The 115,343-nt window shown below is 60.4% G+C and carries 101 protein-coding genes and 3 pseudogenes (2 of these 104 running past the window's edge); 50 read left to right on the forward strand and 54 right to left on the reverse strand.

Annotated elements, in window-relative coordinates:
- From ACV1FX_RS03130 to ACV1FX_RS03140, 3 genes are all read right to left on the reverse strand, one after another.
- On the reverse strand, positions 1 to 859 hold the 5' portion of the coding sequence (locus ACV1FX_RS03130; protein WP_473116079.1) for a glycosyltransferase family 2 protein. 191 nt of this gene lie to the left of the window's left edge; the window shows 859 of its 1,050 coding nt (coding positions 1-859); its start codon is at positions 857 to 859; the stop codon falls past the left edge of the window.
- Positions 860 to 981: 122 nt separating this feature from the next.
- Entirely contained in the window at positions 982 to 1,980 is a 999-nt protein-coding gene (gene galE, locus ACV1FX_RS03135; RefSeq protein WP_473116080.1) for a UDP-glucose 4-epimerase GalE, read from the reverse strand.
- Positions 1,977 to 2,618 carry an NAD-dependent epimerase/dehydratase family protein gene (locus ACV1FX_RS03140; RefSeq protein WP_473116081.1) on the reverse strand — a complete coding sequence of 214 codons (642 nt, stop codon included), beginning with the start codon at positions 2,616 to 2,618 and terminating at the stop codon, positions 1,977 to 1,979. Before ACV1FX_RS03140 ends, galE (ACV1FX_RS03135) begins: the two co-directional genes overlap by 4 nt.
- Positions 2,619 to 2,756: 138 nt before the next feature.
- On the opposite strand from ACV1FX_RS03140, the gene ACV1FX_RS03145 reads away from it, so the two are divergent.
- Together ACV1FX_RS03145 and ACV1FX_RS03150 are read left to right on the forward strand one after the other, a co-directional pair.
- A complete protein-coding gene (locus tag ACV1FX_RS03145; protein ID WP_473116082.1) occupies positions 2,757 to 3,755 on the forward strand; it encodes a glycosyltransferase family 2 protein in 999 nt (332 codons plus the stop codon).
- A gap of 407 nt (positions 3,756 to 4,162) precedes the next feature.
- Positions 4,163 to 4,309, forward strand: coding sequence for a hypothetical protein (locus ACV1FX_RS03150; protein WP_473116083.1), 147 nt, complete (start codon positions 4,163 to 4,165; stop codon positions 4,307 to 4,309).
- A gap of 166 nt (positions 4,310 to 4,475) precedes the next feature.
- Here ACV1FX_RS03150 and ACV1FX_RS03155 read toward each other — a convergent pair whose 3' ends face one another.
- Together ACV1FX_RS03155 and ACV1FX_RS03160 are read right to left on the reverse strand one after the other, a co-directional pair.
- Complete coding sequence (locus ACV1FX_RS03155) at positions 4,476 to 5,171, reverse strand: glycosyltransferase family 32 protein (protein ID WP_473116084.1); 696 nt, start codon at positions 5,169 to 5,171, stop codon at positions 4,476 to 4,478.
- Between the two features lie 61 nt (positions 5,172 to 5,232).
- Complete coding sequence (locus tag ACV1FX_RS03160; protein WP_473116441.1) at positions 5,233 to 6,672, reverse strand: mannose-1-phosphate guanylyltransferase/mannose-6-phosphate isomerase; 1,440 nt, start codon at positions 6,670 to 6,672, stop codon at positions 5,233 to 5,235.
- A gap of 193 nt (positions 6,673 to 6,865) precedes the next feature.
- Here ACV1FX_RS03160 and ACV1FX_RS03165 point away from each other — a divergent pair, with 193 nt between their 5' ends.
- Together ACV1FX_RS03165 and ACV1FX_RS03170 are read left to right on the forward strand one after the other, a co-directional pair.
- On the forward strand, positions 6,866 to 8,074 hold the full coding sequence (locus ACV1FX_RS03165) for a glycosyltransferase family 4 protein (RefSeq protein WP_473116085.1): 1,209 nt from the start codon (positions 6,866 to 6,868) through the stop codon (positions 8,072 to 8,074).
- Positions 8,071 to 9,054, forward strand: coding sequence for an NAD-dependent epimerase/dehydratase family protein (locus ACV1FX_RS03170; protein ID WP_473116086.1), 984 nt, complete (start codon positions 8,071 to 8,073; stop codon positions 9,052 to 9,054). Before ACV1FX_RS03165 ends, ACV1FX_RS03170 begins: the two co-directional genes overlap by 4 nt.
- Positions 9,055 to 9,138: 84 nt before the next feature.
- Here the strand turns inward: ACV1FX_RS03170 and ACV1FX_RS03175 are convergent, their stop codons facing one another.
- The gene (locus ACV1FX_RS03175; protein ID WP_473116087.1) at positions 9,139 to 9,780 is read right to left on the reverse strand and encodes a hypothetical protein; all 642 of its coding nucleotides are present in this window, start codon (positions 9,778 to 9,780) and stop codon (positions 9,139 to 9,141) included.
- Between the two features lie 336 nt (positions 9,781 to 10,116).
- Between ACV1FX_RS03175 and ACV1FX_RS03180 the strand changes: the two genes are divergently transcribed.
- Both ACV1FX_RS03180 and ACV1FX_RS03185 read left to right on the forward strand, forming a co-directional pair.
- Positions 10,117 to 11,352: a glycosyltransferase gene (locus ACV1FX_RS03180; RefSeq protein WP_473116088.1), complete on the forward strand. Its 1,236-nt coding sequence runs from the start codon at positions 10,117 to 10,119 to the stop codon at positions 11,350 to 11,352.
- 1 nt (position 11,353) lies between these two features.
- Positions 11,354 to 12,055: a hypothetical protein gene (locus tag ACV1FX_RS03185; protein WP_473116089.1), complete on the forward strand. Its 702-nt coding sequence runs from the start codon at positions 11,354 to 11,356 to the stop codon at positions 12,053 to 12,055.
- A gap of 46 nt (positions 12,056 to 12,101) precedes the next feature.
- Here ACV1FX_RS03185 and ACV1FX_RS03190 read toward each other — a convergent pair whose 3' ends face one another.
- The 3 genes from ACV1FX_RS03190 to ACV1FX_RS03200 form a co-directional block, all read right to left on the reverse strand.
- The gene (locus ACV1FX_RS03190; RefSeq protein WP_473116090.1) at positions 12,102 to 12,845 is read right to left on the reverse strand and encodes a class I SAM-dependent methyltransferase; all 744 of its coding nucleotides are present in this window, start codon (positions 12,843 to 12,845) and stop codon (positions 12,102 to 12,104) included.
- 60 nt (positions 12,846 to 12,905) lie between these two features.
- On the reverse strand, positions 12,906 to 14,351 hold the full coding sequence (locus ACV1FX_RS03195; RefSeq protein ID WP_473116091.1) for an MOP flippase family protein: 1,446 nt from the start codon (positions 14,349 to 14,351) through the stop codon (positions 12,906 to 12,908).
- A gap of 276 nt (positions 14,352 to 14,627) precedes the next feature.
- Complete coding sequence (locus tag ACV1FX_RS03200) at positions 14,628 to 15,482, reverse strand: glycosyltransferase family 2 protein (protein ID WP_473116092.1); 855 nt, start codon at positions 15,480 to 15,482, stop codon at positions 14,628 to 14,630.
- Positions 15,483 to 15,706: 224 nt separating this feature from the next.
- On the opposite strand from ACV1FX_RS03200, the gene ACV1FX_RS03205 reads away from it, so the two are divergent.
- From ACV1FX_RS03205 to ACV1FX_RS03220, 4 genes are all read left to right on the forward strand, one after another.
- Positions 15,707 to 17,044, forward strand: coding sequence for a glycoside hydrolase family 16 protein (locus tag ACV1FX_RS03205; protein WP_473116093.1), 1,338 nt, complete (start codon positions 15,707 to 15,709; stop codon positions 17,042 to 17,044).
- Positions 17,045 to 17,131: 87 nt separating this feature from the next.
- Entirely contained in the window at positions 17,132 to 18,301 is a 1,170-nt protein-coding gene (locus ACV1FX_RS03210) for a glycosyltransferase (RefSeq protein ID WP_473116094.1), read from the forward strand.
- Between the two features lie 111 nt (positions 18,302 to 18,412).
- Complete coding sequence (locus ACV1FX_RS03215) at positions 18,413 to 19,312, forward strand: hypothetical protein (protein WP_473116095.1); 900 nt, start codon at positions 18,413 to 18,415, stop codon at positions 19,310 to 19,312.
- Between the two features lie 422 nt (positions 19,313 to 19,734).
- A complete protein-coding gene (locus ACV1FX_RS03220) occupies positions 19,735 to 20,742 on the forward strand; it encodes a hypothetical protein (RefSeq protein WP_473116096.1) in 1,008 nt (335 codons plus the stop codon).
- Here ACV1FX_RS03220 and ACV1FX_RS03225 read toward each other — a convergent pair.
- Positions 20,739 to 21,851 (reverse strand): acyltransferase family protein, encoded by a 1,113-nt coding sequence (locus tag ACV1FX_RS03225; RefSeq protein WP_473116097.1) that lies wholly within the window; start codon positions 21,849 to 21,851, stop codon positions 20,739 to 20,741. The two genes, ACV1FX_RS03220 and ACV1FX_RS03225, sit on opposite strands and share 4 nt — an antisense overlap.
- A gap of 189 nt (positions 21,852 to 22,040) precedes the next feature.
- A complete protein-coding gene (locus tag ACV1FX_RS03230; protein WP_473116098.1) occupies positions 22,041 to 23,096 on the reverse strand; it encodes a glycosyltransferase family 2 protein in 1,056 nt (351 codons plus the stop codon).
- Between the two features lie 222 nt (positions 23,097 to 23,318).
- On the opposite strand from ACV1FX_RS03230, the gene ACV1FX_RS03235 reads away from it, so the two are divergent.
- The 12 genes from ACV1FX_RS03235 (at position 23,319) to ACV1FX_RS03290 (ending at position 38,247) form a co-directional block, all read left to right on the forward strand.
- A complete protein-coding gene (locus ACV1FX_RS03235; RefSeq protein WP_473116099.1) occupies positions 23,319 to 25,238 on the forward strand; it encodes an HAD-IIIC family phosphatase in 1,920 nt (639 codons plus the stop codon).
- Positions 25,239 to 25,280: 42 nt separating this feature from the next.
- On the forward strand, positions 25,281 to 26,720 hold the full coding sequence (locus tag ACV1FX_RS03240; protein ID WP_473116100.1) for an MBOAT family O-acyltransferase: 1,440 nt from the start codon (positions 25,281 to 25,283) through the stop codon (positions 26,718 to 26,720).
- A gap of 1 nt (position 26,721) precedes the next feature.
- Positions 26,722 to 27,852, forward strand: coding sequence for a hypothetical protein (locus ACV1FX_RS03245; protein WP_473116101.1), 1,131 nt, complete (start codon positions 26,722 to 26,724; stop codon positions 27,850 to 27,852).
- A gap of 38 nt (positions 27,853 to 27,890) precedes the next feature.
- Complete coding sequence (locus ACV1FX_RS03250) at positions 27,891 to 28,136, forward strand: acyl carrier protein (RefSeq protein ID WP_473116102.1); 246 nt, start codon at positions 27,891 to 27,893, stop codon at positions 28,134 to 28,136.
- A gap of 9 nt (positions 28,137 to 28,145) precedes the next feature.
- Positions 28,146 to 28,604 carry a VOC family protein gene (locus ACV1FX_RS03255; protein WP_473116103.1) on the forward strand — a complete coding sequence of 153 codons (459 nt, stop codon included), beginning with the start codon at positions 28,146 to 28,148 and terminating at the stop codon, positions 28,602 to 28,604.
- A gap of 19 nt (positions 28,605 to 28,623) precedes the next feature.
- Positions 28,624 to 29,085: a hypothetical protein gene (locus tag ACV1FX_RS03260; RefSeq protein ID WP_473116104.1), complete on the forward strand. Its 462-nt coding sequence runs from the start codon at positions 28,624 to 28,626 to the stop codon at positions 29,083 to 29,085.
- A gap of 91 nt (positions 29,086 to 29,176) precedes the next feature.
- Positions 29,177 to 30,250 (forward strand): ABC transporter substrate-binding protein, encoded by a 1,074-nt coding sequence (locus ACV1FX_RS03265; RefSeq protein WP_473116105.1) that lies wholly within the window; start codon positions 29,177 to 29,179, stop codon positions 30,248 to 30,250.
- Positions 30,251 to 30,253: 3 nt separating this feature from the next.
- Positions 30,254 to 31,237 carry an NAD-dependent epimerase/dehydratase family protein gene (locus ACV1FX_RS03270; protein ID WP_473116106.1) on the forward strand — a complete coding sequence of 328 codons (984 nt, stop codon included), beginning with the start codon at positions 30,254 to 30,256 and terminating at the stop codon, positions 31,235 to 31,237.
- Entirely contained in the window at positions 31,201 to 32,700 is a 1,500-nt protein-coding gene (locus tag ACV1FX_RS03275; protein ID WP_473116107.1) for an O-antigen ligase family protein, read from the forward strand. The genes ACV1FX_RS03270 and ACV1FX_RS03275 overlap by 37 nt, the downstream gene beginning before the upstream one ends.
- A gap of 893 nt (positions 32,701 to 33,593) precedes the next feature.
- Entirely contained in the window at positions 33,594 to 36,008 is a 2,415-nt protein-coding gene (locus ACV1FX_RS03280; protein ID WP_473116108.1) for a polysaccharide biosynthesis tyrosine autokinase, read from the forward strand.
- A gap of 11 nt (positions 36,009 to 36,019) precedes the next feature.
- Positions 36,020 to 36,760, forward strand: coding sequence for a hypothetical protein (locus tag ACV1FX_RS03285; RefSeq protein WP_473116109.1), 741 nt, complete (start codon positions 36,020 to 36,022; stop codon positions 36,758 to 36,760).
- Between the two features lie 203 nt (positions 36,761 to 36,963).
- Positions 36,964 to 38,247 carry an SMP-30/gluconolactonase/LRE family protein gene (locus tag ACV1FX_RS03290; RefSeq protein WP_473116110.1) on the forward strand — a complete coding sequence of 428 codons (1,284 nt, stop codon included), beginning with the start codon at positions 36,964 to 36,966 and terminating at the stop codon, positions 38,245 to 38,247.
- A gap of 213 nt (positions 38,248 to 38,460) precedes the next feature.
- Here ACV1FX_RS03290 and ACV1FX_RS03295 read toward each other — a convergent pair whose 3' ends face one another.
- Positions 38,461 to 39,570 carry a polysaccharide biosynthesis/export family protein gene (locus ACV1FX_RS03295; RefSeq protein WP_473116111.1) on the reverse strand — a complete coding sequence of 370 codons (1,110 nt, stop codon included), beginning with the start codon at positions 39,568 to 39,570 and terminating at the stop codon, positions 38,461 to 38,463.
- Positions 39,571 to 39,793: 223 nt separating this feature from the next.
- The gene (locus ACV1FX_RS03300; protein WP_473116112.1) at positions 39,794 to 41,242 is read right to left on the reverse strand and encodes an undecaprenyl-phosphate glucose phosphotransferase; all 1,449 of its coding nucleotides are present in this window, start codon (positions 41,240 to 41,242) and stop codon (positions 39,794 to 39,796) included.
- Positions 41,243 to 41,388: 146 nt separating this feature from the next.
- Here ACV1FX_RS03300 and ACV1FX_RS03305 point away from each other — a divergent pair, with 146 nt between their 5' ends.
- From ACV1FX_RS03305 to ACV1FX_RS03315, 3 genes are all read left to right on the forward strand, one after another.
- Positions 41,389 to 42,099, forward strand: a complete 711-nt coding sequence (locus tag ACV1FX_RS03305) for a hypothetical protein (RefSeq protein WP_473116113.1) — start codon at positions 41,389 to 41,391, stop codon at positions 42,097 to 42,099.
- Between the two features lie 56 nt (positions 42,100 to 42,155).
- The gene (locus ACV1FX_RS03310; protein ID WP_473116114.1) at positions 42,156 to 42,485 is read left to right on the forward strand and encodes a hypothetical protein; all 330 of its coding nucleotides are present in this window, start codon (positions 42,156 to 42,158) and stop codon (positions 42,483 to 42,485) included.
- A gap of 157 nt (positions 42,486 to 42,642) precedes the next feature.
- A complete protein-coding gene (locus ACV1FX_RS03315) occupies positions 42,643 to 43,941 on the forward strand; it encodes a hypothetical protein (protein ID WP_473116115.1) in 1,299 nt (432 codons plus the stop codon).
- An 11-nt stretch (positions 43,942 to 43,952) separates the two neighbouring features.
- On the opposite strand, the gene ACV1FX_RS03320 is transcribed toward ACV1FX_RS03315, so the two are convergent.
- Positions 43,953 to 44,561, reverse strand: a complete 609-nt coding sequence (locus tag ACV1FX_RS03320; protein ID WP_473116116.1) for a transglutaminase-like cysteine peptidase — start codon at positions 44,559 to 44,561, stop codon at positions 43,953 to 43,955.
- 177 nt (positions 44,562 to 44,738) lie between these two features.
- On the opposite strand from ACV1FX_RS03320, the gene ACV1FX_RS03325 reads away from it, so the two are divergent.
- The 4 genes from ACV1FX_RS03325 to ACV1FX_RS03340 all read left to right on the forward strand — a co-directional run bounded on the left by ACV1FX_RS03325 (position 44,739) and on the right by ACV1FX_RS03340 (position 47,082).
- Entirely contained in the window at positions 44,739 to 45,479 is a 741-nt protein-coding gene (locus ACV1FX_RS03325; RefSeq protein ID WP_473116117.1) for a metallophosphoesterase family protein, read from the forward strand.
- Positions 45,480 to 45,519: 40 nt separating this feature from the next.
- Complete coding sequence (locus ACV1FX_RS03330; RefSeq protein WP_473116118.1) at positions 45,520 to 46,182, forward strand: hypothetical protein; 663 nt, start codon at positions 45,520 to 45,522, stop codon at positions 46,180 to 46,182.
- Positions 46,183 to 46,269: 87 nt separating this feature from the next.
- Entirely contained in the window at positions 46,270 to 46,596 is a 327-nt protein-coding gene (locus ACV1FX_RS03335) for a hypothetical protein (protein WP_473116119.1), read from the forward strand.
- Between the two features lie 297 nt (positions 46,597 to 46,893).
- Positions 46,894 to 47,082, forward strand: coding sequence for a hypothetical protein (locus ACV1FX_RS03340; protein WP_473116120.1), 189 nt, complete (start codon positions 46,894 to 46,896; stop codon positions 47,080 to 47,082).
- A gap of 128 nt (positions 47,083 to 47,210) precedes the next feature.
- Here ACV1FX_RS03340 and ACV1FX_RS03345 read toward each other — a convergent pair whose 3' ends face one another.
- The 4 genes from ACV1FX_RS03345 to ACV1FX_RS03360 form a co-directional block, all read right to left on the reverse strand.
- Entirely contained in the window at positions 47,211 to 47,630 is a 420-nt protein-coding gene (locus ACV1FX_RS03345) for a hypothetical protein (RefSeq protein WP_473116121.1), read from the reverse strand.
- Between the two features lie 51 nt (positions 47,631 to 47,681).
- Positions 47,682 to 47,903, reverse strand: coding sequence for a hypothetical protein (locus ACV1FX_RS03350; RefSeq protein WP_473116122.1), 222 nt, complete (start codon positions 47,901 to 47,903; stop codon positions 47,682 to 47,684).
- A gap of 699 nt (positions 47,904 to 48,602) precedes the next feature.
- Entirely contained in the window at positions 48,603 to 48,740 is a 138-nt protein-coding gene (locus ACV1FX_RS03355; RefSeq protein WP_473116123.1) for a hypothetical protein, read from the reverse strand.
- Positions 48,741 to 48,991: 251 nt separating this feature from the next.
- Positions 48,992 to 49,402: a hypothetical protein gene (locus ACV1FX_RS03360; RefSeq protein ID WP_473116124.1), complete on the reverse strand. Its 411-nt coding sequence runs from the start codon at positions 49,400 to 49,402 to the stop codon at positions 48,992 to 48,994.
- Between the two features lie 228 nt (positions 49,403 to 49,630).
- On the opposite strand from ACV1FX_RS03360, the gene galE (ACV1FX_RS03365) reads away from it, so the two are divergent.
- The 6 genes and pseudogenes from galE (ACV1FX_RS03365) to ACV1FX_RS03390 all read left to right on the forward strand — a co-directional run bounded on the left by galE (ACV1FX_RS03365) (position 49,631) and on the right by ACV1FX_RS03390 (position 54,725).
- Positions 49,631 to 50,626 carry a UDP-glucose 4-epimerase GalE gene (gene galE, locus ACV1FX_RS03365; RefSeq protein WP_473116125.1) on the forward strand — a complete coding sequence of 332 codons (996 nt, stop codon included), beginning with the start codon at positions 49,631 to 49,633 and terminating at the stop codon, positions 50,624 to 50,626.
- Positions 50,627 to 50,746: 120 nt separating this feature from the next.
- Positions 50,747 to 50,836 (forward strand): annotated as a pseudogene (locus ACV1FX_RS03370) (glucose-1-phosphate thymidylyltransferase); the annotation flags it as partial.
- 175 nt (positions 50,837 to 51,011) lie between these two features.
- Positions 51,012 to 52,076: a dTDP-glucose 4,6-dehydratase gene (gene rfbB / locus ACV1FX_RS03375; protein ID WP_473116126.1), complete on the forward strand. Its 1,065-nt coding sequence runs from the start codon at positions 51,012 to 51,014 to the stop codon at positions 52,074 to 52,076.
- Positions 52,077 to 52,294: 218 nt separating this feature from the next.
- Entirely contained in the window at positions 52,295 to 52,468 is a 174-nt protein-coding gene (locus ACV1FX_RS03380; RefSeq protein WP_473116127.1) for a hypothetical protein, read from the forward strand.
- 164 nt (positions 52,469 to 52,632) lie between these two features.
- Positions 52,633 to 54,222 carry an EAL domain-containing protein gene (locus tag ACV1FX_RS03385; RefSeq protein WP_473116128.1) on the forward strand — a complete coding sequence of 530 codons (1,590 nt, stop codon included), beginning with the start codon at positions 52,633 to 52,635 and terminating at the stop codon, positions 54,220 to 54,222.
- Positions 54,223 to 54,359: 137 nt separating this feature from the next.
- Positions 54,360 to 54,725, forward strand: a complete 366-nt coding sequence (locus ACV1FX_RS03390; protein ID WP_473116129.1) for a VanZ family protein — start codon at positions 54,360 to 54,362, stop codon at positions 54,723 to 54,725.
- Positions 54,726 to 55,148: 423 nt separating this feature from the next.
- Here ACV1FX_RS03390 and ACV1FX_RS03395 read toward each other — a convergent pair whose 3' ends face one another.
- Positions 55,149 to 55,574: a CHRD domain-containing protein gene (locus tag ACV1FX_RS03395; RefSeq protein ID WP_473116130.1), complete on the reverse strand. Its 426-nt coding sequence runs from the start codon at positions 55,572 to 55,574 to the stop codon at positions 55,149 to 55,151.
- Between the two features lie 169 nt (positions 55,575 to 55,743).
- Complete coding sequence (locus ACV1FX_RS03400) at positions 55,744 to 56,109, reverse strand: hypothetical protein (RefSeq protein ID WP_473116131.1); 366 nt, start codon at positions 56,107 to 56,109, stop codon at positions 55,744 to 55,746.
- 89 nt (positions 56,110 to 56,198) lie between these two features.
- Between ACV1FX_RS03400 and ACV1FX_RS03405 the strand changes: the two genes are divergently transcribed.
- Positions 56,199 to 56,360 carry a hypothetical protein gene (locus ACV1FX_RS03405; RefSeq protein WP_473116132.1) on the forward strand — a complete coding sequence of 54 codons (162 nt, stop codon included), beginning with the start codon at positions 56,199 to 56,201 and terminating at the stop codon, positions 56,358 to 56,360.
- A gap of 57 nt (positions 56,361 to 56,417) precedes the next feature.
- Here ACV1FX_RS03405 and ACV1FX_RS03410 read toward each other — a convergent pair whose 3' ends face one another.
- The 14 genes from ACV1FX_RS03410 to ACV1FX_RS03475 all read right to left on the reverse strand — a co-directional run bounded on the left by ACV1FX_RS03410 (position 56,418) and on the right by ACV1FX_RS03475 (position 73,873).
- Positions 56,418 to 57,941: a sugar ABC transporter ATP-binding protein gene (locus ACV1FX_RS03410; RefSeq protein WP_473116133.1), complete on the reverse strand. Its 1,524-nt coding sequence runs from the start codon at positions 57,939 to 57,941 to the stop codon at positions 56,418 to 56,420.
- A complete protein-coding gene (locus ACV1FX_RS03415) occupies positions 57,938 to 59,059 on the reverse strand; it encodes an SMP-30/gluconolactonase/LRE family protein (RefSeq protein WP_473116134.1) in 1,122 nt (373 codons plus the stop codon). Before ACV1FX_RS03415 ends, ACV1FX_RS03410 begins: the two co-directional genes overlap by 4 nt.
- Positions 59,060 to 59,061: 2 nt before the next feature.
- Positions 59,062 to 61,209, reverse strand: a complete 2,148-nt coding sequence (locus ACV1FX_RS03420; protein WP_473116135.1) for an ABC transporter permease — start codon at positions 61,207 to 61,209, stop codon at positions 59,062 to 59,064.
- 57 nt (positions 61,210 to 61,266) lie between these two features.
- A complete protein-coding gene (locus ACV1FX_RS03425) occupies positions 61,267 to 62,289 on the reverse strand; it encodes a sugar ABC transporter substrate-binding protein (RefSeq protein WP_473116136.1) in 1,023 nt (340 codons plus the stop codon).
- Between the two features lie 62 nt (positions 62,290 to 62,351).
- Positions 62,352 to 63,377 (reverse strand): ABC transporter permease, encoded by a 1,026-nt coding sequence (locus ACV1FX_RS03430; RefSeq protein ID WP_473116137.1) that lies wholly within the window; start codon positions 63,375 to 63,377, stop codon positions 62,352 to 62,354.
- 271 nt (positions 63,378 to 63,648) lie between these two features.
- Entirely contained in the window at positions 63,649 to 64,101 is a 453-nt protein-coding gene (locus ACV1FX_RS03435; protein WP_473116138.1) for a hypothetical protein, read from the reverse strand.
- Between the two features lie 173 nt (positions 64,102 to 64,274).
- Positions 64,275 to 66,374, reverse strand: a complete 2,100-nt coding sequence (locus ACV1FX_RS03440) for an adenylate/guanylate cyclase domain-containing protein (protein WP_473116139.1) — start codon at positions 66,372 to 66,374, stop codon at positions 64,275 to 64,277.
- 17 nt (positions 66,375 to 66,391) lie between these two features.
- Entirely contained in the window at positions 66,392 to 67,408 is a 1,017-nt protein-coding gene (locus ACV1FX_RS03445) for a SphA family protein (protein WP_473116140.1), read from the reverse strand.
- A 64-nt stretch (positions 67,409 to 67,472) separates the two neighbouring features.
- The gene (locus tag ACV1FX_RS03450; RefSeq protein WP_473116141.1) at positions 67,473 to 68,900 is read right to left on the reverse strand and encodes a DUF1254 domain-containing protein; all 1,428 of its coding nucleotides are present in this window, start codon (positions 68,898 to 68,900) and stop codon (positions 67,473 to 67,475) included.
- A gap of 23 nt (positions 68,901 to 68,923) precedes the next feature.
- Positions 68,924 to 69,940: a DUF1254 domain-containing protein gene (locus tag ACV1FX_RS03455; protein WP_473116142.1), complete on the reverse strand. Its 1,017-nt coding sequence runs from the start codon at positions 69,938 to 69,940 to the stop codon at positions 68,924 to 68,926.
- A gap of 13 nt (positions 69,941 to 69,953) precedes the next feature.
- Positions 69,954 to 70,895 carry an HlyD family secretion protein gene (locus ACV1FX_RS03460; protein ID WP_473116143.1) on the reverse strand — a complete coding sequence of 314 codons (942 nt, stop codon included), beginning with the start codon at positions 70,893 to 70,895 and terminating at the stop codon, positions 69,954 to 69,956.
- On the reverse strand, positions 70,895 to 71,134 hold the full coding sequence (locus ACV1FX_RS03465; RefSeq protein WP_473116144.1) for a DUF3302 domain-containing protein: 240 nt from the start codon (positions 71,132 to 71,134) through the stop codon (positions 70,895 to 70,897). The genes ACV1FX_RS03460 and ACV1FX_RS03465 overlap by 1 nt, the downstream gene beginning before the upstream one ends.
- Positions 71,135 to 71,142: 8 nt before the next feature.
- Positions 71,143 to 72,849 carry an arylsulfatase gene (locus ACV1FX_RS03470; protein WP_473116145.1) on the reverse strand — a complete coding sequence of 569 codons (1,707 nt, stop codon included), beginning with the start codon at positions 72,847 to 72,849 and terminating at the stop codon, positions 71,143 to 71,145.
- A 10-nt stretch (positions 72,850 to 72,859) separates the two neighbouring features.
- Positions 72,860 to 73,873, reverse strand: a complete 1,014-nt coding sequence (locus tag ACV1FX_RS03475; protein WP_473116146.1) for a formylglycine-generating enzyme family protein — start codon at positions 73,871 to 73,873, stop codon at positions 72,860 to 72,862.
- 482 nt (positions 73,874 to 74,355) lie between these two features.
- On the opposite strand from ACV1FX_RS03475, the gene ACV1FX_RS03480 reads away from it, so the two are divergent.
- The 3 genes from ACV1FX_RS03480 (at position 74,356) to ACV1FX_RS03490 (ending at position 78,342) form a co-directional block, all read left to right on the forward strand.
- Positions 74,356 to 75,333: a helix-turn-helix domain-containing protein gene (locus tag ACV1FX_RS03480; protein ID WP_473116147.1), complete on the forward strand. Its 978-nt coding sequence runs from the start codon at positions 74,356 to 74,358 to the stop codon at positions 75,331 to 75,333.
- 177 nt (positions 75,334 to 75,510) lie between these two features.
- Complete coding sequence (locus ACV1FX_RS03485; RefSeq protein ID WP_473116148.1) at positions 75,511 to 76,179, forward strand: hypothetical protein; 669 nt, start codon at positions 75,511 to 75,513, stop codon at positions 76,177 to 76,179.
- An 18-nt stretch (positions 76,180 to 76,197) separates the two neighbouring features.
- Entirely contained in the window at positions 76,198 to 78,342 is a 2,145-nt protein-coding gene (locus tag ACV1FX_RS03490) for a CHASE2 domain-containing protein (protein ID WP_473116149.1), read from the forward strand.
- 91 nt (positions 78,343 to 78,433) lie between these two features.
- Here the strand turns inward: ACV1FX_RS03490 and pobA are convergent, their stop codons facing one another.
- The gene (gene pobA, locus ACV1FX_RS03495; protein WP_473116150.1) at positions 78,434 to 79,606 is read right to left on the reverse strand and encodes a 4-hydroxybenzoate 3-monooxygenase; all 1,173 of its coding nucleotides are present in this window, start codon (positions 79,604 to 79,606) and stop codon (positions 78,434 to 78,436) included.
- Positions 79,607 to 79,657: 51 nt separating this feature from the next.
- Between pobA and ACV1FX_RS03500 the strand changes: the two genes are divergently transcribed.
- Positions 79,658 to 80,560 (forward strand): helix-turn-helix domain-containing protein, encoded by a 903-nt coding sequence (locus ACV1FX_RS03500; protein ID WP_473116151.1) that lies wholly within the window; start codon positions 79,658 to 79,660, stop codon positions 80,558 to 80,560.
- 41 nt (positions 80,561 to 80,601) lie between these two features.
- On the opposite strand, the gene ACV1FX_RS03505 is transcribed toward ACV1FX_RS03500, so the two are convergent.
- Positions 80,602 to 81,141 (reverse strand): hypothetical protein, encoded by a 540-nt coding sequence (locus ACV1FX_RS03505; protein ID WP_473116152.1) that lies wholly within the window; start codon positions 81,139 to 81,141, stop codon positions 80,602 to 80,604.
- A gap of 497 nt (positions 81,142 to 81,638) precedes the next feature.
- Here ACV1FX_RS03505 and ACV1FX_RS03510 point away from each other — a divergent pair, with 497 nt between their 5' ends.
- Entirely contained in the window at positions 81,639 to 82,253 is a 615-nt protein-coding gene (locus ACV1FX_RS03510) for a LabA-like NYN domain-containing protein (protein WP_473116153.1), read from the forward strand.
- Positions 82,254 to 82,306: 53 nt separating this feature from the next.
- Here ACV1FX_RS03510 and pcaG read toward each other — a convergent pair whose 3' ends face one another.
- Complete coding sequence (pcaG, locus tag ACV1FX_RS03515; protein WP_473116154.1) at positions 82,307 to 82,933, reverse strand: protocatechuate 3,4-dioxygenase subunit alpha; 627 nt, start codon at positions 82,931 to 82,933, stop codon at positions 82,307 to 82,309.
- A 4-nt stretch (positions 82,934 to 82,937) separates the two neighbouring features.
- On the reverse strand, positions 82,938 to 83,738 hold the full coding sequence (gene pcaH, locus ACV1FX_RS03520) for a protocatechuate 3,4-dioxygenase subunit beta (protein ID WP_473116155.1): 801 nt from the start codon (positions 83,736 to 83,738) through the stop codon (positions 82,938 to 82,940).
- An 89-nt stretch (positions 83,739 to 83,827) separates the two neighbouring features.
- Between pcaH and ACV1FX_RS03525 the strand changes: the two genes are divergently transcribed.
- The 4 genes and pseudogenes from ACV1FX_RS03525 to ACV1FX_RS03540 form a co-directional block, all read left to right on the forward strand.
- Positions 83,828 to 84,757 carry a LysR family transcriptional regulator gene (locus tag ACV1FX_RS03525; protein WP_473116156.1) on the forward strand — a complete coding sequence of 310 codons (930 nt, stop codon included), beginning with the start codon at positions 83,828 to 83,830 and terminating at the stop codon, positions 84,755 to 84,757.
- A gap of 69 nt (positions 84,758 to 84,826) precedes the next feature.
- Positions 84,827 to 86,131 (forward strand): nicotinate phosphoribosyltransferase, encoded by a 1,305-nt coding sequence (pncB, locus tag ACV1FX_RS03530; RefSeq protein ID WP_473116157.1) that lies wholly within the window; start codon positions 84,827 to 84,829, stop codon positions 86,129 to 86,131.
- Between the two features lie 250 nt (positions 86,132 to 86,381).
- Positions 86,382 to 87,644: pseudogene (locus tag ACV1FX_RS03535) on the forward strand (GGDEF domain-containing protein); the annotation flags it as partial.
- Between the two features lie 57 nt (positions 87,645 to 87,701).
- Positions 87,702 to 88,472: pseudogene (locus ACV1FX_RS03540) on the forward strand (EAL domain-containing protein); the annotation flags it as partial.
- Between the two features lie 9 nt (positions 88,473 to 88,481).
- Here the strand turns inward: ACV1FX_RS03540 and tcuB are convergent.
- The 6 genes from tcuB to ACV1FX_RS03570 form a co-directional block, all read right to left on the reverse strand.
- Positions 88,482 to 89,582, reverse strand: coding sequence for a tricarballylate utilization 4Fe-4S protein TcuB (tcuB, locus tag ACV1FX_RS03545; protein WP_473116158.1), 1,101 nt, complete (start codon positions 89,580 to 89,582; stop codon positions 88,482 to 88,484).
- The gene (gene tcuA / locus ACV1FX_RS03550) at positions 89,569 to 90,960 is read right to left on the reverse strand and encodes an FAD-dependent tricarballylate dehydrogenase TcuA (RefSeq protein ID WP_473116159.1); all 1,392 of its coding nucleotides are present in this window, start codon (positions 90,958 to 90,960) and stop codon (positions 89,569 to 89,571) included. Before tcuA ends, tcuB begins: the two co-directional genes overlap by 14 nt.
- A 438-nt stretch (positions 90,961 to 91,398) precedes the next feature.
- The gene (gene ybaK / locus ACV1FX_RS03555) at positions 91,399 to 91,872 is read right to left on the reverse strand and encodes a Cys-tRNA(Pro) deacylase (RefSeq protein WP_473116160.1); all 474 of its coding nucleotides are present in this window, start codon (positions 91,870 to 91,872) and stop codon (positions 91,399 to 91,401) included.
- A gap of 37 nt (positions 91,873 to 91,909) precedes the next feature.
- Positions 91,910 to 92,896 (reverse strand): integrase core domain-containing protein, encoded by a 987-nt coding sequence (locus tag ACV1FX_RS03560; protein WP_473116161.1) that lies wholly within the window; start codon positions 92,894 to 92,896, stop codon positions 91,910 to 91,912.
- 484 nt (positions 92,897 to 93,380) lie between these two features.
- On the reverse strand, positions 93,381 to 94,673 hold the full coding sequence (urtA, locus tag ACV1FX_RS03565) for an urea ABC transporter substrate-binding protein (protein WP_473116162.1): 1,293 nt from the start codon (positions 94,671 to 94,673) through the stop codon (positions 93,381 to 93,383).
- 1 nt (position 94,674) lies between these two features.
- Positions 94,675 to 96,567 (reverse strand): adenylate/guanylate cyclase domain-containing protein, encoded by a 1,893-nt coding sequence (locus tag ACV1FX_RS03570; RefSeq protein WP_473116163.1) that lies wholly within the window; start codon positions 96,565 to 96,567, stop codon positions 94,675 to 94,677.
- 353 nt (positions 96,568 to 96,920) lie between these two features.
- Here ACV1FX_RS03570 and ACV1FX_RS03575 point away from each other — a divergent pair, with 353 nt between their 5' ends.
- A complete protein-coding gene (locus ACV1FX_RS03575; RefSeq protein WP_473116164.1) occupies positions 96,921 to 98,324 on the forward strand; it encodes an invasion associated locus B family protein in 1,404 nt (467 codons plus the stop codon).
- 183 nt (positions 98,325 to 98,507) lie between these two features.
- Here ACV1FX_RS03575 and ACV1FX_RS03580 read toward each other — a convergent pair whose 3' ends face one another.
- The gene (locus ACV1FX_RS03580; RefSeq protein WP_473116165.1) at positions 98,508 to 99,188 is read right to left on the reverse strand and encodes an RlmE family RNA methyltransferase; all 681 of its coding nucleotides are present in this window, start codon (positions 99,186 to 99,188) and stop codon (positions 98,508 to 98,510) included.
- A 1-nt stretch (position 99,189) separates the two neighbouring features.
- Positions 99,190 to 100,266, reverse strand: a complete 1,077-nt coding sequence (locus ACV1FX_RS03585) for a Ppx/GppA phosphatase family protein (RefSeq protein WP_473116166.1) — start codon at positions 100,264 to 100,266, stop codon at positions 99,190 to 99,192.
- Between the two features lie 214 nt (positions 100,267 to 100,480).
- Here ACV1FX_RS03585 and ACV1FX_RS03590 point away from each other — a divergent pair, with 214 nt between their 5' ends.
- From ACV1FX_RS03590 to ACV1FX_RS03605, 4 genes are all read left to right on the forward strand, one after another.
- The gene (locus tag ACV1FX_RS03590; RefSeq protein WP_473116167.1) at positions 100,481 to 102,850 is read left to right on the forward strand and encodes a xanthine dehydrogenase family protein molybdopterin-binding subunit; all 2,370 of its coding nucleotides are present in this window, start codon (positions 100,481 to 100,483) and stop codon (positions 102,848 to 102,850) included.
- Between the two features lie 232 nt (positions 102,851 to 103,082).
- Positions 103,083 to 103,580, forward strand: a complete 498-nt coding sequence (locus ACV1FX_RS03595) for a YaiI/YqxD family protein (protein WP_473116168.1) — start codon at positions 103,083 to 103,085, stop codon at positions 103,578 to 103,580.
- A 2-nt stretch (positions 103,581 to 103,582) separates the two neighbouring features.
- Positions 103,583 to 105,394: an ABC-F family ATP-binding cassette domain-containing protein gene (locus ACV1FX_RS03600; protein ID WP_473116169.1), complete on the forward strand. Its 1,812-nt coding sequence runs from the start codon at positions 103,583 to 103,585 to the stop codon at positions 105,392 to 105,394.
- A gap of 64 nt (positions 105,395 to 105,458) precedes the next feature.
- Complete coding sequence (locus ACV1FX_RS03605) at positions 105,459 to 106,538, forward strand: D-TA family PLP-dependent enzyme (protein WP_473116170.1); 1,080 nt, start codon at positions 105,459 to 105,461, stop codon at positions 106,536 to 106,538.
- Positions 106,539 to 106,744: 206 nt separating this feature from the next.
- Here the strand turns inward: ACV1FX_RS03605 and ACV1FX_RS03610 are convergent, their stop codons facing one another.
- From ACV1FX_RS03610 to ACV1FX_RS03645, 8 genes are all read right to left on the reverse strand, one after another.
- On the reverse strand, positions 106,745 to 107,962 hold the full coding sequence (locus tag ACV1FX_RS03610) for a BaiN/RdsA family NAD(P)/FAD-dependent oxidoreductase (RefSeq protein WP_473116442.1): 1,218 nt from the start codon (positions 107,960 to 107,962) through the stop codon (positions 106,745 to 106,747).
- Positions 107,959 to 108,876: an SDR family NAD(P)-dependent oxidoreductase gene (locus tag ACV1FX_RS03615; RefSeq protein WP_473116171.1), complete on the reverse strand. Its 918-nt coding sequence runs from the start codon at positions 108,874 to 108,876 to the stop codon at positions 107,959 to 107,961. Before ACV1FX_RS03615 ends, ACV1FX_RS03610 begins: the two co-directional genes overlap by 4 nt.
- A gap of 120 nt (positions 108,877 to 108,996) precedes the next feature.
- On the reverse strand, positions 108,997 to 109,476 hold the full coding sequence (locus ACV1FX_RS03620; RefSeq protein ID WP_473116172.1) for a MaoC family dehydratase: 480 nt from the start codon (positions 109,474 to 109,476) through the stop codon (positions 108,997 to 108,999).
- A gap of 5 nt (positions 109,477 to 109,481) precedes the next feature.
- Positions 109,482 to 111,200 carry an AMP-binding protein gene (locus ACV1FX_RS03625; protein ID WP_473116173.1) on the reverse strand — a complete coding sequence of 573 codons (1,719 nt, stop codon included), beginning with the start codon at positions 111,198 to 111,200 and terminating at the stop codon, positions 109,482 to 109,484.
- Between the two features lie 131 nt (positions 111,201 to 111,331).
- The gene (gene mmsB / locus ACV1FX_RS03630) at positions 111,332 to 112,219 is read right to left on the reverse strand and encodes a 3-hydroxyisobutyrate dehydrogenase (RefSeq protein WP_473116174.1); all 888 of its coding nucleotides are present in this window, start codon (positions 112,217 to 112,219) and stop codon (positions 111,332 to 111,334) included.
- Between the two features lie 34 nt (positions 112,220 to 112,253).
- Positions 112,254 to 113,324: an enoyl-CoA hydratase/isomerase family protein gene (locus tag ACV1FX_RS03635; protein ID WP_473116175.1), complete on the reverse strand. Its 1,071-nt coding sequence runs from the start codon at positions 113,322 to 113,324 to the stop codon at positions 112,254 to 112,256.
- The gene (locus tag ACV1FX_RS03640; protein ID WP_473116176.1) at positions 113,321 to 114,466 is read right to left on the reverse strand and encodes an isobutyryl-CoA dehydrogenase; all 1,146 of its coding nucleotides are present in this window, start codon (positions 114,464 to 114,466) and stop codon (positions 113,321 to 113,323) included. The genes ACV1FX_RS03635 and ACV1FX_RS03640 overlap by 4 nt, the downstream gene beginning before the upstream one ends.
- Positions 114,467 to 114,587: 121 nt before the next feature.
- Positions 114,588 to 115,343 carry the 3' portion of a CoA-acylating methylmalonate-semialdehyde dehydrogenase gene (locus ACV1FX_RS03645; RefSeq protein ID WP_473116177.1) on the reverse strand. Its footprint extends 741 nt past the window's final position, so the window shows 756 of its 1,497 coding nt (coding positions 742-1,497); its start codon lies off the right edge, out of view; the stop codon is at positions 114,588 to 114,590.

Here is a 115,343-nt window from a genome sequence, read left to right on the forward strand (position 1 = left end):
CTGCCCAATAGCCCGAATACTCGTCACTCGTCAGATAGCCATAGCGCCCGCTTTTGACGGCTTCGGCGACCTTTGCATAAAAGGAGTCCACGAACGGAAAGTGGAGAAGAACGCAGGAAAAGTCTGCCAATCTGGCATTCAATGCGTGGTGCCACGCGATGAACGGCTTGATCTTCCCATCCATTCGAAAAAGCGAGACCTTGCTGAGACCATTATTGGTTCCAAAGACCTTTTTCCTGATGCCGCCATGATGAGTCATGATGGCCGGGTTGCTGACCTCACCGAAGGCATATGGCGACTTATCGATCGCCGACACATCATAGAATGGATATTGCGAGCGCAGACCGATGCCGGGCCTGATCCTCGCCTCTGAGATCGGCTCTTCGCTAAACATGTCCAGCATCTGGGTAATCACAGCGTTGAAGCCCTTTCGATCGAGATAGCCGATCAAAGCCTGCAACGATACGTCAACCGACCCCGGAAAATCGAACTGTTCGTCGACGTCCACGCAAAGACACCACCGATCGCGGCAATATTTGTTCGCCAGATATCGCTTCATCGTGTTTTCATAGGCGTGATAGGGAGCAGAGCTCGCTAGCAACGTGACGTCGGCTTGTCTGGTAAGTATTTCGATGGACCGATCGGTCGACCCGTTGTCAAGAATCACGAAATGCTTGATGCCGATCAGGCGATGATGAGCCAGAAAGGATTCGAGCCAGGGCTCGCCGTTTCGCATGACGCTGATGACAATGACATCATCAGGCCGGGATTGCAGCTCAACAGGCCCGCTGATGTGCTTTACGCGGAACGGCAACAGAAAACCCCTCAGTCCGAACTGGACTGCGTCAATCTTGTTCACGCGTCCCGGAAGAGAACGTAATCTATTCAGATACACGGCAGGACTGTTCCTCTATCTCTTCCGCGAAGTGATACCGTGCTTCGCAGATGCAGAGAATCCCGGATTGCGGCAAGCCCCCATCATCAAAGCGATGAACTTCGTCCGGCCGAAGAGCGATCTCGCCACCTCAAAGCCGTCTGCACGATGAGATCAATCTTGGAGTTCGTCGGGTGCCAACCCAATTCTCGTGCAGCCTTTTCGAACGACGCAACAAGCTTCGGCGGGTCGCCCTCACGGCGTGGTCCATACTGCACGGCCGGAGCGCTCCCGGCAATGCGTCCAACAGCCTCCACAAGTTCGAGCACGCTCGTACCCACGCCGGTACCGAGATTAAAGACGTGGGCTCCGCCTTGCCGGATCAGCATTTCACCGGCCAGCAAATGTGCCTGCGCAAGGTCATTGACGTGGATGTAATCCCTGATCGCGCTGCCGTCGGGGGTTGGAAAGTCCGTTCCAAAGACCGTGAACGGCCGACCCGGACTGCGAGCGGCCTCGATCATCAATGGAATGGCGTGCGTCTCTGGCTCATGACGTTCGCCGATTTCCTCGTCAGGATCACATCCTGCCGCATTGAAGTATCTTAGGGAGACCGAAGCCATGCCGTAGGCTCTGCCATAGTGTTCAAGCATGCGCTCGATGATCATCTTCGTCCAGCCATATGGATTGATCGGTTGTTGCGGATGCCCTTCGTCGATCGGCACGTATTGAGGCACGCCATAGCTTGCGCATGTACTGGAGAACAAGATGCGGTCGCATCCTGCCGCGCGCATCGATTCGAGCAACGCAAGTGTGCCGGCGGTGTTGTTCGCATAGTATAATGCAGGATCTGTTACCGATTCACCCACATAGGCCAGAGCTGCAAAGTGGGCAACAAGATCCGGCTTGTACTTCTCTAGCGCACCACGTACTCGCGCCCCATCCCGAATGTCGCATTCAATCAGCGGTCCCCACCGCACAGCGTCCCGCCACCCACGCGACAGATTGTCGATGACGACGACGTTCCAGCCCGCCCTAGCGAACGCCTTGCAACAATGCGACCCGACGTAACCGGCGCCGCCCGTTATCAGAACAGTCCTCGTCATGCCGCACCGTGCGTATGCAGCAGGTTATCGCAATGGGTGATCGTCGTTCCAGGTCCGTCGCGCATCGGGTGGACGAGACCGTCAATCACATCGTCGACATAGAAGGAGCCGGTCTGCTTGACGTCGCCGTAAACCGTAATGGGCTGACCAGTAAGGACCTGCACGATAAAATTTGCAACGACACGGCCGTCGTGGACGTGCATGCGCGGACCCTTGGGATTCAACCTGTCCCAATGGCTTTCGTGCTGCGGATGCACCTCACGATCTCCGTAAACTTCCGAGGTTGAGGCCTGCAGGATTTTCGCGTTAATTCTCGTTGCTGGCCCCCGCGTGCTGCTCGAACCGTGCACGCTGGTATTCGTCGCCTGCACCGGATCGTATTGATAATGGTTGGCACTGGCCGAGCAAGCCAGATTGCGTATTTCGTGAACCTCGACGTCGAGCGAGATGGTTATGTCGTGCCGCAACAATTCAAAGCAAGGACACTTCAGGACACCGCTCAAATTGCCGCTGGAGTCCGTGTAGAAGTTGTCAATGCAGATAACTTCGCGTCCCGCGCTAACTAGTCTTTCGCACGAGTAGGAACCCAAAAATCCTGACCCACCTGCGACCAAAGTTCTGTTTTTCTGAAGCGCCAACAGCGTAAGCCCCTGAAACTACGCGCAATTTACCTTACAAACTTCCAAGTCTCGCAATCCAATGAGCTTATGGATAAAATTCTAGGCAATTTAGCCGACCAGTACAGTTTAATCGAGATTTAGCATTAAGAGTAGTTTGTGCGTGCTCCCCATCGCTCTGCCAATCAATTGGTTTCGGTAGTCGTGCCGGCGTTCAACGCCGCAAACACTATTCGTGAGACTGTAGGCAGCGCTTTGAATCAGACTTACCGCAATCTCGAAGTCATCATCGTCGATGATGGCTCCACCGACCAGACCAAGGGAGTTGCTGCGCACCTCGCCCTGAGTGACCCGAGGGTTCGCTACGTCTACAAGGACAATGGTGGCGTGGCCTCGGCTCGCAATCGCGGAATTGCCGAAGCACAGGGTGAGTTCGTGGCTACTCTGGATGCAGATGATCTCTGGTATCCGACGAAGCTCGAACGACAGTTGGAGCGCTTCGAGCAGAGCGGACCAGAAACTGCGTTGGTGTATACGTGGTGCTGCTGGATTGATGACCACGGCAACGTCACCGGCTCGGCCCCACCAACGCGACTGGAAGGAAATATCTTTGCCCAGATGTGCTTGGGTAACGTCGTTATCAGCGGCAGCAATGCACTCGTCAGACGAGAGGCGCTGACTGCAGCGGGAGGTTTCGACGAGTCGCTTCGTTCTCGCGGCGGACAAGGCTGCGAAGACTGGAAACTCTATCTCCAGATTGCAGAGCGATACGCCATTGCAATGGTATCCGAATATCTCGTTGGTTATCGCATCTCGCCCGGCTCCATGTCCGACGACTTCAAACAAATGATGCAATCGAGACGGCTGGTTGAAGCTGAATTCGTCGCCATTCACCCGGCACTGGCCCTTCAGTTTGCGCGCGGCCGGATGATACTCGCGCGTTCGCTTGCGCTGCGTGCGATTGATCGCGGCCAAATTCGCGACGCGATCGAATTGCTGACCGGTCAATCGCGGGGGCGACTGACGACGGGAATTGCCACCCTGGCGTGGCTACTCGGAGGCTTGATGCGACGTTCGCTGAGATGGATGCGACGGGACGATTCGCCCACGAACAACAGGTTTCTGCCCATGTCCAGAAGCTGCCACGTAACCGACTGACCGGTTAACAGCACCTTGAATAAGGCCTGTCCTCGGCACGACGAGCGCCCCCAATCGTCTGGATGCGCCGGCCGCGGCCTGGTGACCGCCGTTACGGTCTTTCCGGTGCGAGTTCGTCCGTCGGATAGACGCGAGCCTGGTGGGCCTCTGCCAAAAACCGGCCCGTCGCGGACTTAGCCACTGCTGTCCATCGGTACTCATCGGGCCGGCAAGGCCCGAATGTTCGAATGCTTCCGGCAGGCACAATTCCGTTCGCAGGCATGGGCACCTCCTGTCCGCCCATTTCCCTCGTCCCTTGCGTCAATGTCAGCAACAATAGCTTGGCTTCGACGGGGACATTACGGATTCGGATCTCGGGATTCGGAAAAAGCGTGACGCACCCCTTTGTGCCCTGCCAAGAGAAATCAATGATCATCATCGGATCGGCCGCGACAGAACCCGACATCGAGATCCATGCAACGACTAAGCCCCAACAACACTTGGACGGCATCGTGCCTCCTGACGAACAAGAAGTTCAACGAGATGAATGGACACTTGGCGTCGCCACACACTGAGCGCATGGTCGTTCAAAACCCATAGAGAAACTTCTCTCCAGCAGAACCTCTACCCAAACTGAAAAGAAACCGATCGCCCTCTTACATCCAACAACAAAAAAATTCTCCAGTGCGCCATGCAAACTGCAGAATGGTCTAGTCCTTTGGTCGGAGATCGGCCTCCATCTTATTTTGGAATGAGCTTGCGAACCATGCGTTTCCAAAGCGGCTTGGGCGGACGCCAAGCACCGACACAATGGTGCATCGCATAAGTTTCTTCCGTGGAGAACGGGCCCGCCCGATGGGTAAGAACTACAGGTGGATAGAGATGAAACTCGTCCTTCAACTGTTGCTTTTCCACCCGGTACTGAAAGCCAAAGCCTTCAGCGGCTACTTGGGCCAAAATTCTGCTGACGATCGTGCGATCCTGTGTACCGTCCGGCTTGATAAAGGAACGGCTATCGTAACGTTCGATGCAAGCTTTGACCCACGGGTGGTTTGGTTCAGCTCCCAGGATAGCGCCTTCAACTGCGATTTCCTTGATTTCGGGCCAGTGCTCGATTGACGAGAACGCGCGATGCCTGAGGAAGCGATCAAAGGGCTTGAAGACCTCAACGTCAGAGTCCAGATAGACTCCTCCCTCTAACGCGAGCGCCTTAAGTCGGATGTAGTCCGATGCAAACGCCCACGCTCGAACCGAGAGCGCCTCACGCACAAATCTCGCATCAAAAGACGACACTTTCTCTATGTTCCACCGGACGATCTCATAGTCCGGCATGTGGCGCCGCCAGCTCTCGATACAACGTTTGTTGAGTTCTGGGAGTTCATCATCGCTGAGCCAGATATAATGAATTCGACGAGGAATGCGTTCGGACAATGACATCGAAAATCAGACCTACGTTTGCGTATCCGCTACAGCCAAGAGGCGTTCGTCGTGTGGACCGTCATGCTCTTTGATAGTCGTCTTCAATCCGGATGATATCGTCTTCCCCGAGATAGCTGCCGGTCTGGACCTCGATCAGTTCCAGCATGATTTTACCGGGGTTCTCCATCCGGTGGACGGCGCCCATCGGAATGTAGATCGACTCGTTCTCATGCACCGTCTTCACGGTCTCGTTGACGGTCACCCGGGCCGCGCCGCGGACCACGATCCAATGCTCGGCGCGATGGTGATGCTTCTGGAGCGACAACCGTCCTCCCGGCTTCACGACGATGCGCTTGACCTGGTGACGCTCGCCATTGTCGACCGACTGATAGCTGCCCCAGGGACGATGCACCTTGAGATGCTCTTCGGTGACCTTCGGAGCGACCGTCTTCAGCTTCGCGACCAGCCGCTTCAGCCCGTTGGCATCCTTCTGGCGCGAGATCAGCACGGCGTCGGCGGTCGCTACCACCACGAGATCATCGACCCCCTCGAGCGCCACCAGCGCCTTGTCGGTCGTGACGTTGCAATTGCGCGAGTCCTCGAACACGGCGGTGCCGTGCGTGGCATTGCCTTGCGCGTCCTTCTCCGAGAGCTCCCACACCGCAAGCCAGGAGCCGACATCGGACCAGCCGCACGACACCGGGACGACCGCAGCGCGCCCGGTCTTTTCCATCACCGCGTAGTCGATCGAGATCGCCTTGGCGGAGGCGAACGCCTTCGGCTCCAGCGTGACGAAGCCGAGATCGTGGCCGGCGTTCGCGACGGCCTCGGAGACGGCCTGAACGCTTGCCGCATCGACGTTGCGATATTCATCGAGCAGCACGGCGGCCGGGAACATGAAGTTACCGCTGTTCCAGAGATAACCCGAATTGACGTAGTCGGCCGCCTTCACCGCGTCCGGCTTCTCCACGAATTTCGTGACCGCGCGCACCTCGCCCGCAACCGCTTCTCCGGGATTGATGTAGCCATATTCGGTCGCCGGCCGTTCCGGCTTGACGCCGAAGGTGACGATGCGCCCCTCGCCGGCGGCAACGAGTCCCTGCCGGCAGGCCGCGACGAACGCGGCTGCGTCGCGCACGACATGATCGGCGGCGAGCGCCAGCACGATCGCCGCGTTGTCGCGGCTCTGCGCAAAGGCAGCGCCGGCCGCAATCGCGGGGCCCGAGTCGCGCCGCATCGGCTCCAGCAACACATCGGCCTCGATGCCGATTTCGGCGAGTTGCTCCAGCACCATGAAACGATAGGCCGCATTGGTAATGACGATCGGACGATCGAACAGCGTAGCGTCGGAGACGCGCAGCAGCGTGTCCTGGAACGTCGAGCGCGAGCCGAACAGCGGCAGGAACTGCTTGGGCCGCACCTCGCGCGAAGCCGGCCACAGCCGCGTGCCGGCACCGCCGCACATGATCAGGGGGATAATGTGCTGTCCATTGGAGTTGGCGATATCACCCGAACACAAATCAGTCACAAACAGTCCTCTCTCATTTGACGCTCACATATCTGCTAGCAAGTACTATTCCAACTATTCAAATCACATAAGTCTGTCACGCCGTTAACGGTTAAGGTACAGAACAATGGACAGTACAGATGGATTAGGGCATGTCATTGACAAACGGATCCGGTGAAAATTTAGGCGTGAGCCAGGTGCTATATTGAATATTTTGGTTCACGACTACGCGGGCCACCCGTTTCAGGTTGACTTGAGCCGCGAACTCGCCGTGAGAGGACATCAGGTCGCTCACGCCTATTTCCAGGGCGACCTTGGCCCCAAGGGCCGCCTGGAGCGCTCCTCCTCCGATCCAACCAATCTGTCCTTCAGAGGCGTATCCCTGTCGCGCCCCTATGATAAAGCGTCATTCGTACGACGTCGGTTTGACGATGTCGCTTACGGGAAGGCGGTCGCCGAGCTTATACTCGACTTGAAGCCGGATCTCATCATCTCGGGAAACACACCCACCGAAGCTCAATCCGCGATCGTTAAGGCGTCCCGCAAGAGCGGCGCTGCCTTCGTATTTTGGGTTCAGGATTTTTACAGCATCGCCGTTTCGAAACTGCTCCGAAAGAAGATGGGTGCCGTAGGCGGGGCCATCGGCGCCTATTATACGTTTCTCGAACGCGGACAATTTGCGAATTCCGACGCGATCGTAGTGATCACGGATTCCTTTGCCGATGTTGCAAGAAATTGGGTCCGCACCAAGGATAAGATCTTTACGATCGAGAACTGGGGCGCTCTAAACGAGATCTCGCCTTTACCGAAGGACAACGACTGGGCGCGCCGCCACGATCTCGCCAACACTTTCAACTTCCTCTACTCCGGCACACTCGCACTGAAGCACAATCCGCATTTGCTCATCGACCTCGCGAGGGAGGTGAAGGGACGCGCCAATGTTGTGGTTGTGAGTCAGGGGGTTGGCGTCGCGACTCTCGAGAACGCCAAGCGGGAACAAAGGATCGACAACCTGATCCTCCTGCCCCTGCAACCGTTCTCCGATCTTCCAAAGGTGCTCGCGACGTCGGATGTCACGGTCGCAACGATCGAGCCAGACGCGGGAATGTTCTCGGTTCCCTCCAAGGTGCAGTCATATTTTTGCGCACAACGCCCGGTACTGCTGGCTGCGCCTGCGGAAAACCTTGCGTCGCAGGTGGTACACCGAATCGGCGCAGGCTTGGTCGTCGACCCCACCGACAGGGAGGGTTTCTTGCGCTCGGCACTTCGGTTAATGGAAGAGGATGCGTTGCGACTGGGTGCAGCCGAAAGTGGTAGGAATTTTGCTTTGAACAATTACGACATCAAGCGGGTCGCGGACCGTTTTGAAACAGTATTCCAATTTGCCGTCCGTGCGAGAAAGGGAAATTCATGACTAAGACTGCCCTGGTTTGCGGTGCAGGGGGCTTCATCGGGGGGCACCTGGTCAAGCGATTGAAGCGCGAAGGCTTCTGGGTGCGTGGCGTCGACCTCAAATTCCCGCCATTCGCGGAGACTGAGGCCGATGATTTCGCGGTCGGAGATCTCCGAGATCAGTATTTCTGCCGCCAAATCACGGACCGCAGGTTCGACGAGGTGTACCAGCTTGCCGCCGACATGGGCGGAGCTGGCTACATTTTCACCGGCGAGCACGACGCTGATGTGATGCACAATTCGGCCACGATCAATCTGAACATGCTCGACGCCTGTCAGAAGCGGAACGTGCGCGGCATGTTTTATTCGTCTTCGGCCTGTATGTATCCCGAGCACAACCAGATGGATCCCAACAATCCGAACTGCGCGGAAGATTCTGCCTATCCGGCGAACCCCGACAGTGAGTATGGCTGGGAGAAGCTGTTCTCGGAACGCCTCTACCTCGCCTACAACCGCAATCACGGCATGCGCAACCGGGTCGCGCGCTACCACAACATCTTCGGGCCCGAGGGCACCTGGGACGGCGGCAAGGAGAAGGCGCCGGCCGCGGTCTGCCGCAAGGTCGCGCAGGCAACCAATGGTGGCGAGATCGAGATCTGGGGCGACGGCACCCAGACCCGCTCTTTCCTGTACATCGAGGAGTGCCTCGAAGGCACGATCCGCCTGACCCGATCCGACTTCGAGGGCCCCGTCAACGTCGGCTCGGAAGAAATGGTCACCATCAACCAGCTCGTCGACATCGTCGCTGACATTGCCGGCAAGAGGCTTCACAAGAACCATATCCCGGGCCCGCTCGGCGTGCGCGGCCGTAATTCGGACAACCGGCTAATTGGGCAGAAGCTCGGCTGGAAGCCTTCCGCAACCCTGCGCTCGGGTCTTGAGAAGACCTACGAGTGGATTGAGCGCCAGGTCCACCGCAACACCAAGAAGGCAGCGGCCTAAGGCTAATGCTGGACGCCGATGCAGGACCGAGCCACGTGGCTCGGTCCTGCATCCTTTCATACTCTGACAGGGCCCGCCGGGCGGTCAGTAGTAGGCAGCGCCTAAATAGTCGCCACCGGCAATAATGATCTGCGTCTTGTTGGACACAACGCCTCCAACCTGAAACGAGATTTTTCTTGCCGCCAAACTGGCCTGTATGGCGTTTGCCAAGTGTATCTCGCCCTCCCGCTGAGCATCGTCAACAACGATGATGAAGCCGGATGGATTGATCCAGTTGATGAGCTCGACAGCGCCGAGGCGCGAAAACCGGTTCTCCGCAGTTGCGGCAGGAGGGCCGTCGATCACGAGAAGCTCGACGCTGCTCTCCGTCAACGGCGAAAAATCATAACCGGTAATCTGCATACCCTGGACTTGCTTTGGAACGAGGTGCGTCCTGACAACATCGTGAGACACCAGCTGAGAAACCCGACAGGCCCATCCCTGATCGTGTTCTAGCGTCCTCACGCGAGATTTCAGCACACCCTTCCTGACCAGAAGATCGAACAGTATAGATGTCTGGCCTGCCCCAAGCTCAAGCACTTCCTTGATCGGATAATCGAGCGCCGCTCTCAAGAGAACATACAAGAGTCCATAGTTTGCGGCGGAACCAACGGGATAGAATCTAACACCATCCGCACTGACGGATGAAAGATCCCGTTCAAAAATGTGCTGATAGACAGTTTCCATGCTGGATCCGCGAGCTCCCGCGTCGAGCCTGCGAATGATCTCTTTGAGACGCGCCCTCAGTGCCATACGCCCCCCGAATACATTTTACTGCGGCCTTCATATCCCCAACGATATCGCCGTCAGCAACCGTGATGGCAACATAGACCTCCGTGTCGATCACGACAAGCAACGCAAACGGCACGATCTGACGAGCGACCACTTTCTCGACGATCTTGATTTTGTGCCCGCGCGAATGCGTCCTGCCAGCACCAGGACGAAAGAATGAGCCGAACGGAACAGACTGCACGTTCGCGAGTTTTCACCGCTACGCCGGGGTGACGCTACCGTCGAGTCAAATTGCGAGACGTCGGCCCTCAGCGCTTCGGCCGGACTCAACCAGGTCAACTGGATATGCCATCGCAAAAGACCGTTCTTGTCTATCGCAACGAACTCCTGCCCATTTCCGAAACCTTCATCAAGGAGCAATTGCTGGCCCTCCGGCATTGGCGCCCCGTGCTGGTGGGGCGCCGAATTATCGAACAGCTACCGCTAGATAATCTTGATGTCCGTATTGTCGGCCCACAAAAATCGACCTTGCCGACCAAGTTGTCGTGGAAGTTCCGAAGAGCTCTCGGCCTGGTTCCGGCTAGAGCGATCAAAGAGCTGAAGGTCGACAACCCACTTCTCGTCCACGCGCATTTCGGGATGGATGCGCTGGACGCTTGGCCTATTGCACGCGCACTTGGAGTACCAATGCTCGTGTCGCTACACGGTTACGACATCAACACGCATCGCGAGTGGTGGGAAGCCGGGCATGGTGGAACTCGCATGCGCCTTTATCCACGACGTGTTCTGAACCTCGCCCGACAACCTAGGGTTAGCTTTGTTGCCGTTTCCGACGCATTGCGGCGTCGCGCGATCGAATTCGGCATCCCTGCGAAGAAAATTGCCGTTAGCTACATCGGGATCAACACCCGTACGTTCCGAACCGGCAATGTCCCCATCTCGCAGCGACCCTTGAGGGTGATTTTCGTTGGCCGTCTGGTCGAGAAAAAAGGCTGTGACGTTCTCATCGAGGCAATGTCACACGTTCAACACGTCGTGACAGCAGCGCAACTGACGGTGATTGGCGACGGCCCTCTGCGGCATGATCTCGAGAGCTTGGCTATTCGGAAAAAGGTCCCGGCGACATTCCGTGGGGCGCAATCGAGTGCCTACGTTAAGCGCGAGCTAGACGCATCACGCGTACTGTGCTTGCCGAGCATTACAGCACGCAATGGCGATGCAGAAGGGTTCGGGCTCGTGCTGCTCGAGGCCCAGGCATCGGGGGTTCCCGTCGTGACGTCAGCGCTCGGTGGAGCAACCGAAGGAATCAGTGAACGCATCACGGGATTTTCGTTCGCCGAACGCGATATAGAGGGACTGGCCAATATCTTGATAAACGTTCTGACGAATGAAGCGATGCTTCGTCAGATGGCCGATTGCGGTCCGAGCTATGTCGCAACGCATTTTGATTTGGCCCGCTGCACTGACGAGCTCGAATTGTTGTATGATAAGATATCCTCTGACGGTCTCGAGGATCGAAGGAACTGATGTGACATACAGCCTCGAAACACTGCGAAGAACAATCGGTCGGCTGCCGGTTTTGGGTCCGATGGCAAGACAGCTATACCGCGCTATCGTCCCAAACAGGTTCTCATCTTCGGACTATTGGGAACAGCGCTATGCGCACGGCGGAAATTCTGGAGCGGGCTCGTACGGCCGACTTGCACAATTCAAGGCCGAGACGATCAACGAATTTGTGGAAGGCCGCGAAGTACGAACCATCATTGAGTTCGGCTCAGGTGATGGGGCACAACTGGAACTCGCCCATTATCCCACCTATACAGGAGTCGATGTTTCTGCGAGCGCAATCGAACTGTGCAAGGCGAAATTCAAGAACGATCCCACAAAGCAATTCCTGCTGGCCTCAAGTGGCGATGCCAGCAAGGCCCGCGCGGAATTGGCCATGTCCCTCGATGTGATCTACCATCTAGTCGAGGATGGGGTGTTTGACGCATACATGAAAAGTCTCGTTTCAGCCGCCGAGAAGTACATCTGCATCTACAGCAGCAACTATGTCAGACTGGCTCCTGCCACTCATGTTCGCCACCGTGTCTTTACTGAATGGATCGCAGCCAACGCCCCGACATGGAAATTGATTTTGAAGGTAGACAATCCATTCCCGAGGGACCCGGAAAATCCCGACCAAACGTCGTGGGCCGATTTCTATTTCTACGAGAGGCTCCAGAGCTAGTGAGCCGACAAGCCGTGCGCTGACTGATCAACGGCAAGCGCGTCGATCAATTTGGCCGCTGGGCAACCATGAAATAGCCCAACGGAAATTGGCTGGAGGTTTTCTTGGCCAATTTTCTACCCAGTCGGGTCCTTGTGAACCACCAGCCGATGGCTTGCACACTCCGGGCAGCGGCACCACCACCAAACGGAAGTCTCAAGATATTCTTGGAAGTAATATCGAACAGAATCTCTACTGCGCCACCAATCGGCTCCAGACGAAGAATCTGCATACCAGAATCCGCCATAAAATTGCGCAAGGCAAATTCGGTATATCGATAGAAATCATGCGGGATTTCGTGCAGTGGGTAGTAAAACGGCACATTCATGATCAACTTGCCGCCGGGCGCCAATAGTCGAGATATCTCCCGACAGAGATTGAGTGGCGCCGGAATATGCTCAAGAACGTCGGATAGAATGATTGTGTCGAACGATTGGTCAGCAAAGTCGATAGGCTTAGTGAGATCTGCCTCCATGTCCAAGTGGGGGGTGTCGTGGAGGCTGTTGCCCCAGTCTACGCACGTCACTTGGTTGACCCGGCTCCTGTACGTTCCATAAAGTGGGACTTTGCCACAGCCCAAATCGAGCAAACGCCCTGAGGCGTGCAACGCCAAAGCGTCGAAATACCTTGCTGCGACAAGATTGGCTATGAGTCTCGAGCCAACACTAACTTCGGCGGGGTTCTCGGAACTTAAGAGCTGCCCGCCTCGTAGAACGTATTTGGTCTCTTTCCAATTCTCGGCATTGCGCAATTCGTCACCTGCGGCGTTGAGAGATACGCCCTTTAGTGCGACACGCTCTCTTAAAAATACTCAGGCCTTCTTGAGTACTGCGGCCCTCATATCCGTAACGATATCGCGAGCAGCTAGGATCATCGTGGCAGCATAGATCGCTGTGCCGACCACAACAAGCGATGCAAGCTGCGCGATCTGATGCCATGATCCTGGCAAAATGAAGTTCTCAATCGAGATGATCAAAGCCACCATCACGATCGCCGCCAGCAAAGGACGACACAAGCTTACTGCGACATCAGAGAGTCGCAGATTGACCTGGATCACCGTGTAATGAAGGTAAATCAGTGACGTCAGAAGATTGGCGAAGAAGTACGCCCTCGCAACACCTGCTCCCCCCTGCGACAACCCCAATACGAAGCTTGTCACGAAGATAAGCGAACATACGAACCCAAGATTTCGCATCAGCCGCGTCTTTCCAGTCGCAATCAACACTGTGCCGGTCGTCGACGTAATGGACTGCAGGAGGCCCGTCGGCGCCAGCCAAGCAACGATATCGGACGCAGCCCGCCATTTCTCACCCAAGACGACGACGACGAACGGCTCGCGGACGGACCAAAGCCCCAACATAAGAGGAGCGGTGATAACGAAGATGAACTGCAATAATCGAAGATATTGCCGGCCGATCAACGCAGTATTTTGCTGATGGCCGCTGAAAATCGGCAGGAAGGCTCGCGTGAGGACGAACGTCAGGTTTTGAAGCGGGAACAACATGATCCGGTACGCGATGGTGTAGTACCCAAGCTGCACCGGTCCGAGATATCTACCGATCAGAATTCCATCGGCATTGCGCGAGAAATAGTTGATGACGTTGAAGGCGACGAGATTGCCGCTAAAGCGAAGGACGTCAACAATCTCCGCCTTGCTCCACTGCGCGCGTGGCCTCCATCCCGACACCAGCCAGAACAGCACAGTGGAGAGGATCGTTCCGACTAGCGTCTGGATCACGAGGCTGATCGCGCCGGCCCCTGAGACGGCGGCGACAATCGCCACAACAGCCCCGCAAGTCGACGAAGACACTTCGATGATAGCAACGATCTTAAATCGACTGCTTCGCTCGAGCAGCGCCAGGTGTGGCGCCCCCGAAGCTCCAATCGGGAAGGCAAAGGACAAGATAACCAACAGGGGCTGCACGGCAGGATCGTGAAACACCGCTGCCACGAGAGGCGATGTCGCCGCAATTGTGCCGCCTACTGCCAAGCCGAACAACATGTTGCACCAAAAGACGGTGCCCAGAAGCTTGTCGGTCAACTGTTCTCTTTGAATGATGGCAGCCGACATTCCCATGTCGCGAAAGATTGTCGCGAAATTTGTGACGATCGTCGCCATGGCCAACAAGCCGAAGTCCGACGTCGGCAACAGTCGAGCCAGAACCGTGACGCTAATTAGCTGAATGCCGGCGCGTCCGATCTGGGACACCGCGCTCCATTGAACGTTGGAAAGTGCAGAACCTTGCTTTCTGGACATCACGCCTGACTATGGGAGAAATTGATTGCGAAGAGCGGGTCTCAGTACCACGCCCCTTCATCGACGCGAATACCCCGGACGCGGGCATAACTGCCACGCCCGGGTTTAATCTTGGTGCGGATTACGCTCGGCGCCCGTGATGCGCTCTCTTATGCCGCGACATTCGCGATGCTGTGTCGGCGGTTTGGCCGCTGGCGCGAGCGGCCGCGATCCAGCCCCAACCGCCCAAGCCCACGATATTGCCGCTGTGCGTGTCACCAGTTAGAGAGCAGCGAGCTAGCTGCGCACCAGTTTCGGTAGTCGCTTCAATATCCATGACATGGATTGGCGGTCTCTGAGGCCCAACTTTAACGCGAGCGCAAGAGCTGACAGAGGTTCGCCCTTTACGTGCCGTCGAAAGGCCTCCCGAAAATAGAGGGCGGCCGCCGCATCCGAAGTCATCAAGTTACCCGCGATCCGAAGCCAAGTCAGCGTTGGCTCAACCGACTTCAGTCGTGTGACTCGCGTGGGATCTTCCGCGCTCCACCACGCAGCCAGCGGCTCGTGCCAATAAAGAAATTCAGCGCCCCCCCTTACGAGACGCAGTCCAAAATCCTGATCTTGGTGCTTCTTCAGTCTCTCATCGAACCGTACAGCCTTCGCAAGCTGAGTTGGCATCAGCAGTGTCGAAGACAGAAATCCGTAGCAGTGAACCAGAAAGTACCTGCTGATATCCTCTCCCTGAAGAGGCGGACGACCGTTTGTCGGTCTACCGTCCCAACCTCCTCCGTCAAACAATGCATTTGAGCAAACGAAGTAGTTCCCCGAAGCGCGGTCTCCAACCTGAGACAGCTGTATCGCCAGCTTGTTGGGAAACCATCGATCGTCGGCATCAAGAAAGGCGACCAGATCGCCGCGGGCTGCATCGATCCCCGTATTGCGGGCTACATTGCCTCCGCGATTGCGTTCGTGACGGATAACGCGAACGCAAGGATCGATGTCCGTGAGCCAGGTCGTGTCCGGCAAATCGCTAGAGCCATCATCTACGATGATAATCTCGAGAGGCCTCGGGTTCTGAGCAAGCGCACTTCGAATGGCGCCTTCCAGCCTGTCGGCGCGGTTATAGGTCGGTATCACGACCGAAACCGTCATTGAAACGTTCAAGTTCACAGAGCTACACCTCGCGGTGGAAAGTGAGTATCAGCGATCGGCGACCGGTACCAGGTCGCAAAATTGAAGCGCGCATCATGGCGTTCACATTTCGGCCCGAGCAGATCCACAGTCTGAACAGGCTCCAATCACGGTTTCAGCTTACGAGAAATCGATTGTAGTTTCACTACCAGTTTGAGATACAGTTTACAAACGAGGCGTCGAACATGCACCAGCGCTTGGTAAAATTTCTCTCCGCCGCAACGGTGATCTTGGCAATCTTGCCCGTGGCACCCGCGAAATCCGGTGGATGGGAGCTGGTTTTCTCGGACGAATTTAATGGCGATCAGCTCGATCGGAACAAATGGGCCACACGTTTCATCTACAACAATGAAACACTGGACCACTTCAATGACGAGATCCAGCGCTACCGCGATAGCCAAATCACACTCTCCGATGGCGTTTTGGATCTGACCGCCGAAAAGAAGCCGGGAGCAACCTTGTTCGACTCGGGGCTGATCCGCAGCCATCGAACTTTTTATTATGGTTATTATGAAGCCCGCGTGTTTCTGCCGTCCGGCAAGGGCGTCTGGCCAGCATTCTGGCTCGAAGCCGACTACGATCAGGACGGAAGAACGTGGCACCCACCGGAAATCGACATTTTCGAGTACGTCATAAACGGCGTGGAAGATAAGCCGAATATGCTGCACTCCAATGTTGCAGGGCGTGGTGACTATGTGTTCACGGACCCTTCGTTTCAGACCAAATTTGCTGAAATGATGGGCAAGGAGAACCTCAACGAAGGCTGGCATGTCGTTGGCATGGTCTGGGCGCCGGATCGGGTCACCTTGTTCTGGGATGGACGTCGGATCTACACGAAAATGTACCAGTGGCTTCGGAGAGACGGCCAACTCGGCCCTCCGGCACATATCGATTTCAATTTCGCGGTCGGCGGCGGATGGGCCGGTCGTCACGGAGTCGATGAGAGCGCATTTCCTCAGAAGCTCAGAGTGGACTACGTTCGCGTGTGTCAATTCACGTCGTCCGAAAAGGGCAAGCGCCAGTGCGGGCCGGGCGAAATGACGCCGGATCCGCAAGAATTCGGCTATACAGAAGCCCCAAATGACATGCCCAAGCCGGAATTCTTGAAAATGGATCGTGTCGGCGACGTTCGCGCGGCCTCAGGTGCCGTGGCGTTGCCGATGACCGGCAATCGCCTGGATCTGAGCGTGCCGGTAAGGTTTCCGGAGCAATATCCATCGGAACGAACACTGCGCGTGTCCGTGATTGATGAAGCAACTGGAGCGACGGTGACCTCTGCAAGCCAGAAACTTGATCTTGCATCGATAGCCAAACGCCCTGACGGCACGGCCACCGTCGACGTATCACTGCCCGCCCTGCAACGGCCCGGCCGCTTCCGGCTGGACGCCTCCCTCATCGCCGAGTCAGTTGACGCGAAGGGAGGCAAGCAAACGCTGCCAGCGCCGGCCTCCTGTTCGACCGACCTGCGGCAACCCGTCAAAGCTCGGAGCTGCCAGCTCTTGCGTCTGGACGTCCAGCGTTGAAATTTCAATCTCGCGATAGCTGCGCCCCGGTCAGCCGGCTGCAAGAAGCGAGCACGGCTTGTTCGACTGAGGCGGGAGCTTGAACTCTTGAAGAGGATATTGTGGATCGCCGGCCGCCTGCCAACTCCACTTTTCAGCGGCGACGCGCTCTATTCTGCGGGGCTCATCAAATCGCTTGCTCTGACGAATGAGGCCGAAGTTACTGTTGTTGGATCAAGGAGAAGCGAGCAGGCCGTCGAAAAGCCCTTTCTTGGCCTGCCGCAGATCACATGCGTAGACGCGCCTCCGTCACAGGTTTCCGCAGCATTCAGCCTGGCCTCGTCGCTGCCCAAGGACGCGTACTTTCTGGCATCTCCCGATCTCAGATCGAAATTGCTCGAGCTGCTCGACCAGTCCTGGGACTGGATTGTGATCGACCATGCCTACTCTTCAGGCTTCCTGGACGTTATCCTGAGCCGTCGGCAGTCCGCGTCAATCTGCTATGTCGCGCACAACGCCGAAGGCCTCATTCGACGCGAAATCGCCCGAAATTTTGACAGTCCGGCGCGTCGCCTGCTCATGGGGTACGACGCAAAAAAATACCGAAACCAGGAGGACAAGATTCTGCGATTTGCCGACGCGGTGATTTGCATCACCGACGAGGACGCATCCTACTTCGGCCGCTCGGTCAAAAGAACATACGTGCTTCCGCCGGTCTTCCTCGGCCAGGCTACTCCCCCGCGCCACCTGACATCGGATACGCCGCGAGCCCTGCTCCTTCTTGGATCCTTCGATTGGGTCGCCAAGCAGAGAAACCTGGATATCCTGATCGACAGCCTTCTGTCGCAATTCAAGCTCAACGGAATATCGCTCAATGTGGTCGGCAGCGTCCCTAAACCGCTTCGCGACCGGTATGAGTCCCTGAAGCCGCACCTGATATTTCATGGGCGCCTGCCGGATGCCTCCGAGGTCGCTAGCAAGTGCCGAGCCGGGCTCGTGCCGGAGCTCTTCGGCGGGGGCTTCAAATTGAAGATGCTGGACTATGCATTTGCAAGATTGCCAATCTTTGGCCTGAAAAACGCCATTGCCGGCACCACCGAGGAAGAGCAGTCCGCCATGTTTCTAGCAGACGGCGTGACCGGGCTCGGGGCAAAGATCGTCGAGAACATTGATAATCTGGATATGCTGAATCAGAGCCAGGCCAGACTTTTCGCAATGTTTTCCGACAGATTTGGCCTGGAAAGCTCAGCAGCGCGCATGCACCGGGCGCTCCTCTGAGTGCGCCGTCTTGACGGCGACATCCAAATCTGAGCTTGACGGATAGCCGATGCCATTGCGCGCATGGCACGTACGTCGTTAACCGGCATTCCCTTCACAGGAAACCAGGATATGAGCACCTTTGGATCCTTTTGGCTCGGCCCGCTTTCTCCGTACGAAAAGGCCTCGCTCCTTTCATTTGCCGAGTTTGGCCACAGCGTCGTGCTCTATTCGTACAAGCCGTTCGACGGCCTGCCCCCGGGCGTAATCCAAGGCGATGCCAACGAGATCGTGGATGAGTCGTACATCGATCGCTTCATCACCGATGGCCGGCGCAACATCGCACAATTCTCCGACTATTTCCGATACAAGATGTTCCTGAAAAAACATCTCTGCTGGATCGACTCGGACGTCATGATGCTGAAATCATTTGAGGTCGAAAGCAGCGAAAACTTCCTCATCGCGGAGAACGGAACGAACATCTGCAACGCAATCCTCAACCTCAATCCCTCGTCAAAGGAATTGGGGCGAATAGTCGCTGCGAGCGAAAGCGTTCTGGACCAGGACGTCCCGTTCGGCACCCTGCAGGCCTTCAATTCCCGGACGTTCAAAAAGCAAAGCTCGTCGTTCAAGCCGGCAAGCCTGTTCATGCCGCTTCACTACGATGAGTTCTACAAGTTCCTCCTGCCAGAATATCGAGATGAATGCCAAAAGCTTTGCCGGGACGCATTCTCGATCCATCTCTACAACAACATCTGGGACAAGATGGGCTACTACAAGGAATTGCTGCCGCCGGAAGGCTCCTATTTGCACGATTTGCTGAGCTCAAAGCCGATTGCGAAACAATTCAAGGGAATCTATCCGGAGTCAGTCGTGCGCGCACTGGTTCACGGATGGAACCAGCGGTTCTCAGGCGAGGCCCTGAGCATCGGCTCGATCCTGAAGCAGGTGGTTCCAAGCACACGTCGGACGCTGAAGCGTCTCCACTCGCAATACATGCCGCTTCTCCGAGAGATGAGCGGCCATGGTTAAATCTACGCGGTAATATTCCCGAAGCGAGCTGGCATTGCATAAAAGGAGGCCGTGCCAGTGATTGAACGTCGGTGCCGCCGGCTATACTTTGCCCATCGATTGGACCTCGCATGAATCCCGCAATATCCCCAGCTGTTGGATCAGAGACTTCGCCCAACGTTGGTTTTCGCGCGGATGTTGAGCTTACCCCCCTCGGAAAGTTCGCCGTTTGGTCGTCAATTGCGTCAGTTCTATTTTTCAGCCAGGTAGCTTACAATATAGGCGAGTTCCCCGTTGCGTCTGACTTGTTTTGCTATGCGTTCTTTACGTTCTACCTTTTGGTTTCCCGAAACGGAACCGTCAGCGTCCCCACCCTGTACTTGCTGACGTGCACCATAGCCCTCGCGATTTTGCGAAGGCCTTTTTCGGCCTCTGAGACCTCATTGAGTTCTTTGCTGCTGTTGATTGTTGCTTACGCGCCGTTCGTGTTCCGTCTGCGACGGACAGCAGATCTCAGACCAATTCAAGACTACATTCTTAAGGCGTACGTAACGGCGGCAACCATTATTGCAGCTATCGGGGTTGTTCAGCTTGTCGTCGTCAACATGGCTAAGCTGGACATTCTCACGAACATCTATTTCGTTCTTCCCAAAGAAATTCGTGGCGCAGGAACTTACACATTTCTCCGCGAGGAAGGCGGGATCGTAAAAGCGAACGGCTTCTTCCTACACGAGTCGGGCGAGCTATCCACCGTCACGGCGTTGGCCCTCCTAATTGAGTACCGTCAACTCAAGAGGTTGCCTGTTCTTGCTTTGCTTTCCATGGGACTTCTCGCCTCTTTGTCCGGCTCTGGGCTAATAGTGCTGGCTGTTGGCTTGCTGTTGCCAAGATCTGTCGGGAGGATTCCCGTTTTTGTGATCTCTGCCTTGAGCGCATTCCTGCTTCTCTACGCTCTCGCCAATCTCCAGCTTCCCGGCCTGGATCGTTGGTTCGGTCGTCTCTCTGAACTTACGACTCCGAATACGAGCGGCTACGCCAGATTTGTCGCCCCTTGGGAGATGATCCGAGCTAGCTTTGATCGGGATGCATGGACAATTTGGCTCGGTAACGGAGCAGGAAGCTACATTAGAGACGTTACCGTCGGCAGATTTGCTTACGAGGTGAGCGACCCAACTTGGGCGAAGCTTACCTACGAGTATGGTTTGGCAGGGTTGATCTTCGTCTCCGCGATCGTGGTGACGAGACTTTACTCGAGCGCATTGCGGGTCGACATAAGTCACTTTTACTTTTTTAGCTGGGTTATCTTCCCGCTGGTTCTCAAGCCAAGCTCAGCTCTGATGATTTGGCTTTTGACTCTCGTACCATCTTCACCGCGAGGCTTTGGCGAGGACAACCGCAGTTCCAGACCAAGCCCCGCGGCCGCTGCGAACTCCGCGGATAAGCCTGTTTAACCATCCTGAATGGCCGACCCCTGCGACTTCCGTGGTCGCCAGAGCGTCGCCAAAAAACCTCTGATGGGCGGCTCAAGCACCAGGGCAGTCAGCAACGCCGCCGCGATGCAAATCACTACAGTGAAGGCGAGCGCAAGAAAGCGATACCCCGTGAAGTTGTCCAAGAGCCACGACATCAACACAGTGCCTGCATTGTCGTGAAGGAGGTATAGGGGGTAGGTTGCAAGTCCCAGCTGTCGCAAGCAGGTCGCAAGCTTTCGTTCGGGCCGCCATGCTAAAGTTGAAGCAGCGAGCGAAACAAAGATGAGGAAAATGACAACTGGGACCCAGTTCCATTGAGCCGAATGAAATACACGATTTGCGTGTTCGGCTTTAAAGAGGATCTCGATCGCTGCTCCGATAACCAACAATCCGCAAAAAATCTTGTCGCGTGACGTCAATCCCTTCGTCGCATGAATAAAGAGCATCATTCCCAATGCGAAGTAGCATCCGTACGGAACGAGCGACAATTCAAGAGGACGAGACCAAAGGTGGCTGGCGAGGAATTGCGGCATGAAGAGGTAGCCGCCAATCCAATACACCGCACTTACCGTTCCGAGAATATAGGCGATCGCCGTTTTGAACTCCCAAAAACCGAGCGCAAGAACAAGGAAGATCAGTGCATAAAAGCTGATCTCAATTCCAAGGGTCCAGTACACACTGTCGATCCAAGGATATTTGGGCGACAACATAAGGGAGTGGAAGTAGGGCTTAAGATACGTTTCTGGAGGCGCGATGTTGGCGTATATCAACGCGACGAGTGAAATGGTCGAGCATATCCAAGCTGCGGGATACAGTCGAAAAAAACGACTTCGGGCAAAAGAAAATGCCTCTGAGCGTTCGGCAGAAAAGCTGATTACGAAGCCCGATATAACGAAGAATATCTCCACTCCAACAAAGCCGCTCCAAAAATAGGGCAGCAATTCGGGGAACGAAGCTCGCCCGTCCAGTATGGTGGCTGTTTGAACGCCAGATGCCGCCCAGCATGAGACTGCCAAGTGATAAAACATCACAAGGCAAGCCGCAGAAAAGCGCAGGATATCGATATTTGGGAATTGCCTTGTTGACATGCGCAGCCGACATTCAGGGAAAGGTGCTACGTATCTTATCTACGCAGACACAATCTTGTAAGTGGTCGCTATCAATTAATCACCTTGCGACCTACGCCGTCGTTGTGAGCACTCACCACCCCGCCTGCTGAGAGTACAGTTCGCGAGAGATTGGGCCAAGAACCGCGCCCGAACGTTGCCGCAGGAAAGCTAGCGAACAACCCTCAGCATGTTCAGGATGGCCTTCATCCACCTGGGGCGGCTGATCGGCGCGTAGCGCCAGCTAGCCAGCGCTCGCGCCAGCCGGCTCGGACCGACCAGCATGCATGCGGTCCACAGGAACAATGAGCTTCGCTGTGAAAAGGAGAATCCCTGCGGGAAGGAAAGAGACCGAACAGAATCGGAAAAGATGGCTCCCCCTCGATCGTTCGGGATGGGGTGAATGTCGGGTCGCAACGCGTATGATGCCGTGCGCAGGCACAGGAACAGCATGTTTCTGCTCAACGCGTCAGGCGCGACCGGCAAGCCCGCGCTGCGAGCAATCTCGCGGAAGAAATTGAATCGCCGTATCGTGACATCCACCTCCCGCGCGAAACGGCTGTCTTCCAGCTCAAGAAATGCCCCGTGATTCTCGCCATGCACACGGTAGTCGACCAGCGGCTTGGGAATCGTCACGATATCGCCATAAACGGGCGCCGCCGTCACCAGATAGCTGTCGGGCGCCCTGTCGACGAAATCGGATTTGAAACCGAATATTTTCTCGACGACCCACCGCGGATAGGCGTTGCCGGAACCGGGCGGCGTGGGGTAGACACCCGCCGAGGTGACCCACTCGCGAATTTGCTGCGGCGTAGGCGTGATGAAATACTGGGGCTGGATGCTGCCTGTCGGCATGCCTTCCGCGTTGATCGCCCTCATCTGAAACTGGAATTTGCTGGCCTTTTCCGTCCAGACCGCCGCTATTTCGTTCATCACGTCGGGATGCAGCGCATCGTCCGAGTCGAGGAAGATGACGAGCTCGCCGCTGGACCGGTGGAAGCCGTTCACGGAAGATTGCATCTGACCGGCGTTCGGCTGCCTGACGATGGTGATCTTGTCGGCATATTTCTCGATCACCTCGAGTGAATTGTCGGTCGATCCGTCATCAACAACGACAACCTCGACTCGCGGCCAACGGATTTCCAGCGCGCTCTTGATCGCCGCTCCCACAAACTTCGCATAGTTGTAGTTGGGAATGACGACGGACAGGGTTAACTCAGGCGACAACTGATCCTCACGACCGTAACGTTAATCCGAACCTGTTGTCCGAAAACGATTCTTCGACCACATATCCGGTATAAGTCCATCCTGCCACCCGCAGATGACAACGCCAAGCCATGAAACTGTCGAATTATTTTCGAACATCGTGCATAGATTATCGGCTGGATTTTCGACGTCGGGTACGGCAAATTCGTTGAATTCGCTGCCAAAAACAAGCTGGAATAGAGTGTGTCCGTAGAACAGTACAGAGAACTGTCTTGGCTTCCAAGACCGCCTGAAGATTTCGCGCCCCGCTGCAAGGGGCTGACGACGACCGGCGTCGACCTTGGAAAGCAGATCCGGTTTCTCGCGACCCATGCCCTTAACGAGCAGCAGCTTTCACGCTTGGGACGGACCATCGTTTCCGCTCGCAAACAGGGACATTCCCTGCAGCCATTGGCTCCATTCCGGCTTGGCTTGATCGGGAACGGGACCCTTGACCTCATTGTCCCGGTCCTGATCGCAACCGCCGCACGCCACGGCTTTTCGCTCGAATGCATTACGGGCGCCTACGATCAGTTCCTGCAAGATGCGTTGCAACCGGACTCCGCGCTCAACAGGGCGCGACCGGACGCAGTCCTCGTGGCCCTCGATCATCGAGCTCTCGCACTTCAGGCCACTCCCGGCAGCGAAAAGGCGGCAGCTGAGACCGTTGACGCCGCAATCGGCCTCGTGGATTCCATCCGTTCCGCCATCACCCAGAACAGCGGCGCGGTATGCATCGTGCAGACCGTAGCCGCTCCTCCGGAAGGACTATTCGGCTCCTTCGATCGCGCGCTGACGGGAACCACGAGAGACCTGGTTGACCGGTTCAACCGGCGGATCTGCCAGTCCGTACAGCAATCGAGCGACCTTCTTCTCGACGTCGCCGGAATCGCCGAGACTGTCGGTCTTGCCGACTGGCATTCGCCGGCGCAATGGAACTTCGCGAAGCTGCCTTTCGCCGACACGTTCGTGCCGCTATACGCCGAAAACGTCTGCCGGATCATCGGTGCCATGCGGGGCAAGAGCCGCCGCTGTCTCATCCTCGACCTTGACAACACGGTCTGGGGCGGAGTGATCGGCGACGACGGGCTCGACGGAATTCAGATCGCTCAGGGCGACGCTACGGGCGAAGCTTTCCTGTCGGTTCAGCAATTGGCCCTCGCTCTCCGGGCTCGCGGCATCGTCCTCGCGGTGAGCTCGAAAAACAACGATGAGGTCGCAAGACGGCCCTTCAGGGAGCATCCCGACATGCTCCTGAAGGAGGATCACATTGCGGTCTTCCAAGCTAATTGGGACGATAAGGCGTCAAATATCCGCGCGATCGCGAAGGAGCTCGCGCTCGGCCTCGAATCGATGGTTTTTCTCGATGACAACCCCGTCGAGCGAGGTCTTGTCCGGCGAGAAATTCCCGAGGTCTCCGTCCCTGAACTCGACAGTGATCCTGCCGGCTACGCGCGTACGCTTGCTGCAGCCGGCTACTTCGAGACAATCAGTTTCTCGGAGGAGGATCGCTCCCGCGCCGACATGTATCAGGCCAACGCGCGGCGCCTCAGCCTGCAAGGCCAGACCACCGACCTCCAGTCCTATCTGCGGTCGCTGGAAATGCGGATCGTCTTTGGGGGCTTCGATCGTACAACAAGATCGCGCGTCACCCAGTTGATCAACAAGAGCAACCAGTTCAACCTGACCACCTATCGCTATACCGAATCCCAAGTCGAGCAGGCCGAGCTCGATCCTGGCGTGATGACGTTGCACGCGCGGCTCTTGGACAAGTTTGGCGACAACGGACTCATTTGCGTGGTTGTTTGCCGACCCTCCCGGCCGGGATGGTGGACCATCGACACGTGGCTCATGAGCTGCCGCGTGCTGGGACGGGGCGTAGAAAGAGCGGTGCTTGCCGAAATCCTGTTCCTGGCGCGCGCCGCCGGGATATCGAATCTGGAAGGTGTCTATATTCCGACCGAACGAAACGAGATGGTGCGCGAGCACTACAAGAAGCTCGGTTTCACGCTGGCCGGCGAGGAGGCTGACGGACGCACGCGATGGGAATTGCGGACCGATGTTGAACTCGGCGAAACGCCGATGACGGTCGAGCGCGACTACCCACATCTGGAGCCAGCCTGATCCGGCGCGCACCGGCAGGCAGCGTAGTTCGGACCGTAGCCAATGAGTCTCACATCTCCTCTGTTCTTTGCGTTTCTCGCCGCTGTTGTGGTTGCCTACCACATCAGCGCGTCCGTGCCGTATCGCCGAGCGGTGCTCGGATTGGCCAACGCTTTCTTCATCGGCAGCTATCTTACCGACGCGATCCAGGTGTTGCCCCTGCTCTCGTTCCTTCTCCTGGGCTATCTCTGCGTCAAGGTACTCGAGGTCTGGAAATCAGCGCTCGCTTTGAGCCTGGGCATCCTTGGCGTGCTCGGCGGTTACATCTTCCTGAAGCGCTTCTCCTTCTTCGATGACCTGGGTCACCTTCCGTTTCCCTACCTCACGATCGGCCTGTCCTACATTCTGTTCCGGATATTGCACATCATGGTGGACGTGCAGTCTGGCGATCTCAGCGAAAGAACCGATCCGCTCGCCTTCTTCCGATACACCTGCAACTTTCTCTGCTTCGTCTCGGGCCCGATCCAGCGCTATCAGGACTTTCGGACCACGGATGGCGTGGCCGCATGCGAGCTCGATTCAACCAGGGTCTACGACGCTTTCGCGCGGGTCATCACTGGCTACGTGAAGTTTGTCATCGTCGCAGCTACTGCCGAATACGGCTTTTCGTTCCTGAAGCCTCAGCTTCTCCAGGCCGCCGATCTGCCCGCGCTGAAACTTTACGGCCTCTATGCCGCAGCCGCCGCCCTCTATACCGTTTATCTCTACTACAACTTCTCCGGCTACATGGACATCGTCATCGGCAGCGGGACTCTGCTGGGACAGGAGCTACCGGAAAACTTCGACCGGCCCTTCTCTGCCCGCACCTTCCTGGAGTTCTGGCAACGCTGGCACATGACATTGTCGCAGTGGTTCAAGTTCTATCTCTTCAATCCGCTGGTCATGCTCCTGATGTCGTGGATTCCGTCGCCCGCATTGACGGCCTATTTGGGCGTGCTCGCGTTCTTCGTGACGTTCCTTGTCATGGGCGTCTGGCACGGCACGACGGTGGTATTCGTGATCTACGGCCTCCTGATGGGCGCGGGCGCGAGCGTCAACAAGCTTTGGCAGGTTGCTTGCGCCGAGCGCCTCGGCAAGAAGCGCTACCGGGCGCTGACCGAGCGGACCGCCTACATTTATCTTTCCCGCGGCATCACGATCGCCTATTTCGTGTTGGCACTGACCTGCCTATGGGTACCCGAACTGTCGGATTTCGATCGTTTGATCGGAAAGCTTGGAGTGGCTGGCGTGTCCGCGGCGTTCCTGGTCATCGGCGGCACGTTTGCACTGTTCTGGTTCGTCACCGACCGCATCGTTCCACACCTGACTGCCCCGACTTTCCTTTTGTCGGTTCGTGACAGCCTCATTGGCCGGAACCTTTCTCTCGCGAGCAAGATGATGGCAATCGTCGTGATCACGACACTGCTGCACAAATCTCCCGATTTCGTCTACAAGGCCTTCTGACTTGAAACACATTCTGCGACAGGCTGCGCTGACCTTTGCGTCATTTGCCTTTCTTTACGCTACGCTCGGCGCGCTTTCTTTCCTCATGTTTCCGGACTCGGAAAACGACGGGCAGCGCGATTTTCAGAACGCCGAGCAGACGCTCTACATGACCGTTCCCAAGTACGTGTTCCTGGGACGGAGCGTTCTCAATACCCCCGGTGAAAAGGCCATTCTGGTGGGCGCGTCAAACACCGGAGTTGGCTTCATACAAAAGACCATTCAGTCAGAAGTGGCCTGCGCGAAGGTCAGCAATCTCGCCGTTGGCGGCGCCAACATCTCCGAGGCGAAACAGATCGTAGACCTTGTGCACGAGGTTCAAAAGCCGGCCGATCGGCCCTCGAACACCTTCGTAATCGGCGTTTGGTTCGGAATGTTCGTCGACTCGGATCTGAAGTATGCCGACCCTGATCGCAATCGCGGGGAGACCGATGTCGATCTTGAGAAGTATCGCTACGGATTTTATCGGCGGACCCCCGAAGGCCCTGTCGCGCTCCTTCCTGCAAGCTGGCTGGATGCTGGCGTTTTGGCAATTCGTCCCATCCTGGTCATCGAGAAGATCACTCGCGAAGCCAGAGCAGGCGTCAATCTGCTGCTGACCGGCCGCAAGTCCGCTCAGCGCAACGAGGCTGAACGCGAGTCCGCCCGAATGTCCGAGCAGGACAAGAAGAAAGCTCTCGACTATTGGAACGAGACGATGGGAAAAAAGGACAAGATTTCCCCGGATCAAGTCGCACAGTTGAAGGACCTCATCGAAACGCTGCTTGGTTCGGGAGAACGGGTAGTGCTGGTTGATCTTCCCATTCCGGCCTGGCATCGGGACGCCAGCCCATTTCAGCACAGTTACGAGGAAGCGTTCGCGGATATCTTGCGTCAATTCGACGGGCGACGGAATTTCGTCTCGATGTCGATGAGCGACCTGAGCAACGAGCAGGACTATTCCGATGAAGTACATGCCAAGCGGCATCTGGCCGACATCTGGTCGAATCGACTGGCAAACGTCCTAAATTCGTCTATGTGTCGGGAACACACCGAAAAGGCCCATGTTTCCCTGCGCGGCCCCGATCAATCCAAGGCAGAAACGCATCAGTGAGTAGCGGGACGCTATTCGGAGAGCGAAAACGAGGTACGATGATGGATCAAGCTCAAATCTACTCCAAGCTTACAACGGTATTTCGTGAGGTCTTCGACGAGGATGACCTTGGGCTCGAGCCTGAAACGACGGCCGATGACGTCGACGGCTGGGACAGCCTCTCTCACATTCGTCTCGTTCTCGCGGTCTCAAAGGCTTTCGGAATAAAGTTCTCAGCATCTGAAATCGGCAGCATGAAAAACGTCGGGGAATTCGTCGAACTCATCGGCAAGAAGACGACGTGAGATATTGACGTGTCCAGCTCTGCACGCACCCCCGCACTCGATTTGGGCAACTTTGCTTTTCACCATCTGGGTCTTGCGGTCGCGTCCCCTGAAGAAGCATTTCGCTACCTGGAACTGCTTGGGTACACAGCTGGCAATCAGGTCTTTGATCCGCTCCAGCGGGTCAATCTCGCGATGCGCCACCATCCAACGATGCCGGATGTCGAGGTGATCTGGCCCGGTGACGGGCCCTCCCCGATCGATAAGCTTATAAGCAAAACCGGCTCGATGATTTACCACTTATGCTATACATGCCCCAATGCGGAAGAGGCACTTGGTGAGCTAGAGGCCGCAGGCATCGATATCATATTGGTCAGCCCACCCACTCCGGCAGTGCTATTCGACGGCCAGAAAGTTTCCTTTCATCATGTCTCGGGCTTTGGATTGATCGAGATATTGCAGACCGCGGAGCTCCCTGATCGGTCTTGACCAGCACCTGGGTATTGCAATGATACATCGCCTCCTCGCGCTGAAGAACGTTCGAATCGGCCGTCTCATCGGCTGGCTGATGGTGGTTGCTTCCATTTGGATTCTACCCGCTCATGCTCAAGTCTCCGGGTATGGGCAATCGTCCGCCCCCATGTACGGCGGCAGCGGCGGATCCGGTCGGCCCGCCAATCCGTTCCTACCAATGAACGGTAAGTTTGCGGGAAATCACAAGACCCCCGACGGCAGGCTCTGCATCTCTGTACACCCCTCAGCGCGTGCACAGATCATCAATCCGAAAATCATCGACCAGAACGTACTGGTCGAGAACATCTGCGGCCAATCCATCCGAGTCCAAGTTTGCTATGCTGGAAGCTCCGATTGCATCATCGTGCCTTTGGCGGGTTATCAGAGGCTCCAAAGGACGCTAGGGATCGCGTCGGGCTCGACCTATTTTCGTTACGAGTTTCGTGAACTATTCTAACCGGATCCGAGACGTCTTTGCTTCCTTTCCCCGCCCGAGCGTTCGCCAACATAATTTATTGATACCAAGAATAGATTATTAGTGCGCCGACATGACAAGAGCCCAGCGAAAAGCCCGCAAATCTCACCATGGATTACGCCTCCTCGGCGGATTATTCATTGTTTGCGCGGTAGCCTATGTCCTCTTCGGCCCGAAACCAACCAGAAGCCAGGCGCCAAAGCTTAAAGCCGGTTTTGCTGAGTACACCGTCAAGCTGAGCACGCCGTTGTCGGTTTCTGCCGCCGGCATGATCATCGCGGTCTCCGATGGCCTATTCGCGCAAGCAGGCCTGCGCGTTCACTTGGTGGCAGGCCTGGACGACGATGACGCAATCCGCGCGGTAGTGGCCGACGAGAACACGATAGGTATCGCCTCGACCGCAGGATTCTTGAAGGCACGCTCGGGAGGACTCCCGATTGTGGCTTTCGCCGGATTTTATGCAGTGACCCCGGCAGAGTTCTATGCGCTGCCCGAGACCAAGCTGCTGACGCCGCAAGACCTGGAGGGCAAACGAATTGGATACAAGCCGCATCCCGAATTCGCGACCATTCTCAACGATTTCATCGGCAGGAATTCTTTGGCCCAAAGCAAGCTTTTCTTGGTGGAAAGCAACACGCCTTTGCAGGATCTCGTGGATCGAAAGATAGATGTCCTCCTTGGTCGTCGTGATGTCGATGGTATGGAGCTGGAGCACCTGAATGTCGAATATAAGATACTTCGTCCGGAAGCCTTTGGAGTCCATGCACCAGGCCCCGTCTTCTTCGCTCAGGAGCGAGCCCTCGCACGATCGAACACACTCGAGAAATTTTTGACGGCGATCGCCGGCGGCTGGAGCGCAGCGTACGCGAACCTCAGCCGAACAACTCCCATTATAGCGAATTCTATGGTCACCCCGCTGCCGACTCCGTTGGTCTTTCGCCTCATGGATTCACAACGCAGCCTCTTGCGCCCCTTTGGAGCAAGATTTGGCGAAATGGATTCAATGCGAATTCGTACTCTGCATTCACAACTCTTGCAGAGGCGCACAATCGAGCACCCAGTCGATTTAACCCGCGCGATCAACTACGATATCCTGAAAGAGACCTATCGCAATGAGGCAAACAACCTGAGTCGAGTAGAGCCCTGATCGATGTCCAATCCTACCCAAGTCATTATCTTCGGCGGCGCAGGCTTCGTCGGAACGCACCTCGCAGCTGAACTCGTGGCCTCTCGAAAGTATGAGCGAGTGGTCTCGGTGGACATTGGTCCGCCGAGGGCAAATATCGCCAGTGTCGAATATCTATGCCACGATGTTCGCGAGTCGATTGATCCGAATATCGCTAACGGAAGCCCAGCCGACATCTTCAATCTGGCGGCGGTTCATGTAACGCCAGGACACCCCGATGGCGATTATTACTACACGAACGTCCTGGGCGCTGTGAATGTTTGCAGATTTGCAAACGAAACACGAAGCAAGAACTTGATCTTCACGAGCTCGATCTCGATCTATGGACCAAGCGAAGCTGCGCTCGACGAAGAGGCCAAGCCCGCCCCTGTGAGCGCCTATGGACGCTCCAAGCTTGCGGCCGAAAAGATACACCTGCTCTGGCAATCGGAGGCTCCAGACCGGAAGGTCACCATCGTTCGTCCAGCCGTGATTTATGGTCCTTACGAACGAGGAAACTTTACGCGCCTGTCGAGAATGATGGAACGGCGAGCCTTTATCTATCCTGGTCGAACAGATACGATCAAATCGTGCGGCTACGTGCGGGATCTCGTAACATCGATGATCTTCATGTCCGCGCGCAATGAAGGCACCTCCATCTACAATTTCAGCTTCGAGCACAGATATACGATCAGCGAGATCTGCTCGGCGTTCGCGCGCGTGGCAGGCTATCACCAGCCGCAGTTCGTCATTCCGATCTGGCTCATGAATATGGCGGCGCTTCCATTTGAGGCGCTGCAGACGGTCGGCATGAAGACCGGCATCAATCGAGATCGAGTACGAAAGTTGTGGTTTTCTACGAACATCCTGCCCAAGCGTCTGGTCGCCAGCGGATTTAGGTTCTCGTATGACCTGGAAAGCTCTCTGGCCGAATGGAAGCGGGAATCGAGGCTGAAGGACTTCGATTGATGGAGCGTCTTGATCCCGATCGAGACACCCTGCTCAACCCCAGAGTTGATGCTCGCCTTGCAAGCGGTGCATTGGGCACTCCTGGAAGAAGACAGCCGACGAACTCTACTCTCGTTGCCACGTCCGGTTTGTGCGTATTGATTGCGTTGGCGCCACTTCCCTTCGGATCCATGGATATGCGTATCGTGGCCGTTTGGGTATCTCTGCTTTCGGCGATTCTCTTCCTCACTGCGCTACAAGCGCTTGTCCCTCGGGACATCGCTTTTCTATTTGGCTTCACGGCGATCTCACTGGCTTGGATTGCGGTCATAAGTGAGCAACTGGGCTGGACGGCTCTGGTGTCGCGACATCTGACAGCTGCAATTTGGAATGAGGCTTCAACTATCCTGGCAGAAGAGCTGGACGGCTCCGTTGCCGCAGCTCGCAATCAAGCCCTTTTCTCCGCCGGACCGCAGATCGCGCTCTTTTTATCTATCCTTTGCGGCTATCTTATCGGCCGAGACCGGCTCGCTGCACAGACGCTTTTTATCAGCTTCCTAGGTTCGGGTTTGGCTTACGCGATCTATGGGCTTGTCGCGCTCGTGCTCTGGCCCAACTATTTTCTATGGCACCAGAAGTACAACTATCTGAGTTCGCTAACCGGGACATTCGTTAATCCGAACGTCGCGGCATCGTACTTTGGAGCAGTGACATTAGGGTGGGTACTTTTTGCAACACGATTCAGCGGACACCGCTCTGATGAGGCGCCCATTTTGTGGTTGGAACTGGTCAGATCTCGTCTGCAAGCAGCGTCGCCGCGGAAGATTTTCTATTTACTTGCCTGTTTTGTGATGCTCGCCACAACCATGCTCACGGGATCGCGCGCCGGCTCGGTGCTGGCATTATTCTGCTTGGCTGGAGCTTTCGGAACTCACTTCCGCAGAAAGCTACAAAGACGGCGGCTTCTCCGGATCTTTCCAGTAGCTGCAGTTGCATTCGTGCTGGTTGCAATTTCGATGTTCGCTCCGCGCGTCAATCAGCGATTTGGCCTCCAAGGTTTCTTCGACGTGGCACGCTGGGAAACCTACAACTCGACCGTTGAAATCATTAGGGACTATCCCTGGCTTGGCTCGGGTTTGGGCACGTTCCGGTGGGTTTTTCCATCCTACCGAAGCGGCGATGTTCCGTCGTATGGGGTCTGGGAGCAGGCGCACAACACCACCCTCGAGCTAGCCGCCGAAATGGGGCTTCCATTCACGCTCGTGGTGGGCATTGGGTGGGCCGCCATGCTGGCGATACTGGGCCGAGGAATGCTGAGCCGCAACCGTGATGCGATACTGCCAACCAGCGCCTTTTGGATTGGCGTCTTAGCCATTGTCCATTCGCAGGTCGATTTTCCGCTACAGATTCCCGGCTTCGCCCTCGCAATCGGCCCCATTTTGGGCATGGGAATGGCCCAATCGTTCTCCGCCAAAGGACGTTAACCTAAGCCGCCTGGCCCCACTTTGGCCGCTGTACATTGACCTAATTTTCTATTAAAAACACCGAATTAGACGGTTGGAAGAGGTTAGGATCTATGAGGACGCCCGGACGCCTGTTGTCGTCGAATCTGATGCTTTCAGTGGCGGCCTGTGCCTTCGCCATTACCCTATCCACGGCCAGCTTCGCCGCCTGTGTTAGCGATCCTGACACTGCACAGAAGGCGGCAGCTTTCACAACGGCCCCTTCCTCGTTGTTGGAGGGTCCGAATGGACCTCGCAGCCCCGAAGAAGTTGCCGCTGACGTACAAACCTTTGTTGCCTCCTACCCTCAGGCGCTCCCCGCAATCCTCACCATCTTGAAGGACCTGACCAGCAAGGGACCTTCCACCTCGGCGCTTCAAAAAGCGATTGGCACCGGCTTGGGAAAAGCCGCCAATGTATGCAAAACGACCGATCTAACGTTTTCCTTGGAGATTCAGGGCGATCTAGGCGCGACGGGCTCAACTGATGCTAACGCGCAATATGCAGCCGTTACTGGCAATGATCCCACCCGAAGCGTAGCTCTCTCAGGCGCCGCTAGCGGGTCTTCCGGAGGCGTTGGCGGTCAGACCAGCTCGACGACCGGTTCCTTCTTTGGAGCCTCCTCGTTCCAGACCTTCTCCGCGAATAGCGTATCGAACAACCCCACGAGCTATTTCAGTTCAAGCGTGGGTAGTGCGAGCTCAGCAGGCGGAACAACCACGACAACGACCATCGTCTGCAGCGTCTCCGGCTCGTGCTGATGCTTTAGGGCATTTGCTGAGGCGTTGTTGATTTGGACATCCGGTTTGTCGGCGTGCGGATGATCGCCGTTTTTTGAATAGCCGCCGCGCAACCAGTTCAGTTAGACGGGCCGGATGCTTCAGACAAGAATTCCAACTTCTTCCTCACCGCAGATCCAGGGCGCTGAACAGGCGTCTCTGGAGCAGACTGTTGCCGGCGCCATTGGCCTGATCAGCAGGCAGTATCCGGTGATGATCGTCACGATGCTGGTTTGCCTGGCCCTGGCGGGTAGCTATCTGGTGTCCGCCACCAAGCGCTATACCGGCACCGCCGTTCTGATGATCGACAGTCGGAAGATGCAGGGGCTTCAGACTCAAGGGGCACCGGGGGCGGGTGACAACCCCATCGACTCCGCGATGGTCGACAGTCAGGTCGAAGTCCTGAAGTCCGAGACGATCGCCGCGGCGGTCATCAAGGACCTTCACCTTTTGGATTCTCCCGAATTCATGCGCGCTGACGACGGCTTGTTGAGCAGCGTGACTCAGCTCTTTTCGGATTTCTTTCCCGACGAGAAGCCTTCCGATCTTGAGTTGATGCGAGGCGCCATTGCGCGCGTTCAAGCTGGTCTCACGATCAAACGGGTCGGCTTGAGCTACGTCATCGAGATAGCTTACCAATCGACGTCTCGCGAATTGGCAGCTCGGATCGCAAACGCCATAGCCGAGAACTATATTACGGATTCTCTTGAATCGAAATATCAGGCCTCCCGCCGTGCCGCCGTCTGGTTGCAGGACCGATTAAAGGAGCTCCGCGCTCAAGCCTCGACGGCTGAGCGCTCGGTGGTCGACTACAAGGCAAAGAACAACATAGTGGATGCTGGCGGTCGCCTGCTGACCGAGCAACAACTCGCCGAGATCAACAGTGGCCTGACCGAGGCCCGAGCCAAGCGCGCGGAAGCCGAGGCCAAGCTGCAGCGCATCACCTCAATCCTCAATGCTGACGAGAGCGACTCTCAGGTCATTTTGACTGATCTGGCAACCGTCAACGATACTATGGCCAATCCGGTCATCACAAAGCTTCGCCAGACCTATCTTGACTACGCAGCTAAAGCATCGGACTGGTCCAATCGTTACGGCCCTACCCATCTCGCGGTGGTGAATCTCCGCAATCAGATGCGCGAGATCCGGCGCTCTATTCTGGACGAGCTTCGACGGACAGCCGAGGCCTACAAGAGCGACCTAGCGATCGCCAACGCTCGCGAGGTGGCGAGCCAGAAGAGCCTTAACGATACGATCGCCTTATCGAATGATACCAGCCAAGCACAAATCGTGCTCAAGGATCTGGAAAGCAACGCCCAGAGCGCGCGCGCACTATCGGACAATTTCTTGCAACTTTATATGGTCTCGGTGCAGCAGCAATCCTTCCCGATTACGGAGGCAAGGGTTATCACCCAGGCCGCGGAGCTGTCGTCGCCAAAGACCGCGCCGAAGACAGTTTTGGTTCTCTTGGCGGGCTTGGTCGGTGGCAGCATCCTTGCGGGTCTGGTCGCGATCTTCCTTGAGATGGTCGATCGCGCCTACAGGACCGTCCATCAGGTCGAAAGGCTCCTTCAGACCAACTGCCTCGCCTCTGTCCCAATCGTTGATTTCGGAGCAGACGAGACCCCAAAGGGCTGGCTGAACCGCCTCAAAGGAAGGTTGCCATTCCTCAGCGTTTGGAGGCCAAATGCGCGGCCGGACTCTCGTTCAACTATTGCCGCCGGCCAAATGGGCCGTGCTGTGGAGACGGGACTGGCTCAACTGCCCCGCTCAGGCGACCGGCAGCTTACGATCGACAACAGCGTTGGGCGCTTCGCGATCAATTCACCGTTTTCGCGGTTCGCCGAGGCGTTTCGTTCGATCAAGTTGGCGACCGACCTAAGTAACTACGGCTCCCCACACAAGGTCGTTGCGATCACTTCGGCTCTTCCCAACGAAGGGAAATCGACTGTGAGCGAGGCTTTGGCCCAAACCACGGCGCAGAGCGGACTGCGCACGCTTCTCATCGATGGCGACATTCGTAATCCAAGTCTAACCCACCGTCTTGGTCGGTCGGCAGATGTTGGACTCATCGACGTCGTGTTCGGGAAAGTCGACCTGAAGGATGCGCTCTGGGTCGATCCGCAGACCAATCTGCACTTCCTACCTTGCGTGGTAACCTCAAGGTTCTCGAACTCCAGCGACCTCCTGGCTTCCGCGCAAATGCAAAAGTTCTTTCAAGATCTGCGCGAGCAGTATGACCGCATCATCCTGGACCTCAGCCCGTTGGCGCCGGTTATCGACGTACGTGCGACAGGCCCGTTAGCCGACTCGTATATTTTGGTTATCGAATGGGCGAAGTCGAAGGTTGACATCGTCGAGCGCGTGATCAGAGAAACGCCAATGGTTCGTGAGCGCCTCATGGGCGCAGTTCTCAACAAGGTGAATCTCGCCGCCATGAGCCGTTACGATACGCATAGCGGAGGCTACTACCGCAACCGTTATTATTCACGATACGGGTATGTGGATTAGCCTGGAAGCCAATGGTCAATACCGTTGGTAAGTCAATCCTCGTATTGATCGCACTCATTTCAGCCGGCTGGGCTGCATTTTTTCTTCGTAACCCAACGCAGGAAGTGCAACTCGATAGCGTTGCCAACGCGATTCTCTCGGGCACAGCGTTCAAGCGCAATCCTGTCTCCGAAGCCGCATTGTCCACCGCCGAAAACCGGGCAATCTGTAGTCCTCGCGAGATTCGAGCCGCGACCATTATCCGCCTTCGTCTTTATGAGATGGCGGTAGATTCGCTTGACACGCGCCTCGCCGATGAACGCCTAAGCTCCCTCCGCTCGTCTGTAAGAAAAGCGCTGAACTGCATCCCGACCGACGGCCTTTTATGGTTCATTGAATACTGGAGCGCCATTAATCAGGGCGGGCAGATAAGCGACCATATCGGTGAATTGCGCATGTCTTACAAACTCGCTCCATATGAAGGTTGGATCGCCCTTCGCAGTCCCTACGTACTTGCAATCTATGACGTGCTGCCGTCTGACTTACAGGAGAGCGTCCGGAATGAGTTTGTTTCGATCGTGCGGACGGGCCTCATTCGAGACGCGGTGAGGATACTCAAATCTGCAGGCTGGAGAAATCGAGACGAATTGGTCGCAGGTCTTTCCACCGTACGACTAGATTTCCGCGTGCAGCTGGAACGCGCTTTGCGATCCGAAGGCCTGACCACCCAGATTCCTGGCGTGGAAACTCCGGAATTTCGACCTTGGCGTTGAGGCGGGATCAATCGACATTGCGAAGCTAGAAACTACGGGCGTCCTCGGAACCAGCCAGCAACATCAGATTGCCGTAGAAGGCTGCTCGATTCCTTTCAGGGTTCCATCTCGTCGGGAAGACGCCGGATGGTAAACGCCAATCGCAAGAGCTTGCTTGCGCAAAGCTATGCGCCTTGAGGTAACAAAATGCAGCGGGAGTTCCGATGGGTAAGCTATCTTTGATATCACTCATCGCGGCCGTCCTATTCAGCTTCATTTCTCCTGGTTACGGGCAAACGTCCTCCGTATCCGACACAACCGCAAATACGGGGCGGCGAGGCGCACTCGACGGCGTTTGGCTCTGGACGTTGCCTGACACGCCGAACGGACTGCGCCCCACTCAGAGCTGGCACGCGACCGGCTCGTCACCGAACGGCGACATTTACGTGGGCGGGATGGATCACCAGACGAACTCGGCCCTTTACCAGCTCGACTGGCAAACGGGATCGCTGCGGCTTGTGGGTGATGCCCATTCCGCATCGGAAGCGGCCAATAATTGGCAGCCCGGCGAGACGGCGCAAAAATTCCACACGCGCCCACTCTGGCACAACGGCAAAATTTATGTTGCCACCATGAACCGCTCAACTCTCGACGACGGGTACCTCAACGAACGAGGCTTTCATTGGTACGCATATGATCCGGCGCAGAAGAGATTTGACGATCTGAGCGCATCAGAACCTGCTGGCACAGCCGTCGACCACGGCAACGTTGTAACGCTTGCTTCTGATCCTCAGCGAAATCTGATTTATGCAGCAGGCGTGCCCACCGGCGAGATATTCCGCTACAACGTGTCCAGCGGCCGGACGACCCGTTTGGGCAGGCCGGCTACCTATGATCAGCATTTCGTCTATACCGGTCGCGTCATGTGGGTAGATAGCCGAGGCCGTCTTTATTTCACGGCAAGCGTTCCGGACAGCCCTTCAGTTTTCGCACACATCTTCTACTACGACCCCGAAACGGGTTTCGGCGAGCGCAAGGATTGGCCCCTTCAGATCGCGCAGGCTCTCGAGATGGGGCAATGCCTGGACGACAAAAAGCGATGCTTCTTCTCGGACGACAAAGGTCACATTTATAGGTTCGACGAAGATGGTCCGTCCTGGTCGTACCTTGGGCAACTCGACCTTCAAGAACGAGCCTATATTTGGTTGTTCAATGTCTCGCCTGATGGAAATACGGCTTACCTCGGCACAAGTTTTCAATCAGACGGCAAAGCAGGCGCTTTATTTGCGTTTGACCTGCATGCAGCAACCACCAAAATCCTGTGTAATTTTGCCGACCTGGACCCATCGCTTAAGAACCTGAATGCGCATACAGGATACGATGCATGGGATCCTGAAGGACGATTCTATTTCGCGAGCTTCGATGGAGCCTCGCGTGCGCATGTGGTCGTTACGCGCCTAGATATTCGCCGGCTGGAAGCGGCGGCCGGTACACCGAACAAGCATTGAGCAAAGTTGCGGTCCTGTACCTCGAAGCAACGTTACACCTCGGTACCCTGGGAATAGCTGGCTCCGCGCTGTCGCGCGGACCGGCCGCCCCTATTGCCGTAGATTGTGATCCGCAGCGCTGAATTCGCGGTTCTGTGGATCAGCTGGCGGCGCGAAAGGGTGATCCTGCATCCGGCCAAATCGCCACGTACACGGTACGTGGCGAGGAGTTTACTATTGCCGCAGGTTGATCTTGAGGATCTGCGCGTTGTTCGCGGTCACGATCGTATCGTTGGCGGTTGCGATCACGACACGAACGAACTGCAGGAATTTGGCAGTATCGACCGTGGCTGCATTGGCCGCGAACAAGACATCCTTGTCCCGCATGTCAAACTTGGTCGCGAGGAAGTAGGCGGCCGGATCTCTGAAATCCGCGTTGTAGACGATCGGCACCGTGGGCCCCACATACTTAGAGCAATCGACGCCCAGCCGCTCTGCGAGCTCCCGCGGCTCGCGTCGGTACACATAGACACCGCTAGGCTCAGCTTGGGCATCGAGCAGGCCGCCCGCCTTGGCCATAGCCTGCGCCATATTGATTTTCCACATATCGAATGGGAACTGACCCTGCGCGCCTGACGCACCAAAGGCCAGGAAGATCTGCGGTTCACGATAGACGTAGATCGTATCCCCCGGATGCACCCACACGTTATTGGCCGGCTGGTAGACGAGAGCACCGAACGGAACGGTCGCCCGCTTTCCTTTTCGCTCAAGTGTCACCCATGTCTCCCAGCCTTGGCCCTTCGGACCGCCGGCGCGGGAGATCACGTCCAGGATCCGCTCACCGGCCGCATTGGCGGTCAAACGGGTGGGTGAATTGACCTCGCCAAGGACGCTGATGAGCGAGGTATTCTGGGTGATCAGCGAAACCACGACCTGCGGTTCGATAGCGCGATTGCCGATCGCCTTGACGATGTCCTGCTGAATTTCGCTCGGCGTGCGCCCGTCAGCCTTGATCGCACCCGCGTAAGGGACCGTGATGAAGCCCGCCGAATCCACGTTTTGATTGGGCAACGAAACAAAGTTACCCGGTCGGACACCGGCCTCGGCCGGGATGAACAAACCGCCTGCGGCCGCCTCGAAGATCGAAACTGCGACCACGTCACCAATACCGAACTTGATTGATGGCGGCGGTCGATTATCCGGGAACGAGCCGGCGATGGCACCGGGACCGTATTCCCTTACGATATCGACGACTTGGGGCGTGAGCTTTACCAGCCCGTATTCCGGGCCATTCACCGTGTGCTCGCTCTTGATGACGTGATCCTCAGGACCCGACATCGGCATAATTGAGCATCCAGCCGAGCTTAGCGCCACAGCCAAGAGCACGCTTACGAACAGGAAACCCCGTCTCACCACCACCCACGTCCCCATTAAATTCCTCGTCAACCTCGGCGAATTCCCAAAATGAGTCAATGAACGGAGCGTAGAAAACGCCGCCGGAACCGTGATAACCTAGCGGTTGTTGCAATGCGGCTACAGGGCTGGTCGTGTGTTGTGCAAAGGCCGGTTAATAGGCGTTATTGCGCCGCACAAGTTCGAGGCAGGTGAGCAGGAGTATTTTCAGGTCGAGCCCAAGGCTCCAATTGTTGATGTACCAGAGATCGCGATCCACCCGCCCCTTCATCTGTTCGACGCGTGCGGTCTCGCCCCGGTATCCCTTGACTTGGGCCCAGCCTGTAATGCCGGGCTTGACGTGATGCCGGAATGCATAGTCCGATAACAGTTGGCCGAAGTGGCTGTCATGCGCGAGCGCATGTGGCCGCGGGCCAACCAAGGACATTTCTCCCCGCAACACGTTCACCAGCTGCGGCACCTCGTCAATACTCGTGCGACGAAGAATCCGTCCGACTTTGGTGACCCGCGGGTCGAAGCGCTGAGCCTGCACGACGGTCGCACCGTCTTCCATGACGGTCATTGTTCTGAACTTAAAGATCGAAAATTGCTTCACATTAAAGCCATTGCGTCGCTGCCGGAACAGCACGGGCCCTGGTGAATCGAGCTTGATCGCGAGTGCGCTCATCAACATCAGCGGCGCCAGCAAGAACAGACCGAGCGAGGCTCCGACAAGATCGAGTATCCGCTTCGACGCTTGCTCCGTACGCGTCAACGGCCCGCGCTGAATCTCCACCGACAGCGAGTTCTGCAGGCGATACGACGGATTCCCCGCCACCGAACGAATGCGACGGTCCGGCAACAATTGCACCGGAAGCGGCGAAATCCTCAGGCCGTCGCGCACGAGCTCGACCTTGCGGGTATCGCTCCACGGCAGCGCGAGCACGATCTCGTCGACACCCCAGTCACGAGCAACCGTAAGGGCTCGCTCAAGCGAGGACGATTCATCGGCCGTCATGGCGAAGCCGCCATTGCTCTGGCTTGAAAAAGTAACGCGTTCCACCTCGCTCAGGCCATACTGCTCCAATAGCTCCTCTGCCCCGAGCGAAGCCAACTCCTCGCGCGTGCCCAACAAGATCGCGCGCCGACCCTGGACTTGCCCTTCAGCGACCGCCGCAGACACCAGTCGCTTCGCCAAGCGACGGCACATCACAAGCAGCACAAGCGCCAGGCCGCCAAAACAGATCACCGAACCGCGGGAGAACGAGGCACCGCTCTTCATGAGGAACGCAAGCAGCGCCAGCAACAAACCGACCAAGGACCATTGCGCGAAGATGCGTCCGACATCCCTTCTCTTTTTCGCCAGCGCCTCGCGCAGGTCGTAGAATCCGGTCGAGTGCCCGAGGAGAACGTAGAGCAAGGCCGCCACTGGACCGGCGCCGAGGACCGGCTCGACGTGATTGAGATCGCCGTAGGCAACGATCTGGTACAGCCCTCCGCCGAACACACTGGCAAGCATGATCACCACCGCGTCGACAGACGCCAGCACGTGCTGGAGGGCAAAATATGGAATCCTAATGCGAGGCCCGGACCGCTTTGCGACGATCCGCAGGTCCGACTCCAACTGACCTCCTGCCGCATGTTCAGCGGGGACGGCCGGAATTGGATTTTGAGGGATCAAAATCACCTCCACAATGCGTCGACGGTAAATCGAAGCCTAACTCAGAGAACCATCAAAAATGCTGCATTGCAATAAATATGTGTACTGCAATGAATAAATTTATTATGATCGTATTCACTACTGCCAAACCATTGAGCAATTCGTCAAGGCTTGTCTGGCATTCCATTTGGGCCCAACTGCGACCCATGAAAAGCTTGAGTCTCTTTCCACTGCTCATGCTGTCACTGGCAGGCACTGTCCAGTCCGAGCCGGCAAATCCCCCGCTCGCAAATCCCCCGCTCCAAGGGTGCACCTCGGGCGCGAGCGCGGCTCAGCAACGACAATGCGACCGACAGACCTCCGAGCAGCTCACCAGCGCCAGCCGTATTACCGCGCTCGAGGGGGGATGGCAGCTGGTTCGCACCAAAAACCCATCCGGAGGACCCGACGCTGTCTCGGTCATGCATGTGGCAGATTCCTCGAAGTCAGACTTGAGCCTTGCCGGTCTGAACCTTCAATGTGGCCAAAAAGGCATCGAAGTCATTCTGGTGACTCTGGAACGCAGGTCGCGTGGTGACCGTCCCAAGGTGGTGCTGAGTACGAATAGCAGTCGAAGCGAATTTGAAGTAACCGCCGTTCAGGCCGGCGAAGCCTTGTTGCTGCCACAATCTGCATCGGAACTCGCGGCCCATGATTGGCAGAATTCGCCCCAACTTTCCGTTGAGATCGAAGCCAAACCCGGCGCGATACGCGGCGTAATACCCATTCTGGGGCTTGCCGCAGCGATGAAAGCGCTAACCACGAACTGTGCCGTTCGTTAACCCTTCAAGGCAGCACAGGGCGCGCTTGACGGTTCCTTAGGAATTTGGGTGAAAGGGTGGACGCCGGAGACACATTTATGATCCCGGCGGCCATATTCTTGTTTCTTGTTGGTGCGGTCCTGGCTTGGGCCTTTCGCGTCTGGATTCTGGTGCCGTTCTGCCTGCTCTCAGCGATTGTTACCGTCGCGATCGAGCTCAGTTTCGGCGCGAGCATCGCGGCCGCCCTCGGCTATGGCCTTTTGGTCGGGTTCGCACCGCAGTTTGGTTACGCGTTTGGTCTTGTGGCGCAGGGCACGCTGCTTGCGCGATTTGCGCGGCCTGGATCTCCGCGCAAGGCTTCCGTAGCGCTCCTCTACAAGAGGGCATCCCTCGATCAACGGCGATAGCTCGCCTGACTGGCGCCCTTGGCAATCTAATATCCTGACTCAACGGAGTGGGCGCCTTCCAGCGGTCCAATAGCGTTTGGCGTCGCGCAATTCACATGCGATACTTGCCCCCAGATCACGCTTCTGGTCGGCAACCCCGCGCATCAAATAGTCCCCCGTGTCCATCGCCTCTTACTTGCTGGTCGCACTGTTGGCCACGGCTCCGGCAGCCGTCATTGCCAATGACGGTTACGTGCAGTTTGCGATTCTCCCCCTGATCGTTCTCACATTGGCATTTGCTGCCATGCTTGCGTCCTCGCCCGAGGTCGCTTTGGCCAGGCAGACCCTGAAACGGTTCGCCTTGGCGATTCTTATTCCGATCATCTGGATGATCGTGCAGATCATCCCCTCACCCGCCTCGTCGCTAGCAAACCCCATCTGGTCCAGCGCGGCAATCGCGTTGAATGCGCCCTCGCTGTCCGGGCACATCAGCGTCAATCCCGGTGCCACGTTGCACAGCCTGGTTTGGTATCTGGCCGTCCTGACGGTGATCGTGTCCACCGTGCTTGTGACCAAAGACCGGCGCCGGGCCGAGCTAATCCTGCTGGTCTTGACGGCGGCCGCGACGCTCGTTGCACTCGCCTTTTTGGTGGAACGAGCCACCCCGGTCGCAGGCATCGGCCCGTATGATGGTTCAAGCAGCAGCATGATCGCGTTGACCGCGTTGCTCGCGACTTTGGCCAACGGAGCCATCATCGTCATGGCGGTCGAACGACATCTCAATCATTCCGAAGCGATCTTCCCTGTTCCCGCTCCGCGTCTGTTGCAGATACTGCTTGGCGTTTGTGGCATTGCGGTTTCGGTTGCAGCGATTGTAGCACTTGGCCGGAGGCAGCTTCTCGGCCTGGCCGGGCTCGGACTTGCGCAGATGCTATTTGTCACAGCGGTGCGCCGTCTGGGACTTCGTCCCTGGCCGGCGACGATTCTCGCGGTCATCCTGATCGCCGCAACCGGAGCGGGGCTCGCCCGGCCTGCCGCCTCGACGGACCTGTTGAGGCTCTCCGAATCCCCAACGGATGAATCGTTCGCAATTGCCGAGCGCGCCTTGTCGGGCTCCCCATGGGCCGGAAACGGCGTCGGCAGCTTTGCGGAGATTTCGCGCGTCTACCGGGATTTCGGGAGCAGCGGATCCGTCATGCCGCCGTCAACCGCCGTTGCGATTGCGATTGAATGGGGACGGCCAGCACTACTAGCGCTCACCGCACTTGCCCTTCAGCTTTTCTTCTTCAATTTGCGAGGCGCCGTCGGCCGGGGACGCGATTCCTTCTTCGCTTCCCTGGCTGCTGCCGGCGTGCTTTGCACCCTATGTGCAAGCTTCGTCGACCCCGGTCTTCTGACGAGCGCCGTCCAGATCATTCTCGCCGTCATGGTCGGCCTCGGCATCTCGCAATGCGCGGGACGAACCAGCAGCGTCTAGACCAATCAAGATTAGACCCGGCTGGTCGCAATGGTTGCCCAAAGTTTGGAATTCGGCATCTGCATCCGAACCCAGCGATAAGGAACGCGCGACCACGGCTTGATGACCTGCGTCATGTTGTCGAGCACCACATCTCCGCTCCTGGTGCGAACCAGCAGGATGAGGTGATGTTCACCTGAATTGACAACCACCTCGCTCAATAGCAGGGCCCGCGCCGGCCATCCACGCGCCAGCAATTCGTGTCGCTTGCTCACTGCATAGTCGTTGCAATCGCCACTGCCCGGGTTGATCAGCCACTGCTCGCCAGCGAGGCCAAGGTCATTGCGCTCCGGGCTGATCTCCCGGTTCACCATCAGATTGACTTCCTTTAGTTCAGCCGATCGTTCCTCGGTCAACCGAACTGGTCCGCCCCGAAACAGCGGCCGCGCACGGCACTCGCCCCGGTAGCGGAGGCAGAACTGCGTATAAGCCATCGGCGGCAACGTCGGCGTCTCAAGCTTGATATGCTGAATTGCCGATTGCAGCCCCATTGGCATTCCCAACAGGCCAGCATGCGCCGGCTGAAACCAACTGACGACCGCAGCGATTACCCCCGCGGCCATGATCGAGACGTTACGCATCGGTTGCTCCCCACGACTTTATCGGCTAGGAGGCTACCGGTAACAGCTTGAAATTCTGTGCTATTTCGACGCATCAAATAGAATCAAAAGTCGTACGGGCGTTTGTCGTTCCGTTTACCATGAGCCATCAATGATTCAGGCCTACGATTCGAAAGTGCCATGGAAGCCCTTCGGTAAATGCTAAGATCGTCGCGATCAAAATCCAAGCTACGCAAGCCGAAGCTGCCGGACGGACTTCGCATCTATGCGATCAGCGACGTCCATGGATGCGCCGATCTTCTTCAACAGATGTTTACCGTGATCGACCGTGACCTCACGACGATCGGCTCGCGGCGGGCGATTCATGTCTTTCTCGGCGACTATATTGACCGCGGTCCGGACTCCAATCGGACCATCGAGCTCCTGATCGAACGTGGCCTCAAGCACGAGTCTGTGTTCTTGAGGGGCAATCACGAGGCGTTTTTGCTCGATGTCCTGGAGGACCCCGCCCGGCTGAACGAGTGGCGGCAATTTGGCGGGCTCCAGACGCTGACATCTTATGGACTGAGACCCTCGCTCAATCCCGACCCGGCCGAGCAGGCGGAACTGATTCAACAACTGGTACAGGCCATTCCGCCGCATCAAATGAAGTTCTTTCAAGGACTTCGGCCACGCTTCGTGTGCGGCGACTTCTTTTTCGTTCACGCTGGTGTGCGACCGGGTGTGCCGCTGGCAAAGCAGGAAGAACAGGACCTGCTTTGGATTCGCGAGGAGTTTCTTCTGAGTGATGAGAATTTCGGCAAATATATCGTCCATGGGCACACGCCTGTCCAACAGCCAGATATCCGCTCCAACCGAGCCAACATCGACACCGGCGCCTATGCGACGGGCAATTTGACGCTGTTGACCATTCAGCACGATCACCTGCTGGCGCTTTGACACGAGCGGAGTGGTCAGACTTGCTCGCCAGAGAAATTAAATGAAATCGTCGAACGCCATTCGTGCCTTTCTGATTGGCCTCGCCCTGTTCATCGGCGCCTACGGACTCGCATTGCCCCTCGCCGGGATGATTGCCTCCGGACGCCCCAAATTTCCCCGCGACCCGCAACAAGCGTTGACGCCCTCTCCGGCGGCGCCGATTTGGGTAAGCCTCCTCGCCCCCTTTGATTCCGGCGTCCTGAGCAGTCAGGCGCTCAACCTGGCTTTTCAGGCGATCCGGCATGGCCAATCGGCAATCGGCCCGGGCGGTGAAAACGATCTCGCCCGATCACAGCTCACGAACGCCCTTTCAAGGGTCCCTTACGACGCAGAACTGTGGCTTGCCCTGGCGTTGCTCGAGGCGCAACGAGATCCGAGTGGCCCGGTAACGGTCGAAGCACTCCGAATGGCCTATTTCACAGCTCCAAACGAGGCCGCGCTGATGCCGATGCGGCTGGACACGGCGACGCGGTTCGACGCGCTCGCAGACCCCGATCTAAGGGAATTGGTGCAAGGGGACGTGCGTCTGATGCTGACCCGTCAACCCGACCAGAAGGCCGCAATCGTATCGGCCTATCGCCGCGCGTCCAACCGAGGCAAAAAGTTCTTGGAAGAGGCGATTCAGGCTATCGCCCCCACATTCTTGGCGGCGTTAAATCGCTAGCCGGCAATTCACCCGGCTCAGCACGCTAGGACGTATTGCTCGTCCCGATTGGACCGTCTAAGATTGAAACACTTTGGGGAGCACACCATGCGATCATCTCTCACCTTTCTTGCGCTAGCGTCGAGCCTGACCGCGGCGTCCGCGGCACCATCATTTGCCGCCGACTACGCGGTGCCTCCGATCACACGGCATGCCGCTACCGTTCCTTACATTGATCGCGGTCCCAATCCCTATTGCGGCCCGCGCTGTGGTTGTCCGATCGTAGCGCGCGTCCGACACCATTCGCTCGAGCAGGCTTACTCATACGGGTTTGACCCGCGCACGAGAGACGAGCCGCACTACTACTACGGTCCGGTCCGCACCTATGTGCGCTACGCCAACCCGGCCTATCCGGAGCAAGTCCTGACGTATTAGGAGAATCCAGGAATCGTTAGGAGAATCCAGGAATCGGCACAGGCCTTCGATGCCGCAGACCCTCGTGGGCTCGGTTGAGCCAGCCTTTGCTGCGATGACCTGTCCTCAACAGGACAGAGACCAAAAGGCCGTAGTCCCAATTCAATCTCTTTCCCGCGCATTCGCCGTGGGTATGGCATCACTTTCGCCGGCCACATCCTATTGGGTCATTTTGCGCGTGCGCGACTGAGCGCGAGCGGAACTTCGTGCACCGCATGGGTTTAGTCTGTTGCACGAAATCTGCCGAAGGCGGCGCCAATGGCCCGCAACAAGAGTACGCGTTGGACCGAAGACCAAAAAGCGGAATTGCTCAAGCTCGATGCTGCGGGAGATCCGCCGCGGTTGATCGCTGCTAAATTGCAGCGCTCTGAACGGTCGGTGTCCCTACGCTTGGCGCAGCTCAAAAAATCTCAACAAACGGGACGCCGTCATCGGTTCATCTCCTGAGGTCAGGTGAAGATCGCCCGATACCCGCTGGACGAGCGCGCGATAGTAAGCTTCGACCGAACGCAAGGAAGGCATCCACACAACTGACGCATCATAGGCGTGTACCGCCGCAGCTCGCCTACCGATGCCTAGTTGCTGCTGATCGACTGCCTGTACTCGGGAAACCGGCTCAACATCGCCGCCTTCAAGAACTTGAAATGCGCAATCGACGAAGAGAGCTCTCTTAGCCTGCGTTGGCCGTTTTGGATCTCCCTGTCGAATAAATCTTGATGATGAGTGTCCAGGGCCTCACGCTCCAGATATTCATCATCGCCGTTTCCAAAGGTCACCGCGGCGCGCGCCAGCACATCCTCAACGCGTCGGTTCAGACCCTCCTGCTCGCGTTCGGCCGCCTGCACGGCGTTCTCGATGGCATCCATGATGGCTTCGATACGCGTCCGGTCGGTCTCGGCGTCCCGCTCCGGTGAACGCGCGCGGAACACCTGCTCGCCGGTGAGGCGATCTCTCAGGAAATTGTGGGTACGAGCCCGCAAGAACAGCTGGAACATGCGCGCGTTTTCCGGTTTGAAGCGCCAGACCAGAAGATGGGTCCGGCATGGTTAAAAAAGGCTAAAGCTTTCGCCCCGATCCGCTCGTCTTTGCGCCATCCAGGCTTTCCAGGCACCTTCGTGCTTGGCATAGAGTTCCAGCCAGCGCTCGTCGCCGTCAGCCATCCACTGGCCATTTCCATCATACGAGACCTGCCTGCCCTCCCGATGCTGAGCCGCCTGCCCGTCCAGCCGCTCGAATTCAAACGTCTCCTCATGCGTCAAGCCGATCAAGACGCGGCGCCCCACCTCATCAACGAAATATCGGCGTGGGGCATTGTCTCTCACTCTAATCATCGCGCGTCCCCTCCTTTGCGATCCAGGGACCGGTCAACGCATCAAGACGTCGACCATAGACCCTAAGGAAAAGGGGAGCCCCCACTAGCGGCACGGTTAGCGCAATCAGCCAGATCATCAAATAAGACCCCAATCAAATGCAACACGAATGGCAATGAAATACCTGCAAAATTCGTGCGCAACCTAGCCATCGAGCGCCGACCGAACAACGGTGGATACGGCTTAACCTAACCAGACATGGTTACTCCCGATGTTCATCGCACTCACGCCTCCTTTGGCTTAGGTTGTAATCATTCAAAATGCACGTCGAGTGCTGGCCAAGGGCGTAGCCGGCCGAGGGCGGGAAGGTCCATAGGGAGCGTAAAGCCGCTGGCGCTCATGGCGTTTGTGAGACCGCCACGCGCGCGTTGCGTAGCCGAGGCCAAAACCAGCGAAGAAGATCGAGAGCAGAATCAGGACGGGCGCCATCGCAGTCTTTCCATTTGCGGAACGTTTCGATCTCCCCGGATGCCCTGTTCATTCGCGTCATTCTCATCGTCCACATGTGACGACATCATGATGGACAGCGCTGAAATTCTTGCCATGCCCGAGAATTTTTGGGCAGCATTCTGCTCGCGAAGTGAACTTCGATTCTCATCAACCGAGGAACCAGAAGAACAATTTCACCAGCAACAGTGTGATGAAATAGATCCAGCCTGCCATCGCAACCAGCGTCACGCTGAAAAATGCGCCTTCGAATGCCCGCTCTCTGATCTTTGCAAGCGGCAATGTCATTAGAGCTCTCTGCAGCATGTCGATCTTCGCGTTGTTGTTTGCGCAAGAAATAGCAGAACGAATTCGACGATCTCGTGACGCAAGTTGTCTCGCATGGCGAATGCAACGTGATTTTCGGAGATGACAGCAATCCGCGGCGCGAACACAATTAAATTTGATGTTCAATCTGACTTGTCACGGGAACCAATTCGATGCGCACGATTGCCGCGATCTCACTGCAGACAAGTCGATAAGAGAGGTTGTGTGCGTGTCTAGCGCGGCGCAATCGGGACGAATTCAGGCGTCTCGCCGTCCCCACCAGACCTGCCGCGAAAGACGAAGAGCCCTCTATGTGTTGACACGACATCCCCCGGCCGAAGCGTATCGTCGTTCAGCACGCGCTGTGTCGCGATTTTTTCAGGCGGATCAGGCGGGATCGCCGCCCGCGACGGCGCCTGCAGCTTCCAGTCCAATCGCGCCCGATCTGTCCGCTTGCGCGCCTCAAAGATGCGGCGCTTCCAATCCTCACGAGACATCAGGCTGTCAGGCGACGGAGCACTCTGGGCGTCGGCCGTATCCGCCGACGTGGATGCGCCAGGCGTTGATGCTTCCGCCGATGCGGGCTTATCGCCCGCGAAACACTCTCCACCGACGGCGAACGTCGCCAGAACCAGCACGATCATGCCACGATGAGTTCGTCCTTGCGTCATCGGTCGCAGTCCATGCCCCGGTACATGCAATCAATCTAGCCGGTTATCCATTCGACGTCATTAGACTGGAACGATGCTCATGCGCCATCAAATCCGCGAAGATTAGGGCCAATGGACAGGACCGATTTGACCACCCCGGTCCGCGCACTCTATCAATAGCCTGATTCAAATAGTTCTTCCCCTGCCAGCCGCGGAGACGAAATGACCAACCGACCGACTGTCCTCGTCACAGGAGGCGCCGGCTACATCGGCTCGCACGCCTGCCGCGCGCTCGTTGCTGCCGGTTATCAGCCCGTCGTCTACGACAACCTCTCCACCGGCCATCGCCGTTTCGTGTCGGGACCGCTTGTGACTGGCGATCTGCTCGACGAGGCGACGCTCACGCGCGTCTTCACCCAACACGAAGTTTGCGCGGTGATGCATTTTGCGGCGGCAAGTCTGGTCGGCGAGTCCGTCGCCGATCCGCAGAAGTACTACATCAACAACGTTCAGGGCACCCTGTCGCTGCTCAGGGCCATGCGCAATGCCGGCTGCCATCGTATCGTTTTCTCTTCTACCGGAGCAGTCTACGGCAATGCCGATAGCAAGGCGCTGCCGGAGAATTTCGCCTGCGCACCGATCAATCCGTACGGCGCCTCGAAATGGATGATCGAGCGCATGCTCGCCGACTATCGTTTGGCCTATGGCTTCGGCGCGTTCTGCCTGCGCTACTTCAATGCCAGCGGAGCTGATCCTGCGGGCGGCATTGGCGAGCTGCGCGACAACGAGACACATCTCATCCCGCGCGCCATGATGGCGCTCCAGGGACATGTCGGCGACTTCGCCGTCTTTGGCGACGACTACGACACGCCCGACGGCACCGCGATTCGCGACTATATCCACGTCACTGATCTTGCGGCCGCGCATGTCGCTGCACTGAAGCTGCTGCTCGAAGGACATGTCGGCGGCAGCTTCAATCTCGGCACTGGCGCAGGCTTCTCGGTGCGCGAGATCCTGTCCGCGATCAGGCAGGAGACCGGACGGGAGGTCCCCCACATCGTCAAGCCACGGCGGCCAGGCGATCCGACTTATCTTGTCGCCGATCCCTCTGCGGCTCGCGAAGTTCTGGGCTTCGAGCCACGCCATTCCGACCTGCCCACGATCATTCGAACGGCCTGGGCTTGGCACCAGACCGCACATCCACGACAGCGAGCCTGAACGCAGTGATGACGAACCGGGGTCGGTGCTGCAGAGACGCGAACCCTGATTCAAGAACCAGCTTGCGCGCGTCCAGCCATCCAGTATCAAAGGCGAAGCAGTTCGGCGTTTCGAGGGCTTGTGAAGGGCATCATCCTCGCAGGTGGAACCGGCTCGCGGCTGGTAGCGGCCCTCGTGTCGAATCAGCTCTTGCCCGTCTTCGACAAGCCGCCTGGCCCAGCATCGCCTGCCCAGAAGAAATCTCGCGTTGCGGAATAGCTATGCCTCTCTTGATGCTTTCGAGAAGCTGGCGCAGAAGAATGCTAGGAGCAGCTATGGCGAATATTTGCTGTCAGCTTACCGCTCATTCAGGCGCTAGGCGGGCAGCTCCGGAGCAGGGGACTGCATGCGCTTTAATGGTCTCACCATCTTCGTGACTGGCGGGGCGGGTTTCATCGGTTCGGCCGTGATCCGTCACCTGTTGGGAGAGACCGCCGCGCACGTCGTCAACATTGACAAGCTGACCTACGCCGCCAACCTCGATTCGCTTCCGGGAGCCGCGGGTCATCCGCGTTACGCATTCGAAGAACAGTGCATCTGCGAAGGCGACGGCCTGCGTGAGTTGTTTGACAAGTATCAACCCGACGCCGTGATGAATCTGGCCGCGGAAAGCCATGTCGACCGCTCGATCGAAAGGCCCGCCGAATTCATCCAGACCAACGTGGTGGGCACCTGCACGCTACTTCAAGAAACGCTGCGCTATTGGCGCACCCTCACGGCGCAGAATCGCTCGCAATTTCGTTTCCTGCATGTCTCGACCGACGAGGTGTTCGGCTCGCTCGGCCCTGAGGGCCTGTTCACCGAGACGACGGCTTACGCGCCGCACTCGCCCTACTCCGCGAGCAAGGCGTCGTCGGATCATCTCGTGAGGGCTTGGCGGGAAACCTACGAGCTTCCCACGCTGGTGACGAACTGCTCGAACAATTACGGTCCCTATCAATTTCCGGAGAAGCTGATTCCGCACATGATCATCGGTGGTCTCGCAGGCGAGCCCCTGCCGGTCTATGGCGACGGCCTGAATGTCCGCGACTGGCTTTTTGTTGAGGATCACGCCAAGGCGCTGACGCTGGCGCTGGCACGTGGCAAGGCCGGTGATACCTACAATATCGGCGGCCGTAGCGAACGAACGAACCTGGAGGTGGTCGAGCTCATCTGCGACATCCTCGATGAAATTGCGCCAGGATATGACGGCGCGCGGCGCAGTTTGATCAGTTTCGTCACCGATCGTCCCGGCCACGATCGACGCTATGCGATGGACGCGAGCAAGATCGAGCGCGAGCTCGGCTGGTACCCTGAAGAGAGCTTCGAGAGTGGGCTTGCCAGGACGGTTCGCTGGTTCTGCGATCACCGCAAATGGTGGCAGGACATTATCGACCGTGGATATCAGCGCACACGGATCGGCCTCTGCTAGCAAAATTCCCGTGTTTGTACGGTGCCACGCGCACTGAATTCGTCGCGGTAAGGTTGAGCAGTTAGCTTAATTCGCGGTCTTTGTTGCGTGTTTTCGTCAATAGCTTATCCCTCTTGGCACCGGGCTTCCCCAAGGCTCGGCCCCACCCAAGCAAAGCCGTCGAGCGAACATGGGTCGCTTGGCGGCTTTGTCGTTGTGTTAAGAGGATCGTTTTCGTCATGGCGCGCAAGCCCTGGTCGTTCAAGGAAGACCGCCGGTTAATGGAGCTAGCCAAGTCTTCGATTACGCTGGAAGAGGCCGCGAAGCAGCTCGGAAGATCGCCCGACGCCGTCAAGCGCATGGCGCTGCGACTTGGTCTGTCGCTCAAGGCCAAGGCCGCCAAGAAGAGCTGAGGCCGATCGCCGATCCGGCCGGTTGCGGATTTTCCGGCACAGCCGCTCGGTTCAGGCGCTCTCAAAGCGCTTGGCTGTTGGCCGGCTCCGGATGGCTTAAACCTTATCTTAGCGCCTCGGACGGTAGGATTCGGGTCATCCTCTCTTAACCCCTCGCGGACCGGATGAAACCAGCGCGGCCGCCCGCCTCCCTCGTTGTGCTCGTGCTCGCGGGCACGTTGTTCTTTGGTCTGGCGGGCCACCTTGTCGCGACGAGCTTCATCCGCCACCAACAGGCGCGCCAACTCGACGAATTGACCGAGGTGGTGCTGCGCCGTTCCGAGTTCGCGATCGACTTTGCCGCTGCGAGCCTCGCCGAGCTCGCGGGCCGCGGACTTGCCGATTGCAGCCCCGCTTCGCTCCAGGCGATCCGCCTCCACGTCTACCAGCGTTCAGCGGTCAAGGACGTCCGCCTCGTCAATGCCGATGGCTCGGTGATCTGCTCGGCCTATTCGGAGACGCTGGAATTCGACAAGGGTTGGGTCGATCGTGCGGACATGCTGGGATCGCGCGATGCGGGACTGCTGCTGTTCCGCGTCGAGCAATTCGGCGGTGACGCGCTCGGCGTGCTCCGGGACGTCGATCGCAGGAAGGGATTGGTCGCGATCCTCGGTGTCAATTCGAGCCTGTTCGACATCATGCCGGCCGAGCTGCGCGCGCATAGCGAGGTGCTGCTCGCGCTGAGCAATGGCGAGAAGTTGGGGAAGTTCACGCTCGACGCCGACAAGGCGCTGGGCCAGGCCACCGATTTCGACAAGAGCTCGGCGCGCTATCCGCTTCGAACTACCATTCGCGTCGAGCGCGCGGTGCTGTCGACGTGGAATTCGGAAGTCTATTGGCCGGCGATGACGCTCGCTCTCGCGCTCGGCGCTCTCTTCGGCACCCTGCTGTCCAGGGCCCGGCGCACGGAGGGTCCGGTCGCGGATCTCGACCGGGCGCTCCTGCGCGGCGAGTTCAAGCCGTACTTCCAGCCCATCTTCGAGCTGCGCACGGGCCGGATCATCGGCTGCGAGATCCTCGCGCGCTGGCTGCGCGAGGATGGCTCGGTGGTGCCGCCGATGAATTTCATCCCGCTTGCCGAATCCAGCGGGCGCATCCAGGCCATGACCTGGCAGATCCTGGGCAGCGCGCTTGCCGACTTGCAGCCGCACCTGAAGGAAGACAAGGAGTTCAAGCTGTCGCTGAACGTCGTGCCAAAGCACCTCTTGAGTTCCGGCTTTGTCGACGCGTTGCGTAGCGCAGTGCTGACCGCAAAGGTCTCGGCGCGGCAGATCGTGGTCGAGGTGACCGAACGCGACGAGCTCGACGATCTCGCGCGCGCGGCGTCCGTGGTGCGAGAGCTGCGCGACTACGGCTTCCGCGTCGCCATCGACGACGTCGGCGTCGGCCACAGCGGCCTGTCGCGGCTGAAGGGATTGGGCGCCAACACCATCAAGATCGACAAGTTCTTCGTCGACACCATCACGGTGGATGCGTCGACCACGACGATCGTCGAGATGCTGGTCGAGCTCGCGCGCGACCTGCAGATGACGGTCGTCGCCGAAGGCATCGAGACCGACGAGCAGGTCCGCGCGCTGATCTCCTGCGGCGTCGAGGAAGGCCAGGGTTACCTCGTCGCCGCGCCCTTGCCGTTCGTCAGGTTCATGGCGCTTCTGGACGCACGGCGCCGCGAAACCAAGTCGGACACAAGCATTGAGGCGCCTCTCGTCGCCTAGACCCGCACGGCTGCACAAGCGACGATCAACCATGTCTGCGAAAGCGCAGCCATCTTCCCGCCTTCCGGGGGCCACGACATCTTAACGATACCGGCAGCTTTTCCGGAGCTGTGTCTCACGTTGCTCTATGGTAGGGGATGACCCGGAACAAGCTCATTGTCGCAACGGGCATTTGCCTCGCCTTGATCGTCTATGCCACCCTCGCCGCGCTGACGGGGCGACCGGTGCTGGTCGGCCACGCCGAAGCCTATTGGGTCGTCGTGATCGAACGCTTCAGCGCCTATGGTCTCCTGGGCTTCCTGCTGGCGTTCCTGTTGCCCGGGCGTTTCGCCCAGGCTTGTCTGCTCGTGGTCGGCGTCGCCATTTCGCTCGAACTCCTGCAAGCGCTGCGGCCCGACCGGGATGCGGCGTTCTTCGACGTCATCCAGAAGGCGGCCGGCGGCATCGTCGGGGTCAGCATTGCGCAGACCGTTTTAGCGTTCTTGCCCCGCCCCCGCTCCTGATCCGGCACTCCGCGCCTGGCCAGGGCGCACCAGACATGTCGGTGACAGGCTTGCCGGATGACCCCTTGCCCGCTTATTGTCCCGCGGACTTTGAGGAGAGACGTCGCCCATGATGAGAATTGTAATTGCGCTTTTGGGCGCTTCGCTGATTGCCGGTGGAAGCGCATGGGCTCAAACCACTTCTTCGAACGGAATTCGCAGCGGATATGGCGCTCCGGCGGGGTTGCCCACATCGACGGCGCCTGCCACGTCATCTTCGACCACCTCGACAGCCACGCGCAATGTGGGAACCGGCCAGGGCCGAACCGAGGGCGCCATGGGTCTCACCCCGCAGCTCCAGAGAGAGCTCGGGATTGGTCGCCAGCAATAGCAGGAACCGTAACGGCCCTGCGTCTGGAGCCTTTCTTCGCCGAGTGCGAGCGGTTACTTCGCCATCTGCCCGCGAAGCTCGCCGCCCGGATTCGCCGCGGTGTGGATGTTCGCGTACCACCTTCCTGCCAGGAGATCCGCGGCCTGCGCATCGGAGAGCGTGGCCGTGCCCTGAATCGGGCTCTGCGCCGACTTGAAGGGCAGCGCGATGCCGGCATTCTTGCCGGGCTCGCTCGGGCCATGGAAATGCGCGCCAACCGCGGGCCCGGTCAGACCTGAATAGGTGACCGCATACGTCAGGACTTTACTGTCGGTATCGAAGCTCGCCTCGGCTTTGCCGGAGCCGGGACTGTTATTCGGCGGCACCTCGTTGCTGCCCTTGAGCTCGGCCGTAAGCTTGATCACCTCGGCCCTTGCCGTCGAGCCCAACACTATCGCCACCAGGAATATTGCGCCCGCCAGACACACGGCCTTCTTCATGACATCCTCCCAACCTCCAGGTCGTATTGCGCGTCGACCGGTTCAGGTTGAACACCCGCGGCAAACGGAAATTCCGGCAGCAGAATTCATGCCCGATTAGGCATCATGCCCGCTTAACGCGGCGTCGACCATATCGTCCTTTTGGAATGGGTTTCGACCGGAGGATATCTCAAGCCACGCCGCGCTTGCCACCCTCTTCGGGCGTCAGAAGCTCGGCCATCTGACGATGGGTGTTCCGCAAGGCCTCGATCGCACCATCGAGATCGAAATCCGACTCGCGAATGCTGGCGAAGAATCTGGCAGTTAGCGCCAGATTAAGCTTCACGCGCGTCGCACCGTCGCTGCTCTTGCGACGGGGAAGCGACAAATGTCGCACCATGAGCCTGGCTTCCGCCGCGCTGCAATCGCAGAGCGTCGCGAGTTCGTCGTACGTCATCCAGACCTGGGGCATGTTCCTGACCGCCGGTTGCGAGACCCGCAACGTAGGGCGCATTCGTAAAAGCGAGGTTGCCGGCGCGTCGACGCGATCGCCCACCGCGTACACGTAAGGCCACCGGATGACCCGAAAGAGTTATGTGATCTACTCCCCAATGGAACTGCCGCGCGGATGACCGGCACGGTAAAATGCCTGTTAACCTCGTGAAGCAGGCGGCCATCGTGGACTTCTTTCGTGGCCTTATGATCGCCATGCCCATCAGCCTCGTATTGTGGCTGCTGATCGTCGTCTTGGCCTATCTCGCGTTCCTATCGTTGGCACCGGCCGGTGACGTGCCGGCTGCAGCGTGACGCATTCGAGATGCGACGACAACCGACGGCCTTGAGACAGCGCTGTCGTCACGCACCTCAGTGCACGGCTGCATAGAGGATCTTGTCCTGCGTCGCCTCCGCCGCGTCGAACTCGGCCACGATGCGCCCGGTGCGGGCAACCAGGATGCGATCGGAGACCGCAAGCACCTCCGGCAAGTAGGAGGAGATCACGACCACCGCCTTGCCCTCGTCCGCGAGCCGTCTGATCTCGGCATGGATATGCGGAATGGTGCCGACATCGACGCCGCGCGTCGGCTCATCGAAGATGATGATCGAAGGATCCTGCACCAGCGTCTTGGCCAGCACCACCTTCTGCTGGTTGCCGCCCGACAGCTCGATGATCTTTGCCTTGCGCTGGAGCGCACTGATCTTGAGACGCTCGACCCAGTAGTTGGCAAGCTTGCCACGCCTTGCGCGCGACAAGAGGAAGCTGAAACCCTTCCTGGTGCCGAGCTTGCCGAGATAGACGTTGTCGTCGACCACCATGGTCTCGAAGAAGCCGTTGGCCTTGCGATCCTCGGTGATGTAGGCGATGCCGTCGTTGACCGCCTGTCGCGGCACCCGGTAGCGGATGGGCTTTCCGCGCAGGCGAATGGTGCCGCCATTGATCAGGTTTCGCTTGAGCGCGCCGTAAATTACTTTTGCGATTTCGGTGCGGCCCGAGCCGATCAGGCCGGCGATACCGACCACTTCGCCGGCATAAACGGAGAAGGACATGTTCTTGACCGCCATGCCCATGGTGACGTTCTCGACCGTCAGCACTTTTTCGCGGCGCTGGTGGGTTTTCTCCTTGCGGCCATAGACGGCCTGCGCCACCTCGCGGCCGACCATGTGCTGCACCAGGCTGTCGCGCGTGAGCTGTTTTGCCGGCGCGGTGATCACCAGCCTGCCGTCGCGAAGCACGGTGATGCGGTCCGCGATCTGGAGCGATTCCTCCAGCGCGTGCGAGATGTAGATGATCGACACGCCGCGCGCGCGCAGGTCGCGCACCAGGTGGAAGAAATGCACGATCTCTTCGGGCGTGAGGGATGCGGTCGGCTCGTCGAAGATGATGATGCGGGCCTTGTTGTAGATCGCGCGCGCGATCTCGACCATCTGCTTCTTGGCGGTACCGAGCATCGCCACCGGGGTCGCCGGATCGACGTGGAAGTTGAGCGATTGCAGGAGCTGCTGGGCCTGGATGTTCAGCGTGCGGAAGCGCGTCAGGAGCTTCTCGTTGCCAAGCTCGATGTTCTGCGCCGCCGTCATGGTCGGCACCAGGCTCGTCTCCTGATAGACCATGCAGATGCCGGCGTTCAGAGCATCGCGCGGCTGCTCGAAATTGGCGGGCTTGCCGTCGAGCCGGAACTCGCCGGAGGTGAGCCCGATCGCACCCGCAATCGCCTTGCACAGCGTCGATTTGCCGGCGCCGTTCTCGCCGACCAGCGCGTGCACCTCGCCGGGATAGAGGTTGAAGTTGACGCCTTCGATGGCGTGCACGCCGCCATAGATCTTGCTGCCGCCGATGATCTCGAGGACGGGCTCGGCCGCTCCATTGACGAGGTTTGCACCGTCGCTCATCTGAGCTCTCCCGAATGGAGCAGAAGACAGCCGGTGCCGCGCGCGGCGATCACCACGCCCTGCCGTGTCCTGCACGCGGCCGTGATGCCGTGGAAACGGCCGCCGGCGCGGCTGTGCAGGCTGTCGGTCGCCTCGCCCTCGGCCTCGAGATGCACGAGCAATCCGTAGGAGCGCGGCGGCGCCCACGGTTTCTGAATGCCGAGCGCCTTGACACCGCCGATCTGCATCGGCTCCAGACAGTCGGCGCCGCCGGCGAGCGCCGGCGCGATCCAGTAGTTCTCCGGCATCGTGCGCATCATCTCCTCGCGGAAATCGTCTTCCTTCAGCACGAACTCGATGAGATGCGTGCGCCGCGCGAACAGGCCGAGGAAGAAACCGCGATTGCCGTCAGGATGCAGCCTTGCAGGATAGCCCGGCAGATTGCCGGCGATCACCTCGCCCTGCCCCAGGCCATTGGCGGTCAGCGGGAAGCGGCTGAGACGATGGGCCCAGCTTTCGGTCAGCCACAGGCTGCCACCATCCGCCGAGACCGTGACGCCATAGGGATACGGCAGATCGCGCAACAGCACGGACGCATTCGCAAGGTCCGGTGCACAGGCGACCAGCCGGCCATTGCTCCGCTTCTCCATCAGATCGCGCCGCCACTGCTCCGGCGTGCGGCCGGTCGACCCCTCGACCGCGAAGATGCGCCCGTCCGGAGCCACTGCGACCGACAGCAGACCTTGGAGACCAATGCCGTCAACACTCTCCAGCCAGCGCGGGTTGGGATTGGCCGGATCAATCGCAGCGAGGCCACGTCCGGCAACACAAACCAGCAGTCGTCCGTCCGGGTGAAGCGCGAGCCCACCCGCCTCGCCCTCGAACTCGGCAACCGGCGTCCGTGTCGATAGATCGTCGCCCGAGAGCTTCAGGACCCGTTTGCCAACAGACACGTAGATCGCGCCGTCCGCGGCCGCGACGACGTCGTCGACGCCGGGCAAGGGCTCGCCGATCACCGTGCAGCCATCGAGCCGGTCGTTTGGGCTGAGCGCGCCGTCGAGCGGCGGGATCGCGTTCTGGCCGCCATCGCGATCGATGACGCTGCGGATGTCGCGCAAGAGGTGATCGAACAATCCCATCGCTACCTCGACACCCTGCTCTTGTCGCCCCAATAGGCGTCATAACCGGTCCAGCTCTCGTCGACTCCGTCGAGCTTGATGCGGCCGATGCGGTTGTTCTCGAGGCCGCCGAGATAGAGATAGCCTTTGTGCTCGCGCATCGAGGTCAACGTCGAATGCGAGATACCGGTCGGATCCCACCAGGATTCCAGCGCCTCACCCTGCTCGTTGAACTTCAGCACGCAGCCATGATTCAGCGCCGGCGCAAGCCATTCGTCGGCAGGCACCTGTTTGACCATGCGCAGCCGGAAGCCGGGCTTGCGTACGGAGAGATCGAAGGTCGGCGTTCGAATACCGACCAGCGCCAGCCAGTAGGTGCCATCGGAGGCGCGATTGATGTTGTCGGGATTGCCCGGCAACTCGTCGATCAGGACTTCGGTCTTGCCCTTCTTCGGCCCTTCGATCCAGTAGCGGAAGACCTTGCACAGCGAGGTGCTCGCGATCAGCACCGACTTGCCGTCATGGGAGACGCAAACGCCGTTCGGGAAATAGAAATGGTTGATGATCGTGCGCGTCGTCTTGGTCGCGGGATCGTAGCAGACCACGCGGCCGTTGGGCCGCGCCTCGAGGATGTCGAGCGTGTTTGTCGTCATCTCGTAGCGCGTAGTGCAGTCGCTGAAATAGATCTTCCCGTCGGGCGCGATGTCGAGGTCGTCGGCCATGCGCAGGCGGGAGTCGTCGTTGAGCTTGTACCAGGTGCGGTTGGTCTCGTCGGTGACCTTGAACACACGCTGGTCCGGCGCGATGCCATAGACACCCATGCCGGCCACCGCGACGATCAGATTCTCTTCGCGGTCGAACTGCATGCCGAGCGGCCGGCCGCCGATATGGGCGAACACCTCGCGCGTCTCGAAATTCGGCCCGGAGAAGCGGATCACGTTGCCGTCGCGGGTCGAGCCGTAAACGCGGCCCTGGCGGTCGACGATGACGTCTTCCGGCCCCTCGACCTGGTCGAGCCCGATCGCCTGCGCGCGGATCAGCCGGTCGTTCTGGGCATAGGGTGAGGCCGTCCCCGCTTGCACCGAGGGCGCCGGCGCCAGCGCCACATAGGCGGGGTTCACGTAAATCTTCTGAATCGCCTTGCCGCGGTTCTTCGACCATTTGACGTCGATGCCGACGGCGGCGAGCAGGATCATGCCCGTCACCGCCGAGGTGACGTAGCCGGGGATGCCCATCCGCACGAGGCCGTTGATGAGAAGGAAGATGATCAACGCTCCGATCATCGCCCGCCATACCGTGCCCTTGCCGCCGGCGAGCGAGATGCCGCCGAGCACGACCGCAGTCAGCGCCTGGAATTCCCAGCCAACGCCCGTCGTGGAATCCGTGCTCGCCTGCCGCGCAGCGTAGAAGATGCCGCTCGCCGCGCACAGCGTGCCCGACAGCACGTAGGTCAGGAACAACATCAACCGGACACGAATGCCGGCATGCCGCGCCGCCTTGCGGCTCGCGCCGATCGCGGTCAGATGCCAGCCATAGCGCGAGCGCGACAGAAAGATGTGGCAGACGAGCAGCACGACGAACAGCGTCGCCGCATTGACGGGAATGCCGAGCACGCTGCCTGTACCAATGAAATCCCAGGCGTCGCTGTCTACTGAATTGGTCGCGAACACCTGGGCGTAGCCGGTGTTGAGCAAATTGACCGAGGCCCGCAGGATGATCAGCGTTACCAGCGTGGTCAGGAACGGTCGGGTCTTCAGGAAGCCGATCAGGAAGCCGTTGATGCTGCCGAGCGCGGCGCCGACCAGAAGCGTCGCCACGACGACGAGGCCGACCGGCCACTCCATCACCAGCAGGAAGAACAGCGCGGCGAAATTGCACAGCGCAAAGATCGCGCCGACCGACAGATCGATGCCGCCGCTGATCAGGCAGAATCCCATCGCGAGCGCCACGAAGCCGAACTCCGCAAATAGCCGGAGCAGCGACAACGTGTTCTGCACCGAGGCATAGTCGGGAATCGTGAACGCAAAGTAGAGCCACAGGCCGATCATCACCGTGAACGGCACGACCGGCTCGAACCATTGCTTCAACAAGAGCTCGGACAGCAACAGGCGGGGCGAGAACCGCCGCGCCGACATTGTAAGGGACTCGGCAAAGGCTTCGATCGTCGACATGATCCTGGCACTCCCAAGCAGCCGGCGTGCGACCATGCACGCCGGCCAACGTTCAGATCAGCTCTTCTTGGGAAGTGCGAAGCAGTTGGCGCCCGAGGCGTTGGTCTTATCGAGCCAGACCGGCCGCGTGTAGAACTCGAGGTTGCGCGTGCCGGGCTTGTCGCCGAGCATCAGCAGCGTCTCGGCTGCGAACATCAGGTCGTGGCCCTGCTCGGTCGCCTTGTAGCTGAGGAATTTGTAGAAGTTTCCGGAGTTGACCTGATCGCAGTCGAGCGAGGAGCCTTCGCCGGAGGCGAACACTTTGACGTCGTCGATCTTGCCGGCATTGCGGATCGCCTGCGCCGCGCCGGATTCCATGATGCCCCAGAAGCCGATCGAGGCGCAGAGATCCGGATGCTGCTGGATCACCGTGGCGGTAATATTCAGTGCGGTGTTGGCGTCCCAGTTCGCGGCCTGGTTCGAGACCACCTTGATGTTGGTGTCCTTGTTCAGGACCTCCATGATGCCGCCGACCTGATCGACGCTGGCCGCCGCCGTCAGCTCGCCCTGCACGATCTGCACCTTGCCGGACTTGCCTGAGCCTGTGCCGCAGGCCTTGACCACTTCGCTCGCAAGCATCTTGCCGATCTCGCGCCAGTCGGCGCCGACGAAGGCGCCGGACTTGTAGTTCGAGGACATGTTGATCTGGATAACATGCGTGCCCTGGCTCTCGGCGCGCTTCAGATCCTTCATCAGCAGCGTGACGCTCGGGTTCTGCACGATCAGCACATCGGGCTTCTGGTCGACCAGTGCGGTCAGGGCCTGCTGCATGGCCGAGGGGTTGTTGTTGGGATCGCGGACGATGAACTTCATGCCGCGCCACTCGGCCTCTTCCTGCACCACCCTGCCCCACTCATCGGACAGGGGAACGCCGAGCGCGATCGGCAGGTAGGCGATGGTCTTTCCCTGCAGCGACTTGTCATAGGACGCGCGTAGCTCGCGCGCGGTCTTGGTGCCGCCTTCCTCCTGCGCTGCCGCCAACATCGGCACCGCAACAAGCGCCACGCCTGCCGCCGCGATCGTCCAGAACTTTCTATTCATGGGATCCTCCTCATCTTGTTTGTTGATTATCGAAACGGGATGCCGTTGACCGGCATTCCTCGTCAGTCACCTTGGCGTGCCGTCTCCTCGTCCCGCGGATGCAGGAAGTTGTCGAGCACGATGGCAGCGAGCAGCACCACGCCCTTAATGATGTTCTGCACCTCGCTGTTGACATCCATGATGGTGAAGGCGTTGAGCAAGGTGCCGATCAGGATGCAGCCGACCACCACGGAGAATACGCTGCCGCGCCCGCCGATCAGGCTGATGCCTCCGATCACAACGACCAGCACGACGTCGAAGATCATGGTGCCCTGCGTGATCGCCATCTGCATGCTGCCTGTCGTGCCGACCCATACGAGGCCGGCGAGCCACGCGAGGAAGGCGACCAGCGCATATTCGAGGACGATCAGCGGCCGCAACGGAATGCCGCTCAGCCGCGCCGCTTCCGGATTATCGCCCTGCGCATAGATGAAACGGCCGATCGAGGTGCGCGAGAGGAAAAGGTGCATCGCGAGCGCCGAGACCGCGAACACCAAAATCGGCACGGGAATGCCGAACAGCCGCCCGGCGCCTGCGAACATCAGCCCCGGTGCATCCTTCGGCGCATAGACCACCCAGGCCGGCGCGAGCCAGAAGGCAAGGCCATAGATGACGAAGCCCGCGGCCAGCGTCACGAACAGCGGCGGCGCCTCAACGAACGCGACCATGACACCGTTGATCACACCGATCAGAAGCGCGATGGCAAGCGCCAGCAGAACGGCGGCTCCGACCGGCATGCCGCGCTGCATTTCGATCAGGGCGATCGCCCAGCAGCCCGCCAGAGTCGCGACTTCGCTGAGATCGATGCCGCGGCTGATCACGATCAGCCCCATGCCGAGCCCGAGCACGCCGAGGATGGAGATGCTTCGCAACAGGTTGAGCAGATTGGAAATGGTCGCAAAGCCGTTCAGCGTGAAGCCGAACACGATGAGCAGCACGATCGTGATCAGGAGAACGATCTGCTCCTGGTTGGGCTTGGCGATATTGAAGGGGATGCGAGGAGTAGTGGCCGGAACAGCGACACTGCGCGATGCCAGAGGCCACCGCATTTGTTTCCTCCCACTCTTATTTTGCCTGTGAGTGTAGGAGCGGCAACCAGTATTCGTCAAATATAATTCTCAAATGCGAGCAGATCACGCTCCCGCGATCATGGCATCGTCGATGGTCAGCGTTTGATACTTAGTTTCATTTGAGGCGATGAGAACTTCCGATCGCCGCGCACAAACTCCGAGTTGGATGTAGTCCTGACCGCAGGGTGAGGATTTCCATGAAGCGGCATATTCGCAGGACGTGACAATCTCGTTGCCGCGAAAAGCGGCATCACGCCGGCGGACTCTTCGACGGTCCGGGTCCGCGAGACGGACGCGGACGCGAACGGCTGTCCATCACCTTCGGCAGCGTGTCCGGCTTGAGCTTGACGACTGCGCATTTGGCGTCCGTCGCCGGCACCTCATCCTGGCTGTAGATCAGCGTCGCCTCGAACAGCACATCAGGCGCCTCCTTGGCCCGTCCGGAGCAACTCGCCAGCGCGCCGGTGCAGACGCCGGACAAATTGACCTCGACCTCATCGGGACCGAACACAGTCGGCATGCCATCGGCATGACGGCGGGTAGTCAGCACGGCGGTGAAGCGATCCTGATCGACGTGATAGGAGCCGCCATAGGTGAAGAAGCTGTCGCTGCCCGATATCCGGCCCTGCACGAGGTGCACAATTCCTGTCCCCTGGCCATGCGAAGTCCTGAACCAGGCAGCGTATTTGCCGTCTTTCAGCATGGAAGACACCTGCAATAGAAGTCGCGCGTATTTGCTACCAAGTCTGGGGCGCGACAATGGCCGATCGCACGGCTGCTCCGCTACGGTTAATGCATCAGAAACACAATCCGACAAATTGCGGCCATCCTGATCGGAACGCGTGAAATCGCGCGAGGCTATTGGCTATCCAAGCTTCAGCCCGACGACGCCCTGCCCAAGGACGAACCGCTCGTCCCGGCGAGCCGGCGGACGTGGAATTGGGCGACCCCATCGCCAGGATACTGGCGGAGAAACGCGGCGATGTCGGCCACGGCCGTCGGCCGGCCCTCCTCCAGAAGACGATCGATGTCATCCCAGCGCCGGCAGAACGCCAATTCCGCGGCGACGTCACCGACGCGCTCGCATCGGAGCTCGAAGATGGTCACGGCCTGTGCAAATCCTTTCGGTTTGATCCGGTCCACCTTGCGAAACACGAAATCGGCTTCGACGCGGTCCCTGACGGCCTCGCTGACCAGCACCTGCGTGCCGTAGCTTTTGTTGAGCTGCTCAAGACGCGCGGAAAGATTGATGGTGGCGCCGAGCGCGGTGTAGTTCATGCGATCCGACGAGCCGATATTGCCGACCACCGCATCGCCGGTGTGCAGGCCGAACCTTGTCTCGTAAGGCGGCCATCCTTCTGCTGCGAAAGTCTCGTTCAACGCCGCGCTGCGGTCGACGCAGGCAAGAGCCGCCCGGCAGGCATGCCTCACGTGGTCCGGATCGTCGGCTGGTGCATTCCAGAATGCCATCACGGCGTCGCCGATGAACTTGTCGATGGTGCCGTGGTGATCCATGATGATCGATGACAACGCCGCGAAATAGCGCGAAGTATAGATCATCACGCGCGAGGGGTCGGCACGTTCGGTCTTCGCAGTGAAGTTCGCAACGTCCGTGAACATCACGCTGATCTCGCGCCGCACGCCACCAAGACTGAGCGATGATCCGGTCTGGATCAATTGCCGGACGATCTGCCGCGGGATGAAGCTCGCGAAGCTGCGGACGACGCTGCGCATCGTGAATACTGAACGGCCGAGATCCTCGATCTCGGCGATGACCGAGTGGACGCGCGGACGCTCGGCGATCTCGAAGCGCTGGATCTCGTCGGTCTCGCGCGCGAGCTTGCGCAGGGGCCGCGCCATCAATGACCCCAGCCAGAACGCAAACGGCAGCGTCGCAGCGACGAAGGCGAGCGCAAGCGCGAACAGCGCCCGCCGTTCGGCGATGATCCGCGAGAAGAACTCGTCGGGCGGCGCGATTACGGCGAGGCTGACGTCGGCAGCACCGGTGCTCCTGATCGGATGAAAGGCGACGGCGTAGCTCCGCCCCTCTGGCCCCTCGAAGAATTGCTGCGCCTGGCCGCCGCCGCGCCAAGCATGAGCGGCCCGTGCGACACCGGGAAGCCCGATCGCATCCAGCATCGGCAAATCATTGCCGGGTGCGGTCCTGCCCTCCATCAGCCGGCGCATGTCGGGATGGCCGACGATCCGGTCCGCGTCATTGAAGAGCAAAGTCAGTCCGGATTCCCCGAGCCGCTGCTGATCCAGCATCTCCTCGAAGCGGTTGAGCAGCACGTCTCCGGCAATGACGCCGGTCCTGCCCTGCCTGAGCGGCATGCGCAACGTATAGCCGGGCTCGCCGGTCGCGTAGAAGATGTAGGGCCCGGTGAGTAGCGTCTGGTTATTCCCCAAGGCCTCGACGTACCAGGGCCGCAGCCGCGGATCGTAGTCGGCCGGTCCCGCACGTTCGGCGACCGTGACCAGCGCATCGGAGAGGAAGGTCGTTCGCGAGGGCGCACCGAGCACGATCTGGACGAGCCGGAACGCCGCGCTGTCATCGACGGCGAGGCTTTTCCTGAAGGCTGGCCTTGCGCGGTCGATGACGTCCATCTCGAGGAACGATCCGTCATGATAGCCAACATAGAGATTGAAGAGCTGCGGATTGTTGCGCAGCATGGACGCCAGGACGGCATAGAGCCGCGGATTGTTCGCGATGCCCGCTGACTGGATCGAGGGCAGGCCGGCAAGGACCTCGAGATTGTCCCGCACCGTCTTGAATCTTTCGTCGATGTGGTCGGCGCTGAGCTGGGCCGCCTTCTCGATGAAACTGCTCGCCGCCGCGCGGGTGATCGCGGTGACGCGCGCAAAGCTCAGATAGACCAGCGTGAGCCCGACGATGAGCACCACCGCGACGAACACCGCGATGATCGAGGCCCGAAAGCCGATCCGGAGCGGGCGGGCGGACTGGTCCGCGAACAATTTCGTGGCCCCCTCCCTTAGTATTTGCGCACGATCGGCTTCGCTGCTGCCGGCTCCGGTGCCGCCGGCGACACTGAGAAGGTGACCCACGCCGTCCAGGTCTTGGGGCGATTCTCGACGTCGAGGTCCTTGTAGCCCCGAACATTGAGATAGCCCTGATAGCCTTCAGAGAGCGGAATGATGAATCCGATCTGCGGTCCGATGCCGATCGCACGGCCTTTGAAACCACCGAGCTTGGCCCCAGGACCGGTATCGTCGGTGAGCTGCTGGAAGAAGTAGCCTGCCACGCCGAGATGGATGTTCTTGCTGACGAACTGCGACGCCGCCCAGTCGACATGGAAATCAATGCCGTTCTGGTACTGAAGGAACGGGTTCATCCAATTGTATGTCAGCCCGCCGACAACCGAGAACTCGTGTCCGGTCTTCAGATCGAGATAGGTATAGCCGGCCCCGGCATCGACCGCGGGGAAGCCGAAGCTCAGATTCGCGAGACGGCTCGAATCGTAGGTGCCGCTCGGGATGTTGCCGGTGACATAGACCATCTCATTGTGGACGCCCTGATTCCATTTCAGCGTGCCCTGATAGAACACGTCGGTCAGCGTCGTGCGATTGTCCGATGCGCCGCCCGAGATGGTGTTTCCCCTGGGCCCGGTAAGAGAGGCGTCGATGCCCACACCGATGTTCCCGGGCGCCGTGAGCACGGTGAAAGCGGCCTGCCCACCGAGCACGGACATCGGCGACGTATAGGTGATGCCTTGAACGAGCACGTCGGCGTGCGCATTGATGCCGGCTGTCACCGAGCCCGGCACACCGCCGCTGGTGACGAAGTTCTGCCCACCTCCGGCATTGGCCTGTAGATGGATGTAAATCGTCGAGTAGGCCCAACCCGGCACAGTCGGAGCCGCAGCGAGGCTGCCGAAGATACCGGGAAGCCAGAAGCTGACGCCGCCGGAATCGGCAAGAGCGGGCTGAGCCGCGAAGCCACTCGCTGCGAGCGCTACGATCAACGCAGCCTGTCGGATTTGTACCGCCATATCGTGTTTCGCCATTTTTGTCATTGCATTCACCCAACCTCTCCAAAATGACCGTGCGCCCCCATTACTTCGTGGCACCTCCGATCGTGGTGACGACCCGCTCGACGTCGGGGAGTTTCCAGCTATGATCGAACAGCGGCTTCTCGGGCCCGTAGAGTCGGAACAACAACTCGAATTTTCGCGCGGGGTCGGTGGGCACCCAGTTGGCTTCCTTGCCCTCGGGCGCCTTTGGGCCGAAATAGACGTCGATGGAGCCGTCGACGTTCTTCTGGATGCCGGGGCTGATCGAGGCGCGGCTGGCGCTCGGCATGTTGCGCACCAGCGCGTGCGTCTCGCGATCGTAGACAGTTGCCGACCAGTACTGCTTGACCGGCGCGTTCGCCGGCACGGTCAGGCGATAGGTGATGGCGCCGTCGAAATCCTCTCCATCCCTGTCCTTCGCCACCATAAGGTAGAACTGGGCCGTGCCGATCCGCTTGATGCCGGTAAAGCCGAGCGTGTAGGTGACTCCGCGCGCATCGATCGGATAGTTGTCCGAATCGGCGTAGCCGCCTTGCGCCGCCTTGACCATCTCGGGCATCGCTGCCGGGAACCAGCGGATGCCGGGATTGATCACGGGAAAACCAGCGTCATAGCGCTGCGACAGCAGCGCGTGCGCTTCACACGCAGCATCATCCAGGATCGCGGCGGTCTTCTGATCGGGATTGAACGGCTTGCCCTTCTCGATGCCGATCGACCTCAGCTGATCGATCATCACACGGTCACGATCGAGCCAAGGCTCGTTCTGCACGACGCGATCGAGGCTGCGATAGAAGCGAGCATCGTAGGGGATCGTTGAGTCGAACAGGATATCGTAAGCGTCAGTGAAACTGGTCTGCGGCGGGTTCTGTGCCTGCGCGAGCGGATAGATCTTGATCTGCCTGCCATAGGCGACCGACTTTGCGATGTCCACATCGGCATGGCTCGCAAGATTGGAGCGCAGGAGCGCAAAACCGCTGAACGTGTCGGACTGAAGCGGGATATAACCCGCGGGCACCTCGCCCTTGTAGGCGGGCGGCAGGATCAGATACTTGCCGCCCTGCCCCTGGTCGGCACCTGCGGGACCAGCGTCTTCCAGCGGCATCTGCCAGGCAGTAACGATGTTGCCCGCGATCGAGCCACCCTGCGCCGGCGGAATCTCGATGACAACAGGGCCATCCTTCACATTCCAGAACGACATGAAGTAGATGGAATCCGGATTTGGCGTCAGCGTCTGGTTCTTCCAGTTCACCGGCCTCGACCAGTAGACGATCTCGTTGACCTTAGCCTTGGTGCTGCCGAGCATGGCTTGGAGCATCAGATCAGTGTTGACTGCAGGCATCGCCCAGATCATCGCTTCGACGGCACGGCGCTGGATGTTGCGTGCGGCAAGTTCGTCCGACGCCGGGACCTGTGCATGCGCGCTCATGGTCATAGTCGCGAGGGCGATGGCACCGATCGTTGCTCTTCTCATTGCAGCCTCCATCTGTTCACTATTCAGATCATTGGCTGCGGCACCGGGAATTTCCACGTTCCGTCCAGAATTTCCTTGCGCGGACGATAAAGCCGCACAGTGTAATTCCAGCCCTTCGCAATCGGCAGGCAGTTTGGAATCTTGCCGTCGCATCCGCCGAACTGAACGGCGACCGAGTCATCGGCGGATTTCTTCGCCGTGATGTTGTTGAGCGAGTAGGCGCCGAGATCGTTCTTCCGGAAGTAGCCCTCGCTGTTGTAGACGCTGATCGACCAGAACGCGTCGACGGGGACATCGGCGGGAACGAGGAGCTTGTAAACGGCGTTGCCGTCGTTCCTGGGAGGATCGTAGCTGAGATAGCTCGCATCCTTGTCGGGATTGCCGCCCCAGCCGGCGGCCGTTCCGATCAGATGCCTCACCGGATCGACCTCGCCTTTGGGCCCAAACGCGTTCTTGAAGCCACCGGTATGTGCCGCAAGCAGCAGCAACGCGTCACGCACCTGCTTCTGGCTTGTCTGGTCCCAGTTGGGGGGCTCGAACTTTCCGGGATTCGTCGGTTCGGCCCTGATCGCGTCCTGGAGCGCATGAACCTGATTGACGTCCCTTGGGTCGGAGGGATCGACCAGGATCCGAACTGCGACAGAGACATAGCGCGTACCGGTCGTTTCCACTGTCAGCGTATGTGGACCCGGACCGTAGAAGACGGCCGGCACGTAGTGGTCTTCGCTGATGATCTGCATCGACATGAAGCGATTGCCCGCATCCGGCATGGTGATGGTCACCGGCCCCACCGCCAGGTCGAACACCGCATTCGAATAGAGCGTGTCGCGATTCATGCGGATGACCATCTGGTTGTCGATATCGGCGGGAGTCCGAACGTGAAGGAACTTGCCGATGCCGGCGTCTCTCACGGTCTTGCTCATGTAGAGATCAGTCTCGGCGCAGGCGAAGTTGTCGACAGTGACGGGCGCCGGCACCTGGGCGAGGGCCGGCGAAGTTCCGAGCAGAGCGATCGACATGATCAGGATGGCTCGTTGCATGGCTTCCTCTCATTCAGAACGGATTGACGTAGTTCAGGATCGCGAGCTGGCGCAGAATCACGCGGCGGACGATGTGGGTCGGCTTGGCGCGATCGGTATAGATCGACGCCACGCCGGCGGCGCCGGCAGGCAGACGTCTGGCAAAATCGGCGTCGTCGAGCCTGACGCGCACGATAAAGGGCGTGGCTTCGATCGCCTTCGGCAGGACGGCTGTGCCCGAGGTTTGCGTCTGCCCCGGCGCGATCGCCTGAAGCACGCTCTCGACGCGGCCGGTGTAGATCTGCCCGGGCACGAACTTGAAGGTCGCTTCGACTTCCTGGCCGGGCGCGATGTAACGCGCGTCGATCTGGTTGATCTCGACGCCGATGATGGTGCTGGAGGTGTCGATGAAGGCCATCACGGGCGAGAGCGGCAGGTTTGCCACTCGTGCCCCCTTGCGCAGCGCGAGGTTGGTGACATAGCCGTCGGACGGCGCGCGCACGACGGTCTTGTCGAGATTCCACTGCGCGGCCTCGAGCTGCCCTGAGAGCTGATCGACCTCGGACTGACGCTGCTCGACGTCGAAGCCACGGCCGGCATCACGCTCATAGAGCTGCGTCATCTGGCCGAGGCGCGTGCTGGCGAGCTTGAACTGCGCGTCGATCGCCTTGACCTGCGCGGCATAGGGCGTCGGGTCGATCTTGAACAGGACGTCGCCGGACTTGAGCGGCGCGTTGGCAACGACCGGCACATCCGTCACCTCGCCCGCAACGTCGGGCACGATGGAGACGGCGTTGCGCACGACCAGCGCATTGCCCTGCGGCGCACCCCAGCCCATCGGGATCAGGAGCCCGAACAGCAACAGCACCATGACGATGAAGGGTGATGCCTTCCAGAACAGGTTGAAACGCACGATCTTGAAATGCACCAGCAGGAACAGCAGCACGAGGTAGCTGTTGAAGATCGCGACGCCCATCACGCATCTCCCGCCTTGCGCGCGGGGACGTCAAGATAGGCCCAAATGAACGCGATCGGCCACAGTGCCAACCCGAAGAACAGCGTGATCCAGCCGGCGACCGCAACGGCCTGCGCGTGAGGATGCCCGCGCGACTTCGCGATGTGGCCCGGCAGCCAGCCGGCGATGCAGACCACACCAATCGCGCTCGCCACCAAGATGGCGAGCACGATCCATGCGAAGACGTCGTAGCCGCTCATGGCGCCCGTTAGTTGCTCTGAACAGATTCGAAGCTCTGCTGCATCTTCTCGACGACCTGATCGATGCTGAAGCTCGACGGCCGCTGGCTGGGCGGATAGTCCTTGAACGTCGCCAGGAACTGGCTGACGATCGCCGGCCCGGCAACGATGACACCGGCAGCATCCGACATCAGCCAGTCATAATAGGTGTTCGACGTGACGTCGGCACGCTCGTATGGATCGGAGCGAAGGTTGAAGAATTTGGGAACGCGAAGCTTGGTGAAGGGCTCGGCCCAGATCCGCATCGTCCCGGGCGCGCGCTGCTCTTCGAAGACGATCTTCCAATTCTCGATCCGCGCCGCGACGAGATCGCCGTCGTCGTTGAAGTAGATGAACTCCTTGCGCGCGCTGTTCGGCTGCTGGCCCATGAGATAGGGAAGCTGGTTATAGCCGTCGAGATGTACCTTGAAGGTCTTGCCGCCGGCATTGTGGCCGGTCAGCAGCTTCTGCGTGACGTCGGGATCGCCGGCGGCCGCCAGCAACGTCGGCATCCAGTCGAGACCGCTGACGACCTCGTTGGAAACCGAGGCGGCGGCGATGCGGCCGGGCCATCGGATTAGGCACGGCACGCGGAACGCGCCTTCCCAGTTGGTATTCTTCTCGCTGCGAAACGGCGTGGTACCGGCATCCGGCCAGGAATTTTGGTGCGGACCGTTGTCGGTGGTGTAGAGCACGATCGTGTCGTTCTCGATGCCCAGATCGTCCAGCGTCTTCAGGATCGTCCCGATCGTCGCGTCGTGCTCGATCATGCCGTCTGCATATTCCGTCCTTGAGTTCAAGCCGGGCTTGTCACGATGATCGGCGCGAACGTGAGTGCGGAAATGCATGCGCGTGGAGTTGAACCAGCAGAAGAACGGCGTGTTCGCCTGCGCCTGCCGCTTGATGAAGTCGATGGCCGCGGCCGAGGTCTCATCATCAATCGTCTCCATCCGCTTCCTCGTCAGCGGACCGGTGTCCTCAATGGTCTGCTTGCCCACCTTTCCGAAGCGCGGATGCTCGGTCGGATCGTCGCGGTCGCTCGCCTTGCAGCGGAGCACGCCGCGCGGCCCGAATTTCTCGCGGAAGCCAGGATCACGCGGATAGAACCAGTTCTCGGGATCCTCCTCGGCGTTGAGGTGATAGAGATTTCCGTAGAATTCATCGAACCCATGCAGCGTCGGCAGGTATTCGTTGCGGTCGCCGAGATGATTCTTGCCGAATTGCCCGGTGGCGTAGCCGAGCGGCTTCAGGAGTTCCGCGATCGTCGCGTCGCGGGCCTGCAGGCCGACGGTCGCGCCGGGAATGCCGACTTTGGAAAGACCCGTGCGCAGCGTGCACTGCCCCGTAATGAAAGACGAGCGGCCCGCCGTGCAGCTCTGCTCGGCATAGTAGTCGGTGAACATCATGCCTTCCTTGGCGAGGCGGTCGATATTGGGCGTGCGATAGCCCATTACGCCGAAGGAATAGGCGGAGATATTGGTCTGGCCGATGTCGTCGCCGAAGATGACGAGGACGTTGGGCTTGCGGCCGGACGGGGCTGCGGCTGGAACGGGTGCAGCCTTTTGCGCCTGCGCCAGTGCCTCAAATGTGAGCGTCGCCGCGGCGACGATTGACGATGTTCCGAGAAGGAGATTTCTGCGATTGATCGTCTGGTCAGCCCGGGACTGGTTTTTCTTGTTCTCCAACTCACTGCTCATTCGATACTCCCTATGTTGCAGCACTTCCTTCTTGCTTGCGTCCAACGGCAAACGGCGACCTGACCACGCACCTGAACCCGACGTGACACGCCGATGTATCGACCGGCTCGGCATGGCGCGCGGCCGGGCGGTAGCGGCGGCAATAGTTCGGCGCGCAGAGATGCGAGCCGCCCTTCAGGACCTTGCGCGGAATCTTGATGTTGGGCTGGCAGGGGTCGTAGCTCGCCTCCTCCCCGCCACCGCGCGGATTGAGCGGGATGCAGCAGGGCTTCGCCGCGTCAGCCTGATGCCGCGGGGACCACCAGTCCGAGGTCCACTCCCAGACATTGCCGATCATATCGTAGAGGCCGTAGCCGTTCGCGGGAAAAGTCATGACCGGCGAGGTACGCTCAAATCCGTCCTCGCCGAGATTCTGGACAGGGAAGCTTCCCTGCCAGATGTTGGCCATGTGCCTGCCGCCCGGCGTCAGCGTATTTCCCCAGGCGAATTCCTCACCATCGAGCCCCCCGCGTGCGGCGAACTCCCATTCCGCTTCGGTCGGCAGATCCTTGCCCACCCAGCGCGCATAAGCGAGCGCGTCGCTGTAGGAGACGTGGACGACCGGATGATCGTCGAGCCCCCTGAGGTTGCTCTCCGGCCCGTAAGGATGCCGCCAGTTGGCGCCGCGCATGAAGGTCCACCACTGGCTCCAATCGCCGAGATCGGTGATGCGCGGAAGTGGCGAGAACACGAGCGAGCCGGCATAGAGCATGTCGCGCACCGCACCGGGATAGTCCCTCGGGTCCGGAGCGATCTGGGCCTCGGTGACATGGCCGGTCGCGTTGACGAACTCCTTGAACTGCCGGTTGGTCACCGGCGTGCGATCGATCCAGAAGCCGTCGACCGAGACGCGGTGGCTCGGCGCTTCCTCGGGATAATGATGGTCGGAGCCCATCAGGAAGGTATCGCCGGAGACGAACACCATCTCGCCGCTCCGCGTGTCGTCCGGCCGCCACACGCAGTGATCCATGTCCGCCCGCAACATGGTCAGGCTCCACATCGTTTCCGCTGCCTCAAGGTGGGGTGATCCGGGGATTTCGACGGCTGCGGCTTGTGCGTCTCAGGCGGCACATTGCTCGGGTTCCCATGTCTGCCGGAGGTTTTGAGAGCCGATGGCCCGCCCCTCCCTTTGCCTGCGCGCGCGTCATTGCGCACGCAGCCGGCCTTGCGGCGCGTGATCCGCTTTCGGCGGATGAATCGCGACGAATATCGTTTAGGTTGTAAAAGCTAACCCAACTTTCGCGCGCTGTGATGTGCAGATCGTGCCAGCACGCATCGCGTGCACACGCCGCGCGTTAGGGAAGCGACGCGAGATTTTCCAACCGCCCGCGGGCAAAGCCAGGTTCCTTCCTATGGAATTAAAGGAAGATTTTCCTCAACTTCGGAAGTCAATTCGTCGCGCCGCTGTGATGACACGGGACCGCAACTTGCCGCAGAATCAACATGCTTGGGCATCACGGTGACGAAATGGGGACGCATCTACTGGTTGATTCGCGAAGGCTCGACGGTTTCGAAGGGCTGCACAAGGCTGTGCACGGGACGCATGTCGACGTGATGCAGCTCGGGCGCGGCAGGTTGCGCGGCACGTTATCTCATGTCGGCATCGGCGATTTTTCGCTCAGCATCGGCTCCTTCAACGTCGGCATGCGAACGCAGCGGATTTCCAGCGACAACAAGCTGATCGTCGGCATGCTGCTGACGGCCGAAGACCGGGTCAATCACTGGTCGTTCGATATGCGGCCGACGGACGTGCTGGTGATGCCGCCGCTGGTCGAGCATGACGGCATCTTCCACGGCGCCTCCGCCTATGCGGCGATGCGGTTCGACCTCGACGAGGTCGCGTCGATCTTCGGCGGCGAGCCTCGGCTTGCCGATCCGGAAAGCTGGCGGCACAAAAACCACTTTCGCGCCGATCTCGACGTCGGTCATGTCGCAGCGTCCCGGCTGAGCCGGATCGTGCTCCAGCTCAGCACGCATGACGGCGCGCTGTCCGAATCATCTGCCGAGTTCTGGAAGCGGGCGATCGCCGAATGCATGGGAATGACCGTCCTGTCCTCATTGCCGCCGGACGGCAATGCGCGTCTGCCGTCGGCGCGACGGATCATCCGCAAGGTCGAGGATTACCTGGAGGAAGCCGGGATCCGTCCGGTGCACATCTCGGAGATCTGTGTCGCGCTCTCCGTGCCGCGGCGCTCGCTGCATCGTGCCTTCAACGAAGTGTTCGGCGTGGGACCGGTGACTTTCCTGCGCCAAAAACGCCTGTGCGCCATCCACTCGATCCTGCGCGATAGCGTTCCCGGCACCACGACGGTGGCGACCGTCGCGATGCAGCAGGGCTTCTATGAGCTCGGACGGTTCTCGCACTACTACCGCGCGATGTTCGGCGAGTATCCGTCGCAGACGCTGGGCGTGCCGGTCGGCGAACTCATCGACCAGCCACTTTGACGGCGGCCACCAGGCGGCTTCCCGGCCGATCGTGCGGCATCGCGCCCTGCGCCCTTCGCATTGAACCAATCCCGAATAAAGTGCACCAATAACAAGAGTGATTCTGGTCACATTTCCTGCGGCCACCCCCTGCTATGCGGGGACGCCAGGGACCTTTTGAATTGGATGAGAAAGCTCATGAGACGCCTGATCGGTGCCATGGCCGGCGTATTTTGCCTTGTGGCACCCGCGTGGGCCGAAACTCCGGCCGCGATCGTCGAGGACGTGCAGGGCAAGATCGAGGGCGTCGAGTTCATGGACTACGTGGCGCCCGGCAAGGTCATCAAGCTCGGCCCAAAGGGCACGCTGGTGCTCGGCTATCTCAAATCATGCTGGCGCGAGACCATCACCGGCGGGGTTGTCCTCGTCGGCTCCGAGCAGAGCTCGGTGCAGCTCGGTGACGTCCAGCGCGTCAAGGTCCCCTGCGACGCCAACGCCGCGCAGCTCTCGGAGCGCGAGGCCAATCAGGGCGCGGCAACCATCTTCCGCAGCATGCGCCCTGACACGAAGGGCGCGCCGGCAAAGCTGCCCACGATCTACGGCGTCTCGCCGCTGGTCCAGGCCAAGAGCGGCAGCACGCTGGTGATCGAGCGCACGGACGGCAAGGAGCCCACGATCAACGTGCCGCTCAAGAGCGACATTCTGGTCGCCGGCAAGTTCTACGACTTCGCAAAGGCCGGCAAGACGCTGACCCCCGGCGGTACCTATCTCGCGAGCCTAGGGGGGCGACGCTACACCTTCCAGGTCGACGCTCATGCGACCTTGTCCGCGACGCCGATCGTCGGCCGGCTGCTGCGGCTCGAATAGGCGGCGCGCGACGGGGCGATGCGAGGGATCGGCAGGCGGGACATCGTTGCGGCGATCGTGATCGCGCTGCTGGCAGGCACCGTCTTCACCTCGCCGCCTCTCAACACGCTGCAGGGGCTTTCGCTGGACGTCTTGACGGCCCTGCGTGCGAAGCTTTTTCCCGATCGTCGCGATTCCGCCGCCTCCCCCGTCGTCGTCATCGCGATCGATAACGAAACCCTTGACGCCCCCCCGTTCAGGGGATCGCCGACGCTGACCTGGACGCGGGAGATCGGCCGGGTGATTGGCGCCGTGGTCGATGGCGGGGCCAGGGTGATCGGCTTCGACGTCATCTTTCAGAACTCGATCGAGCAGTCGGAGATTCCCTTTGGCGATGCGCCGCTCGGCGACCGCATGAAGGGTTTTGACCGGGATTTCCTGATCGCGTTGCGTAAGGCATCCGATGCCGGAAAGCTGGTGCTCGGCGCGATCGTGAGCAACGAACGTCCGGACTTTCCCTACCGCGCGCAGCAATTGGCAGTGAAGGGCAATATCCGCGCACTCAACGTCAACACCGACCCCGATGACGTCATCCGGCGAATGCCACTGAGCTTTTCGATCGAAGGCAAACAGGTTCCCACGATGGCCGTCGAGCTCGCTTCACGCGCGCTCGGCACAACGCCAGAGCTTGCGCCGGACGGCAGCACGACGCTCGCCGGCTATGCGATCCCGAGCGCCGTGCCAAACACGCTGACGCTCAATTTCCGCGGCGTCGGCCGCGACATTCCGAAGTTTTCCTTTGCGGATCTGCGCGCCTGCGTCGAGAAGGGCGACGGCGAGTTCTTTCGCCGCGCCTTCGATGGCAAGGTCGTCGTTCTCGGCAGCGTGCTCAACGTCGAGGACCGCAAGCTGACCTCGCTGCGCCTCGGCGGCGGATATGACGGGACGCCCGCGCCGCGCTGCGCCCTGCCCGCCTCTGCACGGAAGGCACCCGCAGCACGCAGCGATATCGCAGGTGTCTTCGTCCACGCGACCGTCGTGCGCAACCTGATGGAGCGAGATGGGGTGAGCGAGCTCGGCTTTCCCATGCGGACAGTTCTCACGATCGCCATCGCAGGGATCATCGCATTCGCTTCCTGCCTGCTCGCGCCGGGCCGCGCGGCACTCGCTTATCTGGCACTCATGACCGTCTACACCGCTTGCGCGGTAGGCCTGTTCGTTCGCGCCCAGGCCGTGCCTTTGACCGAGCCGGCGCTCGCTGCGCTCGCCGCTGGCGCCATGATGATCGGCTATCGCTTCGTGATTGCCGAGCGCGATGAACGCTTCCTGCGCAAAAGTTTTGCGCTCTACCTCGCCCCGCAGGTGATCGATGGCATGGTCGCTTCCGGCAAGATGCCCGCGCTCGGCGGCGAGATGCGCAACGTCACCGTATTCTTCTCGGATCTTGCCGGTTTCTCGTCGATCGCCGAAAAGATGGCACCTGGCGAGCTTGTCGCGCTAATGAACGAGTATCTCTCCGCTATGACCGACGTCATCGAAAGCCACGGTGGCTATGTCGACAAATATATCGGCGATTCCATCGTGGCCGTGTTCGGCGCCCCGGTCGCCGATCCCGACCACGCCTGCAACGCCGTCCACGCGGCGCTTGCGTGCAACGCACGGCTCGACGAACTCAACCGCAGCCATGCCGCCTTCGAGAGCCTTGCGCAGCGCATCGGCCTCAACACCGGCGAGGCCGTGGTCGGCAATATCGGCTCGCGCCGCCGCTTCAACTACACTGTCATGAGCGATACCGTGAACGTCGCATCGCGACTCGAAGGCGCGAACAAATATTTTGCGACCTCGATCATGGCCTCCGAAATGACGGTCGCGCAAACCGCCGACAGGTTTGCCTGGCGCGAGATCGACGCCGTCCGTGTCAAGGGCCGAGACGAGACCATCAGGGTCTATGAGCCGCTGGGGCTACGAGGCGCGGAAACGGCGAAGCAGGCCAAGGCCGCGGCAGACTACGCCGAAGGGCTCGCGTATTGGCGGGAGCGCGAGTTTACGAAGGCGGCAGATTGCTTCGACCGCGCTGCAGCGACCGATGCACCATCAGCGTTGTTTGCAATGCGGGCAAAGGAACTCGCCGCCAACCCGCCGCCGGCAGATTGGACACCAGTGAATACGCTCGAAGGCAAATGAGCCAAGAGCACCGCCGCGCCGTCTCCCCTCGTACAAGAGGAGAAGGGACGGCAGTGTGCTCGCGTCAATTTCGGCGCGGAGACCCCACGCGTCAGAACGGCAGCCCCACATAATTCTCCGCAAGCAGGCGCTGCGCCGTCTCGGACGAGAACAAATATTCCAGCTCGGTCTGCTGCAGCCTGTCCTCGTACTCAAGACGATCCGGGAAACGATGCAGCATCATGGTCATCCACCAGGAGAAGCGCTGCGCCTTCCAGATCCGCGCCAGCGCCTTGGCCGAATAGCCCTCGAGCCCGGAATCATCGCCCTTCTGATAATGGGCGAGCATCGCATGATAAAGATAGTAGATATCTGAGCCGGCGCTGTTGAGCCCGCGCGCGCCGGTCGGGGGCACGATGTGGGCGGCATCGCCTGCGAGGAACAGCCGGCCATAGCTCATCGGCTCGGCGACGAAGCTGCGCAGGGGTGCGATGCTCTTCTCGATCGAGGGGCCCGTGACCAGCCGCGCGGCGACCTCATCAGGCAAGCGGCGCTTCAGCTCGCCCCAGAATGCCTCGTCGGGCCAGTCCTCCACCTTGTCGGTCAGAGGCACCTGAATGTAGTAGCGGCTGAGCACCTGCGAGCGCAGCGAGCAGAGCGCAAAGCCGCGCTCGTGCTTCACATAGACCAATTCCGGCGAGACCGGCTTGGTGCGCGAGAGGACACCAAGCCAGCCAAACGGATAGACCTTCTCGTATTCGCGCAACACGTTCTTCGGGATCGACTTGCGACTGACACCGTGGAAACCATCCGCGCCGACGATGTAATCGCAGTCGACGCGGATCGTCTCCCCGTTCGCGCGATAGGTCACGAAAGGCTTGTCCGACTTGAGATCGTGTGGGGTGACATCCTCGGCGTTATGCACGACCTTGCCGCCGAGACGGTCGCGCGCCTCGTAGAGATCGCGCGTCAACTCGGTCTGGCCGTAGACGAGCACCGAATTCCCACCGGAATGTTTGTGGAGGTCGATATGCGACAGCATGCCGTCGTGAGCGATCTCGAACCCCTTGTGGATCTCGCCTTCACGGTCCATCCGCTCGCCGCACTGGGCCTCACGCATCAGCTTCGCGAAGCCATGCTCCAGCACGCCGGCCCGGATGCGGGCGAGCACGTGTTCGCGGCTGTATTTCTCCAGCACGACGGTATCGATGCCCTTCAGGTGCAGGAGCTGAGACAACAGCAGTCCCGAGGGGCCGCCGCCGATGATGCAGACCTGAACTTTCATTTTCCCGTCCTCCCGTTTGGGAGTTTTTCGCAGATTTTGCCTGGCAAACGGATGGAGGGATTGGCCTTTGTCTTGTACAATTCGAACATGCCCCCTGCCCCTTCGAGATCGGCCATCAAGGTCTACAATTTGTTCGGCGAATCCGGCGATCTGCCTGACGTCGTGCATTGCGAGACCATTGCCTCCCGCTCGGTGCTGCATGACTGGACGCTGGCCGTGCACCGCCACGCGCGGCTGCACCAGGTGCTGCTGATCGAGCGCGGCGGCGGCGAGGCGACGCTCGACGGCCGCGTGGCGCCCCTGAAGCCGATGCAGATTGTCAACGTGCCGGTCGGCCACGTCCACGGCTTCCGCTTCATGCCTGATACTCAGGGCTGGGTGCTGACCATCGCGGCCGAAATTCTCGACGAGGCGCTGCTCGCCTCGGAAGGTCTGCGCGGCGCGCTGTCGCAATCGGCCGTGGTGCGCGGCACTCCGCAGATCCGTTCCGCCATGAAGCAGATCTTTGCCGAGCACGCGGCTCGCCACTTCGGCCGCGCGCATGTGCTGCGCGCGCTGTCGGCTGCCGTGATTGGCCTCGTGGCACGCGAGCTTGCCGGCAAGGGCGGCGGCACTGGCTCAGCGGATTCCGACCTGTTCCGGCGCTTCGAGGCGCTGCTCGAAGCGCACCATCTCGAACGCTGGAGCGTTGCCGACTATGCCGAGGCGCTGTCGGTGACGCCGACCCATCTCAACCGGATCACGCGCACCGCCACCGGCGATACCGCTTCGCATCTGATCCTCAACCGGCTGATCCGCGAGGCGCGGCGCAACCTAGTCTACACCAACCTGCCAGTCTCGACGATCGCCTATGCGCTCGGCTTCGAGGATCCCGCCTATTTCAGCAGGGTCTACGCCGCCGCGACCGGACTTTCGCCGCGCGCGTTTCGCGCGCAGCTACATGGCGATGACTGACGATCTCCATGCTGGAGAGCGACCCGACGACTTTATTGTCGCTATGTCGCGTGCGGATTGACGACGGTATAGCCTCGCAGCGATCGCGCGTGAATTCGCGTCGAGCGACCGCCTGAATTGGCATCGTAGGCCATCCACATGTCTCCCTGGAGATGCTGCTCCAAGACAAAGACGTGTCCGCGTCGGGCCGCAACCATTCCCGGCGCCGGCGATGTCCGCGGGAAACGCAGCCAATTGGCGGCAAGGTTCAATTCCGGGACGATCCGGCCGAAGACGTGCAGGGCCGCGCCGCAGCCGCAGAAATTCCGCGGACACCCCGAGGGGCGACCGCCGACGATTTGGGTGCCGGAAACATTCACCTGCGTCACGGAGGCTTGCGCATCAGCGACCGTTGCTCGCATCACAAGGTGCGTTCGTCGGGTGTCCGGCGAAACCTTCTCGCGACGAACTTGAGAATAAGACAAATCGCACGGCATCGTCACATTGCATTCCGGTGCCGTATTTGTGCGGAAAGGACGTGCTTCCGAGGTGATCGATCCGGTTACAACAAAAAGAGACGCAATAAGTATAGGTCTGAACATGCAGGACTCCTACGCAACACCAGTCCCGCCCCAGAGCCAGAAGCCAATACCATTTTGGCGAAATTAGGCCAAAAGTAAGATCGACGTCGCGGTCCGCCATTCCCTCGAAAAGCCGCCTTGTCGACCTCGATCGATCCGAAGCCGGATTCCCCCTTCCGATTCCACGTTCTCGGGCAGACATTGAACTGCGGCTGCTGTCTTCAAGTACGGCCGAACAGTCGCCCCCACTTACCTTCGTATAGCGCGCACTACCGTTTGGATAGCCGCCGCTTACCTCCGTACAATTGAATGGGAAATGCGCACCTCTTAACGTGCCGCAGTCGGTGCGCCAGCCCAGATGGCATCGAACCTCCCTTACTTGGCGCAGGACGGCCACACCCTGTCCGGTCGTCTGCGCCGTTTTTTCAGTGAGCCATCGGCGTCGAATATTTTCGTACCCGGCAGATCGCTCAGCGACGAAGCTGCCGGTTTGCTCCAGAACTGGAGATCATTGCATCATGACGTCATGCGAGAAGATCGCGCTCCTGATCGACGGTGCCAATCTCCATGCCACTTCCAAGGCGCTCGGCTTCGATATCGACTACAGGCGTCTGCTCGGTGAGTTTCAGCGCGGGGATGCGCTGCTGCGGGCGTTCTATTACACGACGGTCATCGAGGATCAGGAATTTTCGTCAGTCCGTCCGTTGATCGACTGGCTCGACTACAACGGATACACCGTCGTCACCAAGCCCACCAAGGAGTTCGTCGACGCGGCCACCGGGCGCCGCAAGGTGAAGGGCAGCATGGACGTCGAACTCGCCGTCACGGCAATGGAGCTCGCCGGGCATCTGGACCAGATCGTGTTGTTCTCCGGCGATGGCGATTTTCGTCCGCTGGTCGAAGCCGTGCAACGTCGTGGCGCCCGTGTGACGGTCGTCTCCACGCTTGCCAGCCGGCCGCCAATGGTGGCTGACGAGCTGCGCCGGCAGGCGGATGCCTTCGTTGATCTGGCGGAATTGAAACCGAGAGTGCAGCGCGCCGCGGCCGCGCGGCCTGGATTGAACGGCGCGCGCCAGCAACCGCCGCAATTCGCCTCGCGCGGAACGGTCGACAGCAGCGACGCGGCGGGATGAAAATCCGGCCCCATCGTCGAACGGGGGCCGGATTCTCCAGACGTTGAAAGGCGTCAGACGTCGAAGAACACGGTCTCCTCGGGCCCCTGTAGATTGATCGTGAAGGCGTACACGACCCTGCCGGCGCGCTCGCTACGCTTGGCGATCAGTGTCGACCGCCGCACCGGCTGCTCGATCAGATTGAGCACGGGATCGGCGGCGTTGGCGGCCTCTTCATCCGAGAAATAGAGCCGTGTGTTCAGCCCGATATTGATGCCGCGCGCGACGATCCAGACATTGACGTGCGGGGCACATTTGCGGCCCGCTTTGTCAGTGATCGCGCCCGGCTTGATCGTCTCGAAGGTGATCAGCCCGCTGTCGAAATCCGAGCCCGCGCGGCCCCAGCCGCGAAAGTCCTCCTCCAGTGCGCCCGCCGAGCGGTCAGCCGGATGGTTGTAGCGGCCGGCCGCATTGGCCTGCCAGATCTCCAAAAGCACGTCGCGCAGGGGGGTGCCCGAGCCGTCGAGCACGCGGCCCTCCAGCGTAATGCGCTCGCCCCCGGTGCTCTCCGTAACGAGCACGTTGGAGAAGTTTTTCTCGAAAATGTCGAAGCCGGCCATGCCCGGGATCAACCCGATATGAACGTAGGGCCCGGCGGTCTGGGAGGCGGTTTCCTTGAGGTAGTTGAGCGGCTGCGCCATGACTTCAGTTTCCTTCCCGGCGGTTTTCGAAATAGGTGGAGCGCGCCCCGCGCAGCACGATGTCGAAGCGGTAGGTGAGCGAGTCGAACGGCGTAGAGGCGTTGAGATCGAGCGGCGCGACGAGCCGGTCGAGCGCGTCCTTGTCCGGGATCGTCGTGAGGATCGGGCAGACCGGGATCAGGGGATCACCCTCGAAATACATCTGCGTGATCAGCCGCTGCGCAAATCCCGAGCCGAACACCGAGAAATGGATGTGGGCCGGGCGCCAGCTGTTGACATAGTTGCGCCAGGGATAGGGGCCGGGCTTGATGGTGCGGAAATAGTAGTAGCCGCTGTCGTCGGTCAGCGCGCGGCCGCAGCCGCCGAAATTCGGATCGACCGGCGCCAGATACGTGTCCTTCCTGTGCCGGTAGCGGCCGCCGGCATTGGCCTGCCAGAACTCGACCAGCGTGTTGGGCACGCCGCGGCCGGTCTCGTCCATCACCCGGCCGTGCACGATGATGCGCTCGCCGATGGGATCGCCGTCCTTGGCGTAATTGCGGATCAGGTCGTTGTCGAGCGGCCCGAGGTCGTTGTGACCGAACACCGGCCCCGTGATCTCCGAGATCGAGTTTTCCAGCGAAAGCAGCGACTGGCGCGGCGAACGCAGCACGGAGGATTTGTAGCCGGGCGCGTGCGCCGGCGGATGGATGGAACGGTCGCGCTGGAAGAAGCCGCCATCGCCAAGCGGCGGCGTGAACGGCTCGGGGCGATTGAGGCGGGCGGTGTCCTGTGCGGCTGCAATGCGAGCGGCCTGGGCGGTCATCTGGCGTTGTCTCCCTCTGGCGCCCGGTCGGGCGCGGCTTATGGGGGAGCATGGGCCGCTCTATTCTCAAAATAAATAGATGAATTATAATGTATTGCATGAAGGAAATCGATCATTTGGCCCTCGACGGCCACTCCTTGTCGCTGTTTCTCGCTGTCCTCGAGGAAGGTTCGGTCACGGCGGCCGCCACCCGCCTCGGCCTCACGCAATCCGCGGTCAGCCATGGCCTGAAGAAGCTGCGGCGCATCGCCGGCGATCCCCTGTTCGCCAAATCCGGCCGCGGCATCGTCGCCACCGCGCACGCCCAGGCGCTTGCTGCGAAGGCGCGCGCGCTCATCGACGAGATGCGGAGCTTTGCCGGTGGCGTCAGCTTCGAGCCGAAAGCGGCGCAACTGTCGCTGACGATCGCCGCCAATGATTTCCAGCGCGACCTTTTGCTGCCGCGCTTCTTCGGCCATGTCGCAGCAAAGGTGAAGAGCCTGAATCTGCGCGTGATCCCCTCGCAATCCCCCTCGCCCGCCATGCTGCGCGAGAACCGTTGCGACCTCCTGATCAGCCCGCTGCCGCCGTCCGGCATCGACATCGTGCAGAAGCGCCTGCTGAGAGATCACTACGTCTGCTATTACGACCGAACTGCGCGTTCGGCGCCGGCAACGCGCAATGCCTATCTCGCCGCACGCCATGTCACCGTGGTCTATACCGACAATGAGCGGCTCGACTTCGACCGTAGGCTTGCAGCAAACGGCTTCCATCGCGACATCGCGATATCGGTACCGAGCTTCTCCGGCGTGCCGTCTTTCTTGCGCGGCTCCGACATGCTCGCGAGCATGCCCAGCCTGCTTGCGGATGGCCTGATGCGCGACTTCGCACATGTCCACATTCCGCTCGCCTCGCGCGCCAGGACGCTCGCCGAGCTGCCGATGTTCATGGTCTGGCACCAGCGCTATCAGAAGGACCCGGCCCATCGCTGGATCCGCAGCCAGCTCGAGACCGTGGCGGCAACGGCAGCGGGGGCATGAACAGGCACGGTCTCGCCCCTGCCAAACCCACAGGTTGTTGCGCCGCATCTGCCACGCTAGAATTCGGCCATGACTGTGACCGATATTGCGAGCCGAACCTATAACCACAGCTGGCGGCTGGACCCCATCGTCCGCAGCCTGCTCGATACCGATTTCTACAAGTTGTTGATGTTACAGATGATTCGGGAATTCTACCCGGATCAGAGGGTGACGTTTTCGGTCATCAACCGCTCGCGCCATGTGCGCCTTGCCGAGACCATCGACGAGGGCGAACTGCGGGCCCAGCTCGACCACGCCCGCACCATCCGCTTTACCAAGAAAGAGCTGATCTGGCTTGCCGGTAACACCTTCTACGGCAAGACCCACATGTTCTCGGCCGATTTCATCCGCTGGCTCGCCGAATTCCGATTGCCCGAATACGAGCTGCGCAAGGTCGAGGGCCAATACGAGCTGCACTTCCACGGACCCTGGACCCACACCACGATGTGGGAGATTCCGGCGCTCGCGATCCTCAACGAATTGCGCTCGCGCGCGGCGATCAAGGGCCGCGGCCGCTTCGAGCTCGACGTGCTCTACGCGCGCGCCAAGGCCAAGCTGTGGACCAAGGTCGAGCGGCTGCGCCAACTCGAAAACCTGAGGCTCTCCGACTTCGGTACGCGCCGCCGCCACGGCTTCCTCTGGCAGCGCTGGTGCGTGGAGGCGGTGAAGGAAGGGCTCGGGCAATCCTTCATCGGCACCTCCAACGTCCTGCTCGCCATGGACAATGATCTCGAGGCGATCGGCACCAATGCACACGAGCTGCCGATGGTGGCGGCCGCGCTCGCCAAGGACGATGAGGAATTACGCTTCGCGCCCTACCGTATTCTCGACCAGTGGCGCCAGACCTATGGCGGCAACCTCCTGATCGCGCTGCCCGACGCTTTCGGCACCAAGGCCTTCCTGCGCGATGCGCCGGAGTGGGTCGCCGACTGGACCGGCTTCCGACCCGACAGTGCGCCGCCGATCCAGGCCGGCGAAGAGATCATCAAATGGTGGGAGAAGAAGGGCCGCAATCCCAAGGACAAGCTGCTCGTCTTTTCCGACGCGATGGATGTCGGCTCGATCGAGGAGACCTATCATCACTTCTCGAGCCGGGTGCGCCTCTCCTTCGGCTGGGGCACCAACCTCACGAATGATTTCGTCGGCTGCCCACCGGACGGCTCGGTCAATCTCGATCCGATTTCGCTCGTCTGCAAGGTCTCCTCGGTCGACGGACGTCCGGCCGTCAAACTCTCGGACAATCCGGAGAAGGCGACCGGCCTGCCGTCCGAGATCGAACGGTACCTGCGCGTGTTCGGCGACGCCGGTCGCGTGCGCACCGCCGTACTGGTGTAAGACGCCAACGGAACTTCACATCTTTCATTCGCGTAAAGCGCGTCCCGACAATCGGCGCCGTTTGCCGGCCGAATGGCCGGCAAGTTCCGGCTGCGCGGTAATTTCATCGATCTGAGCCGGCAAGCTTCACTGCCCATTTACTCTCAAAAGTCGTTCCCCGTGTTTTTCAAGTCGAGGTAAGGACCGCTGCCCCTACTCTGCGTTGTAAGCGGGCACTCCGCTGGGTGGATGTCGGATTGGGGAACGCCGGGTGTTTCGCAGAGCCGCCGCTTCGATGAAGGGACGCAGCTTCCTTCACGTGATCAAGCTGGTCTCGCCGTTCGTCGCGGTCGTACTGCTGCAGGCCGCGGTCGCCGGCGTGAGCCTTGAAGTCATGTCGTCGGTCCGCGCCTATGTCGCGGGTGAAGCGATGTGGTCACGCTCGCAGAAGAACGCGGTCTATTCCCTTAACCTCTATCTGCATTCGGGCGAGCCGGAGCTGTTCCAGGAGTACCGGGCGGCGCTCGCCGTTCCCATCGGCGACGAATTCGGACGATGGGCGCTCGAGCGCGACCCGGTCGATATCGAGACCGCCCGCATTGGCTTCCTCCAGGGTGGCAACCATCCGGACGACATTCCCGGAATGATCTGGCTGTTCCGCCATTTCAGTGACGTCAGCTTCTTCAACGCGGCGATCCGCGAATGGACCGCGACCGATCCCATGCTGCTCGAACTCAGCGTGTTCGGCGAGGCGATTCAGGCGGAGCTGAAGAACGGCGCTGTGCCCGACGAGGCGCGGCTGCACGCGCTGTCGTCGCGTCTTTCGGAGCTGAACCGGCAGTTCACCGAGCACGCCAACCGCTTCTCCACCGTTCTCGGCGAAGGCTCGCGCGCAATCAAGCTCGGCCTGACCTTGGTCAATCTCGCCACGGCGCTGATCCTGATCCTCTTGTTGATCTGGCACACGCGGCGCCTGGTGCTGCAACGGCAGTCCTTCGAGGACGCCTTGCGGGCAGAGAAGGAGCGGCTGGCGTGGCAAGCTTCGCACGACTGGCTGACCGGCCTTGCGAACCGGCGCGCCTTCGAGACCTGTTTGAAGCGCGAGCTGCGCCGGCTCGGTACGGCCAATGGGTCGCTCGCGCTGATCCTGCTCGATCTCGACCAGTTCAAGATCGTCAACGACACCTGCGGCCATCCTGCCGGCGACCGGTTGCTGCGCGACATCGCCGCTCTTCTGCTGCAGCATGGAAAACCTTCCGATCTCGTCGCGCGGCTCGGCGGCGACGAGTTCGGGCTGATCCTGCCCCGCCGCACCTCGATCGAAGCTACGGAGTCCGCCGAGCGGCTCCGGCATGCGATCGAGCAATTCGCCTTCACCTGGGGCGAGCGATCGTTTGCCGTCACGGCAAGCATCGGCCTCGCCTGCATCGCCGGCACACAGACCGCGGTGGCGGAGGCACTGCGGCAGGCCGATGTCGCCTGCTACGGCGCCAAGGAGAAAGGCCGCAACCGAGTCCAGCTCTATCATGCGCGTGACGTCGAGCTCTTGCAGCGCGTCGACGAAATGACCTGGGTGCACCGGATTCAGGAGGCGCTCGAGAGCGACCGGTTCTGCCTTTACGCACAGGAGATCGCGCCGCTGCAGGAGAGGAATCCCGCCGGCCGCCATGTTGAATTGCTCCTGCGCCTCAAAGACCCTTCGGGGCGGATCATCCCGCCGAGCGAGTTCATTCCCGCCGCGGAGCGCTATGGGCTGATGACGCTGATCGACCGCTGGGTGGTGCGCGATGCCTTCCGGCGTCTTGCGGAGAGCCTGCGCGGGCCGCAGCCGGCCGCGATTGCGACCTGCTCCATCAATCTCTGCGGCCAGACCTTTGCCGACGAGGGCTTTGTCGAATTCGTCCAGGAGCAGCTCCGCGCCAACCGCATCCCCGCCGATATCATCTGCTTCGAGATCACCGAGACCAAGGCGATCTCGAACCTCGACTGGGCAAGCCATTTCATCTCCGCACTCAGGCGGACAGGTTGCCGCTTCGCGCTGGACGATTTCGGCAGCGGCATGTCGTCCTTCGGCTATCTGAAGAAGTTGCCGATCGACTATCTCAAGATCGACGGCGGCTTCGTCCGCGACATCCTGACCGACCGCATCGACCGCGCGATGGTCGAGATGATCGACCGCGTCGGCAAGATCATGGGCATCCGCACCATCGCCGAGTTCGTCGAGACCGCCGCCATCCTGGAAGCCGTGCGCGGCACCGGCATCGACTATGCCCAGGGCTACGCGATTTCGCCTCCGCGGCCGTTCGATGCGGCGTTCTTCGAGATTACACCCGCCGAAACGCGGCGGCGCGAGGTGGCGTAAGCCGCAAGGCTAGCTTGCGCTGCGCCGTTCCTGTGCGTAGCGCACCAGCGCCACGAAACGATAGATGCCGTGCACGAACTTGCCGTAGGGCATCGTGATGAACAGCGCGAACACCGCGCCGAGATGCAGTGCGAGCAGCGGACCCATCGCGGCGGTCTCGCGCAAGGCGAGCAGCGCGAGGCCCGTGATGCCGGTCAGCCACAGCATGCCGATGAAGCCGACATCCATGCCGTAGCGGCTCTCGTCGAGCAATTCGGGATCGCGGTCTCCCCTGGCAATGAAGAGCCCGATCGTTCCGGCGACCAGGCCGATGCCGCCGAGCGTACCGAGCACGACCGGCAAATCCCACCACGGATAGGGCGCTTCACGTCCAAGCAGGTAGTGATACAGCGTGCCGACACACGTTGCAGCAAAGCACAGCAGGAAACCATAGAATGTGAGGTGATGATAGAGCTTGCGCCGGTCGGTCGGACGGTCGTCCTCATTGTAGCAGCCGACGCCGCCGCCGTGGAGATAGCGGAGCTCGCCGGCGTCGCGGATTGCCCGAAAGATCGAGCCGCCATCCGCACGGCCACCGATCGGCGCGCCGATGTCGCGCCAGAATGCACGAACGCTCATCGCCAGCGCCAGGATCGCGTAAAGGAACGCGGCACCGAACAGTGCCGCCATCGCGTTGTGCGGCATCAGCCTGTAGAAAGCGCCGGGGCCGGTGTGGACGCCGAGCAACACCTCACGGTCGTGCGCGGCGGCAAAGCCGATGATGAACACGGCCACGCTGAGCGCGGCCATGACGCTGATGAGAAGACCATTGCGCGCGAACACGCCGGATAGCGCCCGCGGCCAGGCATAGGCCGCATAGGATTCCGCGCGGGCGATGGCGAGCGTCTTCGGGACGTTGACGTTGAACTCGTGCGGCGGCGAAAACTGGCAATCGACGTAGCAGGCTCCGCACGCATGGCAGAGATTGGCAAGATAGTTGAGATCGCCATCGGAGAATGCACGGCGCATCTCCATGGCTGGAAACACCGCGCACAGGCCCTCGCAGTAGCGGCAGGAATTGCAGACTGTCATGAGACGGTCGGCTTCGTCGAGAATCCTAGTTCCGTGCATGCTTCGCCGCTTCCCGTCCTGCGATCCGCCCGAACACGCTGCCGATCGTCATGCCCATGCCGGCGGCATAGCCCTTGCCCAGCACATTGCCGGCCATGATCTCGCCGGCCGCGAACATGTTGGCCGATGGCTTGCCGTCCTTCATCAGCATACGCGCCTCCTTGGTGACGCGCGTGCCGAGATAGGTGAAGGTGATGCCGGGGCGCACCGGATAGGCGAGATAGGGTGGCGTCTCGATCCGTCGCGCCCAATGCGTCTTCGGCGGCGCGATGCCGTCGGTGCGGCAGTCGTCGAGGATGGTGTGGTCGAAAGTGCCCGGCCGTACCGCAGCGTTGAAATCGGCGACGGTCTTTTCGAGTGCGAGCGGATCGAGATCGAGCTTGCCGGCGAGCTCTGCAACGCTCGCGCCCGCAATCGGCGGAAACAGCGTCGGCATGAAGCTCGTGACGACAGTCGAGTCGAAGATGATGTAGGCGATCTGGTCCGGCTGCGCTGCGACCAACCGGCCCCAGATCGCGTAACGCTTCGGCCAGAGGTCCTCGCCCTCGTCGTAGAAGCGCTGCGCGTGCTTGTTGACGACGATGCCGAACACGACGGAGTCGTGCCGTGTGATGATGCCGCCATCGAACTTCGGCGCCCGCGCATCGATCGCGACCGCATGACACTGGGTGGGATCACCGACCTCCTGCACGCCCTTGGCGAGCAGCATCTTCAGGATCGAGCCGCGGTTATGGGGCGTGCCGCGGATCAGGAAATTGTCGGCGGCCTCGCCCCAATATTCCTTGAGCCATTCGATATTGGCCTCGAAGCCGCCGGCGGCGGCGACCATCGAGGTCGCACGGACCTCGTTTGTGCCGTCGATCGGCCGCTTCAGGCGCGCGGCCAGGAACATGCCGTCGTCGATTACGAGATCGGTGACCTCGGCATCGTAGTGGACCTCGACGCCGAGCTGCTCGGCGGTCAGATACAGCGCATTGAGCATTGCCCGGCCGCCACCGAGGAAGAAGGAGTTGGTGCGCCCGAGGCTGAGCGTGCCGCCAAGCGAAGGCTGCCAGCGCACGCCCTGCTCCACGATCCAGGTCAGGACGTCCTTGGACTCCCGGATCATGTGGCGCGCCAGCTCCTCATCGGTCTGACCGCCGGTGACGAACAGCAGATCCTTCCAGAACTCCTCCTCGGTATAGGGGCCGGTCAGTATCTCGGTCGCGGCATCATGGGCGCAGCGCATGTTGCGGGTGTGACGGGTATTGCCGCCACGATAGAACTTTGGGGCGCCTTCGAGCACGATGACCGAGGCACCGCCGCGCCGTGCGGCGATCGCCGCGCAGAGCGCGGCATTGCCGCCGCCGATCACCAGGACATCGTATTTTCTGCTCATGCCGCCTGCCGGGCCCCGAAGCATGGAGTCATTCCATGTTTTCCTGCCGTGTTTTCCAGACAGAAGCAATAGCGAGACGTTACGGGAGGATCGATCACGAAACCTTGTGGGAATGGGATCGCCGCCATCGTGATCTCAGGGAAGAACGGCGGGCTGTCGAAGCCGGCCGCAACATCTGCAAGGAGCACTCTCATGCCCGTCTGCACGATGCGCCCCGCTGTTTTGGCACTGACAGCGCTCGCGCTTGGCACAGTTGCGCTTGCCGGCGCTCCCGTTGCGGCAACCGCCCGCCCGATCGCCGGTGCGCGAGCGACGCGGCCGACCGCACATGCCTATCGAACCCGCGAGACGCCTGCGCCGTACATTCGGGCGCCACAACCTTCCGACCACCATCTTGATGGGACCTTCCCGTTCATATGGCTCGGATGACGACATCGATCAGGCCAGCACATCCGCGGCTGTGGCCTTCAAGACGTCACGCACATCGCGCGGGCTGAGCCGCACCTGCAAGCCGCGCTGCCCGCCATTGACGTAGACGAGATCGTGCGCGAGCGCGCCTTCGTCGATGATGGTCTTCACCGCGCGCCGCTGCCCGAACGGGCTGATGCCACCGACCTTGAAACCGGTGAGGCGCTCGGCCTCGGGCGGCTTCATCATCTGCGCCGATTTCCCGCCGGCGGCAGCCGCGAGTTTCTTCATCGAAACTTCGCGGTCGGAAGGAACGACGACGCAAACCGGCTTGCCGTCGACGAGCGCCATCAGCGTCTTCAGCACCCGCGAGGGATCTTCGCCCAGCGCGGCAGCAGCCTGAAGGCCGATGCTCTCGGCGTCGGGATCGTAATCATAGGCGTGGACGGTGAAGGATATGGAGGCGGCAGCGAGCACGCGTGTGGCGGGAGTGACTTTGGACATGCGCCTCGTGTAGCACCGTCATTGCTGTGCAAGTTCACTAATTCGCTGATCGAATGGTCTGGGTCTGGACCTCGGCAAATTCCTTTGGTGTCTTGCCGCCGAGGGCCTGATGAGGCCTGAAGTTATTGTAGTAGATTACATACTCGAACAGCTCGTTGGCGAAGTGCTCGAGGTTGTCGAAGGTTGCGCCTTCGATGACGTCGTCGTCGAGCGTTCGCCAGAAGCGTTCAACCTTGCCGTTGGTTTGAGGCCGGTAGGGCCTGGTGTAGCGATGCTTGATGCCGAGCTCGATCAGCATGGCCTCGAAGGGGTGCTCTTCAGGGGAGTTGCGGGAGGCGAACTCCGCCCCATTGTCGGACAGGATCTCGGCGAACTGGACCCCATAGGTGATGTTGAGGGTGTTGATCATTTTCAGCGTCTTGAACATGACCGGCAGCGCCTTCTTCGAGGTCAGCACCTCGGCCCAGGCCAGGCGCGAGCAGCTATCGACCAGGCTGACAATGAAGGCAGGGCTTGATGGTGGCGCCAGGAACATGTCGCGGGACAGCTGGTGCAGGTCGACATGGCCGAGTTCGCCGATCTTGTCCTTGATAATGCGACGTTTCTCCTCGCGCATCGCCGGGGTGCGGCGGTTCAGCTGATTGCGTTTGAAGACCCGGTAGATGGTCGAGGGCGACGGTACCGTATCTCGCCGTTCACGCAAGGCGGCGTGGACCTCATATCGATTCATGCCGCGCTTCCGGCAGGCGACGATCTCTGCCTCAATGCCTTCCGGCTCGCGCCGCTCTCGCCATTTCGGCCCGCGGCGCTGCGGCAACAGGTCTGCCTCCGCGCCGCTCCGCAGATAGCGATTGTAGTACTTCCGGAAGGTCTGCGAGCAGGTGCCGTGGTGCTTATAGAAGTCCCCCACCCGGCGGAACGTCGCCGACCGGCCCGCTTTCACCGCCTCATACTCAGCAATCAGGAACCGCCATTTCTGAAGGTAATTCCGTTCAATCGTCCGATCGAAGCTATTGTCGCGCATCGAACCCTCCCTGCTGGGCTGGATTCGATCACCGAATTAATGAACTTGCACAATTGCGAGCGCAGCGAAGCAATCCAGACTGCATACGCGGGAAGATTCTGGATTGCTTCGCTGCGCTCGCAATGACGGAGTTTGTGGCCACAGGCCGCCCCGTCATAAAAATCCGGAAAACAACCCCAAGCAAAGTAGCCGTGGGGCGTCGAAACGCGCATTTCGTATTTCCGAAATCAAATTGACGCATCGGGCAAATCACTGGCAATAAGTGATCGTGGCGCAATTCGCGAAAAAGCAGTCTGTAGCCCTACCCGGAAGCGCCGTTCAATTGGGCGTACGCTCGCAAAAGGGGATGCTTGGTGCCAGCGCGCCTGATGTCAGCTTGTTCACCAATAGAGGCGTGATAGCGGATATCACCGGAATTCGCAGAAGGGCCAGGAGCAGACATCTCAACTTTGAAGCCTGCGATCGGAAGAAAACATTACAACCGTCACCAATCCTTGAATTTCGGCTCGACACACCCCCCGCAGACCCAAGGAAAGGTCCAATCGGCCGTACGCTTGGCACTATCAGGGATGTACCTGCTCCACGCATCCGCCCTGACCGGATTGATCGACTGCCAAATGACATCAAAGGTCCCGGAAGAGTTTATTTTGCCGATCATGACCGGCTTGGAAAGGTGATGATTGGTGTTCATCACAACCTCGAAGCCGCTCGGCGCCTTGATTCTTTGACCGTACATCGCCTGCCGAACTGCATTTACGTCGGTCGTGCCTGCCTGGACAACGGCTTGCGTCCAGATCCTGAAGCCAATGAAGGTGGCTTCCATCGGGTCATTTGTCATTTTGTCGCGTTGCTCGGTAAAGTCCGCCCACATCTTCACGAACGCTTCGTTTTCTGCTGACTTGATCGAATGGAAGTAGTTCCAGGCTGCAAGGTGCCCGACAGGAAAAATATCCGCACCGAGCAATTCGCGCTCGCCGATCGAAAAAGCCATGACCGGAATTGTGTTGGCATTTACCTCTTGGGCCGCGAGCTCCCTGTAGAAGTACGTATTCGCATCTCCGTTTATGGTTGATATCACCGCCGTCTTTTTTCCCTCCGAGCCGAAGGCTTTGATTTTCCCGACGATCTCTCTCCATTCGGAATAGCCAAATGGCCTATAGATCGTCATGATGTCGTCAGGTGACACTCCCTGCGCGGAAAGATACGCGCTCAAGATTCGGTTCGTCGTGCGCGGATAAACGTAATCCGTACCGAGCAGAACCCATCTGCGAACTTCCCCTCCTTCCTTGCTCATCAGATAACGAACGGCGGGAATTGCTTGCTGGTTCGGCGCTGCCCCAGTGTAGAAAATATTGCGCGAACTTTCTTCGCCCTCGTATTGCACGGGGTAGAAGAGCAGGCCGTTTAGCTCTTCGAAGATCGGCAGAACGGACTTGCGGGAGGCGGAAGTCCAGCAGCCGAACACGACCGCAACCTTTTCTGGGCCAAGTAGCTCCCGGGCTCTTTCAGCAAAGACGTCCCAATTGGACGCCGGGTCAACGACGACCGGTTCCAGTTTCCGTCCGAGCAGCCCGCCTTTCCTATTTTGATCTTCTATCAGCATGAGAACTGTATCCTTGAGCACAGCCTCGCTGATTGCCATGCTGCCGGACAGAGAATGCAGAATTCCAACCTTGATCGTATCCTCACCCGCGCCAGCCGAGGGAATGACGGCGAGCACGAGTTGCAAGACGAGCAGTTCCAGCACAATACGGCGTGAAATCGAATTCCACTTCATGTCAGGGCCCGACGAGCTCGAAAACGCCTGTTTCCCTTGTCATCCCCTTGGCAATGACCGACTCGACGGCTCTGAACTGGAAGCCGTACTGAGCACGCAAATAGACGGCCTCGCTCGCAAGGATGGCTGTGCCAAACTGCTTGTTCAGGCCTTCGAGGCGGGCTGCCAGATTCACTGTGTTGCCAAGGGCCGTGTAGTTCATCCGCTCGGTTGACCCGAGGTTGCCGACCACGGCTTCCCCAACATGAATCCCGAACCGTGTAAAGAACGGCTTCAGACCCTCAGTTTCAAACTCGGTGTTGAGCTTCTCGCCTGCTGACCTGGCCGCAAGGGCTGCCCGGCAGGCTCGCTCCACGTGGTCTGGCTGTGGATTAGGCGCGTTCCAGAACACCATCACGGCGTCGCCGATGAACTTGTCGATTGTTCCGCCTTCGGCAAGGAAAGCCTCGGTGAGCTCGGAGAAATAGCGCGACGTCTGGTGCATGAGAACGTCGGGGTCGGCGGACTCGGCGATAGCCGTGAAATCCCGAACGTCTGTGAAAAGGACGGTAATCTCCTCTCGGACTCCGCCAAGCTCTGTGGAGATAGAATTATCCACGACCCGCTGCACCAGCTCTTTGGGGACGAAGCGGGCGAACGACCAGATGGCGCGCTGAGCGAGCTTCATCGCGCTGGCAAGTTCGTGAATTTCGATGATGCGCGACGCGACCGGCGAGGAGCCGGGCTCGGCCAGCGTCTGGAGTTTGACAGCCTCGGCCGTTATCCTTTTCAAGGACCGAGACATTCGGTTACCAAATATCCAAACGACCGGAATAAACGCAAGGCTGGCAACAGTTGCGAGCATAAGTCCGGTGAAGTGGAGTCTCCTTACATCTTTGGCAAAGTCCTCTTCGGCCGCCAGCAACATGATGTTGGCACTGTACCCTTCGCCCAAAGTGAACCTCGCCACCCTGAACAGATAGTCCCGTCCCTGATCGTCACGAATTTCTCCGTCATATTGGTCACGCCCCTGCGACCTCCGCAATACCGCCGGCACCATCCCGGAGTGGATGTCCTCGATCGTCGGCAATTGCGTTCGGGACGGATGTGTCATCGCGTCGACGACCAGCTCTGCAAAATTGGGATGGGCTATGAGCGAGCCGGTCGAGTCGAACATCACGACGATCCCGTGCTCTCCGGGGCGCTGCGCCTGGACGAATTCGCTGAAGGTGTCGAGCTTGAGATCGGCGGCAAGGACGCCGGGTACTTTGCCCCGCAAGGGTGCGCTGACCGTGATCACCGGCGCGCCAATGCTAAAAGCCAGATAGGGCGTTGAGACCCGCCGTCGATCAGCTTTCATCGTCTCGCGATACCAGGGCCGCTTGCGCGGGTCGTACCCGTATTTCCATAAATCAGTCTGTCCGACTTCGTTGCCCTGCGGATCTTCAAAAATGCGCCGCATGGGCAGTTCGCCATCAGGGGTGGGACGAACCAGGCTAATCGCGGCGCTGGCGCCAGGCGTCGCACGTAACCTCTCGCGCTGTTCATCGTTGAGTCCGCTGATGCGCCGAACCTGCAACCAAGCGCCATTTTCGAAACCGGCATAAATACTGTCCAATTGCGGCAATTCCTGCAGCACTGCTTTGAGCAGCGGGATTGCGGGGCCTGTCTCGGTCCTCTCGTTTGAATCGGCCAAACTAGAACTGGTCGCCAGCACATGAGCCAACGAAGCTAAAGCGGTTAGCTCCGTTTGAAGGCGCCCGATGGCCTTCGCACTGGTCGCGTCCATATAGGCAGACGCAGCGCCCCGCGTGGCCCAGTCAAGAGCGCGGTCCTGAATAGCAATCAGCAGCATGGCTAGAGCGACGATAAACGCCATCACCGCTAAGGTGATCGAAGTTCGAAATGTCAACATCTCGCCTGCGCTCTCCAATCGCAAAAGTAGTCCGCAACGGGTCGAAACGCGAAGAACTCAGCACAAGCAAAATGAAATCTGGCCCGCCATGCCCCGTTGAACGGGCCTCAATGAAGCGTGCCGCCACTTCGGTGACGGGCCAACAGGAGATCCACGGTAACCCTGGCTGCCTCTCGGAAGGGACGAAGACGAAACTGCTAATTGCCAAGGCTGAGGGTACGCGGGCCGCAGGTTTGGGCTTGATCTATATCAAACGGCTCATAGCACGGCTACCTAGCCTCCAAATGACCAACTGAGCGATAGAACAACCACGATCTTCTGCGGCAATCGGTCGTTGAGAACGGAGTAGGAAGATGCTGAAGCGCCTTCTGATTGCGCTGACCTTGTTGGCATCTCCACCGGCTCTTTATTCCCGGGCCGTTGCGGAAGATGTGGCTGCAGCGCCAACGATCCAAGAGGAAATCTGGGCGCTCCCCTTCCCACTTCCGATGCTGGCTTTCGTGGTAAGGCCGATCGGCGATGGCCCATTTCCTCTTGTGATCATGAATCACGGAATTGCGCTCGGCCTTCAGGAACGGACGATGTTCCCAACCATCGAGTACCGCGCGGCAGCACGGTGGTTCGCGAGCCGCGGCTATTTTGTCATATCACCGGTGAGATATGGAGCCAGTAGCCTGGATGACAAAGATCAGGGGCTCTACGGAGCGGTCTTTGCGCACATCGGTACCTGCAACAATCCGAACTTCAAAGGCCCGGGACTTGCCATCGCCACCATGAATGAGTGGGTCATCGATTACATGAGCAAGAAGAAGGCGATTCAGCCCGGCAAGGTCGTCGTGGTTGGTCAGTCCGGCGGTGGATGGGGATCGATTGCTCTCGCGAGTCTGAACCCATCGTCAGTTCAAGCGGTCGTTACCTTTGCGGCAGGACGCGGAGGGAGAGTAGATGGCAAACCGAACAACAACTGTGCTCCCGATAAACTCGTCGCAGCTACAAGCGAGTTTGGTCGTTCGGCACGAGTACCGATGCTATGGTTATACGCAGAGAACGACACCTATTTCGGGCCAGAGCTGACGAAGCGGATGCATGACGCCTTCGTGGCGGCGGGAGGAAACGCCGAATATCGCGTGCTGCCAGCATTCGGAGGCGACGGCCATTTCATGATCGATTCCCCCGACGCAGTACCCATCTGGTCTCCGCTGGTAAGCCAATTTCTTGAGAAGCATTCAGCAACGAGCAGCGCGCAGCAACAAATGGGCAGCACCCGTTCTGGTGCGGAGTTACAGGCAAAAGCTCCGAGAGTGCGCCTACCTCAAACGATTCAATACTCGGCTTGGAGAAAGCTCTGTTTCAATTCCAGTGATGGGACTGCGATCTGCCGTACGACATCGACCGGTACCGACGAGCTTGGTCAGGTCGTGACCAGAGTCGATCTGATCCGGCGCGCGGACGGCGCCGCTCGCATGCAACTTTTCGTTCCACAAGGGGCGAACCTGCAAAACGGCGTCAAAGTCAGCGTGGATCAGGGACCCCCGACCCAGTTTCCTTTCAATTGGTGTCTGACCAACATCTGCATTGCGGCTGCCCCTGCGAACTCTGACCTGATCGCAAAGCTAGACTCCGGAAAGCAGTTGAATCTCGAACTTGCGGACCTGAACTCTTCATCCGTCACGTTGACGCTATCGCTCGATCAATTTGGCGCCGTTCGGAAGGGAGCACCCGCAGAGACGTTTGACTTCGGCATGGATCAGGAATGAGCCGTTTTCGGGTGTCTGAAAGAGTGGGCTAACGACCGTAGATCTGTCCTCGCTCGGGTCAAAACACGAAGAACTCAACGTAAGCAAATCTGGTCTGCTATGCCCCGCTGAGCGGATCTCAATGAAGTCTGTCCGCTACTCCGCCGATAGCCACAAGCGGTGTTCGCGAATGACGGTCGCGCCCTAGTTACCGCCCCGAAACCCCGTCGCCAGCACGTAACGCTCCGACGAATCCTGCCTACTCGCCGCCGGCTTCACGTGGCGCACCGTTGCAAAATCGCGCTTGAGCTGGGCGAGCAGGTCGGCGTCGGCGCCGCTCTGAAACGTCTTTGCCAGAAACGTCCCGCCGGGCTTCAGCACGTCGCAGGCAAAGGCCGCCGCGGTCTCGACGAGGCCGACGATGCGGAGCTGGTCGGTCTTGCGGTGGCCCGTGGTGTTGGCGGCCATGTCGGACATCACGATGTCGGCGCCTCCGCCCAGCATGGCGGTCAGCTTGTCCGGCGCCGCGTTGTCCATGAAGTCGAGCTGCGCAAAGTCGACGCCCGGGATTTCCGGCATTTCCAACAGATCGATCGCGACGACCTTGCCCTTGCCGTCGACGGAGCCGACGCGCTTGGCTGCGATCTGGCTCCAGCCGCCGGGCGCGGCGCCGAGATCGACCACGGCCATGCCGGGCTTGAGAAGGCGGAATTTGTCGTCGATCTCGAGCAGCTTGAACGCGGCGCGCGAACGATAGCCCGCCGCCTTGGCCTTTGCGACATAGGGATCGTTGAGCTGGCGCTCGAGCCACAGCTTCGACGACAGCTTGCGCTTGCCGCCGGTCTTGACCTGGACGTGCAAGCGGCCGGTGGTGTCTTTCGCCATCTCACCAGCTCCTGAGCGCGCCGTCTTCGCGCATCATCTCGACCAGCATGCCCTCACGCAGGCCCCGATCGGCGACGCGCAAGCGCTGCAGCGGGAACGCCCGGCGGATGGCATCGAGGATGGCGCAGCCGGCGAGCACGAGATCGGCGCGCTCGACGCTGATGCAATTGTTGTTCGCGCGCTCCTCATAGCTCATGCCGAGCAACCTGTTGATGGTTGCCGTGATGTCGGCATCGTTCATCCAGATGCTGTCGATGCGGCGTCGGTCGTAGCGCGCAAGGTTGAGGTGAATGCCGGCAAGCGTCGTCACCGTGCCCGATGTGCCCAGCAGATGCATATCGGCAAGATCGCGGCCATGCTCCTCGGCAAAGGGCGCGACATGCCGCGCGACCTCTTGTTCCATCGCCGCGTAGATCTCGCGCGTTACGTCGCGGCCGCCGAATTGCTCGGCAAGCGTGACGACACCGAGCGGGATCGACATCCAGGCCTTTATGCGCGGCTGGGGATTCCCGTCGGCCGGGTCGCGCTCGATCCGCACCAGCTCGGTCGAGCCGCCGCCGATGTCGAACAGGATCGCGCCGCGTCCCCTGGGGTCGACCAGCGGCGAGCAGCCGAGCACGGCGAGCGCGGCCTCGGTCTCACGGTCGATCACCTCGAGTTCGATGCCGGTCTCGGCGGCAACCCGGCTGCGGAAACCCTCGGCGTTCGACGCGGCGCGGCAGGCCTCGGTGGCGATCAACCGCAGCCGCCGCGCTTTACGCAGCTCGATCTTGTCGCGGCAGATGCTGAGCGCCGCGATGGCGCGCTCGATCGCGGCCTCGCTGATGCAGCCGGTGGCCGAGACGCCCTCGCCGAGCCGAATGATGCGCGAGAAGGAATCGACGACGCGAAACCCGTCGCTGGTCGGACAGGCGATCAGCAATCGGCAGTTATTGGTGCCGAGGTCCAGCGCCGCATAGACGCCGGTTCCCGACATTTGCGCAGGGACGGCCGGTGCGACGGCGAGCGCCGCCGTGGCCATCGCCCCCACTTCTCCGTGCGGCGCAAGGCCGTCGCGGAGCCGCGTGTGGTCATTCATACAAACGGTCTTTCCACGGCCCGAAAGGGCCGATCCGGAATTGCTTTTTCGCGGGAAACTTTAGCAGCGCTAGGGCCTCGCGCAACAACCCATCACAATGGGACCATGCCTATTCGTGCGTTGTCGTGAACGGGCCCGTGCGTTATCTGAACGGGGTCCGGGCCTTCCGTCGCCCGCGAAACCCGCGCAAAAGCCGGCTTTTCAGGTCATTTCCATGCAAGAACACACCAAATCGTCCTCGCTCGAAAACGCTATTGCACTGCAAAAATACGGCGTCGGACAGCCGGTCCGGCGCAAGGAGGACGACACGCTGGTGCGCGGCATGGGCCGCTATACCGACGATTTCAACCTGCCCGGCCAGGCCTATGCCGTGATCGTTCGCTCGACCCACGCTCATGGCGTGATCCGCGGCATCGGCACCGAGGCCGCCAGGGCGATGCCGGGCGTGCTGGGCGTGTGGACCGGGACCGACCTTAACGCCGCCGGCCACGGCCCCTTCACCTGCGGCTTGCCGCTGAAGAACCGCGACGGCTCGCCACTGCTCCAGACCAACCGCCAGCCGCTTGCGACCGACAAGGTCCGCTTCGTCGGCGATCCTATCGCCTTCGTGGTGGCGGAGACGCTGGCGCAGGCCCGCGACGCCGCTGAGGCCGTGGAGGCCGACATCGAGCCCCTGCCCGCGGTCACTGATCCCGAGGAGGCCGCGCAGGCCGGCGCGCCGCAGCTTTACGACCACATCCCGAGCAACGTCGCGCTAGACTATCACTTTGGCGACGCCGAGAAGGTCGAGGCGGCTTTCGCCAGCGCCGCGCATGTGACGAGGCTCGACATCGAGAACACCCGCGTCGCCGTGGTCTCGATGGAGCCCCGCGTCGGGCTCGCCTCCTACGACAAGAAGACCGAACGCTACACCCTGCAGGTGCCGACGCAGGGCGTTTCGGGCAATCGCGCCAATCTCGCCAAGAACCTGAAAGTGCCGAACGAGAAGGTGCGCATCCTCACCGCCAATGTCGGCGGCTCCTTCGGCATGAAGAACATCAACTACCCCGAATACATGTGCATCCTGTTTGCGGCGAAGACGCTGGGCCGTCCCGTGAAGTGGACCGACGAGCGCTCGACGAGCTTTCTTTCCGACAGCCACGGCCGCGCCCAGAAGATCCACGCCGAGCTGGCACTCGATGCCGAGGGGCATTTCCTCGCGGCCAAACTGTCCGGCTACGGCAATCTCGGCGCCTACATCACCGGCGTCGCGCCGAGCCCGCTCTCGCTCAACACCGGCAAGAATTTCGCCAGTGTCTACCGCACGCCGCTGATGGCGATCGACATCAAGACGGTGTTGACCAACACCACGCTGATGGGCGCCTATCGCGGCGCCGGCCGCCCCGAAGCGAACTACTACATGGAGCGGCTGATCGACCGCGCCGCCGACGAGATGGGCATCAGCCGGCTGACCCTGCGCAAGCGCAACTTCATCAAGCCGAACCAGATGCCGTTCCCTGCCTCCTCCGGCGTGACCTATGACAGCGGCGACTTCCAGGCCGTGTTCAACAAGGCGCTGGAGCTGTCGGACTATGAGAGCTTCTCCAAGCGCAAGAAGGAGAGCAAGAAGAGCGGCAAGCTGCGCGGCATCGCCATCGGCTCCTATCTCGAGGTCACCGCCCCTCCCGGCGTCGAGCTCGGCAAGATCGTGTTCGATCCCGATGGTACGGTGCGGCTCATCACCGGCACGCTCGACTACGGCCAGGGCCACGCGACGCCGTTCACGCAGGTGCTGTGCGCGGAGCTCGGTGTGCCCTTCGAGAGCGTGAAGCTCGTGCAGGGCGACAGCGATATCGTCCACACCGGCAACGGCACCGGCGGCTCGCGCTCGATCACCGCCAGCGGCATGGCGATCGTGGAATCCTCCCGCCTCGTCATCGAGAAGGGCAGGCGCGCCGCGGCGCATCTCATGGAGGCGTCCGAGGCCGACATCGAGTTTTCCGACGGCCGCTTCACCATCGCCGGCACCGACCGCAGCATCAACATCATGGACCTGGCCAAGCGCCTGCATGATGGCAAGGTGCCCGAGGGCGTGCCCTCCTCGCTCGACGTCGATCACACCACAGAGCCGGTACCCTCCGCCTTCCCGAACGGCTGCCATGTCGCCGAGGTCGAGATCGATCCGGATACCGGCGTGGTGCAGATCGTTCGCTACAGCGCCGTGAACGATTTCGGTACGGTGATCAATCCGATGCTGGTCGAGGGCCAGCTCCACGGCGGCGTCGTCCAGGGCATCGGTCAGGCGCTGATGGAGCATGTCCGCTACGACGACAGCGGTCAGCCGATCACGGGATCGCTGATGGACTACGCGCTGCCGCGCGCGGAAGACGTGCCGTTCATGAGCGTCGGCGATCACCCGGTGCCGGCCAAGAGCAATCCGCTCGGCACCAAGGGCTGCGGCGAGGCAGGCTGCGCCGGCAGCCTGTCGACGGTGGTCAATGCGGTGGTGGATGCTCTGTCCGACTACGGCATCAAGCACATCGACATGCCGCTGACGCCGGAGCGCGTGTGGCGGGCGATCCAGGATGCGAAGGGCGCGGCGTAAGGGGCGCAACGCCGCCTCCTTACCCTCCGCTGTCATCACCCGCGAAAGCGGGTGATCCAGTATTCCAGAGACAGCGACGAATACGGAGAAGCCGCGGCGTACTGTTATGCCCCGCTGGAGCCTGTCATCGGGCTCGCCGAAGGCGAGACCCGGTGGCGCGGCATGACAGCGAGTGCAGGAACCCCGGTCAATCCCCTCGCCTTTGGACGGCGAATGCGGTACCACGCGGCGAATGACGAGCCTCCCAGCCACACCCCGCATCTATGTCGACGCCGACGCCTGTCCGGTCAAGGACGAGATCTATCGCGTCGCTGTCAGGCATGGCGTGCCCGTGAGCGTGGTCGCGGGCAATTTCATCCGCGTGCCGCAGGACCCACTGATCGAGCGCATCGCCGCGGGCGCGGGGATGGACGCGGCCGACAACTGGATCGCGGAGCGGGCCGGTGACGGCGATATCGTGATCACCGCCGACATCCCGCTTGCGAGCCGCTGCGTGAAGGCGGGGGCCGACGTCATCGCGCCGAACGGCAAGCCGTTCACCGAGGAGTCGATCGGCATGACGCTTGCCGTGCGCAACCTGATGACGGATCTGCGCTCGGCTGGAGAAGTCACCGGCGGCCCGAGATCGTTCGCGCCGCGCGATCGTTCCGCATTCCTGTCCGCGCTCGACCAGACCATCCGCCGCATCCAGCGCCGCCGCGCCGAGCAGGCCGCAACGGTCAAAGGCTGATCATGGCGCCGCCGCTGATCCAGCTGAAAGACATCCGCCTCACCTTCGGCGGCACGCCGCTGCTCACGAGCGTCGAGCTCAACGTCGCGCCAAGCGAGCGCGTCTGCCTGATCGGCCGTAACGGCTCCGGCAAATCGACGCTGCTCAAGATCGCGGCCGGCCTCGTCGAGCCGGACGGTGGCACGCGTTTTGTCCAACCTGGTGCGACGATCCGCTATCTGCCTCAGGAGCCGGATTTCGACACTCACGCGACGACGCTCGCCTATGTCGAGGCCGGGCTCGCGCCCGGCGACGACCAGCATCAGGCACACTATCTGCTGGAACAGCTCGGGCTTACCGGCGAGGAGAATCCGGCGAATCTCTCGGGCGGCGAGGCCCGCCGCGCGGCGCTGGCGCGGGTGCTGGCGCCCTCGCCCGATATCCTGTTGCTGGACGAGCCGACCAACCATCTCGACCTCACCACCATCGAATGGCTGGAGCAGGAGCTCGACAGCCGGCGCAGCGCGCTGGTGCTCATCAGCCACGACCGCCGCTTCCTCTCCAATCTCTCGCGCTCGACCGCCTGGCTCGATCGCGGCAGGATCAAGCAGATCGATCGCGGTTTTGCCTCGTTCGAGGGCTGGCGCGACGAGGTGCTGGCGGAAGAAGAGCGCGACCAGCACAAGCTCGACCGCAAGATCGTCGACGAGGAGCACTGGCTGCGCCACGGGGTCTCTGGCCGGCGCAAGCGCAACGTCAAGCGGCTCGCCAATCTGCATGCGCTGCGTGCACAGCGACGCAACTATCGCGGCACCGCCGGCAGCGCCAACCTCGCCGCCGCGGAAGCGGAAGCCTCGGGCAAACTGGTGATCGAGGCGAAGGGCATCACCAAGGCCTATGGTGAGCGCAGGATCGTCGAGAATTTCTCCACCCGCATCCAGCGCGGCGACCGGCTCGGCATCATCGGGCCGAACGGCGCCGGCAAGACCACGCTGGTCAATCTTTTGACCGGCGGGACAGAGCCGGATTCCGGCACTTTGAGGCTGGGCGCCAATCTGGAGATGGCGACGCTCGACCAGCACCGCGAAAGCCTCGATCCCAAATCGACGCTCGCCGAGGCCCTCACCGGCGGCCGTGGCGATCACGTCATGGTCGGCGGCAAGCCGAAGCATGTCGTCGGCTACATGAAGGACTTTCTGTTCGCGCAGGAGCAGCGCGGCACGCCGCTGGAAGTTCTGTCGGGCGGCGAGCGCGGCCGGCTGATGCTGGCGCGCGCGCTGGCAAAGCCATCGAACCTTCTGGTGCTGGACGAGCCGACCAACGATCTCGACCTCGAGACGCTCGATGTGCTCGAGGAGATGCTCGGCGATTACGAGGGCACGGTGATCCTGATCAGCCACGACCGCGACTTCCTCGACCGCGTCGTGACATCGGTGATCGCGCCCGAGGGCAACGGCAAATGGATCGAATATGCCGGCGGCTACAGTGACATGCTGGCGCAGCGCGGCGCCGACCTGAAGCGCGAGACGGTGAAGGCGCAGGTTCCCGCGGAGAAGAAAGAAGAGCGCCCCGCCGCCCCTACATCCGCGCCAAAACGGCGCTTAAGCTTCAACGAGAAGCATGCACTGGAAACGCTGCCGAAGAAGATCGAGAGCCTGCACGCTGACATCGCGAAATTGCAGCAGGTGCTCGACGATCCCGGTCTCTACGCCAAGGACCGCAAGAAATTCGACAATACATCTGCCGCGATCGCCAAGGCGCATGACGAACTTTCCGCCGCCGAAGAACGCTGGCTTGAACTTGAAATGCTCCGCGAAGAGATTGAACAGGCATAGCGCGTATTCCGCAAAAGTGGGCACCGGCTTTGCGATCAGAATGCGCGCCAACTAAGGGACTCCCATGACCACGCCCCTCGCCGCCAAGATCGCCCGTGAATATGGCACGCCCTGTGCCGTCATCGACATGGACAAGGTCGAGCGCAATATCGCGCGCATCCAGAAGGCTTGCGATGACGCCGGCGTTGCCCACCGGCCGCATATCAAGACGCACAAGAACCCGACTCTGGCGAAGATGCAGGTCGCCGCCGGCGCAAAAGGCATCACCTGCCAGAAGCTCGGCGAGGCCGAGATCATGGCCAATGCCGGCATCGACAACATCCTGATCAGCTACAACCTGCTCGGCGAAGAGAAGATGGCGCGCCTGGGAGCGCTGCAGGCCAAGGCCAAGATGACGGTCGCGGCCGACAACTCCACCGTGGTTGCCGGCCTGCCGAAGGCTGCGGCGGCGTCAGGCCGGCCCCTGTCGGTGGTGGTCGAATGCGACACAGGACGCAAGCGCGCCGGCGTCGAGACGCCGGCCGAGGCGATTGCGTTGGCGCGCGAAATCGCGGCCTCCAAGGGACTGCAATTCGCCGGCTTCATGATGTATCCGACCGAGACCGGCTGGGACGATGCGCAGAAGTTCTACGACGAGGCGCTGGCCGGCGTGCGCGTGCATGGGTTGGAGGCCACGATCGTCTCGACCGGCGGCACGCCGAACCTCGTCAATATCGGCAAGCTCAAGGGCGGCACCGAGCACCGCTTCGGCACCTACATCTACAACGATCGCATGCAGGTCGCAGCCGGCGTCGCCACTTGGGACGACTGCGCGCTGCATATCTATTCGACGGTCGTCAGCCGCGCCGCGCCCGAACGTGGCATCCTCGATGCCGGCTCGAAGACGCTGACCTCGGACACCGGCGGGCTCGACGGCCACGGCCTGATCCTCGAACACCCCGAAGCCAAGATCGCGCGCTTCGCCGAGGAGCATGGCTTCCTTGACCTCTCCCGCAGCAACACCCGGCCCAATGTCGGCGACATCGTGCGCATCGTGCCGAACCACGTCTGCGTCGTCGTCAACATGATGGATGAGGTCGTGATGGTGCGCGGCGATGAAATCATCGGCACGCTGCCGGTGGCTGCACGGGGGAAGCTGCGGTAGCGCGCATAGGGATTCTACCGTGGGTGGGCAAAGGCGCACAGCGCCGTGCCCACCATCTTTCAAGGATTGCGACAGAAGAGGTGGGCACGCTCCGCTTTGCCGACCCTACGATTTTGCGTCAGTGCGAGAAACGAAGCGACGAGGCAATCCGGACTGACACCGCGGAGGAATTCTGGATTGCCTCGCTGCGGTCGCAATGACGATGGTTAGGCAGCGAGCCACTTCAACACGCCCCGCCCCGCAGCAACGCCGGTCGCAAACGACGCCTGCAACAGATAGCCCCCAGTCGGCGCTTCCCAATCCAGCATCTCGCCAGCCGCGAAGACGCCAGGCAGCTTTCGGAGCATGAAATCGGCATCGAGCTCATCCAAGGAGATGCCGCCGGCACTTGAAATGGCGCGCGCGATTGGAGCTACGCCGGTGAGCTTGATCGGCACGGCGTTGATCAGCTCGGCGAGCTGAGCCGGCGCGAGCGCGGACAGGGTTAGCCCCGCACCGATCGCGGCCTCCTGCACGAGCCCGACCGCGACTGGCGATAGCTGCACCGATTTGCGCAGGAAGTTGGACAGCGATTGCTTTCCGCGCGGCGCTGACAAGCGCCTGACCAGATCGGTCTTGTCGAGATCAGGCCGAAGCGCGATTTGCAACTTCGCCTCGCCGCTCGCCGCAACCGCCTCGCGCAATTCGGCCGACAGCGCATAGATAGCACCACCTTCGATGCCGGCATGCGTAATGATTGCCTCGCCGCGCACCGTGTGTCCGCCGAAGACGAGGGCGATACCTTTCAGCGGCTGGCCTTCGAAGCGCGTGCGGAACACATCGGACCAGGCGACGGTGAAGCCGCAATTCGCGGGCCGCAGCGGCGAGATCGCCACGCCCCTCCCGGCGAGCAATTTGGTCCACCCGCCGTCGGAACCCAGCCGCGGCCAGCTTGCGCCGCCGAGCGCGAGCACGGTCGCCGTAGCGTCGATGGCTGAAGGGCCGTTGGCCGTCAGAAACATCAGCCGCCCCTCGTCGTCCCATCCGGTCCAGCGGTGGCGGAATGCAAACGTGACACCGGCCGCATCGAGCCGGCGCAGCCAGGCCCGCAGCAAGGGTGAGGCCTTGAACGCCTTGGGAAACACACGCCCGCTGCTGCCGACGAAAGTCGGCTCGCCCAGCGCCTCGCACCATTCACGCAAGCCGGCCGGCGGAAACGCATCGATTGCGGCTTGAAGTTTCGGCGCCGCCTCGTGGTAGCGCGCCATGAACTGCAGCAGCGGCTCGCTATGCGTGAGGTTGAGCCCACCACGGCCGGCCATCAGGAATTTGCGCCCCGCGGACGGCATGGCGTCGTATACGGTGACGGCAGCGCCGCCCGCTGCCAACACCTCCGCCGCCATCAGCCCGGCGGGACCGGCGCCGATGACAGCGACGTTGGTCAGAGTTTTACCCCGGCACGTGCCGCCGCTTGCGCGACATATTTCTGCGTCTGCTCGAAGGCGCCCTGCAATGCCCTGGCCTTCGACATATCGCTGATCTCCGCGAAATGCGCGGCGATCGCATCGGGCGTCCAGTCCGACTGCGGCAGATTGATGCCCTCGCTCTCGATGATCCTGATTACCGCAAACGAGCCGGCGCCGGCGCCCATGATGGTACGTGTCGGGGCGTCCTCGCTGAGCATGTATTCGACCGCCGGCGTGATTGCCTCCGGCCTCATCAGTTGCAGCGCCTGCGGCGGCAGCAGCTCTTCGGTCATGCGGGTGGCGGCCGTCGGCGAGATGATGTTGACGCGGATGTCTGTCTTGCGGCCCTCTTCCGCGAGCACGTTCATCAGGCCGACCATGCCGGATTTCGCCGCGCCGTAATTGGCCTGTCCGAAATTGCCATAGAGTCCGGAGGACGACGTCGTCAGCACGATGCGGCCGTAGTTGCGATCGCGCATGCCGGCCCACACCGCCTTGCAGCAGTAGAAGGTGCCGACGAGATGCACGTCGAGCACTTTCTGGAAGTCGGCCGCTTCCATCTTGCCGAACGACTTGTCGCGCAGGATGCCGGCGTTGGCGCAGAGCAGATCGACGCTGCCCCACTCCTTGGTGGCGCGCTCGACCATCGCAGTGACCTGCTCGAAACTGGAGACATCGGCGCCGTCGGCCATCGCGGTGCCGCCCGCCTTGCGGATCTCCTCGACGACGGCCTCTGCCGGCGACAGCGAAGCTCCCGTTCCGTCGCGCGCGCCGCCGAAATCGTTGACCACGACCTTGGCCCCGCGGCTCGCGAGCCCTAGCGCATGCGCCCGCCCCAGACCATTGCCCGCACCGGTGACGATGGCGACGCGTCCGTCAAACCTGATTGCCATGAGTGTTGCTTCCTGGAAGTTAGATCGTCGTGGCCGGGCTCGACCCGGCCATCCATCAAAATCGACAGGCTTTTGAGCAGCGATGGATTGCCGGGTCAAGCCCGGCAATGACGGGCGGCTTTACGCGAAATAGATCAACCCCAGCCACTCGGCGACGAGCGCCGGTTTGTCCTCGCCTTCGATCTCCACCGTCACATTGGTGCGGGACTGCAATTCCGTAGGCTTGCGCAGCTTCGCCTCCGCCAGCACGAAACGGCCGCGGACGCGCTTGCCCGCACGCACCGGCGAGATGAAGCGCAGCTTGTCGAAACCGTAGTTGACGCCCATCGTGGTGCCGGCGATCACCGGCATCACCTCGTATGACATGATCGACAGCAGCGACATCGTCAGGAAGCCATGCGCGATGGTGGTACCGAACGCGGTCTCTTTCTTCGCGCGCTCGGGATCGACGTGGATGAACTGGTGGTCTTCGATCACGTCGGCATAGGTATCGATGCGCGGCTGGTCGATCAGGTGCCACGAGGACACGCCGACCTCCTTGCCAACGAGGGCCTGATAGGCCTCGAGCGTGATCGGCGGCTTCTTCCAGACTTCATTCATTCGTTTCAGGTCTCGCTTCTTGCTTTGGGCAGGTCGGGAAAGTCCTCCTCGCGGAATTCCCGGCCGCGCAGGGGATCGTCGCGATTATCATCACGCTCGAGCCTGCGTAGCTGCACGCGGCGGATTTTTCCAGAGATTGTCTTCGGCAGCTCGGTAACGATCTCGATGCGACGAATGCGCTTGAACGGCGCAAGGCGTGTATGGAGGTGCTTGAAAATGGACAGCGCCGTCTCCGGTGAGCGGTCGGCGCCTGAGGTCAGCAGTACGAAGGCCTTGGGAATCGCCAGCCGGATCGGATCCGGGCTCGGCACCACGGCAGCTTCCGCGACCAGTTCATGCTCGAGCAGCACGCTCTCGAGCTCGAACGGGCTGATGCGATAGTCGGAGGATTTAAACACATCGTCGGAGCGGCCGACGAAGGTGAGATAGCCCTCCTCGTCCGCGAAAACCACGTCGCCGCTGCGATAGAGCTCGCCTTCCGCGCCGGATAATTTTCCGTCGTCGCCTTGATAGCCCTGCATCAGGCCGGCGGGATGGCTGTCGCCGAGCACGAGCGTCACCTCGCCCTCCTTCACCGGGTTGCCGTCGGCATCGCTGATCTGCACGCGAAAGCCCGGCAGCGGCCTGCCCATCGAGCCGATCTTGACCTGCTGCCCCGGCGAATTGCCCGCAAGCGCCGTGGTCTCGGTCTGGCCGTAACCATCGCGGATCGTCAGCCCCCAGGCAGCGCGCACCTGGTCGATGACCTCAGGATTGAGCGGCTCGCCGGCACCGCAGGCCTCGCGCAAGGATACCTTGAACGCGGCAAGGTTCTCCTGGATGAACAGCCGCCACACCGTCGGCGGAGCGCACAGCGTGGTGACGCCACAGCGGCCGATGGTGGCGAGCAGCTCCTTGGCGTCGAAGCGCGGCTGGTTGACCACGAACACTGTGGCGCCGGCATTCCAAGGCGCGAAGAAGCAGCTCCAGGCGTGCTTGGCCCAGCCGGGCGAGGAGATGTTCAGATGCACGTCGCCGGGCTGCAGGCCCAGCCAATACATCGTGGAAAGGTGGCCGACCGGATAGCTGCGCTGGCTGTGCCGCACGAGCTTTGGCTTTGCCGTGGTGCCCGAGGTGAAATAGAGCAGCATCGGGTCGTCAGCGTTCGTGGGGCCATCGGGCGCAAATGTCTCGGGAGCTCTTGCAGCCTCTTCAAAGGCGATCCAGCCGTCGGAGGCCGCGCCCACCACGATGCGAACGAGACCGTCAGCACCGATGCTGGCGAACTTCGCCATCTGATCCTGTGCCGCGACCACCGCCCTCGCCCTGCCGCGGTCGAGGCGGTCGCGCAGCTCATCCGCGGTGAGCAGCGTCGTGGCCGGAATCACGACGACGCCAAGCTTCATCGCCGCCAGCATGGTTTCCCAGAGCGGCACCACATTGCCGAGTAGCAGCAGGAGATGGTCGCCGCGCTTCAGGCCCTGCGCGCGAAGGAAGTTGGCGACCTGGTTGGAGCGGCGCGACAGTGTTTCGAACGACAGTTTCGTTTGCCGGTCGTGCGCGGCATCGACGATCCAGAGCGCAGGCCGATCCTTGCTCTCGGTATTTTGTGCCAGCTCAGCATCGAACCAGTCGAGCGCCCAATTGAAGGGAACCGGATCGGGCCAGCGGAAGCCTCTGACAGCTGTCTCGTAATCCGCGCGGTGTTGCAGCAGAAACGCCCGCGCTTCCCGAAATGTCGTCATGGTCCGAGCCCGTCGAATTGACCTTCGAAGCGTAGCCCGGATGGAGCAAAGCGCAATCCGGGCACGGCCACGATTGGCCCAAGCTGTCCCGGATTTCGCTTCGCTCCATCCGGGCTACGAGCAAAGCCTCGCTATCGTTCAGCGAGGCTGCGAACGTGCTTGATAATTCCGGAAAAATCTACCCCGCCGTGACCGGCTGCGTCGAAAGACTGATAGATCTCCTGCGCATGCTTGCCGAGCGGGGTCGCAGCGCCAGCGGCCTTCGCAGCGTCCTGCGCCAGGGTCAGGTCCTTCACCATCAGCGCCGAGGCAAAACCCGGCTTGTAGTCGTTGTTGGCAGGCGAGGTCGGTACCGGTCCCGGCACCGGGCAATAGGTCGTCAGCGACCAGCATTGGCCCGACGAGGTTGAGGCCACATCGAACAAGGCCTGGTGCGAGAGCCCGAGCTTCTCGGCGAGCGCAAAGGCTTCGCTCACCGCGATCATGGAAATGCCGAGGATCATGTTGTTGCAGATCTTGGCCGCCTGACCCGCACCGGCACCGCCGCAATGCACGATCTTCTTGCCCATCTTCTCCAGCACAGGTTTTGCCGCGGCAAAGGCCTTCTCGCCGCCGCCACACATGAAGGTGAGCGTCGCGCCCTTGGCGCCGCCGGTGCCGCCGGAGACCGGCGCATCCACGGAAAGCACACCGTGCTGGCTGGCCAGAACATGCGCCTGCCGCGCGCTCTCGACGTCGATGGTCGAGCTGTCGATGATCAGAGCGCCCTTGCTCATCGCCGGAACGACGTCGCTCCAGACGCCGAGCACATGCTTACCGGCCGGCAGCATGGTGACGACGGTGTCGGCGCCCGTCACGGCACCGGCCGCGGTCTCGGCAATGCTGGCACCATCGGCCTTAGCCTGGTTGCGCGAAGCCTCGACGAGGTCGAACGCGACCACCTTGTGACCGGCCTTGACCAGATTGGCCGCCATCGGGCCGCCCATGTTGCCGAGACCGATGAATGCGATCGTGGCCATCTTCGTTTCCTCCGCTTGAGCGCGTTTCGTTGCTTTAGCTAAATTTCAGCTCGTCGGCGCCGATCTCGGCGAAGTACGGCGCAACCAAGTCAGGCGTGACATCCTCGATCCGCGATGGCGACCAGGTCGGATTGCGGTCCTTGTCGATCACGGCCGCGCGCACGCCCTCGCGGAAATCGTCGCTGCGGAAGACCTCCAGCGCCGCGCGATATTCGCGCACCAGGCATTCTTCCAGCGAGCGCGACTGCCGCGCCAACCGCAACAGCTTCAGCGTCACTACCATGCCGCGCGGCGATTTTTCGCCGAGTGTCTTGAGCGTGGATTGTGCGAATTCGGAGCCGTCGCGCTTGAGAGCCGCAACGATGTCTTCCATGCGATCGAAGGCGAACAGCGCATCGATCGTCGACTGCCTTGCGGCCACCGGCCCAGCGGTCTCGTCGGTCGCAAAGCTGCCGATGAGCTTGCTCACCTCGGCGGTCGTCGCACCGCGGCGAACCTTCGTTAGCGCCTTGCGTAGCTCCGATAGCTTCGCGGCAGGCACGACAGCATCGGCAAACTTCGCATGGATCGCATCCGGCCCGTTCATGGTCTGACCGGTCAGACCGAAGAATGTGCCGATCTCGCCCGGCGCGTGGGACAACAGATAGGTGCCGCCGACATCGGGAAAGAAGCCGAGGCCGACCTCGGGCATCGCAAGCTTGGTGCGATCGGTGACGACACGATGGCTGGCGTGGGCCGACAGGCCGACGCCACCGCCCATCACGATACCGTCCATGAAGGCCACATATGGCTTCGGGAATTTCTTGATCCGGGCGTTGAGGATGTACTCCTCGCGCCAGAGTATCTTGCCGAGATCGCCATCGACCTTCGAGCTTTCCCAGAGCGATCGGATGTCGCCGCCGGCGCACAGGCCGCGCTCGCCGGCGCCCTCCAGCAGGATCACGCTGACGGCGGGATCGCTCTCGAACCGATCGAGCGCCTTGTCGATGTCGCGAAACATCTCCAGCGTCACGGCGTTGATCGCCTTGGGCCGGTTGAGCCGGATCACGCCGGCCGCACCTTCGAGGCGTGCGATCAGATCGCCCTTTTCAACCACCACCGTCATCGCGCGCCCTCAATCAATTTGCGCGCCACGATCAGCCGCATGATCTCGTTGGTGCCCTCGAGAATCTGGTGCACGCGCAAATCGCGCACGATCTTCTCGATACCGTATTCGCTGAGGTAGCCATAGCCGCCGTGAAGTTGCAGCGCGTGGTTGGCGACCTCGAAGCCGACATCTGTGCCGAAGCGCTTTGCCATGGCGCAGAGCATGGTGGCATCCGGGTCCTTCCGATCGAGCGCAGCCGCAGCACGCCACAGGAAGGTGCGCGCGGCCTCGAGCTCGATTGCCATGTCGGCAAGGCGGAATTGCAGCGCCTGGAATTCGTCCAGCCGCTTGCCGAAGGCCTTGCGCTCCTTCATGTAGGCACGCGCCTTGTCGAGTGCGGCCTGCGCGCCACCAAGCGAGCACGCAGTGATGTTGAGGCGACCGCCGTCGAGGCCGGCCATCGCAATCTTGAAGCCGATGCCCTCATCGCCCAGCCGGTTCTCCACGGGCACGCGCGCATTCTCGAAGATCACGGCGCGGGTGGGCTGAGCGTTCCAGCCCATCTTGCGTTCGTTGGCGCCGAACGATACGCCCGGCGTCTTGCCATCGATAACCAGCGTCGAGATTCCGCTGGGACCATCGCCGCCAGTCCGTACCATGGCAACCAGCACATCGGTACCGCCAGCGCCCGAGATGAACTGCTTCTGGCCATCGAGAACGTAATGATCGCCGTCACGCACCGCGCGGGTGCGCAGCGCCGCCGCGTCGGAGCCGGCGCCAGGTTCGGTCAGGCAGTAGCTTGCAATCAGCTCCATGGTGCAGAGCTTTGGCAGCCACATCTGGCGCTGGGTGTCGCTGCCGAAGGCGTCGATCATCCAGGACGCCATGTTGTGGATGGAGATGAAGGCCGAGGTGGTCGGACAGCCCGTCGCGAGCGCCTCGAAGATCAGCGCCGCGTCGAACCGCGTCATGGCGGAGCCGCCGACATCGTCGCGGATGTAGATCCCGCCCATCCCGAGCTTTGCGGCCTCGCGCATCACGTCGACGGGGAAATGCTTCTCCTCGTCCCAGCGCAGCGCGTGCGGCGCGATCTTCTCCGCCGCAAACGCCGACGCCATGTCGCGAACCGCGACCTGATCCTCGTTCAGAGCGAACTGCATGGTGGGCTGCTCGTTCTTCTGGTCATTGCGAGGAGCGAAGCGACGAAGCGATCCATTCCTTCCTGCCGCGGCAAGACTCTGGATTGCTTCGCTGCGCTCGCAATGACGGCTGGCTACACCGTCACTTCATCAACGGGATCGAGAACTCCGCGCCTTCCTTGACGCCGGACGGCCAGCGCGAGGTCACCGTCTTGGTCTTGGTGTAGAAGCGGACCGAGTCCGGGCCGTGCTGGTTGAGATCGCCGAAGCCCGATTTCTTCCAGCCGCCGAAGGTGTAATAGGCGATCGGCACCGGGATCGGCACGTTGATGCCGACCATGCCGACGTTCACCTTGGCCGCGAAGTCGCGCGCGGCATCGCCGTCACGGGTGAAGATCGCAACGCCATTGCCGTAGTCATGATCCGACGGCAGCGCCAGCGCCTCATTGTAGTCGTGCGCGCGCACCACCGAGAGCACGGGGCCAAAGATCTCTTCCTTGTAGATCCGCATGTCCTTGGTAACGTTGTCGAACAACGAGCCGCCGAGATAAAACCCCTTCTCGTAGCCCTGCATCTTGAAGCCGCGGCCGTCGACCGCAAGCGTCGCGCCCTCCTTGATGCCGATATCGATGTAGCTCTTCACCTTCTCGACCGCCTCGCGCGTCACCAGCGGACCGTAGTCGGCTGAGGGATCGATCGATGTTCCGATCTTGAGCGACTCCACTCGCGGAATCAGCTTCTCCATCAGGCGGTCGGCGGTGGTCTTGCCGACGGGCACCGCCACGGAGACCGCCATGCAGCGCTCGCCGGCCGAGCCGTAGCCCGCCCCGATCAGCGCATCGACCGTCTGGTCCATGTCGGCATCGGGCATCACGATGGCATGGTTCTTGGCGCCGCC

The organism is Bradyrhizobium ingae, assembly GCF_055791185.1.

Excerpts from the sequence above, each read along its gene's own strand:
- galE (WP_473116080.1), bottom strand. The coding sequence starts at position 1,980 with ATGACGAGGACTGTTCTGATAACGGGCGGCGCCGGTTACGTCGGGTCG.
- ACV1FX_RS03150 (WP_473116083.1), top strand. The coding sequence starts at position 4,163 with ATGATCATCATCGGATCGGCCGCGACAGAACCCGACATCGAGATCCAT.
- ACV1FX_RS03155 (WP_473116084.1), bottom strand. The coding sequence starts at position 5,171 with ATGTCATTGTCCGAACGCATTCCTCGTCGAATTCATTATATCTGGCTC.
- ACV1FX_RS03170 (WP_473116086.1), top strand. The coding sequence starts at position 8,071 with ATGACTAAGACTGCCCTGGTTTGCGGTGCAGGGGGCTTCATCGGGGGG.
- ACV1FX_RS03175 (WP_473116087.1), bottom strand. The coding sequence starts at position 9,780 with ATGGAAACTGTCTATCAGCACATTTTTGAACGGGATCTTTCATCCGTC.
- ACV1FX_RS03195 (WP_473116091.1), bottom strand. The coding sequence starts at position 14,351 with ATGTCCAGAAAGCAAGGTTCTGCACTTTCCAACGTTCAATGGAGCGCG.
- ACV1FX_RS03200 (WP_473116092.1), bottom strand. The coding sequence starts at position 15,482 with ATGACGGTTTCGGTCGTGATACCGACCTATAACCGCGCCGACAGGCTG.
- ACV1FX_RS03205 (WP_473116093.1), top strand. The coding sequence starts at position 15,707 with ATGCACCAGCGCTTGGTAAAATTTCTCTCCGCCGCAACGGTGATCTTG.
- ACV1FX_RS03215 (WP_473116095.1), top strand. The coding sequence starts at position 18,413 with ATGAGCACCTTTGGATCCTTTTGGCTCGGCCCGCTTTCTCCGTACGAA.
- ACV1FX_RS03225 (WP_473116097.1), bottom strand. The coding sequence starts at position 21,851 with ATGTCAACAAGGCAATTCCCAAATATCGATATCCTGCGCTTTTCTGCG.
- ACV1FX_RS03240 (WP_473116100.1), top strand. The coding sequence starts at position 25,281 with ATGAGTCTCACATCTCCTCTGTTCTTTGCGTTTCTCGCCGCTGTTGTG.
- ACV1FX_RS03250 (WP_473116102.1), top strand. The coding sequence starts at position 27,891 with ATGATGGATCAAGCTCAAATCTACTCCAAGCTTACAACGGTATTTCGT.
- ACV1FX_RS03260 (WP_473116104.1), top strand. The coding sequence starts at position 28,624 with ATGATACATCGCCTCCTCGCGCTGAAGAACGTTCGAATCGGCCGTCTC.
- ACV1FX_RS03265 (WP_473116105.1), top strand. The coding sequence starts at position 29,177 with ATGACAAGAGCCCAGCGAAAAGCCCGCAAATCTCACCATGGATTACGC.
- ACV1FX_RS03270 (WP_473116106.1), top strand. The coding sequence starts at position 30,254 with ATGTCCAATCCTACCCAAGTCATTATCTTCGGCGGCGCAGGCTTCGTC.
- ACV1FX_RS03275 (WP_473116107.1), top strand. The coding sequence starts at position 31,201 with ATGGAAGCGGGAATCGAGGCTGAAGGACTTCGATTGATGGAGCGTCTT.
- ACV1FX_RS03280 (WP_473116108.1), top strand. The coding sequence starts at position 33,594 with ATGCTTCAGACAAGAATTCCAACTTCTTCCTCACCGCAGATCCAGGGC.
- ACV1FX_RS03285 (WP_473116109.1), top strand. The coding sequence starts at position 36,020 with ATGGTCAATACCGTTGGTAAGTCAATCCTCGTATTGATCGCACTCATT.
- ACV1FX_RS03290 (WP_473116110.1), top strand. The coding sequence starts at position 36,964 with ATGGGTAAGCTATCTTTGATATCACTCATCGCGGCCGTCCTATTCAGC.
- ACV1FX_RS03295 (WP_473116111.1), bottom strand. The coding sequence starts at position 39,570 with ATGCCGATGTCGGGTCCTGAGGATCACGTCATCAAGAGCGAGCACACG.
- ACV1FX_RS03305 (WP_473116113.1), top strand. The coding sequence starts at position 41,389 with ATGAATAAATTTATTATGATCGTATTCACTACTGCCAAACCATTGAGC.
- ACV1FX_RS03320 (WP_473116116.1), bottom strand. The coding sequence starts at position 44,561 with ATGCGTAACGTCTCGATCATGGCCGCGGGGGTAATCGCTGCGGTCGTC.
- ACV1FX_RS03325 (WP_473116117.1), top strand. The coding sequence starts at position 44,739 with ATGCTAAGATCGTCGCGATCAAAATCCAAGCTACGCAAGCCGAAGCTG.
- ACV1FX_RS03330 (WP_473116118.1), top strand. The coding sequence starts at position 45,520 with ATGAAATCGTCGAACGCCATTCGTGCCTTTCTGATTGGCCTCGCCCTG.
- ACV1FX_RS03335 (WP_473116119.1), top strand. The coding sequence starts at position 46,270 with ATGCGATCATCTCTCACCTTTCTTGCGCTAGCGTCGAGCCTGACCGCG.
- ACV1FX_RS03340 (WP_473116120.1), top strand. The coding sequence starts at position 46,894 with ATGGCCCGCAACAAGAGTACGCGTTGGACCGAAGACCAAAAAGCGGAA.
- ACV1FX_RS03345 (WP_473116121.1), bottom strand. The coding sequence starts at position 47,630 with ATGTTCCAGCTGTTCTTGCGGGCTCGTACCCACAATTTCCTGAGAGAT.
- ACV1FX_RS03355 (WP_473116123.1), bottom strand. The coding sequence starts at position 48,740 with ATGACATTGCCGCTTGCAAAGATCAGAGAGCGGGCATTCGAAGGCGCA.
- ACV1FX_RS03360 (WP_473116124.1), bottom strand. The coding sequence starts at position 49,402 with ATGATCGTGCTGGTTCTGGCGACGTTCGCCGTCGGTGGAGAGTGTTTC.
- galE (WP_473116125.1), top strand. The coding sequence starts at position 49,631 with ATGACCAACCGACCGACTGTCCTCGTCACAGGAGGCGCCGGCTACATC.
- rfbB (WP_473116126.1), top strand. The coding sequence starts at position 51,012 with ATGCGCTTTAATGGTCTCACCATCTTCGTGACTGGCGGGGCGGGTTTC.
- ACV1FX_RS03380 (WP_473116127.1), top strand. The coding sequence starts at position 52,295 with ATGGCGCGCAAGCCCTGGTCGTTCAAGGAAGACCGCCGGTTAATGGAG.
- ACV1FX_RS03385 (WP_473116128.1), top strand. The coding sequence starts at position 52,633 with ATGAAACCAGCGCGGCCGCCCGCCTCCCTCGTTGTGCTCGTGCTCGCG.
- ACV1FX_RS03390 (WP_473116129.1), top strand. The coding sequence starts at position 54,360 with ATGACCCGGAACAAGCTCATTGTCGCAACGGGCATTTGCCTCGCCTTG.
- ACV1FX_RS03395 (WP_473116130.1), bottom strand. The coding sequence starts at position 55,574 with ATGAAGAAGGCCGTGTGTCTGGCGGGCGCAATATTCCTGGTGGCGATA.
- ACV1FX_RS03405 (WP_473116132.1), top strand. The coding sequence starts at position 56,199 with ATGCCTGTTAACCTCGTGAAGCAGGCGGCCATCGTGGACTTCTTTCGT.
- ACV1FX_RS03410 (WP_473116133.1), bottom strand. The coding sequence starts at position 57,941 with ATGAGCGACGGTGCAAACCTCGTCAATGGAGCGGCCGAGCCCGTCCTC.
- ACV1FX_RS03415 (WP_473116134.1), bottom strand. The coding sequence starts at position 59,059 with ATGGGATTGTTCGATCACCTCTTGCGCGACATCCGCAGCGTCATCGAT.
- ACV1FX_RS03420 (WP_473116135.1), bottom strand. The coding sequence starts at position 61,209 with ATGTCGACGATCGAAGCCTTTGCCGAGTCCCTTACAATGTCGGCGCGG.
- ACV1FX_RS03425 (WP_473116136.1), bottom strand. The coding sequence starts at position 62,289 with ATGAATAGAAAGTTCTGGACGATCGCGGCGGCAGGCGTGGCGCTTGTT.
- ACV1FX_RS03430 (WP_473116137.1), bottom strand. The coding sequence starts at position 63,377 with ATGCGGTGGCCTCTGGCATCGCGCAGTGTCGCTGTTCCGGCCACTACT.
- ACV1FX_RS03435 (WP_473116138.1), bottom strand. The coding sequence starts at position 64,101 with ATGCTGAAAGACGGCAAATACGCTGCCTGGTTCAGGACTTCGCATGGC.
- ACV1FX_RS03445 (WP_473116140.1), bottom strand. The coding sequence starts at position 67,408 with ATGGCGGTACAAATCCGACAGGCTGCGTTGATCGTAGCGCTCGCAGCG.
- ACV1FX_RS03450 (WP_473116141.1), bottom strand. The coding sequence starts at position 68,900 with ATGAGAAGAGCAACGATCGGTGCCATCGCCCTCGCGACTATGACCATG.
- ACV1FX_RS03455 (WP_473116142.1), bottom strand. The coding sequence starts at position 69,940 with ATGCAACGAGCCATCCTGATCATGTCGATCGCTCTGCTCGGAACTTCG.
- ACV1FX_RS03460 (WP_473116143.1), bottom strand. The coding sequence starts at position 70,895 with ATGGGCGTCGCGATCTTCAACAGCTACCTCGTGCTGCTGTTCCTGCTG.
- ACV1FX_RS03465 (WP_473116144.1), bottom strand. The coding sequence starts at position 71,134 with ATGAGCGGCTACGACGTCTTCGCATGGATCGTGCTCGCCATCTTGGTG.
- ACV1FX_RS03470 (WP_473116145.1), bottom strand. The coding sequence starts at position 72,849 with ATGAGCAGTGAGTTGGAGAACAAGAAAAACCAGTCCCGGGCTGACCAG.
- ACV1FX_RS03475 (WP_473116146.1), bottom strand. The coding sequence starts at position 73,873 with ATGTTGCGGGCGGACATGGATCACTGCGTGTGGCGGCCGGACGACACG.
- ACV1FX_RS03480 (WP_473116147.1), top strand. The coding sequence starts at position 74,356 with ATGGGGACGCATCTACTGGTTGATTCGCGAAGGCTCGACGGTTTCGAA.
- ACV1FX_RS03485 (WP_473116148.1), top strand. The coding sequence starts at position 75,511 with ATGAGACGCCTGATCGGTGCCATGGCCGGCGTATTTTGCCTTGTGGCA.
- ACV1FX_RS03490 (WP_473116149.1), top strand. The coding sequence starts at position 76,198 with ATGCGAGGGATCGGCAGGCGGGACATCGTTGCGGCGATCGTGATCGCG.
- pobA (WP_473116150.1), bottom strand. The coding sequence starts at position 79,606 with ATGAAAGTTCAGGTCTGCATCATCGGCGGCGGCCCCTCGGGACTGCTG.
- ACV1FX_RS03500 (WP_473116151.1), top strand. The coding sequence starts at position 79,658 with ATGGAGGGATTGGCCTTTGTCTTGTACAATTCGAACATGCCCCCTGCC.
- ACV1FX_RS03505 (WP_473116152.1), bottom strand. The coding sequence starts at position 81,141 with ATGTTCAGACCTATACTTATTGCGTCTCTTTTTGTTGTAACCGGATCG.
- ACV1FX_RS03510 (WP_473116153.1), top strand. The coding sequence starts at position 81,639 with ATGACGTCATGCGAGAAGATCGCGCTCCTGATCGACGGTGCCAATCTC.
- pcaG (WP_473116154.1), bottom strand. The coding sequence starts at position 82,933 with ATGGCGCAGCCGCTCAACTACCTCAAGGAAACCGCCTCCCAGACCGCC.
- pcaH (WP_473116155.1), bottom strand. The coding sequence starts at position 83,738 with ATGACCGCCCAGGCCGCTCGCATTGCAGCCGCACAGGACACCGCCCGC.
- ACV1FX_RS03525 (WP_473116156.1), top strand. The coding sequence starts at position 83,828 with ATGTATTGCATGAAGGAAATCGATCATTTGGCCCTCGACGGCCACTCC.
- pncB (WP_473116157.1), top strand. The coding sequence starts at position 84,827 with ATGACTGTGACCGATATTGCGAGCCGAACCTATAACCACAGCTGGCGG.
- tcuB (WP_473116158.1), bottom strand. The coding sequence starts at position 89,582 with ATGCACGGAACTAGGATTCTCGACGAAGCCGACCGTCTCATGACAGTC.
- tcuA (WP_473116159.1), bottom strand. The coding sequence starts at position 90,960 with ATGAGCAGAAAATACGATGTCCTGGTGATCGGCGGCGGCAATGCCGCG.
- ybaK (WP_473116160.1), bottom strand. The coding sequence starts at position 91,872 with ATGTCCAAAGTCACTCCCGCCACACGCGTGCTCGCTGCCGCCTCCATA.
- ACV1FX_RS03560 (WP_473116161.1), bottom strand. The coding sequence starts at position 92,896 with ATGCGCGACAATAGCTTCGATCGGACGATTGAACGGAATTACCTTCAG.
- urtA (WP_473116162.1), bottom strand. The coding sequence starts at position 94,673 with ATGAAGTGGAATTCGATTTCACGCCGTATTGTGCTGGAACTGCTCGTC.
- ACV1FX_RS03570 (WP_473116163.1), bottom strand. The coding sequence starts at position 96,567 with ATGTTGACATTTCGAACTTCGATCACCTTAGCGGTGATGGCGTTTATC.
- ACV1FX_RS03575 (WP_473116164.1), top strand. The coding sequence starts at position 96,921 with ATGCTGAAGCGCCTTCTGATTGCGCTGACCTTGTTGGCATCTCCACCG.
- ACV1FX_RS03580 (WP_473116165.1), bottom strand. The coding sequence starts at position 99,188 with ATGGCGAAAGACACCACCGGCCGCTTGCACGTCCAGGTCAAGACCGGC.
- ACV1FX_RS03585 (WP_473116166.1), bottom strand. The coding sequence starts at position 100,266 with ATGAATGACCACACGCGGCTCCGCGACGGCCTTGCGCCGCACGGAGAA.
- ACV1FX_RS03590 (WP_473116167.1), top strand. The coding sequence starts at position 100,481 with ATGCAAGAACACACCAAATCGTCCTCGCTCGAAAACGCTATTGCACTG.
- ACV1FX_RS03595 (WP_473116168.1), top strand. The coding sequence starts at position 103,083 with ATGACGAGCCTCCCAGCCACACCCCGCATCTATGTCGACGCCGACGCC.
- ACV1FX_RS03600 (WP_473116169.1), top strand. The coding sequence starts at position 103,583 with ATGGCGCCGCCGCTGATCCAGCTGAAAGACATCCGCCTCACCTTCGGC.
- ACV1FX_RS03605 (WP_473116170.1), top strand. The coding sequence starts at position 105,459 with ATGACCACGCCCCTCGCCGCCAAGATCGCCCGTGAATATGGCACGCCC.
- ACV1FX_RS03615 (WP_473116171.1), bottom strand. The coding sequence starts at position 108,876 with ATGGCAATCAGGTTTGACGGACGCGTCGCCATCGTCACCGGTGCGGGC.
- ACV1FX_RS03620 (WP_473116172.1), bottom strand. The coding sequence starts at position 109,476 with ATGAATGAAGTCTGGAAGAAGCCGCCGATCACGCTCGAGGCCTATCAG.
- ACV1FX_RS03625 (WP_473116173.1), bottom strand. The coding sequence starts at position 111,200 with ATGACGACATTTCGGGAAGCGCGGGCGTTTCTGCTGCAACACCGCGCG.
- mmsB (WP_473116174.1), bottom strand. The coding sequence starts at position 112,219 with ATGGCCACGATCGCATTCATCGGTCTCGGCAACATGGGCGGCCCGATG.
- ACV1FX_RS03635 (WP_473116175.1), bottom strand. The coding sequence starts at position 113,324 with ATGACGGTGGTGGTTGAAAAGGGCGATCTGATCGCACGCCTCGAAGGT.
- ACV1FX_RS03640 (WP_473116176.1), bottom strand. The coding sequence starts at position 114,466 with ATGCAGTTCGCTCTGAACGAGGATCAGGTCGCGGTTCGCGACATGGCG.